The organism is Streptomyces sp. YIM S03343, assembly GCF_054729195.1.
In genome coordinates this window covers 1-115343 of sequence record NZ_JBPUKX010000001.1, presented here as the reverse complement: position 1 = coordinate 115343, position 115343 = coordinate 1, and the positions used below count along the sequence as shown (strand labels likewise).

Annotated in this window: 95 protein-coding genes, 1 tRNA gene and 19 pseudogenes (1 of these 115 running past the window's edge); 56 read left to right on the top strand and 59 right to left on the bottom strand. The window is 69.8% G+C overall.

Annotation, left to right across the window (positions count from 1 at the left end):
- Positions 1–520: the 5' portion of a TetR/AcrR family transcriptional regulator gene (locus ACSYGN_RS00575; RefSeq protein ID WP_460390697.1), read on the bottom strand. 110 nt of this gene lie to the left of the window's left edge; 520 of the gene's 630 nt are visible here — the first part of the coding sequence; it begins with the start codon at positions 518–520; its stop codon lies beyond the left edge, outside the window.
- A gap of 70 nt (positions 521–590) precedes the next feature.
- Between ACSYGN_RS00575 and ACSYGN_RS00570 the strand changes: the two genes are divergently transcribed.
- The gene (locus tag ACSYGN_RS00570) at positions 591–1460 is read left to right on the top strand and encodes a ketopantoate reductase family protein (protein WP_460390695.1); all 870 of its coding nucleotides are present in this window, start codon (positions 591–593) and stop codon (positions 1458–1460) included.
- A 184-nt stretch (positions 1461–1644) separates the two neighbouring features.
- Here the strand turns inward: ACSYGN_RS00570 and ACSYGN_RS00565 are convergent, their stop codons facing one another.
- The 5 genes from ACSYGN_RS00565 to ACSYGN_RS00545 all read right to left on the bottom strand — a co-directional run bounded on the left by ACSYGN_RS00565 (position 1645) and on the right by ACSYGN_RS00545 (position 7536).
- On the bottom strand, positions 1645–2556 hold the full coding sequence (locus ACSYGN_RS00565) for a GlxA family transcriptional regulator (RefSeq protein WP_460390693.1): 912 nt from the start codon (positions 2554–2556) through the stop codon (positions 1645–1647).
- 10 nt (positions 2557–2566) lie between these two features.
- Positions 2567–3166, bottom strand: coding sequence for an isochorismatase family protein (locus ACSYGN_RS00560; RefSeq protein WP_460390691.1), 600 nt, complete (start codon positions 3164–3166; stop codon positions 2567–2569).
- A 633-nt stretch (positions 3167–3799) separates the two neighbouring features.
- Positions 3800–4639, bottom strand: coding sequence for a trypsin-like serine peptidase (locus tag ACSYGN_RS00555; RefSeq protein WP_460390689.1), 840 nt, complete (start codon positions 4637–4639; stop codon positions 3800–3802).
- Positions 4640–4781: 142 nt separating this feature from the next.
- Positions 4782–5948 (bottom strand): glycosyltransferase family protein, encoded by a 1167-nt coding sequence (locus tag ACSYGN_RS00550; RefSeq protein ID WP_460390687.1) that lies wholly within the window; start codon positions 5946–5948, stop codon positions 4782–4784.
- Between the two features lies 1 nt (position 5949).
- A complete protein-coding gene (locus ACSYGN_RS00545; protein ID WP_460390685.1) occupies positions 5950–7536 on the bottom strand; it encodes an MAC/perforin domain-containing protein in 1587 nt (528 codons plus the stop codon).
- A gap of 595 nt (positions 7537–8131) precedes the next feature.
- Between ACSYGN_RS00545 and ACSYGN_RS00540 the strand changes: the two genes are divergently transcribed.
- Both ACSYGN_RS00540 and ACSYGN_RS00535 read left to right on the top strand, forming a co-directional pair.
- Entirely contained in the window at positions 8132–8371 is a 240-nt protein-coding gene (locus ACSYGN_RS00540) for a hypothetical protein (RefSeq protein WP_460390683.1), read from the top strand.
- 145 nt (positions 8372–8516) lie between these two features.
- Positions 8517–8595, top strand: a tRNA-Met gene (locus ACSYGN_RS00535).
- Positions 8596–9036: 441 nt separating this feature from the next.
- On the opposite strand, the gene ACSYGN_RS00530 is transcribed toward ACSYGN_RS00535, so the two are convergent.
- From ACSYGN_RS00530 to ACSYGN_RS00510, 5 genes and pseudogenes are all read right to left on the bottom strand, one after another.
- Complete coding sequence (locus ACSYGN_RS00530; protein ID WP_460390681.1) at positions 9037–9594, bottom strand: YceI family protein; 558 nt, start codon at positions 9592–9594, stop codon at positions 9037–9039.
- Between the two features lie 254 nt (positions 9595–9848).
- A pseudogene (locus ACSYGN_RS00525) lies at positions 9849–10028 on the bottom strand (VOC family protein); the annotation flags it as partial.
- 206 nt (positions 10029–10234) lie between these two features.
- On the bottom strand, positions 10235–10720 hold the full coding sequence (locus tag ACSYGN_RS00520; protein ID WP_460390679.1) for an SRPBCC family protein: 486 nt from the start codon (positions 10718–10720) through the stop codon (positions 10235–10237).
- Complete coding sequence (locus ACSYGN_RS00515; RefSeq protein ID WP_460390677.1) at positions 10717–11091, bottom strand: ArsR/SmtB family transcription factor; 375 nt, start codon at positions 11089–11091, stop codon at positions 10717–10719. The genes ACSYGN_RS00520 and ACSYGN_RS00515 overlap by 4 nt, the downstream gene beginning before the upstream one ends.
- Before the next feature lie 166 nt (positions 11092–11257).
- Entirely contained in the window at positions 11258–11476 is a 219-nt protein-coding gene (locus tag ACSYGN_RS00510; RefSeq protein ID WP_460390675.1) for a hypothetical protein, read from the bottom strand.
- Positions 11477–11979: 503 nt separating this feature from the next.
- Here ACSYGN_RS00510 and ACSYGN_RS00505 point away from each other — a divergent pair.
- The gene (locus tag ACSYGN_RS00505) at positions 11980–12123 is read left to right on the top strand and encodes a hypothetical protein (protein ID WP_460390673.1); all 144 of its coding nucleotides are present in this window, start codon (positions 11980–11982) and stop codon (positions 12121–12123) included.
- 11 nt (positions 12124–12134) lie between these two features.
- Here ACSYGN_RS00505 and ACSYGN_RS00500 read toward each other — a convergent pair whose 3' ends face one another.
- On the bottom strand, positions 12135–12338 hold the full coding sequence (locus ACSYGN_RS00500) for a hypothetical protein (protein WP_460390671.1): 204 nt from the start codon (positions 12336–12338) through the stop codon (positions 12135–12137).
- 209 nt (positions 12339–12547) lie between these two features.
- A complete protein-coding gene (locus ACSYGN_RS00495; protein ID WP_460390669.1) occupies positions 12548–13084 on the bottom strand; it encodes a TetR/AcrR family transcriptional regulator in 537 nt (178 codons plus the stop codon).
- A gap of 75 nt (positions 13085–13159) precedes the next feature.
- On the opposite strand from ACSYGN_RS00495, the gene ACSYGN_RS00490 reads away from it, so the two are divergent.
- The 6 genes from ACSYGN_RS00490 to ACSYGN_RS00465 all read left to right on the top strand — a co-directional run bounded on the left by ACSYGN_RS00490 (position 13160) and on the right by ACSYGN_RS00465 (position 16950).
- Positions 13160–14209, top strand: coding sequence for an aldo/keto reductase (locus tag ACSYGN_RS00490; RefSeq protein ID WP_460390667.1), 1050 nt, complete (start codon positions 13160–13162; stop codon positions 14207–14209).
- The gene (locus ACSYGN_RS00485) at positions 14206–14517 is read left to right on the top strand and encodes a hypothetical protein (protein ID WP_460390665.1); all 312 of its coding nucleotides are present in this window, start codon (positions 14206–14208) and stop codon (positions 14515–14517) included. Before ACSYGN_RS00490 ends, ACSYGN_RS00485 begins: the two co-directional genes overlap by 4 nt.
- On the top strand, positions 14475–14915 hold the full coding sequence (locus ACSYGN_RS00480) for a hypothetical protein (RefSeq protein ID WP_460390663.1): 441 nt from the start codon (positions 14475–14477) through the stop codon (positions 14913–14915). Before ACSYGN_RS00485 ends, ACSYGN_RS00480 begins: the two co-directional genes overlap by 43 nt.
- Before the next feature lie 11 nt (positions 14916–14926).
- Positions 14927–15961, top strand: coding sequence for an SDR family oxidoreductase (locus tag ACSYGN_RS00475; protein ID WP_460390661.1), 1035 nt, complete (start codon positions 14927–14929; stop codon positions 15959–15961).
- Positions 15962–16493: 532 nt separating this feature from the next.
- Positions 16494–16763 carry a DUF6233 domain-containing protein gene (locus tag ACSYGN_RS00470; protein WP_460390659.1) on the top strand — a complete coding sequence of 90 codons (270 nt, stop codon included), beginning with the start codon at positions 16494–16496 and terminating at the stop codon, positions 16761–16763.
- Positions 16729–16950, top strand: a complete 222-nt coding sequence (locus ACSYGN_RS00465) for a hypothetical protein (protein WP_460390657.1) — start codon at positions 16729–16731, stop codon at positions 16948–16950. Before ACSYGN_RS00470 ends, ACSYGN_RS00465 begins: the two co-directional genes overlap by 35 nt.
- Positions 16951–17141: 191 nt before the next feature.
- Here ACSYGN_RS00465 and ACSYGN_RS00460 read toward each other — a convergent pair.
- Positions 17142–18277, bottom strand: a pseudogene (locus ACSYGN_RS00460) (phosphoenolpyruvate carboxykinase (ATP)).
- An 80-nt stretch (positions 18278–18357) separates the two neighbouring features.
- Between ACSYGN_RS00460 and ACSYGN_RS00455 the strand changes: the two are divergent.
- The 4 genes from ACSYGN_RS00455 (at position 18358) to ACSYGN_RS00440 (ending at position 21054) form a co-directional block, all read left to right on the top strand.
- Positions 18358–19071, top strand: coding sequence for an ATP-binding cassette domain-containing protein (locus ACSYGN_RS00455; RefSeq protein ID WP_460403125.1), 714 nt, complete (start codon positions 18358–18360; stop codon positions 19069–19071).
- Complete coding sequence (locus tag ACSYGN_RS00450) at positions 19071–19859, top strand: ABC transporter permease (protein ID WP_460390655.1); 789 nt, start codon at positions 19071–19073, stop codon at positions 19857–19859. Before ACSYGN_RS00455 ends, ACSYGN_RS00450 begins: the two co-directional genes overlap by 1 nt.
- 727 nt (positions 19860–20586) lie before the next feature.
- Entirely contained in the window at positions 20587–20820 is a 234-nt protein-coding gene (locus tag ACSYGN_RS00445; protein WP_460390653.1) for a hypothetical protein, read from the top strand.
- Positions 20821–20919: 99 nt separating this feature from the next.
- A complete protein-coding gene (locus ACSYGN_RS00440) occupies positions 20920–21054 on the top strand; it encodes a DUF6300 family protein (protein WP_460390651.1) in 135 nt (44 codons plus the stop codon).
- A 112-nt stretch (positions 21055–21166) separates the two neighbouring features.
- Here ACSYGN_RS00440 and ACSYGN_RS00435 read toward each other — a convergent pair whose 3' ends face one another.
- Positions 21167–21661 carry a MarR family transcriptional regulator gene (locus tag ACSYGN_RS00435; RefSeq protein ID WP_460390649.1) on the bottom strand — a complete coding sequence of 165 codons (495 nt, stop codon included), beginning with the start codon at positions 21659–21661 and terminating at the stop codon, positions 21167–21169.
- 54 nt (positions 21662–21715) lie between these two features.
- Between ACSYGN_RS00435 and ACSYGN_RS00430 the strand changes: the two genes are divergently transcribed.
- Positions 21716–22321, top strand: a complete 606-nt coding sequence (locus tag ACSYGN_RS00430) for a non-oxidative hydroxyarylic acid decarboxylases subunit B (protein WP_460390647.1) — start codon at positions 21716–21718, stop codon at positions 22319–22321.
- A gap of 1 nt (position 22322) precedes the next feature.
- A complete protein-coding gene (locus ACSYGN_RS00425; RefSeq protein ID WP_460390645.1) occupies positions 22323–23792 on the top strand; it encodes a UbiD family decarboxylase in 1470 nt (489 codons plus the stop codon).
- A 457-nt stretch (positions 23793–24249) separates the two neighbouring features.
- On the opposite strand, the gene ACSYGN_RS00420 is transcribed toward ACSYGN_RS00425, so the two are convergent.
- Positions 24250–25221 carry an SDR family NAD(P)-dependent oxidoreductase gene (locus tag ACSYGN_RS00420; protein WP_460390643.1) on the bottom strand — a complete coding sequence of 324 codons (972 nt, stop codon included), beginning with the start codon at positions 25219–25221 and terminating at the stop codon, positions 24250–24252.
- A gap of 63 nt (positions 25222–25284) precedes the next feature.
- Between ACSYGN_RS00420 and ACSYGN_RS00415 the strand changes: the two genes are divergently transcribed.
- Complete coding sequence (locus tag ACSYGN_RS00415) at positions 25285–25857, top strand: TetR/AcrR family transcriptional regulator (RefSeq protein ID WP_460390641.1); 573 nt, start codon at positions 25285–25287, stop codon at positions 25855–25857.
- Positions 25858–26135: 278 nt separating this feature from the next.
- Here the strand turns inward: ACSYGN_RS00415 and ACSYGN_RS00410 are convergent, their stop codons facing one another.
- The 5 genes from ACSYGN_RS00410 to ACSYGN_RS00390 form a co-directional block, all read right to left on the bottom strand.
- Complete coding sequence (locus tag ACSYGN_RS00410) at positions 26136–26396, bottom strand: hypothetical protein (RefSeq protein ID WP_460390639.1); 261 nt, start codon at positions 26394–26396, stop codon at positions 26136–26138.
- Positions 26397–26426: 30 nt separating this feature from the next.
- Positions 26427–27353 (bottom strand): hypothetical protein, encoded by a 927-nt coding sequence (locus ACSYGN_RS00405; RefSeq protein WP_460390637.1) that lies wholly within the window; start codon positions 27351–27353, stop codon positions 26427–26429.
- 341 nt (positions 27354–27694) lie between these two features.
- Positions 27695–28246, bottom strand: coding sequence for a hypothetical protein (locus ACSYGN_RS00400; RefSeq protein WP_460390635.1), 552 nt, complete (start codon positions 28244–28246; stop codon positions 27695–27697).
- A gap of 102 nt (positions 28247–28348) precedes the next feature.
- A complete protein-coding gene (locus ACSYGN_RS00395; RefSeq protein ID WP_460390633.1) occupies positions 28349–28978 on the bottom strand; it encodes a TetR/AcrR family transcriptional regulator in 630 nt (209 codons plus the stop codon).
- Between the two features lie 186 nt (positions 28979–29164).
- Entirely contained in the window at positions 29165–29827 is a 663-nt protein-coding gene (locus ACSYGN_RS00390) for a TetR/AcrR family transcriptional regulator (protein ID WP_460390631.1), read from the bottom strand.
- Between the two features lie 126 nt (positions 29828–29953).
- On the opposite strand from ACSYGN_RS00390, the gene ACSYGN_RS00385 reads away from it, so the two are divergent.
- The 3 genes from ACSYGN_RS00385 to ACSYGN_RS00375 all read left to right on the top strand — a co-directional run bounded on the left by ACSYGN_RS00385 (position 29954) and on the right by ACSYGN_RS00375 (position 33076).
- Positions 29954–31069, top strand: coding sequence for an alpha/beta hydrolase family protein (locus ACSYGN_RS00385; protein WP_460390629.1), 1116 nt, complete (start codon positions 29954–29956; stop codon positions 31067–31069).
- A 180-nt stretch (positions 31070–31249) separates the two neighbouring features.
- The gene (locus tag ACSYGN_RS00380; protein WP_460403123.1) at positions 31250–32176 is read left to right on the top strand and encodes an IS5 family transposase; all 927 of its coding nucleotides are present in this window, start codon (positions 31250–31252) and stop codon (positions 32174–32176) included.
- Between the two features lie 603 nt (positions 32177–32779).
- Positions 32780–33076 (top strand): hypothetical protein, encoded by a 297-nt coding sequence (locus ACSYGN_RS00375; RefSeq protein ID WP_460390627.1) that lies wholly within the window; start codon positions 32780–32782, stop codon positions 33074–33076.
- Here ACSYGN_RS00375 and ACSYGN_RS00370 read toward each other — a convergent pair.
- Positions 33066–33392 (bottom strand): transposase, encoded by a 327-nt coding sequence (locus tag ACSYGN_RS00370; protein ID WP_460390625.1) that lies wholly within the window; start codon positions 33390–33392, stop codon positions 33066–33068. The two genes, ACSYGN_RS00375 and ACSYGN_RS00370, sit on opposite strands and share 11 nt — an antisense overlap.
- Between ACSYGN_RS00370 and ACSYGN_RS00365 the strand changes: the two are divergent.
- Positions 33385–34742 (top strand): annotated as a pseudogene (locus ACSYGN_RS00365) (cellulose binding domain-containing protein). The gene ACSYGN_RS00370 and the pseudogene ACSYGN_RS00365 overlap by 8 nt on opposite strands.
- Before the next feature lie 213 nt (positions 34743–34955).
- Here ACSYGN_RS00365 and ACSYGN_RS00360 read toward each other — a convergent pair.
- From ACSYGN_RS00360 to ACSYGN_RS00315, 10 genes and pseudogenes are all read right to left on the bottom strand, one after another.
- Positions 34956–37994 carry a condensation domain-containing protein gene (locus tag ACSYGN_RS00360; RefSeq protein WP_460390623.1) on the bottom strand — a complete coding sequence of 1013 codons (3039 nt, stop codon included), beginning with the start codon at positions 37992–37994 and terminating at the stop codon, positions 34956–34958.
- Entirely contained in the window at positions 37984–39816 is a 1833-nt protein-coding gene (locus ACSYGN_RS00355; RefSeq protein ID WP_460390621.1) for a non-ribosomal peptide synthetase, read from the bottom strand. Before ACSYGN_RS00355 ends, ACSYGN_RS00360 begins: the two co-directional genes overlap by 11 nt.
- A gap of 49 nt (positions 39817–39865) precedes the next feature.
- A complete protein-coding gene (locus tag ACSYGN_RS00350; protein ID WP_460390619.1) occupies positions 39866–41815 on the bottom strand; it encodes a non-ribosomal peptide synthetase in 1950 nt (649 codons plus the stop codon).
- Entirely contained in the window at positions 41815–45087 is a 3273-nt protein-coding gene (locus ACSYGN_RS00345) for a non-ribosomal peptide synthetase (protein WP_460390617.1), read from the bottom strand. Before ACSYGN_RS00345 ends, ACSYGN_RS00350 begins: the two co-directional genes overlap by 1 nt.
- 158 nt (positions 45088–45245) lie before the next feature.
- Positions 45246–46589 (bottom strand): non-ribosomal peptide synthetase, encoded by a 1344-nt coding sequence (locus ACSYGN_RS00340; RefSeq protein WP_460390615.1) that lies wholly within the window; start codon positions 46587–46589, stop codon positions 45246–45248.
- A 43-nt stretch (positions 46590–46632) separates the two neighbouring features.
- Positions 46633–47973 (bottom strand): MFS transporter, encoded by a 1341-nt coding sequence (locus ACSYGN_RS00335; RefSeq protein WP_460390613.1) that lies wholly within the window; start codon positions 47971–47973, stop codon positions 46633–46635.
- A 124-nt stretch (positions 47974–48097) separates the two neighbouring features.
- Positions 48098–48390 (bottom strand): annotated as a pseudogene (locus ACSYGN_RS00330) (IS5/IS1182 family transposase); the annotation flags it as partial.
- A 309-nt stretch (positions 48391–48699) separates the two neighbouring features.
- On the bottom strand, positions 48700–48984 hold the full coding sequence (locus tag ACSYGN_RS00325) for a terminase gpP N-terminus-related DNA-binding protein (protein WP_460390611.1): 285 nt from the start codon (positions 48982–48984) through the stop codon (positions 48700–48702).
- A 246-nt stretch (positions 48985–49230) separates the two neighbouring features.
- Positions 49231–49563 (bottom strand): annotated as a pseudogene (locus ACSYGN_RS00320) (transposase); the annotation flags it as partial.
- A gap of 515 nt (positions 49564–50078) precedes the next feature.
- Positions 50079–50330 carry a hypothetical protein gene (locus ACSYGN_RS00315; protein WP_460390609.1) on the bottom strand — a complete coding sequence of 84 codons (252 nt, stop codon included), beginning with the start codon at positions 50328–50330 and terminating at the stop codon, positions 50079–50081.
- A gap of 66 nt (positions 50331–50396) precedes the next feature.
- Here ACSYGN_RS00315 and ACSYGN_RS00310 point away from each other — a divergent pair, with 66 nt between their 5' ends.
- Positions 50397–50552 carry a hypothetical protein gene (locus ACSYGN_RS00310; RefSeq protein WP_460390607.1) on the top strand — a complete coding sequence of 52 codons (156 nt, stop codon included), beginning with the start codon at positions 50397–50399 and terminating at the stop codon, positions 50550–50552.
- A 119-nt stretch (positions 50553–50671) separates the two neighbouring features.
- On the opposite strand, the pseudogene ACSYGN_RS00305 reads toward ACSYGN_RS00310, so the two are convergent.
- Positions 50672–50890: pseudogene (locus ACSYGN_RS00305) on the bottom strand (SigE family RNA polymerase sigma factor); the annotation flags it as partial.
- 193 nt (positions 50891–51083) lie between these two features.
- Complete coding sequence (locus ACSYGN_RS00300; RefSeq protein ID WP_460390605.1) at positions 51084–51263, bottom strand: hypothetical protein; 180 nt, start codon at positions 51261–51263, stop codon at positions 51084–51086.
- 98 nt (positions 51264–51361) lie between these two features.
- On the opposite strand from ACSYGN_RS00300, the gene ACSYGN_RS00295 reads away from it, so the two are divergent.
- A complete protein-coding gene (locus ACSYGN_RS00295) occupies positions 51362–53539 on the top strand; it encodes a hypothetical protein (protein ID WP_460390603.1) in 2178 nt (725 codons plus the stop codon).
- Positions 53540–53701: 162 nt separating this feature from the next.
- Positions 53702–54106, top strand: coding sequence for a hypothetical protein (locus ACSYGN_RS00290; RefSeq protein ID WP_460390601.1), 405 nt, complete (start codon positions 53702–53704; stop codon positions 54104–54106).
- Here ACSYGN_RS00290 and ACSYGN_RS00285 read toward each other — a convergent pair.
- Positions 54076–54601 (bottom strand): annotated as a pseudogene (locus ACSYGN_RS00285) (transposase domain-containing protein); the annotation flags it as partial. The gene ACSYGN_RS00290 and the pseudogene ACSYGN_RS00285 overlap by 31 nt on opposite strands.
- Positions 54583–55476 (bottom strand): D-2-hydroxyacid dehydrogenase family protein, encoded by an 894-nt coding sequence (locus tag ACSYGN_RS00280; RefSeq protein WP_460390599.1) that lies wholly within the window; start codon positions 55474–55476, stop codon positions 54583–54585. The pseudogene ACSYGN_RS00285 and the gene ACSYGN_RS00280, both read right to left, overlap by 19 nt.
- A gap of 306 nt (positions 55477–55782) precedes the next feature.
- On the opposite strand from ACSYGN_RS00280, the pseudogene ACSYGN_RS00275 reads away from it, so the two are divergent.
- The 3 genes and pseudogenes from ACSYGN_RS00275 to ACSYGN_RS00265 form a co-directional block, all read left to right on the top strand.
- A pseudogene (locus tag ACSYGN_RS00275) lies at positions 55783–56043 on the top strand (aldehyde dehydrogenase family protein); the annotation flags it as partial.
- Positions 56044–56128: 85 nt separating this feature from the next.
- Positions 56129–56578 (top strand): annotated as a pseudogene (locus ACSYGN_RS00270) (aldehyde dehydrogenase family protein); the annotation flags it as partial.
- A gap of 4 nt (positions 56579–56582) precedes the next feature.
- Complete coding sequence (locus ACSYGN_RS00265; RefSeq protein ID WP_460390597.1) at positions 56583–57104, top strand: aldehyde dehydrogenase family protein; 522 nt, start codon at positions 56583–56585, stop codon at positions 57102–57104.
- Here ACSYGN_RS00265 and ACSYGN_RS00260 read toward each other — a convergent pair.
- Positions 57074–57436: a nuclear transport factor 2 family protein gene (locus tag ACSYGN_RS00260; RefSeq protein ID WP_460390595.1), complete on the bottom strand. Its 363-nt coding sequence runs from the start codon at positions 57434–57436 to the stop codon at positions 57074–57076. The genes ACSYGN_RS00265 and ACSYGN_RS00260 overlap by 31 nt on opposite strands.
- A 78-nt stretch (positions 57437–57514) precedes the next feature.
- On the opposite strand from ACSYGN_RS00260, the gene ACSYGN_RS00255 reads away from it, so the two are divergent.
- The 3 genes and pseudogenes from ACSYGN_RS00255 (at position 57515) to ACSYGN_RS00245 (ending at position 58927) form a co-directional block, all read left to right on the top strand.
- A complete protein-coding gene (locus ACSYGN_RS00255; RefSeq protein WP_460390593.1) occupies positions 57515–57904 on the top strand; it encodes a transposase in 390 nt (129 codons plus the stop codon).
- 293 nt (positions 57905–58197) lie between these two features.
- A pseudogene (locus tag ACSYGN_RS00250) lies at positions 58198–58467 on the top strand (DDE-type integrase/transposase/recombinase); the annotation flags it as partial.
- A gap of 112 nt (positions 58468–58579) precedes the next feature.
- The gene (locus ACSYGN_RS00245) at positions 58580–58927 is read left to right on the top strand and encodes an integrase core domain-containing protein (RefSeq protein ID WP_460390591.1); all 348 of its coding nucleotides are present in this window, start codon (positions 58580–58582) and stop codon (positions 58925–58927) included.
- A 90-nt stretch (positions 58928–59017) separates the two neighbouring features.
- Here the strand turns inward: ACSYGN_RS00245 and ACSYGN_RS00240 are convergent, their stop codons facing one another.
- Positions 59018–60286, bottom strand: coding sequence for an IS110 family RNA-guided transposase (locus ACSYGN_RS00240; RefSeq protein ID WP_460390588.1), 1269 nt, complete (start codon positions 60284–60286; stop codon positions 59018–59020).
- 697 nt (positions 60287–60983) lie between these two features.
- On the opposite strand from ACSYGN_RS00240, the gene ACSYGN_RS00235 reads away from it, so the two are divergent.
- The 4 genes and pseudogenes from ACSYGN_RS00235 to ACSYGN_RS00220 all read left to right on the top strand — a co-directional run bounded on the left by ACSYGN_RS00235 (position 60984) and on the right by ACSYGN_RS00220 (position 64112).
- Entirely contained in the window at positions 60984–62132 is a 1149-nt protein-coding gene (locus ACSYGN_RS00235) for an alginate lyase family protein (RefSeq protein ID WP_460390586.1), read from the top strand.
- A 380-nt stretch (positions 62133–62512) separates the two neighbouring features.
- Entirely contained in the window at positions 62513–63052 is a 540-nt protein-coding gene (locus ACSYGN_RS00230) for a GNAT family N-acetyltransferase (RefSeq protein WP_460390584.1), read from the top strand.
- Positions 63053–63228: 176 nt separating this feature from the next.
- Positions 63229–63492 (top strand): annotated as a pseudogene (locus ACSYGN_RS00225) (transposase family protein); the annotation flags it as partial.
- Positions 63493–63590: 98 nt separating this feature from the next.
- Positions 63591–64112, top strand: a complete 522-nt coding sequence (locus ACSYGN_RS00220; RefSeq protein WP_460403121.1) for a hypothetical protein — start codon at positions 63591–63593, stop codon at positions 64110–64112.
- On the opposite strand, the gene ACSYGN_RS00215 is transcribed toward ACSYGN_RS00220, so the two are convergent.
- Positions 64069–64860, bottom strand: a complete 792-nt coding sequence (locus ACSYGN_RS00215; RefSeq protein WP_460390582.1) for an IS5 family transposase — start codon at positions 64858–64860, stop codon at positions 64069–64071. The genes ACSYGN_RS00220 and ACSYGN_RS00215 overlap by 44 nt on opposite strands.
- Before the next feature lie 755 nt (positions 64861–65615).
- Between ACSYGN_RS00215 and ACSYGN_RS00210 the strand changes: the two genes are divergently transcribed.
- From ACSYGN_RS00210 to ACSYGN_RS00200, 3 genes are all read left to right on the top strand, one after another.
- Positions 65616–66020, top strand: a complete 405-nt coding sequence (locus tag ACSYGN_RS00210) for a CU044_2847 family protein (RefSeq protein ID WP_460390580.1) — start codon at positions 65616–65618, stop codon at positions 66018–66020.
- A complete protein-coding gene (locus ACSYGN_RS00205) occupies positions 66017–70393 on the top strand; it encodes an nSTAND1 domain-containing NTPase (RefSeq protein WP_460390578.1) in 4377 nt (1458 codons plus the stop codon). Before ACSYGN_RS00210 ends, ACSYGN_RS00205 begins: the two co-directional genes overlap by 4 nt.
- Before the next feature lie 226 nt (positions 70394–70619).
- The gene (locus ACSYGN_RS00200) at positions 70620–75014 is read left to right on the top strand and encodes an nSTAND1 domain-containing NTPase (RefSeq protein WP_460390576.1); all 4395 of its coding nucleotides are present in this window, start codon (positions 70620–70622) and stop codon (positions 75012–75014) included.
- Here the strand turns inward: ACSYGN_RS00200 and ACSYGN_RS00195 are convergent.
- The 8 genes and pseudogenes from ACSYGN_RS00195 to ACSYGN_RS00160 form a co-directional block, all read right to left on the bottom strand.
- On the bottom strand, positions 74944–75540 hold the full coding sequence (locus tag ACSYGN_RS00195) for a hypothetical protein (RefSeq protein WP_460390574.1): 597 nt from the start codon (positions 75538–75540) through the stop codon (positions 74944–74946). The genes ACSYGN_RS00200 and ACSYGN_RS00195 overlap by 71 nt on opposite strands.
- A gap of 1 nt (position 75541) precedes the next feature.
- Positions 75542–76069 (bottom strand): hypothetical protein, encoded by a 528-nt coding sequence (locus ACSYGN_RS00190; protein WP_460390572.1) that lies wholly within the window; start codon positions 76067–76069, stop codon positions 75542–75544.
- 139 nt (positions 76070–76208) lie between these two features.
- Positions 76209–76618, bottom strand: a pseudogene (locus tag ACSYGN_RS00185) (aldehyde dehydrogenase); the annotation flags it as partial.
- A gap of 175 nt (positions 76619–76793) precedes the next feature.
- Positions 76794–77270 carry an SRPBCC family protein gene (locus ACSYGN_RS00180; protein WP_460390570.1) on the bottom strand — a complete coding sequence of 159 codons (477 nt, stop codon included), beginning with the start codon at positions 77268–77270 and terminating at the stop codon, positions 76794–76796.
- Between the two features lie 316 nt (positions 77271–77586).
- A pseudogene (gvpJ, locus tag ACSYGN_RS00175) lies at positions 77587–77745 on the bottom strand (gas vesicle protein GvpJ); the annotation flags it as partial.
- A gap of 52 nt (positions 77746–77797) precedes the next feature.
- Positions 77798–78078: pseudogene (gene gvpO / locus ACSYGN_RS00170) on the bottom strand (gas vesicle protein GvpO).
- A 184-nt stretch (positions 78079–78262) separates the two neighbouring features.
- Positions 78263–78445 (bottom strand): annotated as a pseudogene (locus ACSYGN_RS00165) (DUF2267 domain-containing protein); the annotation flags it as partial.
- 106 nt (positions 78446–78551) lie between these two features.
- Positions 78552–78983 (bottom strand): Hsp20/alpha crystallin family protein, encoded by a 432-nt coding sequence (locus ACSYGN_RS00160; RefSeq protein ID WP_263213524.1) that lies wholly within the window; start codon positions 78981–78983, stop codon positions 78552–78554.
- 127 nt (positions 78984–79110) lie between these two features.
- Between ACSYGN_RS00160 and ACSYGN_RS00155 the strand changes: the two genes are divergently transcribed.
- A complete protein-coding gene (locus tag ACSYGN_RS00155; RefSeq protein ID WP_460390568.1) occupies positions 79111–79770 on the top strand; it encodes a type III effector protein in 660 nt (219 codons plus the stop codon).
- A gap of 93 nt (positions 79771–79863) precedes the next feature.
- On the opposite strand, the gene ACSYGN_RS00150 is transcribed toward ACSYGN_RS00155, so the two are convergent.
- Both ACSYGN_RS00150 and ACSYGN_RS00145 read right to left on the bottom strand, forming a co-directional pair.
- Positions 79864–80148: an ATP-binding protein gene (locus tag ACSYGN_RS00150; protein ID WP_460390566.1), complete on the bottom strand. Its 285-nt coding sequence runs from the start codon at positions 80146–80148 to the stop codon at positions 79864–79866.
- 108 nt (positions 80149–80256) lie between these two features.
- Positions 80257–80493: a hypothetical protein gene (locus ACSYGN_RS00145; protein ID WP_460390564.1), complete on the bottom strand. Its 237-nt coding sequence runs from the start codon at positions 80491–80493 to the stop codon at positions 80257–80259.
- A gap of 285 nt (positions 80494–80778) precedes the next feature.
- Here ACSYGN_RS00145 and ACSYGN_RS00140 point away from each other — a divergent pair, with 285 nt between their 5' ends.
- Positions 80779–81159 carry a Tn3 family transposase gene (locus ACSYGN_RS00140; protein WP_460390562.1) on the top strand — a complete coding sequence of 127 codons (381 nt, stop codon included), beginning with the start codon at positions 80779–80781 and terminating at the stop codon, positions 81157–81159.
- 100 nt (positions 81160–81259) lie between these two features.
- On the opposite strand, the gene ACSYGN_RS00135 is transcribed toward ACSYGN_RS00140, so the two are convergent.
- Positions 81260–81943, bottom strand: a complete 684-nt coding sequence (locus ACSYGN_RS00135; protein WP_460390560.1) for a GNAT family N-acetyltransferase — start codon at positions 81941–81943, stop codon at positions 81260–81262.
- A gap of 703 nt (positions 81944–82646) precedes the next feature.
- Between ACSYGN_RS00135 and ACSYGN_RS00130 the strand changes: the two genes are divergently transcribed.
- The 3 genes and pseudogenes from ACSYGN_RS00130 to ACSYGN_RS00120 all read left to right on the top strand — a co-directional run bounded on the left by ACSYGN_RS00130 (position 82647) and on the right by ACSYGN_RS00120 (position 87096).
- Positions 82647–84461, top strand: a complete 1815-nt coding sequence (locus ACSYGN_RS00130; RefSeq protein WP_460390558.1) for a hypothetical protein — start codon at positions 82647–82649, stop codon at positions 84459–84461.
- A 295-nt stretch (positions 84462–84756) separates the two neighbouring features.
- A pseudogene (locus tag ACSYGN_RS00125) lies at positions 84757–85742 on the top strand (IS5 family transposase).
- Between the two features lie 88 nt (positions 85743–85830).
- The gene (locus ACSYGN_RS00120; RefSeq protein WP_460390556.1) at positions 85831–87096 is read left to right on the top strand and encodes an IS701 family transposase; all 1266 of its coding nucleotides are present in this window, start codon (positions 85831–85833) and stop codon (positions 87094–87096) included.
- Positions 87097–87222: 126 nt separating this feature from the next.
- On the opposite strand, the gene ACSYGN_RS00115 is transcribed toward ACSYGN_RS00120, so the two are convergent.
- Together ACSYGN_RS00115 and ACSYGN_RS00110 are read right to left on the bottom strand one after the other, a co-directional pair.
- Entirely contained in the window at positions 87223–87750 is a 528-nt protein-coding gene (locus ACSYGN_RS00115; protein ID WP_460390554.1) for a transposase, read from the bottom strand.
- Complete coding sequence (locus tag ACSYGN_RS00110) at positions 87747–88349, bottom strand: helix-turn-helix domain-containing protein (protein ID WP_460390552.1); 603 nt, start codon at positions 88347–88349, stop codon at positions 87747–87749. Before ACSYGN_RS00110 ends, ACSYGN_RS00115 begins: the two co-directional genes overlap by 4 nt.
- Before the next feature lie 292 nt (positions 88350–88641).
- Between ACSYGN_RS00110 and ACSYGN_RS00105 the strand changes: the two genes are divergently transcribed.
- A complete protein-coding gene (locus tag ACSYGN_RS00105) occupies positions 88642–89184 on the top strand; it encodes a DUF1707 SHOCT-like domain-containing protein (protein ID WP_460390550.1) in 543 nt (180 codons plus the stop codon).
- A gap of 80 nt (positions 89185–89264) precedes the next feature.
- Here ACSYGN_RS00105 and ACSYGN_RS00100 read toward each other — a convergent pair.
- Positions 89265–89528 (bottom strand): annotated as a pseudogene (locus tag ACSYGN_RS00100) (IS630 family transposase); the annotation flags it as partial.
- A gap of 51 nt (positions 89529–89579) precedes the next feature.
- Between ACSYGN_RS00100 and ACSYGN_RS00095 the strand changes: the two are divergent.
- The 3 genes from ACSYGN_RS00095 to ACSYGN_RS00085 are packed head-to-tail and all read left to right on the top strand — an operon-like array spanning position 89580 to position 92048.
- Entirely contained in the window at positions 89580–90041 is a 462-nt protein-coding gene (locus tag ACSYGN_RS00095; RefSeq protein ID WP_460390548.1) for a hypothetical protein, read from the top strand.
- Between the two features lie 30 nt (positions 90042–90071).
- Positions 90072–91739: an ISL3 family transposase gene (locus ACSYGN_RS00090; protein WP_460390546.1), complete on the top strand. Its 1668-nt coding sequence runs from the start codon at positions 90072–90074 to the stop codon at positions 91737–91739.
- Positions 91740–91790: 51 nt separating this feature from the next.
- On the top strand, positions 91791–92048 hold the full coding sequence (locus tag ACSYGN_RS00085) for a DUF6221 family protein (RefSeq protein WP_460390544.1): 258 nt from the start codon (positions 91791–91793) through the stop codon (positions 92046–92048).
- A gap of 551 nt (positions 92049–92599) precedes the next feature.
- Here the strand turns inward: ACSYGN_RS00085 and ACSYGN_RS00080 are convergent.
- The gene (locus tag ACSYGN_RS00080) at positions 92600–94387 is read right to left on the bottom strand and encodes a hypothetical protein (RefSeq protein WP_460390542.1); all 1788 of its coding nucleotides are present in this window, start codon (positions 94385–94387) and stop codon (positions 92600–92602) included.
- Between the two features lie 494 nt (positions 94388–94881).
- On the opposite strand from ACSYGN_RS00080, the gene ACSYGN_RS00075 reads away from it, so the two are divergent.
- The 7 genes and pseudogenes from ACSYGN_RS00075 (at position 94882) to ACSYGN_RS00045 (ending at position 105528) form a co-directional block, all read left to right on the top strand.
- Positions 94882–95523 (top strand): MAC/perforin domain-containing protein, encoded by a 642-nt coding sequence (locus ACSYGN_RS00075; RefSeq protein ID WP_460390540.1) that lies wholly within the window; start codon positions 94882–94884, stop codon positions 95521–95523.
- Positions 95524–96505: 982 nt separating this feature from the next.
- Entirely contained in the window at positions 96506–97177 is a 672-nt protein-coding gene (locus ACSYGN_RS00070) for a hypothetical protein (RefSeq protein ID WP_460390538.1), read from the top strand.
- A gap of 150 nt (positions 97178–97327) precedes the next feature.
- A complete protein-coding gene (locus ACSYGN_RS00065; protein WP_460390536.1) occupies positions 97328–97912 on the top strand; it encodes a hypothetical protein in 585 nt (194 codons plus the stop codon).
- A 47-nt stretch (positions 97913–97959) separates the two neighbouring features.
- The gene (locus tag ACSYGN_RS00060) at positions 97960–99492 is read left to right on the top strand and encodes an ISKra4 family transposase (RefSeq protein ID WP_460390534.1); all 1533 of its coding nucleotides are present in this window, start codon (positions 97960–97962) and stop codon (positions 99490–99492) included.
- Between the two features lie 55 nt (positions 99493–99547).
- Positions 99548–103741 carry a CHAT domain-containing protein gene (locus ACSYGN_RS00055; protein ID WP_460390532.1) on the top strand — a complete coding sequence of 1398 codons (4194 nt, stop codon included), beginning with the start codon at positions 99548–99550 and terminating at the stop codon, positions 103739–103741.
- 146 nt (positions 103742–103887) lie between these two features.
- Positions 103888–104272: pseudogene (locus ACSYGN_RS00050) on the top strand (IS5 family transposase); the annotation flags it as partial.
- Positions 104273–104559: 287 nt separating this feature from the next.
- The gene (locus ACSYGN_RS00045; protein ID WP_460390531.1) at positions 104560–105528 is read left to right on the top strand and encodes an IS630 family transposase; all 969 of its coding nucleotides are present in this window, start codon (positions 104560–104562) and stop codon (positions 105526–105528) included.
- A gap of 89 nt (positions 105529–105617) precedes the next feature.
- Here the strand turns inward: ACSYGN_RS00045 and ACSYGN_RS00040 are convergent, their stop codons facing one another.
- Positions 105618–106355: an SDR family oxidoreductase gene (locus tag ACSYGN_RS00040; protein WP_460403119.1), complete on the bottom strand. Its 738-nt coding sequence runs from the start codon at positions 106353–106355 to the stop codon at positions 105618–105620.
- Positions 106356–106449: 94 nt separating this feature from the next.
- On the opposite strand from ACSYGN_RS00040, the gene ACSYGN_RS00035 reads away from it, so the two are divergent.
- Together ACSYGN_RS00035 and ACSYGN_RS00030 are read left to right on the top strand one after the other, a co-directional pair.
- Positions 106450–107289, top strand: a complete 840-nt coding sequence (locus ACSYGN_RS00035; RefSeq protein ID WP_356316604.1) for a LysR family transcriptional regulator — start codon at positions 106450–106452, stop codon at positions 107287–107289.
- Positions 107290–107463: 174 nt separating this feature from the next.
- Positions 107464–107775 (top strand): annotated as a pseudogene (locus ACSYGN_RS00030) (transposase family protein); the annotation flags it as partial.
- Here the strand turns inward: ACSYGN_RS00030 and ACSYGN_RS00025 are convergent.
- Together ACSYGN_RS00025 and ACSYGN_RS00020 are read right to left on the bottom strand one after the other, a co-directional pair.
- Positions 107698–108597, bottom strand: a complete 900-nt coding sequence (locus tag ACSYGN_RS00025) for an IS701 family transposase (RefSeq protein WP_460403117.1) — start codon at positions 108595–108597, stop codon at positions 107698–107700. The pseudogene ACSYGN_RS00030 and the gene ACSYGN_RS00025 sit on opposite strands and share 78 nt — an antisense overlap.
- 216 nt (positions 108598–108813) lie before the next feature.
- Complete coding sequence (locus ACSYGN_RS00020; RefSeq protein ID WP_460390530.1) at positions 108814–109965, bottom strand: Dyp-type peroxidase; 1152 nt, start codon at positions 109963–109965, stop codon at positions 108814–108816.
- 215 nt (positions 109966–110180) lie between these two features.
- Between ACSYGN_RS00020 and ACSYGN_RS00015 the strand changes: the two genes are divergently transcribed.
- Positions 110181–111392, top strand: coding sequence for a right-handed parallel beta-helix repeat-containing protein (locus ACSYGN_RS00015; RefSeq protein ID WP_460403115.1), 1212 nt, complete (start codon positions 110181–110183; stop codon positions 111390–111392).
- A gap of 16 nt (positions 111393–111408) precedes the next feature.
- On the opposite strand, the gene ACSYGN_RS00010 is transcribed toward ACSYGN_RS00015, so the two are convergent.
- Both ACSYGN_RS00010 and ACSYGN_RS00005 read right to left on the bottom strand, forming a co-directional pair.
- Positions 111409–112089 (bottom strand): hypothetical protein, encoded by a 681-nt coding sequence (locus ACSYGN_RS00010; protein WP_460403113.1) that lies wholly within the window; start codon positions 112087–112089, stop codon positions 111409–111411.
- A 302-nt stretch (positions 112090–112391) separates the two neighbouring features.
- Positions 112392–114818: an SdrD B-like domain-containing protein gene (locus ACSYGN_RS00005; RefSeq protein ID WP_460403111.1), complete on the bottom strand. Its 2427-nt coding sequence runs from the start codon at positions 114816–114818 to the stop codon at positions 112392–112394.
- Positions 114819–115343: the final 525 nt, after the last annotated feature.

The following is a 115343-nucleotide window of genomic DNA, read 5'->3' as shown; positions in this document are numbered from 1 at the left end:
GGACCTGGAGGCGGTCGACGGCCGTCACGGCAAAGATCCCCCGCATCCGGAACCACAGCTCCTCCGGGGAAAGGCCGGGCAGTACGCGCGCGAAGGCTGCGAAGTAGCGCTCACGGACCGAGTCCTCGGCCGTGCCGGTCCAGCTGCGTGCCTCCTCGGCCGGGTCGCTGAGGATCGTCACGATCAGTCGGGACGTCCGGGCGCCGCCCTCGTCGCCGGCCGGCATCTCGTCGAACAGCGGCCCCGCGAATGCCTCCACCAGTTCGCCGACCGGTGGGTCGGGGGTCCGGGCGAGCAATTTGTCGAGCCCGGCGCACTGGGCAGCGGTGATGGGCTCGACCACGCGGCGGGCGACTGCCGCCATCAGCTCCGCCTTCGAGCCGAAGTGGTAGCCGACGGCGGCCAGGTTCGCTCCGGCGAGTTTGGTGATCGCGCGGACCGAAGTGCCGCGGTATCCGTGCTCGGCGAAGAGGTGCTCGGCCGCGTCGAGGATCTGAGTGCGGGTGTCTGGGGTCGCCACACGAGGGACTCTACATATGTTTGAATGAAACGAACGTATGAATCAAACGAACGTATGAAAGAGGACTGTCATGAAGCTGCTCGTGTACGGCGCCGGGGTTTGCGGCAGTCTGTTCGCCGCCCGCATGCACGAGGCTGGCCACGACGTCTCGCTCCTCGCCCGGGGCGAACGCCTGACCGCCCTGCGCCGGCAGGGAGTGCAGCTGGCCGAGGAAGACGGCCCTGTCAGGCGGGTGCCGGTACCGGTGATAGAGCAGCCGGACGGCGGGTACGACCTGATCACCGTCTTCGTCCGCACCCACCAGGTGGATGCAGTGCTGGAATCACTCGCTGGTGTCCAAGGTGACGTGCTGTTCCTGCTCAACTGGGCAGCCAGCCCGGAGACGCTGGGTGCGGTGATCGGCCACGAGCGGGTGCTGCTCGGCTTCCCCGCGACTGGCGGCACGATGGACGGCGACGTGGTCCGCTACCGCAAGACCAATTTCATCACCCGCCGGGTCGCGATGCCGATCGGTGAGCCCGACGGCCGTACCACCCCGCGACTGGTACGGATCGTGGAGACGTTCCGTACTGCCGGGATCAACGCCAAGGCCGAGCCGCAGATGGATGCCTGGCTCAGGACGCACGCCGCGTTCGAGGTCCCGCTCGGTCAGGCAGTACACGCGGCGGGCGGCCCGGTAGCGCTGGCCGACGCCCCGGACGCGGTACGCGGCATGCTCCACCTCATGCGGCAGAACCTCGCCGCGATGGAGACGCCGCCGGTACCTCGCGCGTTCGCCGCGTTGCGGGCTCTGCCGCAAGGGCTCCTCGTGGCCGTGCTCCGGCGCTTCCTGAAGAGCCCGACGGCCGTGCACAGCGGACTCAGCGACCGCTCGCCTGCCACGGTGGCCGAACTCGAGCGGCTGGCCGAACAGCTCCGTGCCCCTGCAGGAGCCCGCTAAGCGACCCAGGACGGTGAAGACCTCACCACGCACACCACCGTCAGTCCCACAGTCCTCGGCCCCACCTCCGCTGGCTCCACGGACGGCAACCGCTGACCTCATGACCGTTTCGGTAGCAATGGAGCGTCCCTCATTGAAATAAGAGATCAAGGCGTCGACGGCACGACATCGACGCGGCTCGCGGTCAGATCTCGCGGGCTCGCAGGCGGCGCAGCATGCGGGGGTCCTCGAAGCCGACCGCGCGGGCGGCGGCATCGACCGTGGCGCCGTGGCTGATGAGGTGCTCGGCGCGTTCTCGGCGGAGGGTTTGCTGATAGCGCAGCGGGGTGAGGCCGCCGGTGGCACGGGTGAAGAGTCGGGTGAGGGTGCGTTCGCTCACGCCCACGGCCGCGGCCAGGGCTGGCAGGGGCAACGGCTGGTCGAAGCGCGCGTCGAGAAGGTCCTGGGCGCGGTGCACGGTGTCGTCGAGATGGGATCGGTGCCGGAGCATGGCGCTGGCCTGCGGTTCGTGACCGTTGCGCCGCGCGTAGACGACCATGTCCCGGGCCACCTGGGCGGCGACGGCAGGGCCGTGCCGGGTGGCGATCAGGTGAAGGGCCAGGTCGATGCCGCTGGCGATGCCGGCCGAGGTGACCACCCGGTCGTCGGCGGTGTACAGGACATCGCGGATGACCACCGCCCTGGGGTAGCGGCGTGCGAGCTCGTCCTGCAGATCGTGGTGGGTGGTGCAGCGGCGGCCGTCGAGCAGGCCGGCTCGGCCGAGCGCGTCGGCTCCGGCGCAGACGCTGGCAACGGTGCCGCCCCTGGCGTGGTGGTCCCGGAGGGACTGCAGGGAGGGGGTGCTGATGACAGGACTGTCGGCCAGGGCGAGCGCCCGCCAGCCGGGCACCAGGATCAGGTCTTCGGGGCCGAGTTCGGGCCAGTCGAGCCGGGCCACCAGGGGCAGGCCCTGAGACGTGGGAATCAGCGGCTGCTCGGCGATGTAGCTGAGTGTGTAGGGGTGCCCGAAGTCGGCGGCTGCGGAAAAGACCTGCGCGGGGCCTGCCAGGTCCAGCAGATGGAGTCCGGGCACCAGGAGGAAGGCGATGTGGCTCACGATCCGGTCATCATGCCCGAGGCCCGGCTGCAGCCTCCAGTTGCCCGACAGTGGCGATGGCGGCAAAGCGTCCGGCAAGGGCGTACTCGGTGCGTCTGATGATCTCCTCGGCGCTCAGGGTGCGGGGGTCCGACAGCAGTTCGGCGATGCTCTGGTCGGCGGCAGCGTCACGGTGCGGGATGGGGTTGGTCGCGGTGGCGTCGATGACGAAGGTGACCAGATAGCCGAAGTCGCTCGCGACGCGGGTGGTGGTCTCCACACACTGCTCGGTGCGGATGCCGCAGACAGTGAGCTCGTGGATACCACGCTCTGTGAGGAGTTGCTGCAGGTTGGTAGTGGTGAAAGCGTTGTGCGAGGTCTTGTGGATCAGGTGTTCCGTGTCCCGGCGCTCCAATTCCTCCATCAGCCGGACATGGCCGAGGGCGGGGTCGAAGACATCGCCGCTGCCGGGCTCGGAATGCAGCACCCACACCACCAGGTCCCCGGCCTGGCGGGCGAGCCGGACCAGTCGGTCCACCTGGTCGGCGATCTTCGGGTTGGAGATGGTCTCCCACAGTGGGCGGGCGCGGAAGGATTCCTGGACATCGATGACGATCAGTGCTCGGGTCATGCCCCCAAGCCTGACCGGCGCAGCCGGAGTGGCGACAGGCCTCATCAGGTCCTGGTACGGACCGATCCGGTCACAGCTGGAGCCGCAGCGACGCGGACAGAGTCAAGCTTGGAGGCTGTCGCGGATCTCCCTCTCGGTCTCCACCCGCACCATCCTCCGCCCTGCCGTCCTGCCCGCGATCCTGCGCGGCTCCCCGCACCGCGTTCCCGCTGTCCCCCCGTTCACCGCTGAAGAACTCGCGCACACCGGACCACTACGGCCAAGGCCCCGACCCGGGCTCGTGCCCGTAAAGGCGTCAAGGAGAACGAAGGGGTGATCCGCCACAGGTCGCCGGACTGATGCGTAGCCACACGGCTGGCGCACCAGTGTCTGCGTTCCCGCCGCTTCGGCGGCACAGATCGAGTGGCGGGGCGGCGGGCCGGATCTGTGGGAGCGCTGAGACCGACCGGTGAGCCGACCGCCGGTATTCGGTTCGCCGTTGTCATCGCGAGGAATGCCGGACGCGTCTTGCGGCAGAATCCGGCAGTCCTCCGGAATGATGCGAATTCCTGCCGCCTCACGATCTGGCGACGGCCCAGGTCCGGGCGGCAGGAGTGCGTCATCCGATGTCACCCACGATGCCTCCTGGACAACTCACTGTCGTCCTGGCTGAAACGCCTTGTTGTACAGCTTCAGCACATCAGCGTCGAAGTAGGGCGAGAAGTCCTCTCCCGGGAAGGTGTCAGAGCCGTAACTCTGCACCCCGTTGGCGTACGGGTGCCCGGGAATCAGCCAGGGTCCGCCGCTGGAGCCGGCCGTCAGATTCCCTTCCTTCCCGATGGTGTGGAAGCTGGGCTGGCGGGTGAAACCGCCCTGGCAACTCCACATCCGGTGCCCGTCGAACAGGTAGCCCGGTATGGCGACCGCCGGGTAGGCGAGGACGTCCCACTCACGGACCTCGGGCCGTTCGACGAGGAGACCGAAGTATCCCGTCACGTTGCCCAGCACCTTGTAGCCGTTGTCCCCGCCCAGGCCGACCTTGCAGAACCCGTAGTCCCAGGCACGGTTGACGTCTGCCTTCCACGCGTCCGGGACGACGGGCTGACCGAACAGGGGCCACCTGCCCAGCGGTTCCCGGAGGTCCTTGTAACCGGGCACGTAGGCGCCCTTGGTGATGTATTTCCGCACCGTGCTCCCGTACAGGCAGTGAGCGGCGGTGAGGATGCCGTTGTGGGTGATGGCCGATGCGCTGCCCTGGAGGTCCACTCCGTCGCGGACGTAGAACAGGACGCCGGCCCGCCGGTAGTAGGGGCTGTCGGCCGGGTTCTGCACCAGGGTCGTCTTGAAGGCACCGGGCAGTTCGGCCCGCGGCGCCGGGATCTCCGCGGCTTCGGCAAGGGCGTCTTCGGGCACGGCCGCAGCCATCCGCTCGGGCGTCCAGTACTCGTTGATCTCCAGCCAGCGCTCGTGGTGCGCGCGCTGTGTGTATGTCATGGACAAGGCACATCTTCCTTCCGACAGGTCTGGTGTCGTGAGCGTTCGTGGTGGTGCCTGTGAACACCGTGAGCACTGTGGGTCCTGGGCCTGCGGGCGGCTGGACCGGCAGGCGCAGGTGCCTGGCGTGATCACATCGGCTTCATCTCGATATGCCGGGCCGTGCCGTCGCTCCTTGGAGCAGCCGGTCCCAGGCTGCGGCGACGGCAGGCCAGGCCAGCGCGGGGTCGAGGGCCCGGGCTCGGGCCCTGCGGCCGTACTCGCGCAGTGTGTCCGGCTCTGTGGCTAGCCGGATCAGCGCCGCGGTGAGCGCGGCCGGCATGGTGTCCTCGCCGGTGGGCAGCAGAATTGCCGCCTCGCCCCAGATCGCCCGTTGCCCGTCGTGGCCGGACACGATCTGCGCGGCTCCCGTGCAGGCGTGTTCGAAGGCGACGAAGCCCCAGCTCTCACCGTCGGCGGTGTTGACCCCGACGTCGGCTGCGGCGTACAGCCGTCGAAGCGTGGCTTCGTCGGTGTCGGGGTGGCCGTCGCCAGCCGCGGTGCAGATGACCTGGTCGGCCACGCCGAGCCGCCGGGCGGTGGCGACCACGTCGATCCCGAAGTCCCGTCGGCCCATGTGCAGCACGAGCCGGGCATGTTCGTGGCCGGCGCGGACAAGCCCGGCGAACCCGGCGAGCGTACGGTCGATCCGTTTGCGCCCGGTGTTGCGGTTGGCGTTGAGCACGATGAAGGCCGAGGCGAGGTCGGGACGGCCGGGCCACAGCCGGGCCCTGGCCCGGGCCCGGATCTGCCTCGCGTCCGCGGCCCGGAAATCGGCCGCGGACAGGCCGTGCGGCACCACATGCACGGCCGGGGCGGGTCCGCGCGCCGCGGCGAGCGCGGCGCGAGCAGGCTCGTGGGGGACGACGACCAGGTCCAGGCCGTCCAGCCAGGGCGCGATCTCCGCCGCGTCCGCCGTCCGCTCGACCGGTATCGCCGCCGCGGCCGGCCGGTCGCCCCGACCGGCCAGCCACCCCGCGTGCAGGCCGGGCAGAACGGCGTCGTGCAGGAACAACAGCGCGTCCGGCGCCAGGCGGTCGGCCAGCCGCGGGAGCTGGGCCAGTCCGTAGCTGTCGCCGTCCACCTGGCTGCGATGCACCTGCCACGGTCGCGGGACGCGCTGCCCGGCGTCGCGGACCTCGAACTGGTGGATGTCCCACCGGTCGGCCAGGGCGCCCAGCAGGCCCGCGGCGTGCCGCGCGTATCCCGTGTGCCGCTGGGACTCCCCGACCACCAGCAGCCGTGGGCGTGGCCGACGCGACGCGGGCACCTCAGGCCTCGGCAGGCTCGCCAGGGGCCGGCTCGGTCTTGGACCCGTCACTGGCCGGTGTCCAGGTGGGCGACGTCTCGGTGGGCAGGGGCGCCGGTCCGAACGTGTACGGGGCGTCGTAGGCCAGCCGGTAGAAATAGGCGTCCAGGTCGAGCCGTGCCGAGCGGTCCCAGACGGAGGTGAACGCCTCCAGCCCGCTGTCGGCGCCGTCGTCGAACACGCCGATGAGCGCGTAGCCGGTGTTGTTGACGTTGCTGCTGCCCGGGTTGGCGTTCTGCACCCAGCGCTGCAGCATCTCGCCGCCGCCCGCCGAGCGCAGCAGGCCGTAGAAGTCGCTGTTCGGCGAGCAGTTGTACTTCAGGCCGAAGCCGCACGCCACGAGGATGTGGTTCTCGTCGGCGCACCCGGACTCGCGGATGTCGCGGGCCATGGTCTGGTAGACCTTCTGGAACGTGGTCACCCAGTCCTTGTCGAAGGTGTAGTAGCGGTCGAACACCACCTTCGAGGGCGTGCTCACGTCGCGCCGGTCCAGGATCGCGATCTGCCAGCCGGACAGCGTGTCCGGCGGTGTGGACGGCTTGATCTGGTAGCCGAGGGTGATCGTCGGGGCCTGGGTGGCCGGGCTGGTCGCCTCGATGGTGATCCGGGGGTGCATGGTCTTGCCGAACAGCACCCACGCCTGCTGCACCACCGGCTTCTTGGTGCCGCACACGTGCCAGATGCCGCTGAGCTTGTACTCGGACACCGCCGGGTTGTCGCTGATCGTCTCCAGCCAGCCGTTGAAGGCGTCCACCGTCTTGTCACTGGGGTTGCGGGCGTCGATGGACTGGAGGTGCGCGGCACCGATGGCGTCGCCGCCCGTGGTCGCGATCGACAGGGTCGAGTTCTCCGCGTAGGTCTTCCACTCCTGGCTGGCCAGGATGCCGGCCGAGATGCTGCCGCTGCTGAACAGGCCGGTGTAGTGCGCCTCCAGCATCGCGCTGATCTGGGTGACCGTGTCGGTGGTGACCTTGCTGACGCCGTTGTAGAACTCCAGTGAGGCGCCCAGCGACACCTGGCTGGTGTAGTACCCGCCGAACCGGGCGAAGAAGTCGGCGAAGACCGGCAGGTTCTGCGGCGTCACGGTGTCCGGCAGCTTGCCGACCGCCTCGCTGAAGTCCGCGGTCAGGAACGTGGTGTCCGGGTTGAGCTGCAGGTGGCCCAGCCGGGTGTAGAAGTTCTTGAACGTGTAGTAGTACTCGCTGCTGCGTGCGTAGTCGGTGGCGAACGCCGCCTTCAGCTCCCCGCTGAACTCGCCGTACTTGCCCTCGACCCCGGCGAACACGGCGACCTTGTTCTGGAAGCCCTCACGCGAGGTGAAGGTGCCGCTGTTGTACGTGGACGAGGTGTCCTGCACACCGCGGACGACGGACGGGATCTGGTAGTCCTTGCCCAGGAACGTGAAGACGGTGGTGGGAGTGTCGTCGAGGTCGAAGATCGGCCGCAGCAGGCTCTCGGCGCCGTAGACGCCGTAGACGTCGAACCCCTGCCCCAGGGCGTTCGCCTGGGACAGGAACGGCAGATCCTGGACGATCGGGTCAGTGGTCATGTGTTCCCCCGGTGACGAGACGCGCGGGCGGCACGGGATCTGCCCGCACCGGCCCTGGTCGCGCGGCGGCTTGCCTGCCGCCAAGGGGAAGGAGCAGCCCTCCGGGCCGCTGATACACCCGCCGCCGAAAGATTCCGCTGTCCGCCCAGCGCCCCGCAGGGAGGCACGGCAGGGCAGCAAGTAGGGCTCCCACCTCGGGAGATGCAGCGCACCGAGCGCGTTGCCGCCGACTGCCGACTACGGCAGACGACCCGCCGCGGACACCGACGGGCTACGCACCGACTACGTCCACGGTACCGGCTGCGCCAGGACCGAATAGGCCATACCCGCGCAGCCAGGGGGACGAGAACCTGTTCGGCGCAGAGGCCGGACCACATACGTGTCCGAACTCCACCGCGTCCCCGCGGGCGGCGGACGCACGCCGTCGACGCCATCGCCCGGCCCCCGCCGATGAGTGGCCGCCGCACCGGTCGCGGCGCCCACGCCGCCGGGTCCACTATCGTCTCGGTGGATCGATCCGCGTTCTCGGCTTCCTCTCACCCGGCGCCACCCACATCCTCGACGCCGCCGAGCATCCCCAGTCAGGAGGCACGTCATGACCGCCGACGACCACGAGAGCGCGCCCGTGTCTCTGCCGGACACGGACCTGCCGGCCGCGCACGCCTCGGTCACCCTGCTGGAACGCCTGGCCGACAAGCTCGGCGGCCGCGCCTCGGTGCGGGCTGTCTACTGCGTTTCCGCACCGCCGACCCCGACGCCATGCGCGGCCAGCTGCGCCACCTACCTCAACGACCAGACCCGCTCGCTGAAGATCAACCGCAACGACTACGGCTGACCGAGCCGGGACCACGGGGGCGTTCCCGACCTCGGGAGCGCCCCGGCCGTCCTGGGACCGCGAGTCCGTGCGGGCGGCGTCTGGCGCACGTCCTTGCCAGACCAGGAATCGCTGCCGCGGCCTACGCGTACGGTGGTCACACCAACGCGGGGTGGAGCAGCTCGGTAGCTCGCTGGGCTCATAACCCACAGGTCGCCGTCGTCCACATCCCGCCCCCGCTACCAACTCCGCCCCCTCGACGCGATGTCGAGGGGCCGGAAGCAGGAGGCTCGTCCTGCTCTTGGGGCTGGGCGGTGCTCTCCTGGCGAACTGGCGGTGGACCGGTTGGGCGGCCGACGGGGTCCTGGCGATCGTCCTCGTGAGGGCCGCACTCGTGGGCGGGTTCGTCCCCGTCGCGGCCGCACTGCGAAGAGCCGCTGAGTGCACGGCGGATGGCAGCCCGCCCTCGGTGTCGATGTCGTACGGCGCCTCGGTCCGCGGCCCAGGATGCGGCACCCCGCCTGCTGGATCCCGTACCCCGCTGCATCCCCAGTCACGGAGCAGCGAGGATACCGATATCCGGGCTCCGTACTGCAGGCTGGCAGTCGCGTCTTCTGCCTGGTGTCGTCCTCAGGGCGTGGATATCCGGGGTTGATGCGCGACGAGCAGCTGACCACGGGGGCTGCTCAGGCTGGTGCGGTCGTTACCTCGAATTCCACGCGGACTTCGTCGGCCAAGCGCAACGCGCCCAGGAACGCGGTGTAGGGCTTGATGCCCCAGGTGGACTGGGTGACGGTCGCCCAGCCGCGCAGCAACTCGTCGCCGTTGCCCTCCGCATGCACGTTCACGGGGTGGGTCCGACCCTTGATGGTGAGGTTTCCGGTGATCTCGAAGGACTGCGGTGTTCCGGTGATGCGGGTGGATCGGAACGTGATCCTGGGATGCTCCGCGGTGTGCAGCAGGGCCTTGTCGGCCAGCGTCCGTTTGATCTCAGCCCGGTCGGCGTCGGTGAGTGCCTTGATCCCGCCGGTTCCCTCCCTGACCTCCAGTGAACCGGTCTCGACCGTCACGCTGACCGATGACCTGTCCGCGTCCCCGACGGCCACCACGGCCTCCCCGAACCAGCGGGTGGCCTCGATGGTGAGGTCGTGTCCCGCCCTGCGGCCCAGCCCGGCGCGGCCGGTCCTGAGCAGGAGCCGGCCGGTCGGCGGCCCGAGCCGGTACGTTCCGTCTGTCAGCGTCACAGGGCCGAGGCTACGGGGCGGCTGCGGTCGGGGCGTCGAGGCCGCCCGCTCGGCGTGTCCCCTCCCCCGGCGCCGGGATGAGTCTGCAGAGGACGGTTCGCCGTCTGGCATGCTGCTCAGCGCCCTCCGAGTCGCGGAGCGCCCAGCCCCGGGCGGTTCGAGCGATATGTCTGGCCCTCCTCCGTCGGTGCTTGTGCACCTTGCGGAGGCTGACTGCCTGGTACGACAGTTCCTACGGCCCGGCCTGCCGGGGCTCAGCTCCGGGCCGGGGTGAATGCGGCGAAGTCCGCGTTCGACGGGTCGAGGCAGATGGCCAGCCTGCCGATGCCCTCCACGTCCTCCGGTCCCATCTGCACGCTGCCGCCGTTCTCGGTGACCTTGCCGACCGCGGTGTCGCAGTCCGTGACGTTGAAGACCGGGTGCCAGTACGGCCGTCGGGCCTTCCCAGGGGAAACCCCCGCCCCCGTCGCGTTGAATTCGTCCACCAGTACCCCAGCCGGCCCCGACGACGGAAGAGCTCCCCGGCCGGGGCGACGAACCACTGGCGCAACCGCTCGAAGCCGCGCCGCCGGGGTTGCCCGGCTCGTCGTTCGGCTCGCAATGACATCGACTTGCTGGTTGCCGCAGTCGCCCAGTCCGTTCAGTCGGTGAGGAGGTCGTCCATTTGGCCGACCGCCTGCTTGAGGCCTTCTTCCATGCCCATGGTCATCAGTTGTTCCATCTGTTCCCGAGTGTCGAAGGCGGACCGGATCTCCATCCGGGTGCCGTCTCCGTGCTGGGTCAGCTGTACGCGCACGGTGGTGGTCGGCATGGTGAGGCTCGGGCTTCCCTCCTGGTCGGCGAAGCCGTCGGTGAACTCCAGGGATGTAGGCGGGGTGACCGACGTGACGCGCCACCAGCCGCGGTGCTTGTCACCCTCGGGGCCGGTCATGAAGTAGGTGACGTCGCCGCCCGGGGTCAGGTCATGGTTCTCGACGGTGGCCGGGTAGGCCGGCGGTCCCCACCAGCGCTCCAGTTGACGGGGGTCTGCCCACAGCTGCCACACCCTTTCGACCGGCACTGCGAAGTCTGCGATCAGAGAGAGGGTGAGGCTGTCGAAATCCTTGTCCACACTGGTCACACTCATCTGTCCTGTCCTTCCTGCGGATTGTGCTCTGCCGCACGGGGGGCCTGCGCGAGCAGAGAGGACATCCGCTCCACCCGGCTGCGCCACACAGCTTCCAGTTCGTCGAGGGCCTGCTGTGCCCGGGCCACGGCCTCGGGCTCGGTGAGGACGAGCTGCTCCCGTCCGCGGCGCTGCTTGGTGACCAGTCCGGCTCGCTCCAGCACCGTCACGTGCTTCTGCACTGCGGCGAAGCTCATCGGATAGGCAGCGGCCAGGCGTGACACCGACAATTCGCCGTGGACACAGCGGCGGAGTATGTCCCGGCGCGTCGTGTCCGCCAGGGCGTGGAAGAGCCGGTCCAGGCTTCCGTCAGCAGCTTCATCTACAACCATTTGGTTGTATGTTAGTCCGCTGCCTGTCCCGTGTAAACCGCTGGCGAGATGACCGGACGCGGGTATCCGGAACATCGGCACGGCAAGGGAAACGTTCCGAACGTTGACTGGCTGCCCTGGTTGTCGCACAGGGCCACGTACCCCGTCCGCGCCTGCCGCGCCCGGCCTACATGCCGGCCGCACCCGGCTCCGGCTCACCGACGGTGATCCGGAAGACGGTGATCTGTGCCGCGATGCGTTCGAAGTCCTCCAGCGGGGCCTCCCGGCCTACCGGCAGGTGGGCCGGGCTCCCGGCGCGACGGCCAGGTAGCGTTGCAGGATCGGTGCGCGGGGCCGACTCGACCTCCTCGAGGCGCACTCTCTCGCGGCGGCCGTGCCGCAGCACCGCCCTTCCGTCTGCCGCGCAGACGTTGCGTACCCAGTTCGCCTCCGACCCAGCATCGCCACGAGAACAGGCGGTTCAGGCGGAGCGACAGGTAGCAGCCGCCGGCGCGGTCCCCGTCGGACGCCGCACACCGGTCCCTGGCACCCAACCGCCGCCCGCCACGCACCCCGGCGCACCTCTTGCCATCATCCGAAAGTGAGTAACGGACACCACCCCGGGCCGAAGCCTGCCAGACCACCACCACGCCGCAGCACCGGCACGGGCACCACCAGGGACAGTGCGGTGCACGGCTTCGACGGCTGGCACTTCGCCCTCGCCCCACGAGCCTGTTCGCCGTGAGGCTGGCGCCACGGACCCGAAGTGTGCGCCTTGGGGTGGCGCAGGGGCCCGCTATGGCTGTGGCGGCCGCGGTCGGGCGCCGTGAGACCAGCCGCCGGCAGCGGCTCTACCCGATCGGGCGTCAGGTCCGATCGCCGGAGCACCCAGCGGGCTGTCTAGGATCCGTGCCGTGCTGGCGTGAGGCTGCCGAGGCGGTGCAGGCGGCTGTCACCGCGCATGCCGCGGCCACCGGGGCCGGCCGGTTCGAGGTGGAGCAGGCCGTGAAGAAGGCCGTGCGGCACGCCGAAGAGGACCCGGCCGTCGAGTAGCCGGTGGCGGTCTACCGCTCCTGGGGCCAGCCGGCCGGCAGATCACCGGTCTCCTCGTCCGTGAGCGTGGTACGGGCGGCGGGCATGCTCCCGTAGGCGCCGACCCAGCGGCGGAACTTGTCCCGCGCCACATCCTCGCGGCCCCACCAGCCGTGCTGCACCGGCCGTCCACCCGATACGAGCAGCAGGTGGTAGCGGCCGCCGATGCCGGTCATGCGCAGCGGGCCTTGGCGGTGGCCGGGCCGATGGAACCGGGGCCGTACTTGTCACGGATCCGGTCATGACCTGTTCCGCAGCGAGGCGGGATTCGCGTGCCTGGTCGAGGCTGACACTCCCGGCGTCCGACAGGGCAAAGCAACGCAAGCTTGACAAATCTTCTTCCACAGAGTCGTTCGTCTGACGGGCCCTGTCGCGTGCGCGTCGTTCACCGGTGGGGGCGGAGTCCGTCGAGGATGAGCGCGAGCATGTGGGGTGCCCGGTCCTCGGGGCTGGATGCGGCGCGCCACAAGGCGCCGGTGAGCTGGAGGAAGTCTCCCGGGTCGGCGTCCGGGCGGATACTGCCGTCCCTCTTGCCTGCGTCGAGGAGCTGGGTGATGGCGGCGATGACCGGCCCGTAGCTCTGCTCGCTGATCGCCTGGTGTGCGCCCGGGCCCAGGGCCTCGCCGAGGCCGTGTTTTTTGCGCATGCCCTCGACGAGGTCGATCGTCCAGTTGCGGAGCGCCTCCAGCGGAGGCATCCGGGCCAGTAGATCGGGCACGGTGCCGACGATGCGTGTCACCTCGTCCTGGTAGACGGCCAGGACCAGTGATTCGCGGGTGGGGAAGTTGCGGTACAGGGTGCCCGCGCCGACTCCCGCGCGCTGGGAGATCTGGTTCATCGACGTGCCGCCGTCCGCCGCGAGTGCTTCGCGTGCGGCGGCGAGGATGCGCGCCCTGTTCTCACGGGCGTCTGAGCGGACCACAGGACCTCACCTTGCTAAGTGGAGAGCTCTCCACTACGTTATCTGGAGAGTTCTCCGCATACTCTAAGGAGCGTCATGTATTACATCAAGCTCGGCACGACCGGCCTCGACGTATCCCCGATCGCGATAGGCGCTATGACCTACGGCGAGTCCGACCGCGGGCACCCCGTCTGGTCCAAGGGCGAACAGGACGCACGCCCGCTCATCAAGCATGCGCTGGAAGCGGGGATCAACTTGTTCGACACCGCGAACATGTACTCCAACGGTTCCAGCGAGGAGATCCTCGGCCGCGCCCTGAAGGACTTCGCCGACCGCGACGAAGTGGTGATCGCGACCAAGCTGCGCCACCCGATGCGGCTGGGACCCAACGGACGCGGCCTGTCACGCAAGGCGATCATGACCGAGGTCGACCACTCGCTGCGCCGCCTGGGCACCGACTACATCGACCTCTACCAGATCCACCGCAACGACCACTCCACCCCCTGGGAGGAGACCCTCGAAGCCCTCAGCGACCTCGTCAAGGCCGGCAAGGTCCGCTACCTCGGCGCCTCGTCCATGCACGCATGGGAGTTCGCCAAGGCGCTGCGCCTGCAGAAGGAGAACAACTGGGCGCGGTTCGTGTCGATGCAGAACCACTACAACCTCCTCGCCCGTGAGGAGGAGCGCGAGATGATCCCGCTGTGCCTGGACGAGGGCGTCGGCACGATCATCTGGTCGCCGCTGGCCCGCGGCCGCCTCACCCGCGCCTGGGACGACGCCCGCTCGACAGTGCGCGCCGAGACGGACGGCGCCTACGCGGACACGCTCTACTCGCCGGCCGAGGAGGCATCCAACCACGCGATCATCGACGCGGTCGGGCAGGTCGCCGCCGCCCACGGCGTCAGCCGCGCACAGGTCGCCCTCGCCTGGCTGCGCCGCCAGCCGGTCGTCACCGCGCCGCTGGTCGGCGCCGGCTCGGTCCGGCAGATCGACGAGGCCGTGGCCTCCCTCGACATCGAGCTCACCGACGACGAGGTGCGCGCCCTGGAAGCCCCGTACACCCCCCGGTACGACTGGCAAGGCGTCTCGGACGAGGCCGAGATGGAGGCCATCCGCCAGCGCGTTCCCGGAATGGCTCTCTCATGAACCCCATCGTCCGCTCCGGCGCCGCTGCCCGCGCCGGAGCCCTCCTCATCCTTCTCGGGCCTCTCGTATCCTGGGTCGCCGAGTTCATCACCGCCGCCGCATGGCAGGACCCGCCGTACTCGCCCCTATACAACTGGGTCAGCCACCTCGGCCTCACCGGCCCGCTGCAGACCGCGTTCGGACAGGTCGCCAACTCCCCCCTCGGCGCCGTCATGGACACCGGCTGGGTCATCTACGGCACCCTCCTGATCATCAGCGTGTCCTCGTGTTCGACCCTCGCAAGGGCGCCCGCCCGATCATCATCGTGAGCCTCGCCGTCCTCGCCGGTGTCGGAGTCTCGCTCGTCGGCATCGTCCAGGGCTCCAACGCCAACGTCGACAACGGCCTGATCGCCTTCCACACCGTCGGCGCGCAGGGCGTCATGCTCACCGGCAACATCATGGCGATCGCCGTCGGAACCGGCGGAACCCGCATCGGTCTCACCAGGGGCCTGTCGATCGCGAGCACCGCGCTCGGCACCGCCGGACTGATCGCGTTCCCCCTCTTCATCACCGACGTATTCACCGGCTGGATGTGGAACATCGGCCTGTTCGAACGCGCTGTCATCTACCCGATCATGATCGGCCTCGGAAGCAGCGTGGCCGCCACCCAGCGCCACCGTGCGACGCACCCGCCGGCACCCCTTACCGCACGAGCCGAGAGCTGAAGGAGAGACAGATGACACGAGTACTGGTCACCGGAGGAACCGGATTCATCGGGAGCTGGTGCATCCAGGCCCTGCTCGACGCCGGGCACACCGTCCGCACCACAGTCCGCGACCTGCACCGCGAGCCGGCACTGCGCTCCTGGCTGCACGCGGCCACACCGTTCGACGACGACCGACTCACCGTCGTACGCGCCGACCTCGAACACCCCAAGGGCTGGGACGCTGCCGTCGCCGACTGCGACTTCGTCCTCCACGTCGCCTCGCCAACCCTGCGCCACACGCCGACCAACAACGACGACCTGGTGGTCCCCGCACGCGAGGGCGTCCTGCGGGTGCTGCGCGCAGCCCGCAACGCCGGTGTGCGCCGGGTCGTCCTGACCAGCGCCTTCGGCGCCATCGGGATCGGGCACCCCCCGCGCTCGACCCCGTTCACCGAGAAGGACTGGACAGACGTCGACAGCGACATCCCGCCCTACCAGCGGTCCAAAACACTCGCCGAACGCGCCGCCTGGCAGTTCATCCAGGACCAAGGCGGTGGCCTGGAACTGGCGGCGGTTCATCCCGTGGGGGTCCTTGGACCCCTGCTCGGCCTGGACGACCCGCCATCTCTGCGTCTGGTCCGCAGGATGCTCGAAGGACAGGTTCCCGCGTGCCCTCCCTTCGGGATGGGCTTCGTCGACGTGCGCGACGTCGCGGATCTGCACCTGCGCGCGATGACCGATCCGGCAGCCGCCGGCGAACGCTTCCTGGCCATCGCCGGGCACAGCCTGCGCGTCATCGACATCGCACGCATCCTGCACGACCGCCTCGGTGAAAGGGCCGCGAAGGCCCCGACCCGTGAACTGCCCGTGTGGGTCGCCCGCACACTGGGCATCGTGAACCCGGAACTGCGCCTGCTCAAGCACCAGCTCGGCCGGGATCTCGACGCCACAAGCACCAAGGCGGAGAAACTCCTCGGGTGGCGAGCGCGTCCCATCGACGACACCATCGCGGACACCGCCGAGAGCCTCCTCGCCCACGGCATCGGGACATCGACCGCCTCGTAGCCAACCGACGCGACAACCCTGCGCACCGAAAAGGCGTCGAACCAGTGACGCGGCGCGACAGGTATCGCTGGCCCCGGACCCGCGCCGACGTGCGGTCCGGGGCCGCCCGTTTGCCCGCTGGGTGGGCCGGGACGAGAAACTCCCGGCCGTCATGTCGACACGTTCCGGAGCCGCCCGTCCGTCGTCCAGGTGACGGCGTCAGCGTCACGGCCAGTTAGAGGTGGCCCTGCCCGTCGGCAGGGCCATGATGATCAGTCCCGTTCGTGCCTCGGGAAGCCTGCTGGCCGGCACCGCGGGAGCATGTGGCGCACCCCCGACCATCCCGTCGGCGCCACCCAGACAGGCCGGCTTCCGACCGTAGCGCAGCCCCGCACCGCATGCCGAGCTGCTTGACAGGCCCTGATTCCGCAGAATGCGGGTGTAGCACGCCCTGTGGCTGGCACGCATCGACCGCAGGATCGAACGGCTCCTGCAGCGGCAGGCCGAGCAGGAACACGGTCGGCGGACAAGGCCGCAGACGCCCGAGTGGATCGTGGAGCTCGGGATCGGTGTCGGCCGACCGCCCACGCAGGTCCACCGGGGCACCTGCCACCTGGCGGGCAAACGGCGCCGCCCCGTGGGACAAGAAGAGGCGCGCCGGCTCCTCGCCGACGGCACCGGCGCCTGCACACACTGCCGACCCGACACCGACCTCGGGATCACCGGCTTAGCCCCCGAAGCGGGACACGCCAGCCGTCCCTCCGGCCGCAGAGGACGTCGGCAAGCCGATGGGGGCCAGCCCTCCGCTCCGGGACTGGGCTGAGTCGCCGCCGCCGCTGATCCGGCGTGCTGCGGGCCTGGAAGCTCTGCGCCATGAGAACCCCGGCCTGTCCTGGCACACCCTGGGCAGCCACTTCCACGACTCCCGGCCCTTCTGGGCGGCTGCGGGCACCGGCGTGCCGGGCCGCTACCAGCAGCGCGACACATGCCCGCACGTGCCCGACGGGTGAGCCCGGCCCGGCTCGCCCGCCCGGGAGCGCTGAGGCCCTCACGCCTCCAGCGTCGGAGACTGCGGCTCCCGCCGCATCCGGGAAGGTGCTGCGGCGAGGCACTCCAGCCGTCAACGGCGCCCGGGCAGGTGTAAAGGAGCCCCGGCCGGCTGCGGGTGAGGTGCAGGCCGATCGGGGCTCGGGGTCGCAGGTCAGAGGCTGTCGGAGAGTTTGGTGAGGAAGTCGGCGTTGGCGCCCGCGTCGTGGCCGAGGACGACCTGGTGGTGCGGGAGTGCGGCGAGGCGGTCGGCGACGTCTGCGCGGGCCAGGTCGCTGCCGCCGCCGTCGATGCCCTGGGCGAGGCCGAAGTGGTCGGGGTAGCGGTCTTCGGTGGCACCGCTCATGAAGTCGCCCTCACGAAGGCTGCGTTCGCCCTCGGTCAGAGCCGGGGTGGCGGTGGGGTCGATGCGGGGGAACAGCAGCGCGGCGGCGCGGCCGCTGGTTGCCAGTTGAATGCCGAACCAGTCGGCGAACTGGTCGGGGAAGACCTGGACCTTGCGTTCCCGCTTGCCGCCGGGCTCCCACAGCGGTTCGCGGTTTCCAGCGAGGAGAGCGTCGGTGACGTCCTGGTGCTGGGTGGGGTGGAGGTGCTCCCCGGCCTGGAGCCGGTCGCGGACCGTGTCGTACAGGCCGAGGGCGTCCAGCAGTCCCAGCCCGATGGCCGCTGCGGAGGGCCAGGGCAGTACGCGCAGTTCGGTGTCGATGCGCTTGATGAACACCCGGTCGTTGGCGAGGAGCTGGGCGCCGCGCAGGGCCATCAGCAGAGCCGTGGTGGTCTTCCCGGCGCCCTTGTCGCCGAAGGCGGGCAGGGCCCGGCCGTCGCGGACAGCGGCGGAGGCGTGCAGGAGCGTCCAGCCGTCCCGCAGCAGGGTCGCGCGGATCATCTCGCGGGCGATGCGGGCAGCGGCCAGCGCCACGGGTTCGGGAGCGTGCCCGCAGACGGCGACGTGTCCGCCGAACTGCTCGGAGCGGTGGGCGAGCTGTTCGTCCGGGGAGACGGCGGTGATGGTGCCGGTGCTGTCGCGGGCCAGCAGCAGGCGGGGGCCTTGGCGTAGGTGGCCGCGTGGTGCGGCACGTACGCCAGCCGCGCGGCCAGGTCGGTGTACGCCTTGGTGTCGACGTCGGCGGTGACCAGGGGCCCGGCGCAGACGCTGCCGGCGGGGACCTCGAAGGCGTTCCACCACGGTCCGAAGTAGCGGCGGGACCAGTCTGTGACGAAGGCGGTGTTGCTCAGGACGGTCACGCTCGCGTCCGCGGCCTTCAGCCGGATGGCGGTAGGGGTATTCACGTCGTCTCCAGTGAGTCGGGTACGGGGTCGGACGGCCGCAACGCTTTCCTCACCGAACTGCTGGTCCGCCAGATCCGGCACTGCAGCATCGTGGACTTTCGCCCGCCACGTCGTCACCGGCACCGGCGGTCCGGCCGGCTACGGCTTCGAGGCGCGCGGCGGCACCGCCCTCCGCCGTCCTCGACCAACCCACCATCCGCGCCGTCCTCGGCCTGGATACCCCGGACGCTGGCCGCGCCCTGGTGGACGGCGTGACCTACCGCCAGGCCGAGCAGCCGCTGCGCCGCGTCGGCGCGCTCCTCGACGCCGGAGCCGTCCACCGGGGCCGTGCGGCGCGTGTGCATCTGGCCGCACTCGCGGCCACCAACCACATCCGGCGTAGCCGGGTCGAGGAGGTACTCGCGCTCACCGGCCTCGTCGATGTCGCCCACCGCAGGATCGGCACCTACTCGCTCGGCATGAAGCAGCGGCTGGGCATCGCTGCCGCACTGCTCGGAGACCCCCCGGTCCTCATCTTCGACGAACCCGCCAACGGCCTGGACCCGGAAGGCATCAGGTGGATCCGGACCCTGATGCGGTCGCTGGCCGCCGAAGGGCGCACCGTCTTGGTCTCCAGCCACCTCATGAGCGAGATGGCCCTCAGCGTCGAGCATCTTCTCGTCATCGGACGAGGACGTCTGCTCGCCGATGTCCCGATCACGGACTTCGTTCCGGTCGGCGCCTCACTGGAGGACGCCTACCTCAACCTCACCGAATCCGCCGTGGAATACCGGACCGAAGGAACGGGACACTGATGCCCACCGCACTGACAGGTGCCATGGCCGGCGAGGTCATCAAGCTGCGTTCCCTCCGCTCGACCTGGATCACCGCTCTCATAGCCGTGGCATTCGGCCTGGCGCTGAGCCTCATGGACGTCGCCCACACCGCGAGCGCCTGGCCGCACATGGCAAAGGCCGATCGGGCCCAGTTCGACCCGGTGGGCGACTCACTCTCCGGCTTCGCCTTTGCCGTCCTCGCCTTCGGCGTCCTCGGCGTGCTGGGCGTCAGCAGTGAGTACACCACCGGACTGATCCACTCGACGCTGACCGCGACACCCCGGCGGGCACTCGCCTACACCGCCAAGACCCTCGTCATCGGCGGATTCGCCTTGCTGCTCGGCGAGCTGACCGCGTTCACCAGCTTCTTCATCGGACAGGCCGTCCTGGCCAGGCAGCACCTAGACGTCGGCCTGGGCACGCCAGGCGTGCTGCGCGCCGTGTCCTGTGCCGGGTTGTACCTGTTCGTCGTCACCATCGTGGGCTACGGCCTCGGGACCGTCATTCGGCACACCGCCGGAGCCATCGCCGCGCTCTTCGCCCTGGTCTACCTCGGCTACGGCGCGGCAAAGGCGGTGGAAGGCTGGTCCCACCTGCCCAGCAAGCTCATGCTGAGCAACGCCGCTGACACCCTCGGCCAGCTCCACCCACACCCCCTCTACCCGGAACGCGCCCCCTCCCTCTCCTTCGCCCTCTTCGACCCTGCCCTCTACCTCGCACTCGCCCTCGCCTGCGGGGCCTGGCGCTTCACCCGTGACGCCTCATAGACACGCCGTCCGATCCGCAGCAGATATCTCCGCCCTCCATGCCAGGCCCATCACACGCGACATATGCCGCACCGGGCAGCAGGAACGGGCAGCAGAAATGGCGGTCGCGATCAGCTGCGACGTCTCCACGTTCGAAGAAAGCAGCTACACAGATCGAGACCGGGATCATCACCTCGACAAGTGAACAATCAGAGGGGAGTTGTCCTGTCGCAGTTCATCTGGCGGGTAGAGGGCTGCTGACCTGCTGGCGTGCCATGTCGTCTGAGAACGTTGCCTCGCGGCGTTCTCAGACGACATGGCTTTCGCGGACGACTGGACGGTAAGAATGTCAGCGCAGCCGTCCTGCTCGTCGGCCAGGGTGCCCGTGGTCGTCCGGAGACGGTGCTGTGGTTGGTGGTGGCGCTTCCTCGGGCAGCAGGCTCCAACCGAGGTGCGCCGTGAGGAACGTGGCGATCTCATCCGCTTCGGTGGACTCCGCCGGCAGGTCATACTACGGTCCTCAGCCGAGATCTTCTTGCCGACGGCGAGCCTACGCGCCGCTGTTCGCCACTATGCCGCGCGTCGGCAAGGTCAGCCTCGGCCAGGTCATCGGCGAGATCGGTCCGATCCTGGAACGCGCCCAGACCTGCGAGCAGCTCATCGCTGAAGGGGTGTCGTCCCGGTCACGCGCGCCTCGAGCAAGTCGCGCACAGTCGCCTTCCGCTTCGCGACGAACCGGAGAGCCCGCGTGGCGCTGACCACGTTCGCCGACAACAGCCGGCACGCCAGCGACTGGGCGGCCAAGATCTACAACGACGCCCGGGCCCGCAAGAAGCGCCACCCCCACGCCATCCGCATCCTGGCCCGTGCCTGGCTCCGCGTGATGTGGGCCTGCTGGCGCACCGGAACCTGCTACGACCCCGCCATCCACCAAGCCAACAACAAGATCAGCACGACCGCCGACACGCCTCTGGCGGCATAGAGGTTGACTCAGGAAACTCATGCGGTTCCTCCTCGACCGCGGCCGTCTCGACCTCGCCCCGCCACCACGAGGTCACAACAACACGCCGTTCAGCCGGACATGTGCCCGGCCTGCGACGCCGACCGCCCAGCCGCTGGCGCCTTCGTCCGCTGGTATCAGGACGCAGGCCGTGACCCGAAGCCCCTGGCCTGTTCGAGGACTGGGAGAAGGAGACCGTGGCCCGCACTCCCCTGACGCGGGGACGGATCGCGGCCGTTCCCGTCACACCTCACCCGAACGAGGGGGCGCCGTTCGGGCAGCGGTTCCTGGACACTTCGCCCCACACCTGAAACGGCACGTCCGGTGGTCAAGGGGTGGCGTTCGTGGAGCCGGGCAACGGGGTCTGTTCCAGAGTGTCGGCGAGGGCGCGCAGCAGTTCCACGAACTCCTCCAGACCGCGCTGGCCGAAGCGGTCGGTGAGCTGCTGGTACATGGTGGCGAGCTGGGTGTAGGTCTCCTCGAGGAGGCGCCGTCCGGCTGGGGTGAGGGTGATGACGCGGCGGCGGCGGTTGTCGGGGTCGGTGTTCTTGATCACCAGTCCGCGGGCGTGCATCCGGTCCAGCAGGGGAGTGAGGGTCGAGCGGTCGATCGCGGCGCGGGCGCCCAGCGCTGACTGGTCGAGGCTGCCGTCCTCGGAGAGTACGGCGAGTACGGCGAACTGAGGGTTGGTCAGGTCGGGGGCCAGTCGCTGCGAGAGCGCGGTCCAGGCCTGGGTCGCGCGTCGCAGCTGGTGGGGAAGTGAGTCCCGTAGACCGGGGCGGATCTGGGGTCCGGGGGGCGTGGTGATTGCGTGGTCCGTCATGGCCTGAGTATATTCAGTGGACGGACATTCCGTATACTGAATGTGGAGCTGAGCATGCGGTTGGTCGTTGGGATGACGGGTGCCACCGGCGCGGTGCTCGGTGTGCGCCTCCTCCAGGAACTGCGTGGGCACGACGATGTCGAGACCCACCTGGTGATGAGCTGCTGGGCCCGTGCCGCGGCGGAGTTGGAGACTGGGCTGAGCGCCCGGCAGGTCGTCGCGCTGGCGGACGTCCATCATGCCCCCGACAACCAGGGCGCGACGATCTCGTCCGGTTCGTACCGCACCGACGGCATGGTGATCATCCCGTGCAGTATGAAGACGCTGAGCGGGATCCGGGCCGGCTACGCGGACGGACTGGTGGCGCGGGCCGCAGACGTGACGCTCAAAGAGCGGCGGCGGCTCGTCCTGGTGCCCCGCGAGACACCGCTCGGCGAGATCCACTTGGAGAACATGCTCGCGCTGGCCCGGATGGGCGTCTCGATCGTGCCGCCTATGCCCGCCTTCTACAACCATCCGGCCTCGGTGGACGACATCGTCGACCACATCGTGGCCCGCGTACTGGACCAGTTCGGCATCGAGTCCGGCAAGGTCAGGCGCTGGCAAGGGATGGGCCGCCCCAGCCGACCCAGCGAGGAATCCGAACAGGAGACTGCCTGACATGGCTCATCTGACCGACCTGCGTGAACTCATCGCCGCCCTGGAATCCCTCGGCGACCTCAAGCGCATCGACCGCGAGGTGAGCGCGGACCTGGAAGCCGCTGCCATCACTCGCCTGTCTTACGAGCGACAGACCCCTGCGCCGCTCTTCGAGAACGTCGCCGGCGCCGAACCCGGCTTCCGGCTCTTCGGCGCACCCGCCGCCTTCAGTGCGGCGCCCGGCAAGCCGCTGGCCAGGATGGCGCTCTCGCTCGGCATGCCCGCCGAGGCCACCGCCGCCGAACTGGTGGACCGCCTGGCCCGCGTCCGGGACCTGCCCCCCGTACCGCCCAAGGAGATCGCCCGAGCGGACGCCGCCTGCAAGCAGCACGTGCTCACCGGCGACGCCGCCACCCTGGACCGCTTCCCAGTGCCGCGGGTGCACGAGCAGGATGGCGGGCGGTATGCCAACACCTGGGGCGTCATCATCGCCCAGACCCCGGACGGCGCCTGGACCAACTGGTCCATCGCCCGGATCATGATGATCGACGGCAAGCACATGACCGGCATGGTCTCCGTGCACCAGCACATCGGAAAGGTCTGGCAGCAGTGGGCCACCCTCGGCAAGCCCATGCCCTACGCCCTGGTGCAGGGCGGCGACCCGGCAGTCCCCGTCATCGGCGGCATGGCGATCCCGGCCGGGGCCGACGAGGCAGGCTTCATCGGCGCGCTGTACGGCGAGCCTATCGAGGTGGTCAAGGCCGAGTTGTCCGACCTGCTCGTCCCTGCGAGCGCGGAGATCGTCATCGAGGGCCACCTGTCAGTGGAACGAAGCGGCGTTGAAGGCCCGTTCGGCGAGTTCGCCGGATACGTGCCCGACGAGACCGGCATGGAGCCGGTCTACACCGTCGAGGCCATCACCCACCGCAGCGACCCGATCTGGCCGATCGTGCCCGAGGGCCGACCGGTCGACGAATTGCACACCGTCACCGGCACCGGCTACGCCGCCGAGATCCTCGCCGCGCTGCGTAGCGCCGCGCTGCCCGTGACAACCGTGTGGTGCCCGCCGCGGGCTGCCGCACACTGGACCGTGATCACGGTGCCCGCCGACTGGCGCGACGCCCTCCCGGGCTTGGACACCCAGGAGTTCACCCACCGCATCGGCAAGGTCCTCAGCCGCACCCGCTCCGGTCGGATGACCCCCACAATCTTCGTCCTGGACGACGACATCGAACCGGCCAACGACGACGACCTGTTGTGGGCAGTGGCCACCCGTATCCACGCGCCCCATCGGGCCGAACCCTGGTTCGGTCCGATCATGCCGCTGATGATGTCCTACACCTCTGTCGAACGGCACATCGGCCACGGCTCGGTCGTCGTCCACGATGGCCTGCAACCGGCCCCCGGCGCGGGCCGCATGCCGCACAGCTCCTTCGCCCAAGCATACCCGGCCGACATCCGCCAACGCGTTCTGGCCCACTGGGACGACTGAGCCAGCATGAATGATCATGTCCAGGTTGGTGCGTATACAAGCTGCTGGAGACCACCGACCTGTCCCTCGAGGCGATCTCCAGGCGCTGCGGGTTTCGATAATCGGCGACAGTCGATTACCGGTAGTTCGTCAAATCCGGTGGTGGCGTGGGTTGACGGCTGGTCGGGCTGGTCGTAGGCCGGTGGTAGGAGTCAACTGCCTTGCTGGGGCTGAAGATGACTGCTCGTCGTCCGTGTCCGCCTGCGCCGGGGTCCTTGACGGGCCACTCGTCGACGACGCGCGCTGTTGGCCTGCACCGTACGGAAGGTCGCCTGCTGGCGGCGAGCAATACTCAGGCGTGTCGAATACCTCCAAGGGTCGTCACGCTTTGTGACGGGTTGCTAGGTCTTCTCTGTCGGATCGCTCTCGCGGGCGTGCGATAGGTTGCCTCGGTGCAGCTTGCTGTGGTGTCGAGAGGTCAGACGTGGAGCAGGTCGGTCGAGATGCTCCAGAGGCGCTTGGCGGTGGCGGGGTCGAGCGCCCATTCCTTGACACCGTGCGGGTGCTGTGCGAGGTCGGCGTCGTTCGGCACGGTGTAGGCCTCTTGTGCATCATCGAGGTAGTGGCCGCCGGAATGGGCGAACTCGGGGGCGACGGCCGCGACGATGCTGGTTGCGGCCCCCTGCTCAACCGTTTTGTACATGAAGACTCCGGCGGCCTCGGCCGCGTCGAGCGACGCCTTCTGTTCCGGCGTGAAGTTCCGTTGCAGTCCCGTTGCGATACCGCCGGGATTCACCGCGTTGGCGACGATACCGTCGGACGCCCATAGGTGGGTCGCCTCGACGGCGAAGAGGGAATTCGCCGTTTTCGACTGGGCGTAGGCGATCTGCGGGTCGTAGCTGCGGCGCGCGAAGTGGAGGTCGTCGAAGTCGATGCCGGACCGCATGTGCGCCGTCGAACTGACGGAGACGATCCGTGCTCCGTCGCGGTCGGCCGCTCCCCGGGCCAGGGCGTGGTGAAGGCCGGTGGCCAGCGCGAAGTGGCCGAGATGGTTCGTCGCGAATTGCAGCTCCCAGCCCTCCTGCGTCCGTTCGAGGCCACCGGTGACCACGCCGGCGTTGTTGATCAGCAGGTGAAGCGGGCCGCCCCACGCCTCGACAAACCGTGTAATGGTGGCCCTGTCGGCGAGGTCGAGCCGGACGACGCGGGGCCGGATCCCTCCGGTCGACTTTCCGATCGTCTCGGCGACGGCGTCACCCGCAGTCGTGTTCCGGACGGCGAGCGTCACTTCCGCCCCGGCAGCGGTCAGCGCACGAGCTGTCTCGATCCCGAGTCCGGAGGAAGCTCCCGTCACGATCGCGCGGACGCCGGTGAGGTCGATGTCCCGCAGCACCTCGTCCGCGGTGTTGGAGGAGGTGAAGGGCGTGCAGATGAGTCTGCCAGTGTTCATGGCGGCAACTGTACGCACTAGACTTGATTTGTATAGTTCGTTTCTCGCTCGTATGCTCGTTCCATGAGCAGTCCCGACGCTGGCCACCCGCCGTCGACAGTCGCTGATACCGGCCGTCGAACCATGGTTCTGGAGTCCGCCATGGCCACGTTCGCGCGATTCGGTTACCGGAAGACCTCGATGCAGGAGGTGGCGCGGGCGGCGCACATCTCCCGGCCCGGGCTCTACTTCCTCTTTTCCTCGAAGGAGACTCTGTTCCGCGCCGCGGCCACCCAGGCCTTGGATCGCGACATCACCGCTGCCGAGCAGGTCTTGGCCGACAGCAGCCGCCCCCTTTCGGAGCGCCTCCTCGAAGCGTTCGACCAGTGGGCGGGCCGCTACATCGGCCCGCTGACGCGCGAGGTCGCGACAGTTATCGAGGACAATCCCGACCTCCTCGGAGAGATCGTCCAGACCACGCCGCGACGTTTCGAGGAACTGATCACAGACGCGATCGCCGTCGAGTCAGGACGAGAGGCGGCCCTCCCTGTCGCACAGACGATGATCAGCGCATCGATCGGCCTCAAGCACCAGGCCGCATCCCGGGAGTTCTACCTCGAACGGCTGGCGGTCGCTATCAGTCTCCTGGTGCGCTGAAAACGCTCCCGGCATCCATTAGAACCACCCCCGCGGTCTCGGACAGCGACGGGCCGGACGGCTCATCGAGACCGACTCGGCAAATCAAGGTTGGCCGTCAAGTGCGGCGGCGCGCGGGACGCCGGCGATGAGTTCGGCGTCCTCGGCAGGCACGAGCGGATCGATCAGTGCGTGAAGGACTTGATCGGCTTGGGGCACCGGAGCTCCATCGTGAGGCGCTGGGTCGTCACCGTCGTCGCCCGATCCGCGGGCGAGAGCAAGGATCCGGGCGGAGTCGCTTACAGCGCGGGCAGGGGGTCGGCGGGGTCGTCGACGCCCAGGAGGAGTACGTGGTGTCCGACGGTCTCGGTGCTGCCGGCGGTGACCTTCTCGACGTCGAGGCGCAGCCGGATGCGCCCGGCGCCCTCGCCGTTGGCCGCGAGGCCGTGTTCCAGTTCGTCGTCGAGGCGGTCCGCCGCGGCCTCGGCCGCGGCGTAGTCGGCCAGACCGCGGGCGAGGAGTCGGCGGGTGGCGGTGTCGCGGAGCTGATAGCTGGGCATGGCAGATCGTCCTCCGGCTGGTAGGAGCGTTCAGGTGGTGGGATCGGTGAGTCGGCGGGCCGCGGTCACCGCGCGCGACCAGACGTCGGGGCTGCCGCCGTGCTCGCGGGCGAGGGAGGCGGCAAGCCCCCGGACATCGCCCCGCTCGCGCAGGGCGGCCAGGGCGACGGTTGCCCGCCGGTCTGCTTCCGTGCGGGTCGGCGCGGCCGCGGGGCGGTGCTCGAGGGCGTTGCGCACGACCCACTCCCAGGACCTCTGCGGCCCCCCGTACTGCACGCTGAGCTCCGCGGCCAGCCCCGGACTGTAGCCGTCGCGATCGATCGCCTCGCCGGCGAACCGCTCGGCGAGCTGCGTGGCGGTGAGCGGCTCGCCGCCGGCATGGGCGCTCAGCTCGGCCGCGAGGACCTCCTCGAGGGCCGAAGGCCTGCCGACGGGCGCCTCGGGCTGCGGTCCCGGGCGGCGGCCGGCCTTGCCGAGCTTGTCCCCGGTGCGCCCCCGGTCGAAGTCCTGCAGGTCGCCGACGCGGAAGGCCTGGATCATGCGGCCGGTGGGACCCTCGACCTCGCCGACGGAGTCCGGGAAGTAGCCGGGGTTCGCCTGCTGGTACTTGCGGATCGTCGAGGCCCCGGCGAAGCCCAGCAGCTCGGCGGCCAGGTTGATGGAGACGACGGTCTCCGCGTCGAGCTCGTACAGCTCGGGGTCGGCCTTGAGGACCTTGCTCGCCTTCTGCTCCTGGAACCAGGTGTAGAAGTCGCGGAACTGCTGCTCGTCGTAGAAGTCCTTCCCGTCGACCCGCTCCTTCTCCGGGTGACGGTGCTCCTCGGGCTGCTCGTCGCGCACCTTGTACCAGCGGGCTGCGGTCCCGACGCTGGCGCCGGTGAGCTCGCGGATCCAGTCGCGGTTCACCACGGCGCGGCCACCGACGAGGCGACGCTGCGGGTTCAGGGCCTTAGTCATTGCACCACTCTCCGGTTTTGGCTGCGGCTCTATACTGATGGCCTGCTCCTCTTCCGGAAGGCGCCCGCCTGCACCCGCGTCTCTTGCGGTAGCGGGCCTTCAGCCGCTGGCGGCGCTGTTCGGGGAGGAGGTTGGCCAGCGCGGCCCGGCCGATATCCCCGATCAACGACGTCGTACTGCCCCGGGCTGGCCCCGGGACGACGATGATCTGGTCCGCCGCGGCCTGGAACAGAACGGTGAAGCTCATCAGCTGGACGGATAGTCCCGGCCTGGCCGTCGTGACATCGCCGGCCATGCGGATCAGCGCCTGGTAGACCGTCAGCAGTGCGGAAAACTCCCGCTCAAGACCGGGGACACTGCGTGAACGCAGAACTCGCCCGTCCAAGATCGTGGACTTCAGCGAGAAATAGCAGGTCTCCGCCTGCCAGCGCCGGTGGTAGAGCCGCAGCAAGTCTCGTTTGCCGGGTGGCTTCCAGAAGATTGGTGAGCAGCCGCCACAGCTCCGTGCGCTGTGTGCCGTCGGCGAGGACGACGGTGAGCCACGCCTCGACCACCCGCGCCTCCACCTGCTGCCCGCTCGCCCTGGCACGGTGGCGGCGCGGCAGGACTGCGGTGAGGTAGGAGCCGTCGGGCAGGGGGCGGCGCACAGTCGGGCGCCGCTTGCGGGTCGAGCGCAGCACGAAACGGGCCCCGGTGTCCTGCACGGCCTGAAGGAAGTCGAACGCGTCGTAGTAGGCGTCGGCCAGCAGGAGCATCGACGCGTCCAGATGTCCCAGCAGACGGCGCGCGTAGGCGAGTTCGCCGACGTCGTCGGGTCCGAAGACCGCAGATCGCTCGAAGAAGGCGAGGGCCAGCACGAAGTACACCACGACGCGCGCCAGGAGCAGCCGCACCCGCTGCGTGCGGACACCGCCGACGCCGTCGTAGCCGACCTCGTCGGTTTGGCGAGGGCCTTGCCTGATCGCTGGGATGGCCGCTCGGCGCGTGACCGGCCGTCACGGGCTGTCGTCGGCCGGGGCGACCGGTCTGCGCCGACCGGTCGGTCCCCGCATCGCCGCGCGCAGGCCGGGGGTAGCGAAGTGCACCAGTTCGTCCACCGGCATCGATGCGATGGGGTTGATGGCGAGCACGTAGCGGACCAGGATCAGCCCGGCCAGCTGGGCGCCGAACGCGGCGGCTCGGGCGGTGGCGTCGACGCCACCGATCCGGTCGGCGAGTTGGTGGACCATTTCCGTCTGCAGCACGTCACGCAGCAGGCGTGCCACGTCCGGTTCGTGCATGGCGGCGTTGACCATAAGACGCAGTTGCTCACCCTGCACAGGGTCGTCCCAGGCGGCGACCAGCGTGCGCAGCACCCGTTCCGGCAGGGTGGCAGGGTCGCCGGCGATCGCCGCCTGCAACGCATCCGGGGGACTGACCGAAAGTGACAGCGCCGCGCCGAACAGTCCTTTCTTCGAACCGAAGTAGTAGCTGACGAGGGCCACGTCCACCCCCGCCTCGGCCGCGACGGCCCGCATGCGAAGCCCGTGGTAGCCGTCGGTGAGCAGTTGCCGACGCGCTACGGCGAGGATCTCGGCCCTCGTGTCCGGGTTACCGGCCCGCCGACCGCGGCGGCCGTTTCTCATCAGACCAGCACCCCCGCGTGTGCTGCGAAGACCGTATCGGTGCCGACAGCCGACGTGGTTGTTTGCCTCGTGAGCGGGTGCCGACGCGTCACGGGGACCATCTTCAGCTCAAGCCACCCCCACCACACCAACTACAAGCCGCGAAATCACAGCGGAACACTACGGCGACCACTGACAACCACGCTGTCAACCGCGGTCAGCTCCTTCGCCCGGCAGCGGAACGGTCTCAGGGCCGTAGAGGGTGTCCAGGATCCGGTTGATGTGGCGTTCGGTGTGGTTGGTGCCGGGTTCGAGGGGCGAACCGAGCAGGCCGGTGGACAGGCCCGGCAGAGCGAACGGCATCGCCCCCGCGGTGAGCAGGAACATCAAGAACGCCCGCTGGTCGAACTGGCGCAGGAACCCGGCTTGCTGTGCCTGTTTGAACAGCGGCTCCATCAGCGCGGCGACAGGTGCGTAGCGCTGCAGCAGGTATTCCAGGCGGCAGCCGCCGCGAACACCTTCGTACAGGGTCAGCCGCAGCAGGTCCGGATGGAGCGCGTTCACCTGAAGAAAGCTGCGTACCGCGGCGCGGGAGGCTGCCCGCGTGCCGGGCGGATCGCCGGCGGCGGCCCGCTCGGCATGTGGCGCGAGAGCGTCGCGGTACCGGCCGACCGCTCGGTCGACCACCGCCTGCCACAGCCCCTCCTTGGACCGGAAGTGGTGGCGCACCATCCCGTGCGCTACACCGGCCCGTTCGGTGACGTCCCGGAGGCTGGCTGCGTCGAAGCCGCGGACGGCGAAGATGCCTTGCGCGGCGTCCAGCAGGTCGTCGCGGGCGGAGTCGGATGTGAGGCGCGCAGGGTTCTCCATGTGGAGAGCATAGTGCTACTCTCCACTTGGAGAGTAGGTGGTCCGGCAAACACCGGCCACACGCCATGGCGTGACGTCAACGCCGCACTCCCCAAGCACGGCCTCGACCCCACCAGGAGGTGCTCCATGTCAGGGCTGACCCTCAAAGAGAAGATCTTCTACCGTCTCGTCTGCAATGAGGCCCGCGTCTACCGGCACTGGTACACGCGGTTTCTGCTCTCCGGTGTCGACCTGGAACGAACCCGCCGTGTCGTCGGGCGCGTGCACCGCTGGCACGACTGGTGCCGGGAATGGTACGAGGAGGGCTCCCGGCTGGAACTCATGGCTGAAGACGCCCTCGCCCACGGGAACCGTGAATGCGCCCGCAGATGGATGCACGAGGCGATCGGCTGCTTCCATGTCGGCCAGCATTTCTTCTACCTCGACGACGACATCAAGCAAAGGTGCCTGGAGAAGATCTGGTCGGTCTACCCCAAGGCGCTCACCCTGCACAACGGGCAGGGCCGACCGCTGCGGGCCGACATCCCGTTCCGCGGCACGACCATCCCCGCCTATCTGCGCTTGCAGCCCACTCCCGGCCGACCGCTGGTGGTCCAAGTGAACGGGCTGGACAACCTGAAAGAGGTCGAACAGCATGCGGTAGGGCAGATGTTCTACGATGCCGGCCTGAACACGATCGCCTTCGACGGCCCCGGCCAGGGCGAGATGTGGGCGTCCATGAAGGCGATCCCCGATTACCACACGGCGGTGAGCGCGGTCATCGACTGGACGGACAAGCACCACGGCGACCACATCGACACCAGCCGGATCGGCGCCATCGGCTTCAGCATGGGCGGATACTTCGCCCCCAGCGCCGCCGCCCACGATCCCAGGATCACCTGCGTCGTCGGCAACTGCGGACCCGCCGACCTGCGCTTCTTGCTCCCCGTCAGAAGAGCCAATCCGATCCTCATCAAGGGATTCCCGCACGCGGCCGGAACCGACACCTTGCAGCAGGCCGTCGACAAGCTCGGCTACGACATCGCAGACTCGCCGCGCCTGGACCGCCCGCTGCTCGTGCTCCACGCCGGGCAGGACCAGGTCGTCACCGGCGGGCGGCAGCAGGCCGAGAAGTTCATGAACTGGGCATGCGGAGAGAAGGAACTGAAGTTCTACCCGGACGGGGAACACGTCTGCACCAACTACCTCGACGAAGTGCTGCCCTACATGGTCGACTGGACACAACGGCACCTCGAGAGGTGAGTTGCGCCCGGATTCGCCCAGCGGATGGATCCGCGGGCCTGGCCCGATGCGCGACCTGGGCACCGTGGAGGAGATGGGTGATCGCGGCAGGGGCGGCGCATGAAGGCAGGGCCTCTTGAGTAGTTCGGGGGTGCGATCCCGCCCGAGCAGTTCCAGGAGGCCCTGTTGCCGCAGTCTTTCGTGCTCGCGTCCCTGGAGTCCAACGCACTGTCTCCGGCGTGTGACTGTCTCGCGCACAGGTTCGGCAACGCGGCGGACGGGCCGGACCGTGTTCGGTGTTACGGCTCAGATCTGACGGATGCGGAGTGGCGGGTCATCCGGCCGCTGCTGCCGGTCCCCGCGTGGCTGCAGGGGCGGGGCGGGCGGCCGGAGGGTTATTGCCACCGCGTGATGCTTGACGCGGTCCGCTACGTCGTCGACAACGGCGTGAAGTGGGTCAACCCGCCTGGGGATTTCCCGCCCTACCGGCGGGTGCACGCGTTCGCCCGCCGCTGGCAGGTGACAGGTCTGCTTGCCGAGCTCCACGACCGGCTGCGTGACAAGGTGCGTCAGCAAGAAGGCCGCTCGCCGGACCCGACGGCCGCCATCGTGGACTCGCAGTCACTGCGGGCAGCGGCGAACATTCCGCGCTCGACGTCCGGGTGGGACGGCGGGAAGAAGGTGGGCGGACGCAAGCGGCACCTGGTGGTGGACTGCCTCGGCCTGGTCCTGGCTGTCGCCGTGACCGCGGCGAGCGTGCACGACCGTGACGCCGCAATGCCCTTGCTGGAGCGGCTGCGCACCATGTACTTCTCCATCCGTCTGGTCTGGGCGGACGGCGGCTATGCGGGCCGGCTCGTCGACTGGGCGGCCGAGACGTGCCGGGTCGCTCTTGAGATCGTCAAACGCACCGACGGCACCACGGGGTTCGTGGTGCTGCCGCGCAGGTGGGTCGTGGAACGCACCCTGAGCTGGCTGATGCGCTCGCGTCGCCTGGTGCGCGACTACGAGACCTTGCCCGCCATGCACGAGGCCATGGTGCTGTGGTCCATGACCATGCTCATGAGCAGCCGCCTGGCCGGACGCCGCTCTGGCGCCTTCAGCCGACCGGTGCCCCGAGCGCAGTGAACACCCCCGGCTGCGTCTGGAGCGCCCACCCCGCTCCACCAGACGTTTCGCTTTCGACCGCAGCCACTCGACCTTCGCCGGGACCGCCTGAAGGCCCAGGGCCACGGCCAGCTGCTGACACCGCATTCCCTCCCGGGCCGCATCCGACTTCAGCACGGACATGATCCGCTGGTAGTCGGCAGGCAGGACCGCCGCGGTCATCCTCTCGGTCCGTCTGGGCACCACCGCCCCCGCCACCGGCTCCACGACCGCACACGGCGGCTCGGCCAGCACCTCGGCCACCGTCACGCGGGCATCTGCAAGGCGCTGAAGTGCGCGTTCTGCCTCGCCGAGGGCGGCCTGCACCCGCTCTGCCTCCTCCCGCAAACGTGCCACCTCTTCCCGGACCTTCTTCTCCCGGGCCTCCAGCAGACCGAGCACCGACGGCACCAGCCACCTCCGCAAGCGAGACGAACGGACAAACCAAGCCCATCTCTGCCGCCGCCAGCCGGAGTTCATGCCCAACCAGCCCGAACCAAACGATCACGTTCGGAAAGCGGATGGCGTCTAACGAACTACCGGTAACTGGTCAGGTGGTCAGGTCATGTTCTCAAGAGGTGAATCGTGAACCTCCGCTTGTTCGCCGGCGTGTCCGTGCTTGTGGTGACCTGCGGGCTGAGCGCGTGCAGTAGCTCCTCCGGTGACTTTGACGACAGCTCGGACGGGAACACCACCACCGATGTCCGGCGGACGCGCCACAGCGTCTTGGCCGAGTTCCAGAAGGGATTTGTGAAGCGATTCGCGACCGCTCACCCGGACATCAAGGTCCAGGCGCGGATCCAGGAGTGGGGTGGGATCGGCAAGAAGGCGGGCGTCGAAGCAGCCGACTCTGCTGCGCAATTCCCGTTGGTTATGCGGTGAGGTGGTAGCTGAGGCGGGTGAGGCGGCTGGTCCGGGGGCTGCCGAGGGGGTGTTCGCGCCAGTGGGCGTCGAGGCGGATGACGTTGATCGCGGTCGCGGAGAAGGCGTGCTGGAGACGGACCTTGGGCGGGCTGCGGTAGCGGGCCCGGCGGATGCCGGTGACGTCGAGGGCCTGGTTGATCGTCCCCTCGATGCCCGAACGGAGGGCGTATTTGTCCTTCCAGGTCTGGGCCTTCTGCTCGATGCGGGCGGCTGGCTGAGCGTCGCAGTATCCGCCACCGTCGCGGTGGCCATGGGCGGGCGCCGCGGTGCTCACCGTACTCCCGGCCCCCGCCAGCGCGGCCGGTGACGGGCTGAGTGTCCAGTGCCGTACGAGCGCCACCGGAGCCAGCGCCGATCAGGTCGAACCCTGGTTCAAGGCGACGAACACCGGGACCTCAAGCGTGCAGTTGAGCGATGTCAAGGTCCGCTACTACTTCAACGCCGACTCGGCGAGCGCGACCTACCGCTTCGCCTGTTCCTGGGCCGCCAAGGGCTGCTCCAACGTCACGGGCACCTTCGGGACTCTCGCAAACCCGACTGCCACGGCCGATCGCTACCTCGAGATCGGCTTTGCCCCCGGCGCCGGCTCGCTCGCCCCGGGCGCCGACACCGGCGACCTGCAACTGCGCTTCAACCAGTCGACGTGGGCGTCGGTGAACCAGAGTGACGACTACTCCTTCGGCGCCTCCCAGACGTCGTACGGCGACTGGTCCAAGGTCACGGCACAGCTGGCCGGCACCATCGTGTGGGGACAGGACCCCGCGGGCAACGGACTGACGGACCGGCCCACCGACCTGCCCACCGCCCCGCTGGCCGACGGCGCCACGCTGTTCGACGACTTCAACTACAGCAGTCACAGCGACCCGAAGATCTCGGCCAACGGCTGGAGCGTGCGCTCCAACTCCGGCGGCCCGGCGTGTCCGGCGTCGCCTGGGCGCCCGAGAACGTCACCTTCTCCACCACCAGCGGCAATTCGGTCATGAACCTGGAGACCTCGAGCGCCGGCACCGGGGCGAGCACCAAGCAGGCCGAGATCCTCACCAAGGCGACGAAGTTCAAGAACGGTACCTACGCGGCCCGGATCAAGTTCGCGAACGCGCCCAAGTACGGACCGGACGGCGACCACCTGGTGCAGGCGTTCTTCACCATCAACGACCTCAAGGCACCGATGGCCGACGACTACTCGGAGTACGACTTCGAGTACTTGCCCAACGGCGGCTGGGGCGAGTCCGGCAACATCCTCTACACGACGTCGTGGGAGACGTACAACCCCGATCCCTGGCAGGTCGTCAACCAGCACACCGAAGCTCGGCAGAGCTACGCCGGCTGGCACGACGTCGTCGTCACCATCGACAACAGCAACATCAAGTACTACATCGACGGGCAGCTCTTCGGCACCCACGATGCCAAGTACCTGCCCGAGCGCCCGATGTCGATCGACTTCAACCAGTGGCTGATCGACCTCGACGGTCAGACCTCGACCACACCGCGCGCCTACGACCAGCAGGTCGACTACGTCCTGCACGTCAAGGACAAGGTCCTCACGCCGACGCAGGTCGCCGCCAGGGTGACGGCGTATCGCAACGCGGGCACCACGTTCGAGGACACCGTTCCCAACAGCTGATTCCGTGGCCCGATGACGGGTCGGGAGATGACCGTGCACCCGGCGCACACGCGCCGGGTGCACGGTCATCCCGGGGCGCGGTGCCCGGTGCGCGCGGCGAGTGGGACTCCTCCCGCGCCCTCGAAGGGGCGGAAGAGCGTGCCGGGCGCCGCGACGGGGCGGACGCCGCACGGCCCGGGCGCCCGGTGGGGCGCGCGGACCGCACGCGTGATGTCAGGCGCCGGATGTGTCTGCCATCTCCGCCAGTACGGTGTGCCAGTCCTCGCCGGGCCGCCCCCGCAGGAACGGAGCCAGCCGGTCGGCCCGGTAACGCCAGTGGTGGTCGAGGTCCGGATGCACGTCGTCCGTCTCACGGACCGATCGGACGGCACCGTCCCCGGCTCCGGAACCGTCCGGGTGCAGCAGCCCGGCCAGCCGTGCCGTGAGGTCACGCCAGGACACGTGGCCGCTGACGGCGTTCGCCATCCCGCCCACGGGCGTGCCGAGGCACGAGGTCACGGCCCGTGCCAGGGCCGCCGCGTGTACCCAGGACGCGCCGTACCAGGCATGGCCGTGGGTCCCCGGCCTCGGCAGACCGACCGGCCGCCCCTCCCTCATGGCCTGGTAGAGCACACCGGTGGCACCCCAGCGCAGCTGGTCGCGCAGTCGCTCGTGCGGACCCCACACCAGGGGGGAACGCACGGCGCTCGCGCCGCCCCGGTCCCCGGTGCCGGCCGCGTCCAGCAGTATCCGCTCGCAGTCCAGCTTGGCCCGGCCGTACGGGCTGAGCGGCTGCCGTGACGGGGACTCCTCCGTCACCAGGTCCTCGGCGGGATGCCCGTAGGCGTCGACGCTGCTGACGAAGACGAACGGGCCACGCCGCCAGGCTTCAGCCATCGCCCTCATGGCCGCCACGTCCACCTCGGGCCGGGTGAAGGTGCACGCCGCGTGGATCACCGCGTCGGCGCTCGAGACCGCCGCGCGCAGACCGTCCAGGTCGGCGAGGTCGCCCTCGACGACGTACACCCCCTGCCCGGCCACCAGATGTGCGGATTCGGGGCGGGCCAGGGCGAGCACGGGACGTCCCTGCGCGGCCAGTTCCCGCAGGACGAAGGCCCCGACGCCACCGGTCGCGCCGGTGACCAGGACTGTCCCCGCGCGCGAGCTGCGGGAACCCGCCGGGCGGGTGGGCGTGGCCGCGGCCTGCTCCGAGGCCCGTTTCTCCAGCAGGCTGGTCAGCGCCCGAGGCGTACGGGCCTGGTGGATGTCCAGGCCCGTCAGCGGGAGCTTCAGCGTGCTCCGCAGCTGCTCGGCCAGCCGGACCGCGACCAGCGAGTGGCCGCCGAGGGCGAAGAAGTCGTCGTCGGGCTCCGGTGCCGGGCAGTCCAGCAACGCCCCGAACGCCTCCGTCACGGCCTGTGCGAGCGGCCCCGCCAGGTCAGGGGCGGACGGCACCCCCGGCAGCCGCGACGTGTCGACCTCGCCGTCGGCCGTCCACGGCATGGCGTCCAGCAACGTCACGGTCACGGGCACCGACTCCGGGGCGAGCGCCGCCCGTAGGGCCGAGCGCAGGTCCGCACGTGAGGGGCCCGAGACACCGCGGAGCACGGCGTACGCCAGCAGCGGCCCGCCGTCGCACTCGACCACGACGGCCTCCGCCACCTGAGGATGCGCGAGCAGCAGCGCCTCGGCCGGATGCCCGTTCCTGACGGACACGTGGCCGGTCGCGGCCGGCCGGCCGGGGCGGCGCGCCGGGGCAGGGGCCGGGGAGCGAGGGGCCGGGGACCGGGAGTGGGGCTGTACGGGGAGCTGGGACAGCCGCAGCCCGGGGTCGGAGGCGACCGCGGTGAGCAGCGCGGCGAAGCCGTCGGCCAGCGACGCTGCCGCCGCCTCGTCCAGCGCCGCACGGTCGTACTGGACGAGGGCGGCGGGGCTGTCCGTGTCGAGCAGAGCGAACGACAGGTCGAACTTGGCCCCGCCGACGCCGACGTCCACGTACTCGCCCTCCGTGCCGGGCAGCCGCAGCACCGTGGGCTCCGCCACGACGTCGGCCGTCACCCGGACCAACGCCGTCCCGTCGGCAGCACGGGCGGCGACGCCGAGGCGCTCCACGATGAGGTCGAACGGCACGTCGCGGTGGCGCTGGGCATCCAGCAGCGCCTCCCGCGCCCGCTCCACCAGGACCGTGAAGGCCGGATCGCCGGACGTGTCGAGGCGCACCGGAAGGGTGTTGACGCACAGGCCGACCAGAGTGCGCATGTCCGCCCCCTTGCGGTTCGTGCTCGCGACGCCGATGAGCAGGTCGTTCTCAGCGGTGAAACGGTGCAGGGCGGCGAAGGCCGCGGCGAGGGCCGCGGTGAACAGGGTGGCCCGATGCGCCGCGCCGAGTGCCCGCAGGTCCTTCAGCACCCGGGGCCCGAGTGGCACGGCACGTACCCCGGCGGGCCGGGTGCCGATGTCGGCGGGCGGGCGTACGGGGCGGGGCAGTGGGGGTGGCGCGGCTCCGTCGAGGCGACCGGTCCAGTGGGACAGCCCTTCCTCGAACCGGTCGGCCGCCGCGCGTTCACGACGAGCGAAGTCCACGTACCGGAGCGGCTGCCCGACCGGCCGCGGACGCGGAGCGTCGGAGGCTCCCTCGGCACGGCCGGTGGCGGCGGTGTAGAGCTCGGTCACTTCCCGGGCGATGATTTCCAGCGAGGCGCCGTCGACCGTGATGTGGTGGAACGTCAGCAGGACCGTGTGGTCCTCCGTGCCGTGCCGCAGTACCAGGACCCGCGGCAGGGGCGCCGCAGACAGGTCGAACGGCCGGCGCGCCTCCTCGGCCAGCAGACCGGGAACGCGCTCCGGGGTCGCCTCCACGACACGCATGTCGACCGCCCGCGGCACTGCGAGAACCTCCTGGAAAGGTTCGCCGCCCTGGTGCCCGTACCGGGTGCGCAGGATCTCGTGGCGGTGTACGAGAACGGTCAGCGCGGTGCGCAGCGCGTCAAGGTCCAGCGGACCGCGCAACCGGGTGGCGAAGGGCACGCTGTAGGAGGCTCCGCTGCGGCCGAGCCGGTCCATGAGCCACATACGGTGCTGGGCGCGGGACAGCGGCGCAGGGCCCCGGTGACCGTCCCCGGCGGCACCGGCGGTGACGGGGCCCCCGGTGGCACCGGTCGCGCCGGTGGTCCCGCCGTCCCCGCGGGCACGGCTCGCGGCACGTTCGCGGGCCCGGCGCAGCAGTTCCTCCTGGAAGGCCGGGGTCGTGGCCCTCGGGCTCTCAGTGGCCATCGCGGTGCTCCTCGGCGCCGGGGCGCGGATCATCGTGGGCGGCGAGCAGGGCCTGCTCGACCAGGGCGGCCTGGGCGGCCACCGTGGGGGCGGCGAAGAAGTCGGCGAGCGCCATGTCGACACCGAGTTCCTCACGCAGATCGTCGGTGACGGCCAGAGCGAGCAGCGAGTGCCCGCCCTGTTCGAGGAAGTCGGTGTCCGGCCGGGTGACCTCGCAGCCCAGGGCGCGGCTCCATATCCCGGCGACCGCCTGCTCCAGCGGCGTCAGCGGCGCGGCCGGGACGGCCGCCTCCGGTCCCGTATCGCATTCCGCGAGGGCATGGCGGTCGACCTTTCCGGACGGCGTCAGCGGAAGAGCGCCGACGATCGTCACCTCGTCGGGCACGAGGTGGGCGGGCAGGACCGCGGCGAGGCGCTCGCGCAGTGCGCCGGGCCGGGGCACGGGGCCCGGCGCCGCCACTACGAACGCGACGAGGCGGGCGTCGTCCGGACCGGGCCGACGCACGGTGACGGCCGCGTCGTCCACGTCGGGCTGCAGGCGCAGGATGTGCTCGACCTCGCCCGGTTCGATGCGGAAGCCGCGTACCTTCACCTGGTCGTCGGTCCGCCCGTGGAAGTCCAGGACACCGTCCGGGCGGGCGGAGACGAGGTCCCCGGTGCGGTACAGACGCCCCAGCTCCGCGTGGTCGACGAAGCGTTCGGCGGTCAGGTCGGGACGCCCGGCGTAACCGTGCGCGAGTCGGCTGCCGCCGACCCACAGCTCACCTCGTGCGCCGTCCGTGACGGGCCTGCCTGTGCCGTCCAGGACGTGCACGGTCGCGCCCGCGACGGGCCGGCCGATCGGCACCGGCCCGTCGCAGTCCGCGGCGGTGACCCGGTGCGCGGTGGCGAACGTGGTGGTCTCCGTGGGCCCGTACGCGTTGACCAGTTCCAGCCACGGAAACGCCCCCAGCACCTGCCCGGCGTGCCGCGCGGACAGCGCCTCCCCGCCCACCACGACCGTGCGGAGCACCGAGAACACCCGGGACCGCCGGGTGACGAGCTGGTGGAAGAGTGCCGTCGTGAAGAACGCGACGGTGACGCCGTGCTGCTCCACGTGCCGGGCCAGGTCTTCCAGCGAGGGCCGGTCGACGGTGCACACCACCACGGCGGCGCCGTTGGCGAGAGCGCCCCACACCTCGAACGTCGACGCGTCGAAGATCGTGGGGGAGTGGAAGAGCACCCGGTCACGGGGGGTGAGGGTGACGTAGGCGGGTTCGGTCACCAGCTCGGCCACGGCACGGTGCGGTACCGAGACGCCCTTGGGACGTCCGGTCGATCCGGAGGTGAACATGATGAACGCGGTGGCATCGGCACCGAGTTCGGGCAAGGGCGCGAAGGAGTCGGACAGCGGCGCCTCTTCCGGCAGCGGGAGGACCCGGCCGGTGGGGGCCGCCGCTTCGAGGAGTTTGCCGTCGCCGACGGTCGTCGTGACCCCCGCATCGGCGGCCATCCCCTCCGAGCGGGGACGCGGATGCGCCGGGTCGAGCGGTACACAGGCGGCACCGGCCCACCACAGGGCGAGCTGCGCGACGACGGTGCGCGCCGAGCGCGGCATCAGCAGTGCCACGGGGTCGCCCGGCCGGACACCGTGCGCGTGCAGGTGGGCGGCGAGGGCCCGGGCCGAGGAGACGAGCCGGGCGTAGGTGAGGGTGGTGTCGCCGTCGACCACGGCGAGGGCGTCCGGTGTTCTCCCGGCGTGCAGTGCCACGAGGGCGGGCAGCCCGGAGGCGGGCGCGGGCCGGGAGCCGCCGGAGGCGGCCGGCGTGTGTCGGATGGGCATGGGTCCTTCCCCGAAGGCGGTGTCGGTACGGTCGGTGCGGGCGGCCATCTCAGGCCCCCGGCTCGCGAGCGGCCTCGCGGCGGCGATCGACGAGTGCGGCCACGGCGTGCAGGTCCGGCTGGCGCAGGAATTCCGGCGCACGCAGGCGGACGCCGCTCTGCCGCTCGATGGCGGTCAGCAGCCGGGCGGCGACGATCGAAGTGCCGCCGATCAGCGTGAAGTTGTCGGTCAGTGCCGTCGCGGGCCTGGCGAGGAGATCGCGTACGGCGCCGAGGACGATCCGCTCGCCCGGTGTGCCGCCGTCCGCCGCATCGGCGCGGCAGGTGTCTGGCGTGACCGACTCGTGCGTCAGCGCTGCCCGGTCGACCTTGCCGTTGGCGTCCAGCGGGAAGGCGTCGACGATCCGGACGGCCGAGGGCACGGCCTGCTCGGGAAGCCATGCCCGTACCGCCGTCAGCATTGCCTGTCCGGAGGCGGGGGCACCGGGCGTGGGACGGACGTGGGCCACCAGGCGGGTGGATCCGTCGGGGCCGCGGGAGGCGGTGACCACGGCGCCGAGCACGGCCGGGTCCTTCTCCAGCGCGGCCTCGACCTCGGCGGGCTCGATCCGCACACCGCTGATCTTCACCTGATTGTCGAGCCGGCCCAGGAACTCCAGCACCCCGTCCTGCCGCATCCGCACCCGGTCGCCGGTGCTGTAGAACCGGTCCACTCCCTCGAGCCCCACGTCGGGCGCGGGGGCGGTGAAGCGGCGCGCGCTGAGCTCGGGGTCCACGTATCCGAGGGCCAGGCCTCTGCCGCCGATGCGGAGTTCGCCCTCCTGACCCCGAGCCACGGGGCGGCCGTCGGAGTCGGTGACGACGACCGTCACGCCCGGCACAGGAGTGCCGATCGGCGGCGCCCCCGGACCCTCCGCCTCGGCGTCCGCGGCGCGCATGGCGTAGGTGGTGGTGACAATGGTGGCTTCCGCGGGACCGTAGGCGTTGTGGACGGTGGCGGTCACGTCGGCGCCCGGGCGGCGGCGCATCCGGTCGCCGCCGACGACCAGATGACGCAGTACGAGGCCGTGCGGCCAGGGCTGCTCCAGCAGCGGCTCGGCCATGGGAGTGGCGGCCACCGCCACGGACACGGCGGCCTCGCGCCACCATGAGACGAGCGCCCCGGTGTCCCAGCGGACATCGTCGGGTGCGGGCACGAGCGCGGCGCCCGACGTCAGTCCTGCCCACAGCTCCAGCAGGTGCGGGTCGAACGCCACACCGATTAGCAGGGACTGCCGGTCGCCGGGCGCGAGACCGGTCTCCGCGCGGTACCAGTCGAGCAGCGTGCCGAGGGCTGGCTCGGCGACGACGACGGCCTTGGGGCGGCCGGTTGAGCCGGACGTCAGCACCGCGTAGAACGCCTCGCGAGGCGCGCGGAGCGCACCGGGGCGGGGCGGGGCGAACGCCGCCACCACCGCGCCGGTCGCGTTCGCACCGTCGCCCGGCAGGGCCAGAGCGATGTGCTCGGCCGTCCGGTGCCGGCCGGGGAGCACGGTGAGGTCACCGATCAGGCAGGTGACGTCCAGGTCGTCGGTGACGGCGTTGACGCGCCGCTCGCCGGGGCGCGGCCCCAGCGGCAGGTACACCGCGCCGAGCCTGGCGATCGCCACGGCCGTCACGACCAGTGCCGCGGAGCGGTCCAGGCAGACACCGACGAGGTCACCCGCCCCGACCCGGTCGCGCAGCACGGCCACGGCCTCGTCGGCGGCGTCGCCGATCTGCCGGTACGTCCAGGTGCGGCCGCCGTCGATCACGGCGGGGGTGTCGGGGGTGCGGCGTGCCCAGTCCTCGAACCGGGCGAGCACCCCGGCCGTGGCGCCCGCGCGGGGCGCGGCGCCGTGCGCGACGCTGAGCGTGCCGCCGCCCGCACCGCTCGGGGTGGACGCGCCGACGGACGCCTGCGGGGGGACCGTCGCCGGGGCGGTCGGCCGGGGGCGGGGAGAAGCTGTCGGGTGGGTCATCACGACTCCGTCGAGGTGGCGGTGACAGCGGGGAGGGCGGCGGCGAGCGCACCGGCCTGGTCGGCGAGCACCGGATGGCGGAAGAACAGCCGCATCGGCGGACGGTGTCCGAGCCGGGGCTCCAGCCAGGCCGCCAGTTGCGCGGCGCGCAGTGAGTGGCCGCCGGCCAGGAAGAAGTCGGTGCACCCGTCGAAGTCGTCGTGCCCCAGGACTGCGCGCCAGCCTTCGGTGAGCAGCGCGGTCACCGGGTCGGCCGGCACCGTCCCGGTATGGTCCCCGCCGCCCCGCACGGCCGTGCCCGAGGAACCCGCGGCACCGCCCGGACCGGGCTCGCCCGCCGTCCGTGCCGCACCCCCCGAACCCGCGCCGTCGGCCGTGCCGAGCTCCGCGGCCCTCCGGGCGAGCAGCGTACGGTCCGGCTTGCCGCCGGCCAGCGTGGGCATCGTGCCGAGACGCACCCACCGTCCTGGTATCAGGGCGGACGGCAGCCGCAGCCCGAGCTGCGCGTGCAGTGCCCGCTCGTCCCATGCGCCCCTCGCGTCGGGGCACTCCGCGAAGCCGACCAGCCGGGGTCCGCCGACGGTCTCGCGGTCCAGTACGACGGCACAGGACCGGCCGCCCAGCGCGGCCGATGCGGCCGCCTCGATCTCCTCCAGTTCGATCCGGTATCCGCGCAGCTTGATCTGGTTGTCCCGGCGGCCGAGGAAGCGGAGCAGCCTGTCCAGGCCCCGGTAGCCGAGGTCACCGGTCAGGTAGACCCGTTCGCCGCCGAGCGCGTCGAGACGCACGAACCGGGCGGCCGTGGCCTCAGGGTCGTCCACGTACCCCTCGGCGAGTCCGGCGCCGGCGATCGCCAGCTCGCCCACCGCGCCGTCCGGCAGGGGACGGTGGTGCTCGTCCAGGACGTGGACGCGTTCGCCGGGCAGCTCGGTCCCGAGCGGGACCTCCGCCCCGTCGGCCAGAGCTTCCGGTGCGATGCGGTGGACGGTGGTGGTGATGGCTGCCTCGGTGACGCCGTAGGCGTTGAGCACCGTCGCGTCGGTGTCCGCCAGGAAGGTGCGCAGCGCGTCGGCCGGAAGGCGTTCGCCGCCGAGCACGAGCAGGCGCGGCGTCCAGCGGCGGTCGCGCAGGGCGGGCCGCAGTTCCTCCCGCACGGCGAGGAAGTAACTGGTGGGCAGGTTGGCTACGGTGATGCGCGCGTCGGACAGCAGCTCGGCCAGCTCGGAGCCGGTGGGCACCTCATGTTCGGGGACGACGAGGCACGCCCCCGCGTACAGGGAAGGCAGCACTTCCTCCAGGGCCACGTCGAACGCCGGCTGGGCGAACAGCAGGACCCGGTCGCCGTGCCGCAGCCCGAACCGCTCGGCCGCCCCCGTCAGATGGTTCTCGAGCGCCGCGCGCCCGACTGCGACGGCCTTGGGGACGCCGGTCGATCCGGAGGTGTGGATGATGTATGCGGCGCCCGGGACCACGGGCGCCGCGTTCGCCTTCGGCATCTGTGGCGCGTCCACCGTGGCGGTCGGCAGGCCGCCGGGCAGCGTGACGGGGCGGTCGGCCGAGGTGAGGACGAGAGCGGGAGCCAGACGGTTCAGCAGCAGCTCCAGACGGGCGGGCGGATCCGACGGGGACAGCGGGCAGTGGACCGCCCCGGTGCGCAGGCAGGCGAGCAGCGCCACGACCGCCTCGGCGCCGCACGGCAGTACGGAGGCCACCGGCTGACCGGCTCTCACCCCGGAGGCCAGCAGACGTTCCGCGAGGGCGGTGACCAGGGCGTCGAGGTCGCCGTAGGTCAGATGGCGGGCGCCGTCGAGCAGCGCGGGCAGGGGCGCGTCGTGGGCGGTGCAGGGATCGAGCGGGTCCACACGGGGGGCCGGGGCGGGGGTGCCCGGGGGCGTCGCCCTCCGGGCGGCGGCCGCGGCGGGGGTGCCGGCGGATCCGGACGGGGCCAGGTCCGCCAGGGCGGTGCCCGGGGCGTCGAGGTAGGCCCGCAGCAGGTCCAGGAACCGGCCGGCGAGTAGTTCGACCACGTCCTCGCCGAACAGGTCGGCGTCGTAGTCCCAGACCAGGGTCATTCCGGCGCCGCCGTGCCGGGGACCGACCTCGCGCCGGTCGTCCGGCAGCAGCACCACGTCCAGGTCGAACCTGGTGGTGCCCGTGTTGAATCCCTCGAACAGCGTGATGTCCAGACCGGGGACGTCGATCTCGGGCAGCGGGGCGTCATGGGCGCTGAACATCACGTCGAACAGCGGATTGTCCGCGCCCGAGGTGCGCAGGCCGAGCGCACGGGTCAGCTCCTGGACCGGCACGTCCTGGTACGGCAGCGCGCGTATGAGGACGTCGGTCACCTCGTCCATCGTCTCCTCGGCCGGAGCGGCCGGGTCCGGCCGCAACGGCAGGGGGATGGTGTTGACGAACATGCCGACGGTCTTCTCGTGTCCGCGGGGACGGTTGCCCACCGCGGTGCCGACGACCAGCTCCGAGCGGCCGCTGTGGCGCCGCAGCAGTTCGGCGAAGAGACCGAGCAGGGTGGAGAACGGGGTCAGGCCGCGCAGCCGTGTGTGGTCACGCAGGCGTTCCGCCAGGTCCGCGCCGATCGGCTGCCGCAGCTGACCACCGTGGTGGCGGCGCCGGGCACCGGGACGGGTGAGGCCTGGCAGCGGCATGTCGTAGGAGAGACCGCGCAGTTCGGAGGTCCAGAAGTCCAGTCCGGCGCGGTGCGTCCCGGCCTCCCTGCCGCGGACCTGTGCCTCGACGTGGTCGGCGTACGAGGGCGCGGGCGGCAGTACGGCCTGCTCGCCCAGGACATGGGCCCGGTAGACGGTGAACACGTCATCGAGCAGGATCGCGAACGAGTGGCCGTCGTGGATCAGGTGGTGCTCGACGTGGATGAGCCGGTGGTGCTCGTCCCCGAGCCGTACGAGTGTCCAGCGCAGCAGAGGCGCCTCGTAGGTGTCGAGCGGGGTTTCCGCCTCGGCGCGCAGGAGCTCCCGGAACGCGGCTTCCGGGTCGGCGTCCGTGCCCAGGTCGACTGTCCGCAGCCGGGGCGTGCACGTCTCGGCGAGCCGCTGGCCGGGTACCGCGCCGGTGACGGCGACCAGTTCCAGGCGGAGGCCCGCGTGCCGGTCGAGTGCGGCGGCGAGGCCGCGGCGGAGGGCGTCGGTGCGGAGCGGTCCCCACAGGTCGAGTGCCGCGGTGAAGTTGTAGGCACGGCTGCCCGGTTGCACCTGTTCGTGGAGCCAGACGATCTCCTGCGAGGAGGAGAGCGGAAGCATGGGCGATCCCTGGGGTTGTCGGGTCGGATGAGGGCCGGCTGGGCGCGGTGGCGCCCGGGCGTGGTGCGGGAACCGGCCGCGGATCGCGCGGACGGGTCCCTTCGCGGGTGGTACGGAAGCGGTGCGGAAGACGGCAAAGGGCGCCGTGCGGGTGCCGGTCAGCCGACGGCCGGTGCCGCCGGGACCCCTTTACGGAGTGCTCCGGTGAGCGCCTCGAAGGCGCCGAGGGCGGTGCGGTCGGCCGTCACGGCGCGGTCCCACACCATGCGCAGGTGGAGTTCGCGCCCGTGGGTCACGGAGACGGCGAACGGTCCGCGGACCGGTCTGCCGTCGATGTGGATCTCCCGGCCCTCGACGCCCGCCAGACGGAGTGAGGGCCGCTGTGCGGTGTCGTCGACGGTCAGCAGCCCGCCGAGGCGGCCGGACCAGCCGGACCCGGCCCTCCGGGCGGCCTGCACGACCGCGTCGAAGGGCACATCGGCCCGATCCAGGTCCTCCCACCAGGCATCGGCCGTGGCCCCGGCGTCGGCCCGGTCCGCCCCCGTCCCGGCCGGGAAGACCACCGTGTTGAGGAAGCAGCCGAGCACCCCCTCCGCGCCGGGCGGACGGCCGCCCCACGGATAGCCGAGCGGCACCGTGCGGCCGGGACCGTACAGGGCGCGTACGGCGGACTGGCAGGCGTCCAGCAGTTCGGGGAACGGCACACCCGCGGCGCACCCGGGCAGCCGCACCGAAGCCGAACCGCTGGGTAGTTCTCCGGCCGCCGGGCCGCCGGGCTGCGGCTGGGGGGCCCGGTCGTGGACGGCCCGCAGCCGTTCACGCCAGTACGCCAGCGCCTCGGGTGACTCCGCACGCGCCTCGGCACCGAGCTGGAGCAGTACGGCCTCGCGGTAGGCGGCCAGTTCGGTCATGACCTGCCCGGGTGCCGGCAGCCCGGCCTGCTGCCCCTCGGCGTAGGCGGCGCCGAGTTCCCCGACGATCCGGGCCAGGGTCCGGCCGTCGCACGCGGCGTGGTCGAGGACCACCGCGAGCACCTCCGACGGTCCGCCGCCGTGCGGAAAGGAGGCGTGGTCCCGGTCACCGTCCGTCGCGTCGTCGGTGAGGAACAGCCGCATGGGCGGGCCGTCGGGCACCCACGCGCCCAGTGCCCGACGCAGAGCCGTGACGGTGTCCTCGCCGGACGCCCGGGGCACGCGTACGAGCGGAACCTCCGACTCCGCCATGCGCAGCACGGGAGTGCCGCGCACCACGGCGGGGCGGCCACGGAGCACGGGGTGCAGTGAGGCGAGACGCTTCGCCGCGACGGCGAGGCGTACCGGGTCCACCGTGCCGCGCGGGAAGGCGAAGCACATCGGAACGAGGTCCGGTCGCCCGGCGGGATCCAGCGCGCGCACCAGTGCGAAGCGCCGCTGGGCTCCGGTGACGGGCAACAGGACAGGGTCCCCGGTACCCGTGGGGAGTCCCCGGTAGCGGGTCAGGTACTGGCCCGTGATGTTGAGCACGTGATCCTCCCTGTCGTCGTCCACGGCGTCCCGGCAGGCCGGGTCAGTCGAGCGGCGCCGTCCTGTCAGGTTTGTCGTTCCCGGTGCCGGTGGAGTCGGCCGTGCCGGTGTCCGGGGCGGCGGGGCGTTCCGCCTCGGGCCCGGCGGGCAGGTCCCGTATCCGGCGCAGCGGAGAGAGCAGCAGTGGCAGCGGAACGGTGAGAAAACCGGCCGCGCAGCACAGCAGCGCGGCACGGGCACCGAAGCCGTCGGCGAGCGCCCCGCCGGTCAGCGCCCCGAGCGGCAGTGTGCCCCACATCAGGAAGCGCAGGGTGGCGTTCATCCGGCCCAGCAGGTGCGGCGGGCACAGCGCCTGCCGGAAGCTCACCTGGGCGACGTTGTAGACCACGGCGCCGAAGAAGACGACGCCCGAACCGAGCGCGAACAGCGCGGCACCCCCCGCCCGTTCCGACATCGGCCACAGCAGTGCGAACGGCCCGGTGACCAGTGTGGAGAGCCAGATGACGCGGGCTTGTCCCAGCCCGGCGGCCAGCGCGCCCGCGGTCAGCGCGCCCACCAGCCCGCCGACGGCCGCGGCGGACAGCACGAGACCGACAGCTCCGGGCTCGAGACCCAGGACGCGGACCAGGAACACCGTCTGAGTGGCCGTCAACAGGGCGGCGAAGAAGTTGCCGAGCCCGGTGGCGGCGGCGATCACCCGCAGCAGTGGCTGGCCCAGTACGAAGCGCAGTCCTTCACCGATGTCCGCGCGCAGTGACGCGCCGGGGACGGCTTCGGGACGGGGCTCCTGCCGTTTGATCCGCCACAGGCAGAGTGCGGAGAGGGAGTAGCCGACGGCGTCGGCGACGACGGCCAGGTGGGCGCCGAGGAGCTGGACCAGGCCGCCGCCGAGCCCCGGGCCCGTCACCTGCGCGGACGACCGTACGGTCTCCAGGGCCCCGTTGCCCTTGACCAGTTGGTCCCGTGGCAGCAGATGGGGGAGGAAACTCTGGTGGGCGACGTCGAAGAAGACGGTGGCGGCGCCGGTGACGAGCGCGACCGCATACAACTGGGTCATCGTCAGGAAACCGGCCGCGCCCGCCACCGGGACACTCGCCATGGCCATGGCCCGTACGGCGTCCGCCCGGATCATCAGCGGCAGCTTGCGCATGCGGTCGACCCAGGCCCCGGCGGGCAGCCCGATCACCAGGAACGCGGCGGTTTCGGCGGCCGTGAGGAAACCGACCTGGAGGGCGGACGCGTCGAGTTCCAGCACGGCAACGAGCGGCAGGGCCACCAAGGTGACGTGGGCACCGAACTGGGCGGCCGCGGCTCCGGCGAGTAACAACCTGAAGTCGGGCATGCGCAACGGGCTGCCGGCCACGGCACGGAATATGACGGGCATGTGAACGACCTTCGCCGAACGGTCGATCAGGAGTCAAAAGGAGATCGGCTTTTTTGGCCGTCTTTTCTTCGGCGTTCCGGCGTTGCGGCAGCAGAATTTTCGGCAGATTGAGCGATGCGGTCGACGGCAGGAGCGTGCCGTCCAGGACCGGATACGCCTCTGCCGAAGCGGTCCGCACCGCGTCGGGCCAGGGGAGGAGCGAGAGCGGCAAGGAGTTGGACAGGATCGGTGACGTAACGGTAGGCCGTCGTGGTGCGTACGCCGGACCTGGCTGCGGGCTGGGCGCAAGTGTGCCCCACTCGGAGGCGGGCGAGTGAGCGGAGCCTGGCGGCCGGCGCTCGGACGCCACCGACGGGAGCCGATCGAACGGCGGTGCCGACGCAACCTCTGCGAGATAAAGCGGAGGGCAGGACACATCGACGCCCGACGGGCGGACAGGCACACGAAGCCTCTGGTGGAGACGGTTCTCTTGGTCGAAAACCCGTCTGCCAGGCACTTCGCCACGTCTTCAGTCCAGCCGCCGGACCGGTGGGTCAGGTTGGAACGGGCTTGTCGTGGTGGCCGCCGGATGAACCGCTGATGGTGCACCGGGGCCGCAGCGGCGGTTCGGCACCGCCCCGGCGGGCGTCCCCGCGGATCGGTGCGCACCCGGTGGACTCGGGCACCCGTCATGTCCGAAAAGGTGAACGCCTCGAGTCCGGCGATCGGAGTCGATCACTCCGCATGCTATGGCGGCAGCGTTTCAAGCCCGGCGCTGCCTCTGTGGCTGCGTCCGCTGGAGCGGAGAACGACCGGACACAGGTGCGGGTCGTCCGCCAGCCGTTGGCGGCAGTAGTCCAGCAACGGCACGAACGCGTCCGGGGGTTGACGCCGATACCCAGCGACCCGCTCACCATTCAGATAGGCACGGATCGTCTTGCGGTCCCGGCCCAAGTGCCGAGCGATGGCCGAGATCGTCCAGCCCTGCCGACGCAGCGCATGAGCATCCACGTCTTCCTCCCTGCTGAGCATCCAGGCCCCCGAACAGGCCGAACTCGTAGCTCACGCAGGCTTTCCGGACGCACCGTCCCCACCCCGACACGCCGGCCAAGATTACACAAAGCGCCCAACGGGATCACACGAAAGGTGGGTAAATCGACAGAGCAGGTTTGCCCCATCCCTGAGCACTGGGTGGGGAAATCCAAATATCGCCATCAGAGTACGTCATGACGCGGAGTCTGCCACCGGGAGAGGGCTGCATCACGGCCTTCGCCCAGGTCATGCGGCATGCTCCTGCCGCTCGATCAGGACACTGTTCTCGAACTTGGCGCCCGCGCGGACCAGGGCGACGAGGTGGGCGCCGGTGACCGCGCGCCAGCGGGACTGGGCGGATTCGACGAGCTTGAACACCATCGCAAGGGCCGCGGCTGGGCTGCCGGCGCCGCGGGTGACCTTGGTGCGGAGCTTGACGGTGGAGAAAAGTCGACTCGATGGGGTTCGTGGTCCGCAGGTGGATCCAGTGCTCGGCCGGAAGTCGTAGAACGCCAGGAGCCCCTCCTGGTGGTCGGCGATCTTCGCGACGGCCTTGGGGAACTTGGCGCCGTAGGTCTTCGCGTTGGTAGTCGCCGGAACGGCGGGTCTACAGCGGCTGGCGGTGGCGGGCGGGGCCTCCACAGGCGGGTGAGCGAAGGGGGATTCCCCCGTCCCGGCCGCGCGTACGCCGACTGGTCGGGGGCCCGCCGGACGGACCGCTTGGACATCACCGGCTGGACGCAGGACGAGATCGACACCGGCGTTTCCTTCCAGACCGAACTCGGGCTTCGGGCCCGGCGGGTGGCGCTGTACGGCCCACGCCCGGGCGAACCCGCCCACTTGAGCCGCACCCATGGCGGGGGCGGCGAGTTCTTCCAGGCCCGCCTCGATCCACATCCACCTAGCCCGCGACCCGGCTACGCCATGGCGACGGCCACGGTCTCGAGGAAGGTGTGCTGCTGCGGGTCGATGGGCACGTCGGCCTGGCGCAGAGTGTGGTGGCTTCGGCGTACTGCGTGAATGATCTTGATTGGGTGGGCAGTGCTCAGTTCTCCTGCACTCGCCGGCAAGCGGTTGTAGGAGGCGGGAACAGTTCAACAGCCGGTGACCGGGTGGGTGGCTGGGGGAGTGGTGGCCTGGAGGTCCCAGTCGGAGGGGTTGAAGGCCGAACCGCCCAGCAGTTGCACGGTGCCCTGGACGTTCCTGGCCACGGTCTTGTGCCAGTACCAAGGCCCGGTAGGGGCGGAGTTCGCGGTATCGAAGGTCCAGCCCAACTTTCGCAGGGCTGACTTCAGATGCGCGATGACCTGCGCGTCCGTGCCCCCGCCGGTGAACTCCAGGTTCACCGTCGGCTCGTCCCAGCCGTAAGTGGACTCAATCCCATCACAGGAGTCCCACATCGGCTTGGCCGCGTGCCTCGAAGAGATATGCGCCCCCGCCGGAGCGACGGCAAGCACCGGCTTGATCGCCGCAAGCAACCGTCCGCCCGGATCAGGATCCCCGACCGGCTGCGGCGTGCTGCTCCCGCATCCAGCCAGAACCACGACTGCCGCAACCACGACTACTGAAGCCGCCACCCCGCGTCTCCACCCGTGCGCCGCCATCCTCGCACCGTTGATCATGGCCTTCAGGACGCCCACCCACCCTATTCGGTTCCCTGCAGGCCACCCCCGCACAAGGGATGGCGGGACAGGTAGGTCCGTACGAGGACGGTGTGGGTGTAGGCCGCTGGGTCGTCTATCTGCGCGATCTTGCGCCAGTTGGCGTACATCCGGCCCAGCCTGTCCTGCACCAGGTCCTCTGCGAGGTGCACATCACCGCTGGTGAGCAGACACGCAGAGCCGAACAGAGGTGCGGATCGCGCAGCGGCGAACGCCATGAATTCCTCTTCGTACCGGCGCTTCATCCGAGATCCTGTTCGTCGTCCACACTCTGAAGACGCTGTGGCCGCAGGTTTACGTCCCACCCGGAGAAGCAGAAATTCGGTCACCTCAGGCGAACCGATCCGGTCACTGACTCGACCTGCGCCTTCGGTCCGGACGCTGCCGTCCGGCACCCGCCGCCCGCCGCCCGCCGCCCGCGCCGGTGACTGCCATCGATCAGGTCGCGACCTTGGCGACGTTCGGCTCGGTGTGGGCCGTGCTGTCCGCCGGGCACAACCTCGCGGACCACAGAACGGCCAGACCGACCACCAGGCTGCGGGCAAGGCGGCGCTGTCGGCGGCCGAGGTCGCCGACGGCTTCAGCCCGCTGCGGGGCTGGGGCGCGTGCCTGGGACACGTAGCCCAGTACCACCTGGCAGTACCTCGAACTCGTCGACCACTGGCGCCGCTTCCTCGAACGGCCCGAGGCCTACCTGCGGGACCTGGTCTGAGCGGATGTCGGAGGTCCCTGCGAAGATCACGGCCATGGAGCTCCTCACCGCCCTCGCCGGGCTCGACGCCCACCCCTGGTCCACCGTCAACCACGCCTACGGCCCCGCCGAGGACCTGCCCGGGTTGTTGCGCGCCTTCGCCGAGGGCGGTGAGGACGCCGAGGAGGCACTGGACGAGCTGTATGGCTCGATCGTGCACCAGGGCACCGTGTACGCGGCCAGCGTCGACGCCGCCCCGTACCTTGCCCGAATCGCCGCCTCCGGCCGGCAGACCGTCGACGCGCTCCGGCTGCTCGGCTGCCTCGCCGAGAGCGAGGACGAGTACGACGTCGAGCCGGGCGCCGTCCGGGCCGCCGTAACCGCCCAACTGCCGCTGCTCATAACGCTGCTGGGCGATGAGGACCCTGCCGTCCGGCAGGCGGCCGGCTGGACGGTCGGTCACACCCGGGACACCTGCACCGCCCTGCCCGCCGTCCGGGCCCGCCCGGCCGCCGAGATCGAGCCCACCGTCCGGGCCGAACTCCTCACCGCGTACGGACGGTTGGACCGCGCGGGCGCCGTCGCCGAGGCCCGCGCCCTGCTCGGCCCGGACACGCCCGCGCCGCTGCGCCTGGCCGCCGTGTTCGCCGCGTTGGACGCCGAGGAGCCGTGGCTCGCCGCGCACCGCGACGCCGTCCTCGGCCTATTGCCCGCGCGCGAGACGGCCAGGTCCGGCTACGCGGATGAGCACCGGGAGCCGCTGGGCACTATCGTCGGGATCCTGCTGGGGCGGGACACCGACGCCGACCGCGAGAGTGCCCTCGCGCTGCTCGATGCCGCGCTGCGTGACGAGCGCCCCGAGGTGCGGGCCGAGGCTTTGTGGGCGGCCGACCGCGCCTGCACCCTGTCCCGCAGCGCCCCGCAGCGGCTGATCCCCGCGATCGCCCCGCTCGCCGCCGAATGGGCGGCCGCCCAGCTGCTGGGCAAGATCGGCCCGGCCGCCGCCGAGGCCGCTCCCGTCCTCGCCGAACTCGCCGCGCAGCCGGATGACGAGGCGGCCGACCAGGCCCTTGCCGCGCTCGTCCTGGTGGCGCCGCAGGCCGCCGCCCCGCTGCTGGCCCGGGCCCTCGGCCGGCGCCCGCGCGCCATGCAGCGCGCCGCCGGGTCCCACGCCCCGGCCGATGCGCCCTTCCCGTTCGACCCGGAACTGTTCGCCGCGGTCCGCGCTCGCCTGGCCGCCAAGGCGCTGGAGCGTCCCGAGGGGTGCAAGGAGTGCGGTTGCTCGACGACCGAGGACCACAACGACACCGCCGGGCTGGTCCACCTGCTGCGGCAATGGGGCCCACTGGCCGTCGAGGCGCTGCCCGAACTGTGCGCCGTCCTGCCCCGGTTCCAGTACGCCGCCACCGCAATCACCGCCGTCGCCGCCGGCATCGGGCCGGAGCAGCGTGAGCAGGCCGCCACCGCCCTGCGGGCCGGCGCCCGGAAGCTGTTCGTGGCGCAGGCACTGCACGAGCTGACCGGCGAGACCGGGCCGCTGTTCGCCGCCGCCGAGGCGGCGCTCGCCACCGGTGTGCGCGGCGGCGTCGAGGGCGCCCGCGCCTTGGCCGACCTCGGCCCGGCGGCCGCCCGCCTCACCCCGGCCCTGCGGACGGTGCTCGGCCGCACCATCGACCGCGACACCACGCCGGAGGTGGACACCGACCTCGCCCTGGCGCTTGCCCTGTGGCGGATCGCCGGTGAGGCGGCCGAAGTCGTTCCGGTGCTGGCCTCGGTGTTCGACAGAAGCGAGGGCCGGCAGTGGTTCCACTGGACGGCCGCCCGCGCCGCCCGCGAGATTGCCGTGCTCGGCCCGGCCGGGCGCCCGCTGACCGCCCGGCTCCAAGCTCTCCTCGACGACCCGGCCCAAGCACCCTCGGCCGTCCTCGGGCTGCTCGCCGTCGCCGATCCGGCTGACCTCGACCGCGCCCGGCTCGCCGAGGCGGCGCTGCACTCGGCCGAGACCCACGCTGACCTCAAGGGCGCCTGCGACGCCCTGCGGGCGCTCGGCTCCGCCGCCCTGACGCCGGAGCAGCACGACCGGCTGGCCGCGCTCGCCACCGGGGACCGCCGCCTGGTCGTCTCCGGGTCCGACCACGCGATGATCCACGAGGACGAACAGCTGCGCGCCGCACTGGCGTCTGTCCTCGACCGGGTCGGCTGAGGCCCAGATCCTCTCTTTCGGATCTTGCCGGGCGCCCAACGTCGTGCGCCCAGGAAGATCCGAAAGAGAGGACCTGGCAGCGGGGCCCGTGTCGGCGGTGACGCACTCGTTCTTCGATCGCCGGTGCCCTGTGCGTTGGCTCTTGGAGTACATCGGGTCGAAGTGCTTCGCGGAGCTGAAGGCGGCGGGGACCCCGGCACCGAGGCCGCCGCCGATGAACAGCACCCCGACCTTGCCGACGTCGACGGCCAGGCGGTGAACGACCTTCCCGACGACCCCCGGCAGGCCCCGGCCGCAGACGGGATCGAGGAACTCCTGGACTGGGCGGAGCAGTGCGACGACCGCAGCCAGCACCTGGCCGCTCAGGCCCGCGCCGCTCTGGCCGGCCTCGCCGAGCTCCGCGGCAACGCCACCGCCATCGAACACGCCAAAGCCAAGGTCGCCGCCCTGGAGACCGAACTCGCCCGCGCCCGCGTGGAACTCCGCGCCGCCATGAACAACGAGGGCAGCGACGCCCCGGCCGTACCCGCCCGCGGGTCGAGTCGGTCCACCAGGCGCGCGGCATAGGTGATCTCTCCGGTGCTGCGCGGCCCGAACACAGCGCCGAGCAGAGCGCGGGTGCCGGTCTCCGCCAGGGTCATCAACTGCAGGTGCGGGTAGCCGTGGAACCCCCCGCGGCCGGTTGCCGCGCGGCCGAGCCAGGCGCGGTTGCGCTCGGAGTCCGGGCAGTTCAGGGATGCGCATCCGTCGAAGGCGACCGTGCGCCAGCACCGGTAGCGCACCCCGGGTGTGACCGGCTGCGCCACGGGGCCGGCCAGCGTCTCGAAGAGCAATCGCAGCGGCGCGACACCCAGCCGCCGGCGCACCTCTCGCAGCGCCTTCTCCGACGGATGCTGTGGAAGGAGTCCGTGCAGCCCGGTGGCCAGTTTGTCCCACACACGCCATGTACCCCAGTTGCGGAAAGAGAGCCAGCGCCAGGATGAAGTACACACCCACCCTCGACGGCAGCAGCCGCAGTCTCAGCTGAGTGCCGCCGGTGCGTTTCAGCACGTCATCGACCAGCTCAAAGCGAGGAACGCCTGGATGTCCTCGACGGCGTGGCTGTAGTACGTCGCGTAGTTGGCCTGCGAGACGTAACCGAGGTGCGGGGTGGCGAGCAGCCGGGATGCGGTGCGCACCGGGTGACCGGCGGGCAGCGGCTCCATGTCGAAGACGTCGACGCCGGCGCCGGCGATCCGGCCCTCGTGCAGTGCGGCCAGCAGCGCGTCCTGGTCGACGATGGCAGCGCGGGAGGTGTTGACGAGGTAAGCGGTGGGCTTCAGGAGGGCGAGTTCGGCGGGGCCGAGCAGGCCGCGGGTGCGATCCAGTTCGACGCCGATTTCGTCGGTGCGCTCCTTGGTGAGGTTCTGGCTCCAGGCGCTCACCCGCATTCCGAAAGCCAGGCCCACCTGCGCCACCCGGCTGCCGATCTTGCCCAGACCCAGCAGACCGAGCCGGCGGCCGTGCATGTCGGTGCCGACGGTGGACTGCCAGGGTCCGCCCTGGCGCAGCGCGTTGTTCTCGGTGACGAGGTTGCGGGCCAGCCCGAGCAGCAGGGCCCAGGTCAGCTCGACCGGCGGGGTGGAGGAGCTGGCGGTGCCGCATACCGTGACCCCGTTGCGTTCGGCGGCCGCGTAGTCGATGACCGAGTTGCGCATGCCTGAGGCGATGACCAGCTTGAGCCGGGGCAGGCGGTCCAGCAGCCTGTCGGGGAACGGCACCCGCTCGCGCAGGGTTACGACGATGTCGAAGTCGGCAAGTCGGGCGGTGAGGTCGTCCTCGTCGGCGATGTGCTCGCTGAAGGTGACGACTTCGACGCGGTCCTCGACCGGGCTCCAGTCGGCCGAGTGCAGGGCGGCGTTCTGGAAGTCGTCGAGAACGGCACAGCGGATTCGCATGTCAGTTGTCTCCGTAGCCGGGGTTGGGCCGTGATGGCGCCGAGGCCGGGAGCCGTCGGCAAGCCGATCACACCACGCTCGACGGCCGTGCGCCGGTGAACGGGGTGCCCACCAGCCCGGGATGGCCGTCCAAGTCCAGTTCTTCGGCGAGCGGCGCCAGTTGGGTCATGGCCGCACCCGGATCAGCCGCGGATCGAAACGGGCCACCACCAGCGGCCTGGGGTTGTGGATCCTGCTCTGAGCGCCATCGCAAGGTGATGACGGGCGCCGTTGGCGAAGCTCCCGGTGGCGACGGCATTGCCAGCCATGATCCGCCTTGGCATGCCTCGTAGACAAGCGAGCGCCAGGCCGGCGGAGGTGCCCCCAACGCCGAGGACCGCCGTGTTCGGGGGACTGGCCTCGATGCTCTACCCGGTCTTCCGGTCCTTCGCGGACATGGCGGAGACCTTTCCCTTCGTCGAGCATCACGTCCCGGGCCCGACGGGCGGCGGCGGTGCCGGACTGCTCGTCCAAGAGCCGGTCGGCGTGGTCGCCGCGATCGTTCCGTGGAACGGCCCCTCGCTCATCGGCGCCTACAAGACGGGCCCGGGGCTGCTGGCCGGATGCACCGTCGTCCTGAAGATGCCCCCTGATCGCGGAGGTCGCCGAGGAGGTGGGCCTGCCGGCCGGCGTGCTCAACGTCGTGAGCGCGGACCGCGACACGTCCGCCGTCCTCGTCCGGGACCCGCGCGTCGACAAGGTGAGCTTCACCGGTTCGAACGCCACCGGCCTCGGCATCGCCGCCGCCTGCGCCTCCCTTCTGGCCCGCGTGACCCTCGAACTCGGCGGGAAGTCGGCCGGGCTGATCCTCGACGACTACGATCTGGAAAAGGCAGCCCACACCCTCGCCGTCGCAACCCGCCACCTGAGCGGCCAGGTCTGCTACGCCACCGCCCGGCTGATCGTGGACCGCCGCCGACACGACGCTTTCGTCGAGGCGCTCGCCGACGCCTTCGGCTCGACCAGGGTCGGCGACCCGCTCGACCCCGCCACCGAAATGGGTCCCGTCATCTCCGCACGTCAGCGCGACCGGATCGAAGGCTACCTGGCCAAGGGCCGGGCGGACGGTGCCCGACTGGCCACCGGAGGCGGCCGCCCGGCCCACCTCGACCGAGGCTTCCTTCATCGAGCCGACCGTATTCGCCGACGTCGACAACCGGTCGGTGATCGCGCAGGAGGAGATCTTCGGGCCGGTGCTCATCGTCATCGCCGAAGACGGCGAGGACGACGCCATCGCCGAGGCGAACGACACCGTCTACGGCCTCAACGCCTCGGTGCACACCAACGACGTGGAACGCGCCTACTCCGTCGCCCGCGGGCTGCACTCGGGAACGGTGGGTCACAACGGCCCCCGCACCGACGGGACGATCACCTTCGGCGGCTTCAAGCAGTCAGGCATCGGACGCGAAGGCGGAGCCGAGGGACTGCGGGCCTTCCTGGAACCGAAGACGGTACTTCTGGACGCCACTCACCAGCAGCTCGGGTCCAGCGCCCGCCCGCCGGGTGACGAACCGGTGACGCTCGCTGGCGTCGGACCCGAACCGGCGCCCGTCCGGGGTCAGGTACGCCATTCACCCGTCCACTCATAGAGGGGTGCGGTGGTCGCGTATTCACGCAGGCGGGCGATCCGTTCTCCCCGAAGCCTGGCGATGGTCGCGCGCTCGAAGGTGTGAGCCTCGCTCTGCCAGATGCAGGAGAAGACCCACTCCATCACGAGAACATCGCCGGTCACCGTCTCGGAGACGATGTTCCAGTCGGTTACGGAACCACCCTCCGCAAACCACCTGCGCATCCATTGCTCAACGCGATCGTGGCCCCGGTACACCGGACCGTAGGACTCCACCACCACGCAGTCATCCGTCAGTGTGGCCAGCACCCCGGCCACATCATGCCGCCGCCATGCCTGGATGTATGCCCACAACCCCTCTCTGACAGCCTTGGCTGAGACGCCCGCTTTGCCGGGTTAGGCTGGAAGGGCGAGACAGGAGTACACCCCGGCATGGCCAGCACCACCCCCCGTAGCTCCGGATCGGATCCGGCGCCCCGTCCGAAGCGGCGGACGTTCTCCGCGGAGTACAAGCTGCGGATCGTTGCCGAGTACGACGCCGCCCCGACCGGGGAGAAGGGGGCGATCCTGCGGCGTGAGCGGCTCTACCACTCGCACGTGATCGAGTGGCGCCAGGCCCGCGACGCCGGCGCCCTGGATGCCCTGACCGACCAGCGGACCTCTGCGGTCCGGCCGAAGATTGCGGCCGAGCAGGCCGAGCTGGAACGGCTGCGCAAGAAGGTCGCCCGGCTGGAGAAGGACCTGGCCCGCCGGGACGCGGCCCTCGAAGTCATGGGAAAAGCCAACGCGCTCTTGGAACTGCTCTCCGAGAGCGCGGACTGAAGCACGCCGCCGCACCGGTGATCGACGAAGCTTTTGCCGGTGTCCAGGGGCAGTTGGGGACCACGGCGGCCTGCCGGCTGACCGGACGCTCACGCGCTACCCACTACCGTCACATCAGCCCGAAGCCGAAGCCCGCGCCGTCCCCAAGACCCACGCCCGCCTCGGCCCTCTCACCGGCCGAGCGGGGCCAGGTCCTGGCACTGCTGAACCGGCCGGAGTACGCCGACCTGCCACCCGCCCAGGTCTGGGCACGTGAGCTGGACGCGGGGAACTACTGGTGTTCGCAGCGGACGATGTACCGGATCCTGTCCGCCGCCGGACAGAACGGCGAACGCCGCCGCCAGGCCACCCACCCGCCCAGGACGATCCCCGAACTCGTCGCGACCGGACCCTCGCAGGTTTTCACCTGGGACATCACCCGACTGCCCGGCCCGGCCAAGGGCATCTGGTTCCACGCCTACGTGATCATCGACATCTTCAGCCGCTACATCGTCGGGCACACCGTCGAACTCGCCGAAACGGCCGAGCGTGCGGAGGAGTTGATCCGCGAGGCCATCGAACGCAACGGCATCGTGCCCCACACCGTCCACGCGGACCGCGGCACCTCCATGACCAGCAAGAAGGTCCCAACTGCTGATCGACCTCGGCGTCACCGGGAGCCATTCCCGCCCCAGGGTGAGCAACGACAACCCCTTCAGCGAAAGCCAGTTCCGCACCACCAAGTACGCACCCGACTATCCCGAACGCTTCGACTCCCTGGCGCACGCCAGGGAATGGACGGACGCGTTCATCAGCTATTACAACCACGAGCACCGCCACTCCGGGATCGGCCTACATACCCCCGCATCCGTCCACTTCGGCACCGCCCACGAGGTGAGGGATCAGCGGTCCGTCGCCCTCGCCGAGGCCTACGAACGCCATCCCGAACGCTTCGCCCGACGGCCGAAACCACCCGAGATACCCGGCCAGGTCCGGATAAACGACCCCGCCAAACGAACGCAACCCGAACCACAAAGCTCATAGCGACGTAAACGTCTCATCCGAAAATTGATCGTGCGGAAGGCGTCCGCCATCGGCCCGCGGGCGGGTGCCGGCGGGCGGGGCATGTCCTGGCTATGCGGCGGGTTCGAGGGTGACCTTGAAGCCCAGGGCCTCGAGCTGGCGGAGGTGATTGCGTTTCCTGCGTTCGGGGTCGATGCGGGTGTCGTAGAAGTCGGCGCCGAGATCGCGGAATTCGGTGTCCGGGTCGGACAGCAGGTGCCAGATCACCACCAGCAGCGAGCGGCCGACTGCGACCAGCGCTTTCTTCTTGCCGCGGCGGCGGGCGATGCGCCGGTAGCGTTCGCCCAGGAAGGTGTCGGTCTTGCCGGTCGCGGTGGCGCAGTTGCCCAGGACCCGGGCCAGGTAGGCGTTTCCGTGTCCGGTGGTGCCCCGGCCCTTCTTCTTCCCGGCGGACTCCTTGACGCCGGGGGCGAACTTCGCCCAGGAGGCGAGATGGGCGGCGGTGGGGAAGCGGGACATGTCGAGCCCGATCTCCGCGATGATCACACGGGCGGAGACGGGGTTGACGCCGGGGATCTCACTCAGCCGCGCGATCGCCTCGGCATATGGGGCGACGTCGGCGCCGATCCTGGCGTCCAGCGCGGCGATGTCGGCGTCGATGGCATCGATGCGGCCGAGCATCTTCGAGAGTAGGAAGGCGTGATGGTCGGTGAAGTGGCCGGTGAACGCCTCCTCCAGCTGAGCGAGTTTGGCACGCAGCCGACGGCGGGCGTACTGGGCCAGCGCCTTGGGGTCACGCTCACCGGCGATGAGCGCGGCCAGCATGTCGCGGCCAGAAGGGCCGAAGATGTCGGTTGCCACCGCGCTGACCTTGATCTGGGCATCCTCCAGCAGCTTCTCCACGCGCTGCTTCTCGCTGGTGCGTGCGTTCACCAGGTCGGTGCGGTAGCGGGTCAGGTCCCGCAGCGCGCGGATCTCACGGGGCGGTACGAAGCTCGGGCGGATCATCTGCCGCTCGGCCACTTTGGCGAGCCAGACCGCATCCAGCCGGTCGGTCTTGGGCCGGCCCGGCAGGTGCTTGACGTCGCGCGCGTTGACCAGCCACACCTCGAACCCCGCGGCCTCCAGGACGTAGAAGGCGGGCCGCCAGTAGTCGGAGGTGGCCTCCATGACCACCCGGGTCACCTCCAGGCACCGCAGGTGGTCCGACAGCTCCAGCAGCGACCGGGTCACGGTCGGCCAGGAGCCGACCTCCTGCATGCGCCGCCCCGGCGATCCCTCCCGCGGCACGCGGGTGCAGCACACCACCTCGGCCTTGCCGATGTCCAGTGCCGCCACCCGTTCGATGATTTCCTCGGTGTCCTGCGTCTCTGTGAGCATCCGCGCCTCCCCTTGCTCCCGGGCGGCTGCTGCCTGTTGGGAGCCAAAGGGCTGCTGGAGGAATCTCATCCGCGTGCTCGAGGCCACACTGAAGGCGCCCATTGGCTGGCTCCCCGTGCCCGGCTCATTTACGACCTCGCAGATCACAGACGTAACGGCCTCAACAGGCAGCAACCGTCCCCATTTTCACCTCGGAGAGGGCGTCACCGCAGGTGATCCGATGGGCTCATTTGACTTGACAACTACCGCAACTGGTTCGTCTGGTTCACCACGCCTGATTCAACCACCGCGGCCTGGACTTCCATGATGCCCGGCACGGCTCATGGTGGCTTCCTTTTCCCTCCCTTAAGCGAGGCATAAGGCCAGCCCATCGACTTGACGCCGGATATTGGTCAGGTCAGGGTGCGTTACGTGTCCATGGCGGAACCTCGGTGATGAGGGAGCCCGCAGGCACCGCTCCGAGGCGTGCGCCGCCTCGAAGACTGGTCCGCCGCAGCTTGCCTGTCCCATGTGCCGTCAGGTACCCGTATCAGAATTGACCGCTTCACGGAGGCGCTTGATGATTCGCGCTCGGCATGGAACTGACGGTACCGCGGGAGGGACTCACGGCAGACACATCAAGCGCCGCGGGCTTGCAGCAACCATCCTGTCGGTCTTCCTGGCCTTTGCGCTCGGCGCCCTGACGCTTCCTTCCCTGGTGTCGGGCGACGCCGAAGCGGCCGGTTCCCAGGCCTCCCCGTCGGCGGCGGCGACCCGTGTCTTCAAGCACCCCGGCGTACTCGTCAGCAAGCCGCAGCTTGCCTTTGTGAAGGCGAAGGTGAAGGCCGGGGCGGAGCCGTGGAAGTCCGCCTACAACGCCATGCTCAAGAGCAGGTACGCCTCACTGTCCTGGACCCCGAAGCCGCGGGCGACGGTGGAGTGTGGTTCCCAGTCCAACCCCAATCACGGGTGCACCGATGAGCGCGAGGACGCGCTTGCGGCGTACACCCATGCCCTGCTGTGGAACCTCACCGGGGATGAGCGTTACGCCACCGAATCCATCAAGATCATGGATGCCTGGTCCGCTGAGATCAAGGAGCACACCAACCACAACGCACCCCTCCAGACCGGCTGGTCCGGCGCCTCCTTCGCCCGCGCCGGCGAGCTGATGAAGCACACCTACACCGACTGGTCGAGTGCCGGGCAGACCCGCTTCGCCACCATGCTGCGTACCGTGTACCTACCGGTGGTGATCAAAGGACGGCCGGACTCCAACGGCAACTGGGAACTGATCATGATGGATGCCGCCACCGGGATCTCGGTCTTCCTCGATGACGAGACGTCCTTCAACAAGGCCGTCGCCATCTGGCGCAAGCGGGTGCCCGCATATATCTACCTCACGAGCGACGGGGCGCTGCCGAAGACCGCAGCGGGCAGCAGCAAGGACACCAAGGCGGAACTGATCGACTACTGGCAGGGCCAGTCCACGTTCGTCGACGGCCTGGCACAGGAGACCTGCCGCGACTTCGGGCACACCGGCTGGGGCTTCGACGCCGCCGCTCACGTCGCCGAGACCGCCCGTATCCAGGGTCTGGATCTCTACTCCGAGATCGAGAGCCGAATGACCAAGGCACTGGAGTTCCACGCCAACTATGAGCTGGGCGCGACGGTGCCGTCCTGGCTCTGCGGAGGCTCGGTCAACCGCGGCATCGGCTCGGTACTGGAGGTCGCCTACAACCACTATGCCAACCGGGAGGGGATCAGCCTTCCCAAGACCAAGAAGCTCATCGAGACCAAGCAGCGCCCGAGTGGTGCGAACTACTTCCTCGCCTGGGAGACGCTGACCCACGCCAGCAGTCCCAACTGATCGACCTATATGGGAAGGGCGCCGCCCACGGCTCAGGAAGGCAGTGAGCGGCGCTCATCGGGTCTCCGTGAGTTGTTTCCGGTAGGTGGCCCGGGAGGGCCGGATGTGGCTTATCGGGCCTTGTCTTCAGCGGCTTCCGAGGAGTGGCCGTCCGGCTCTCCGGGGCGCTCAGGCTACTGATTGAGATGTGCGCGCTGTGTGCGGTCGCTGTTTTACGGAGATGACGGCGGGTTTTCCTCGGGCCGACGGCACGCTGTGCGGAACGAGGAGGTGCGAGTGAGTAACGAGTAGCCGCGCGGTAATGACGCGATCTTGATCGTGTAGGAGCCCCGCGACTTGAGTGTTGGTATTTGGCGATGCTGGCCTGACAGGATCGGCTCGTGATCAAAACCTCGGTGACTATGCGCGAGCTCGTTGTCGGTGACTGCCACGCTGTACATGCCTTCGCCAGCCTGCCGGAGGCTTGCCGCTACCAGGCGTGGGGGCCGAACACCGAGGAACAGACGCGGGACTTCGTCCAAGGCGCGGTGGATGCCCGGTTGCAGTCCCTGCAGACGAGATTCGTGTATGCGGCCTGCCTCGACAGTGAACTCGTCGGTATCGGCGAGCTGAAGGTCCGTACCCTGGCCCACCGCCAGGGCGAGATCTCCTATCTCGTCCATCCTCGGGTGTGGGGTCGAGGCGTGGGTACAGCCATCGGCGGCGAACTTCTCGGCAGAGGGTTTGGGCTGATAGGACTGCACCGGATCTATGCGACCTGCGATCCTCGCAACGTCGCATCGGCCCGGGTGCTGGGCAAGCTCGGCATGACGCACGAGGGCCGACACCGGCACACCGCGCGGATCCGGGACGGCTGGCGTGACTCCGAAGTCTTCAGCATCCTCGACCAGGAATGGGCGCACCGGCCCGGGCCCGAGTGATCGGGGTATCGGCGGTCAGGCTCCCGCAGCCGCCCTGGTGCCGGAAGGCGAAGCGCCGCGCGGGATCATCTGGAGTGTGAAGTCAAGTTGGGCCCGCGCGGCCTGCTCTGATTCTGCCCTGTGCGGGATCTCGAAGGAACACCTGGGTGCACTGATCACCGAGTTGGCCGGTGGTGTTGCGCTGGGTGCTGTCACACAGGGCGCTCGCGGCGCTGTTCGGAGTTTCGCCCTCCACGATCGACCGGGCGGTCGGCGAGGTGCGCCCGCTGCTGGCCGCTCGCGGCTTCGCGGTGCCGGATCGGTCCGGGATCAGGCTCAGGACCCTCGCGGACGTGTTCGCCTATGCCCAGGCCGAGGGGATCACGCTGCGGATCGACGGTACCGAGGTGCAGGTACGCCGCCCGAAGGCGGGGCGGCCGGGCCGTAGGAAGCTGTTGTCTTTCCGGGGTTGAGGATGGCGTTTTCGCTGGTCGGGCGTGGGGCCGGTGATCCTTGGGAGTGGTGGTGTGTCGTGTCGACGCTGCTGTGGAGGTCATGGATGCCGTCGGTCGTGGGGCTGCTGGAACAGCGTGAGCTTGTCGCTCGTCGTCGAGTGGAGGAGCTGCGGGAGGAGGCTGACCGCGTCCAGGCCGAGTTGGCCGCGGCCGAGCGGGACTGGAAGGAATGGGCCATCGCTCGTTCGCGGGTGGGCGAGGTGCTGGCCCCGGCGGACGGGACAGCACCGACGGCCGACGGGCAGGCCGGGAAGGCACCGGCGACGCCGGATGCGGTGAAGGCGAAGTGGCAGGTGCCGGTGTGGTGTGAAGGGCTTGCGTGGTCGGTGTTGCCGGTGGACTACCAGCGCATCCTCACCGTGCTCGCGAACCGGGTCCAGCTCGGGCAGGGGCCGATGACCTGTCAGGAGATGGCTGCTGTGTTCGGTATGGACGTGGTTCCGGCGCGGGTGGAGGCGCTGAGGTCGAAGGCGAAACGTCTGGTCGCGCGCGGGTGGCTGGCCGAGCCGGCGCCGGGCCGGTTCACGCCCGCCCGCGGGGTGAGCGGGCCAGGCGGCGGGTCATGAGCAGGGTCATCGACCAGTAGATCATCGCCTCGGCGCTGGTGGTGCGGCGTTCGTAGTCGCGTGCGAGGCGGCGGGTGCGCATGAGGTGGGCGAAGAAGCGCTCGACGATCCACCGTTTGGGCAGCACCACGAACCCCTTCTGGTCGTCGCTGCGTCTGACGATCGTCAGGACCAGGGCGAACCTGGCCAGGCAGTACTCGACGATACTGCCGGTGTAGCCTCCGTCGGCCCAGACCAGGGCCAGCAGGTGGTGGGCGTCGGCAACCTGGTGCAGCAGGACCCGGGCGACGGCGCGGTCGCCGACGTCCGCGCTCGTGACCATGACGCCCAGCAGCAGGCCGAGGGTGTCGACCACGACGTGCCGCTTGCGCCCGTTGATCAGTTTGCCGCCGTCGAAGCCGCGGCTGTCGGCGCCGACCACGGCGTCGGCCTTGACGGACTGCGAGTCGATCACGCTGGCCGTCGACTCCGTGTCCCGGCCCAGCCGGATGCGGACGTGGCCGCGCAGCCGGTCGTGGAACTCGTCGACCAGGGCGTGGTTGCGCCAGCGGCGGAAGAAGGCATACACCCGGTCCCAGGGCGGGAAGTCGGCGGGCATCGCCCGCCACTTGATCCCGTTGTCCACGAGATACCGGACCGCGTCCAGCAGCGCGCGGTGGCAGTACCCTTCCGGTCGGCCTCCCCGCCCGCGCATCCAGCCCGGGACCGGCAGCAACGGCCGGACCTCGGCCCACTCCGTGTCCGTCATGTCCGACGGGTAGCGGCGCTGCCGCTCAGGCCGGTCAGCCGCGTTGCCGTACACGTGCACGAGACAATCACACGTTGGAGCGGCCGGGTTGGACTGCCCGACCATCGACACGGAAGACTGCGGCACCGGGGCCTCCTGTTGCTCTCTGGATTCGACGCCCACGAGCTGTTCAGGAGGCCCCTTCCTCATGCCCCTGCCACGGAAGGATCACGCCGGATGCGGGAACCTCGCTCCGTCCTACACCGGGCATCTCTCCGACACCCGACTACGCGGCCCGGCACATACCCATGATCAGCGAAAGTGATCAGCGCTCAGAAGAAGATGGCTACAACTGATCACCGAGTTTGATAGTTGACAAACCCACAGCTCACACCGCGGACCGCAACCAACAACCCAGCCACCAGCGATCGCCTCCCACCCAACACTCCACAAACACAGCCGCACGCCCGAACTGATCAGCCCAGCTCAGACGCCTGTGAACTGATCACAAAAACCGATCCTGGACAGGCCCGCACTACGGAAACTGGGCATCGAATGGGCATGAGCACGCCTGCTGGATGTTGGAGCGCGGGGCTGGTCTCTGGTCCTGCGGGGTGAGGTTCTGCGCTCGTCCGAATTGACGGGGCGAGATTTCAGTTCCCACTGACCCGTCAAATACGTAGCGCGTGTGGAGAGTTCGAGACGGTCCGGTCCCGACAGGCCGTCGAATCGGTAGGGTACGAACCCGGCGTGGCAGGTGTCGCGAAGGGGGAAGCATGGCGTACCTGGTCGAGTTGCCCGTTTCCGGGGCGGGCGGCGCGGGAGCGGGTGGCGAGGGGGCGGGATCCGCTCCGTCGGATGCGACCGGCATCATCAAGGTCCAGATCGACGAAGTCGCGGAGGGGCTGGTGCAGGTCGCCCGTCCCGGGCAGGTCGTGGCGCGGGCGACCCGGTCGCTGAACGACATGCTCGCCGGGATCCGGCCGGTCGCGGAGAACTTCGTCGACGGATTCCGCGACATGGAACGGCAACCCGACGAGATCGGCGTCGAGTTCGGCCTGTCCCTGTCGGCCGAGGCGGACGTGGTGATCTCCCGGACGACCGGACAGGCTAACTTCAAGGTCACCCTGACCTGGCGCAATGAGTCGTCCAGCGAACCGGCAGCGGACGCCGCGGGATGACGGTGCCCGCGTTACCGCCCGAGCGTACGGTGGGTACGGGCCCGCAGTCCCTGGACGCGGCCGTACTGCGTGTCCTCGACGGCCGTGGGCAGCCCGTCGGCGTCGCCTTCCTGGTCTCCGACACGCTCGCCCTGACCTGCGCGCACGTGGTTCATGCGGCCCTGGGCACGACGGGGGACGCGGCGCCTCCCGCTTCCGCCCGGGTCCAGGTCGACCTTCCCCTCGTGCCCGCCCCGCAGCCCGACGGCGGCACGCCTGCGACGACGGCCGGTGTCGAGCACTGGGTGCCGCCGCGGACACCCGACGGGGGGTCCGCGGCGGCACCCGCGCGCGCCGAGTCCTCCATGCCCACCACGCGCGACGATGTCGTCGAGCCCGCCGACGTGGCCGTGCTTCGGCTGCAGACGCCGCTTCCGGGAGCGGCACCGGTGCGTTTGGTGCACGCGGACGAGTTGTGGGGCCACCCGATGCGGGCATTCGGGCTGCCCGTCGGCCGTCCCGGCGGGGTCTGGCACGCGGGGGTGTTGCGGGGTCGGCAGGCCGACGGCTGGGTGCAGGCCGATCTCGCCGGCAACGGGTATCCGGTGTCCCGGGGCTTCAGCGGCGGCCCCGTGTGGGACGACCGGCTGTCAGGTGTCGTCGGCATGGTCACGGTGGCCGAGTCCGGACAACCGCCCGTCAGTTACTTGATACCCACCGGCGGACTGTTGGCCGCCCGGCCCGAGCTGCGCGCGGTCACGCTGCCGCCGTCGCCGTTCCGGGCTCTCTCGGCATTCCAGGAAACGGACGCGGCGATCTTCCACGGCAGGCGGGCCGAAAGCGACGACGTGGCGCGGGCACTGGCCGCCGAGCGCCTGGTCACCGTCGTGGGGCCGTCGGGATCCGGTAAATCGTCGCTGGCCCTGGCCGGCGTGGCGCCCCGGCTGCGCGCGGAAGGCGCCCAGGTGGCGGTAGTGAGGCCGACTCCCGGCAGCAGCCCGCTCACCGCCTTCGCGGCGGCGGTGCTGCCGCTGCTGGAGCCCGGCTTGCCCGAGGCCGAGCGCCCCCAGCGGATCACGGAACTCGTCGAAGTGCTGCGCCGCCACGGCCCGGCGGACCTCGTGGCCCGGCTGCTCCAGCTGAGGCGCGGCAGCCGACTGCTCCTCGTGGTCGACCAGTTCGAGGATGTCCTCGGCCTGGAACCGGACGCTGTCGACGAGCTGGCCGACCTGCTCACGGGCGACACGCTGCCCGGCACCGTCCGCGTACTGATCACCTTGCGCGCCGACTTCCTGGAGCCGGTGCTGGCCCATCCGCGGTTCGGCCCGGAGATCGGCGGACACCTGCACGCGCTCGCCCCGCCGACCCCGGAATGCCTGCGCGAGATCGTGACCGTGCCCGTGGAGGCCTTCCCCGGAGTGTCCTACGAACCCCATCTCTCCGAGCGCATCCTCGCCGACACCGACCCGGGGCCGGGTCGGCTGCCGCTCCTCGGCCTCACCCTCGACCTGCTGTGGCAGCGGCAGCAGAGCGGCCTGCTGACACACCGGGCGTACGAGGAGCTCGGCGGTGTGACCGGCGCGTTGGGCGAACACGCCGACCGGGTCTGGGAAGCGTGCGTGCCGCCCGGGGACGAAGAGGCGGCCAGGCGGCTGTTCACCCGGCTCGTCCGGGTCCCGGTCGGCACGCCCGCGCCCATCCGGCGGATGGCGTTGCGCACCGAACTGCGCGCCGAGGAGTGGATGGTCGCGCAACGGCTCGCGGGGACGAGGCTGTTGGTGACCGGCCGCGACGTCGAGGGCACCGAGACCGTGGAACTCGCGCACGAGACGCTGATCAGCGACTGGGGCAAACTGGCCGACTGGACCACCGGGGACCGTGCCTTCCTGGAGTGGCGGGCCGCTCTGCAGCAGGACATGGACCGCTGGGAGCACGCCGAGCGTCCCTCGCAGTTGCTTCCGACGCCCCTGCAGCTCGCCCGGTCCGAACAGTGGCTGAGCGAGCGCGGCGAAGAACTGACGGATACCGAACGGCGCTACCTGGACGCCGGCCGTGCCCACCGCCGCGCGAGGGTCCGTCGGCGGCGGACGGTGCTCTCGGCCGTCGGTCTCGTCGTGGCACTGGTCCTGGTGGCACTGTCGTCGCTCTACGCCACGCGGGAGGAGAGCCGGGGACGCGCGGCGGAAGCCGCCTCCCGCGCTCTCGCGGTGGCTGCGGAGGACGACGTACGCACGGAACCCGCCCTGAGCGTGCTGAAGGCACTTGCCGCCTACCGCACGGCGCCGACGCCGGAGGCCCGCAACGCGCTCCTGCGGCAGTACCTGCGCTTCAAGGACTACGACCGGGTGCTGTCCGGTGTGCTGGGCACGGTCTGGGAGGTCACCACCAGTGCGACCGGCGACGTCGTGCTGGCCACCTCGAAACTGGGCCGGGCCGTCCTGTACGTCGGCGCCACCTCCGGTCCGGTGCGCAGCGCCCAGGTGCCCTCGACCGGGCAGGTCCAGGGAGTCGCGGTGTCCGCGGACGGCAGGCGCGGCGCCTACGTCCAGGCGGACGGCAGGGCCGTGTGGTTCGAGGTGGACACCGGCGCCGCAGGCCTGCTCGGCCCGATGCACCGGCTGCCCGACGCGCCGGGCGGCACCGACGTCAGCTGGGAATCCTCGGTGCGCCCCGCGATGTCGGCGGACGGCCGTGTCCTCGCTGCGCGCGTCCGGGGCCGCCTGGTGTGGTGGAACCTGGACCGTGGCACCCTCGCCGGTGAGGTGCCCGCACCCCACGACATGAACACCGCCCTGTGGCTCGGCCCGGACGGGCGGACGCTGCTGACGAAGGTCTACACGGCGTCGGGCGCGCAGGCACTGAAGTCCGTGGACATGGGCACCGGCCGCGTCACGCAACTCCTCTCCGAGGCCAAGGAGATCCTCGTGTCCGGTGACCGCCGCACCGCGGTCGTGTGCCGAGCGGAGGGCAAGCACACCGTCGTCAGCCGTCACCGGACCTCCGACGGCGCCGGGATCGGCCGCCCCTACCGCGAGCGGGACAAGGCGTATGTCACTGACATATGTACGGTGGACGCCGTCGACGCGACCGGGCGGCGCGTCTCGCTCCCCTGGGGTGAAGGACTGCGCGTCGTGGACCTGAACAGGAGCGAGACGATCTCCTGGTTGCCGCTGCCGCGATCCGGCGCACAGCCCATACCCGCGAACCTCCTTGCGGAGTCGCACGGCAGGCTCTACTACGTGAGCCAACAGGAGTCGATGATCACCTTCCTGGGACTGACACCGGGCAGACGACTGCCCGAGGTCGCTCAGCAGCGTCTCACCGCCGACGGGAAGCGGACGATCACCGTCCTGGAGGACGGATCCCGCATGGAACTGCGCCCGGCCGACCCGAGGCGGAGAGGACAGGTCCTCGCGGAGGCGTCCCGGGCGAAGCCGTACTGGGTGCCCGACCAGCCCGACCTGCCCGTCTTCGACGGCACCGGCAGGCTCGTCGCCGACCGCGAGTCCGCCGACACGGTGGTCGTCCGGGACGCGTCGACGCTGCGGAATGTGGCCACCGTGACCGCCGTCCGGCCGCCGAAGACCCGGCCCGGCACCCATTGGGTCCGGGACCTGGACGTCAGTGGGGCGCTCAGCTGGCACTTCCAGCAGTACGAGTTCCGCTACTTCTTCGACCACACCGGCCGCCTGCTGACGGTCTCCGGCACCGTCGTCCAGCAGTGGGATCCGCGAACGGGTCGGCAGACCGCCCGCTTCGACGCCGGCGCGCTGCGCCCCGGCGATGACCCGGACGCGCTCGTGACGATCGCCCCGTATCCGGACCGCAACCAGGTCTCCGTGATCGTGCGGGGGCAGCGCGGCATCCGCGTCGTCGACATCACGGACGGACGCGTCACAGCCCGCGTGCCCACCGAGGGGGATGTCCTCTCCGCCGAATTCAGCTCCGACGGACGGTACTTCGCAGTCATGCGCCGTGAGACGGGACTCGAGGTGTGGCAGCGCGGTGACCCCGGACGCAAGGTGATCGGCCCGCTGAGCACCGTCGGCGAGAGCAGCACCGACGCGTACCGCGCCGTCTTCCTCGACGACGGCCGCTTCCTGATCGCCGCGGACAACGCCGTACGCACCTACCGGATCGGCGAGCGGAGCTACGGCGACACGTACCTGTTCGCCGATTCGACCCTCAGGACGGGGGACTACTCGTTCCCGGATGTGTCCGAGGACGGCAGGACCGTGCTCCACGCCGCCTCTGACAAGACCGCCAGCGCCCTCGTCCTCGACCCGGAGCTGTGGAAGCGGGAGTTGTGCCGCATCGTCGGAGACCGCGCGTTCACGGCGGACGAACGCGACGGCCTCCCGGCGGAGGCGAAGACATGGCAACTGTGCCCGTAGCGCCGGTTGTTGTCCGGCGAGCATGGACGACGAGGTCCGAGCGAGGGGGACGCATGGCGTATCCGGTCGAACCACCCGTGTCCGCGCCCGGTGGCGCCGGGGGTGCCGCTCCGCGCGACCTGACCCTCGCCGCTGGCGCAGACTTGGGGATCTCCCGGACCACCGCGCAGCCCGGCTTCACGGTGCCCCAGACCTGGCGTCGTCCGTCGGACCGGGCGGCGCGATGATGTCGGCGCGGGGACCGGAACGCCAGTCGGCGGCAATCGGCCCGAAAGTCCTGGACAGAGCGCTGCTACGCATCCTGGACGCACGCCGGCAACCCGTCGGCGTGGGCTTCCTGGTGTCCGACACGGTCGCCCTGACCTGCGCGCACGTGGTCTCCGCCGCCCTCGGCACGTCGGCCGACGCACCACCGGAACCCGGCGCGCGCCTATCGGTCGACCTGCCTCTCGTGCCCACCGTGTCGCATGCGGACGCGACCGTCGAACTGTGGGTGCCGCCGCGGGGGCCGGGCGGTGCGGCATCCGGTCCCGCCGATGTCGCCGTGTTGCGGTTCGCGGCTCCGCTGCCCGGTGCGGGACCCGTGCGGTTGGTCGACGCGGACGAGCCGGCCGACGCAACCGTCGACGATGCCGCGGACGAGCTCTGGGGGCATCGGGTGCGGGCCTTCGGACTGCCGGCCGGGCGCCCCGGCGGGGTATGGCACGCGGGGGTGCTGCGGGGGCGGCAGGCCGACGGCTGGATGCAGGCCGATCTCGCCGGTGACGGTTACCCGGTGTCGCGGGGCTTCAGCGGTGGGCCGGTGTGGGACGACGGTCTGTCGGGCGTGGTCGGCATGGTCACGGTGGCGGAGTCCGGTCAGCCGCCCGTCAGCTATCTGATTCCCACCAGCGGTCTGGTGGCCGCCTGGCCCGGACTGGGCCCACTCGTGCGGCCTCCCGCGCCGTTCCGCGGGCTCGCCGCCTTCGAGGAGGCCGACGCGGCGGTCTTCCACGGCAGGCGGAACGAGAGCGACGCGATCGCCCGGGCACTCGACGACCGGCAATGGGTCACCGTCGTGGGCCCATCGGGTTCCGGCAAGTCGTCGCTGGCGCTCGCCGGTGTGGCGCCACGGCTGCGAGCGCGTGACGCCTGCGTCGTCGTCCTGCGGCCCGCGTCCGGGAGCAGCCCCCTCGCGGCCCTCGCCTCCGCACTGCTGCCGCTGCTGGAACCCGACCTGCCCGAGACCCGACGACTGGCACGCCTGCCCGGACTGTCCGACCAACTGCGCCACCACGGCCTCGCGGACACGACCGAACGCCTGCTCGAGGTCCAGGGTGGCAGTCGACTACTCGTGATCGTCGACCAGTTGGAGGAGCTGCTGTCGCAGCCCCCGGACGCGGTGCGCGAACTGGCCGACGTGTTGTTCGCCGCCGACGCCCTGCCGCCCGCCGCCCGCGTACTCGCCACCCTGCGCGCCGACTTCCTCGAACCCGTCCTCGGTCACACACACCTCGGACCCGTCACCGGTCGGCACCTGCACGCCCTCGGGCCGCTCGGCGAGGACGGCCTGCGCGACATTGTCACCACCCCCGTCGAACGCCTCCCCGGCGTCTCCTACGAGCCCCACCTCGCCGAACGCATCCTCGCCGACACCGGCACCGAACCAGGCGCGCTGCCGCTCCTCGCCCTCACCCTCGACCTGCTGTGGCAGGGGCAGGAGGACGGCGTGCTCACCCACCGCGCGTACGACGAACTCGGCGGTGTCACCGGCGCGCTCGGCAACCACGCCGACCGGGTCTGGGCCGAACATGTGCCGCCGGACGACGAGGCAACCGCCCGTCGGCTGTTCACCCAGCTCGTCCGGTTGCCGCTCGGTGCCGCTGCGGCCACCCGGCGCCTCGCTCGGCGCGGCGACCTCGGCGAGGACCAGTGGCGCATCGCCCAGCGCCTCGCCGCGCACACCCGGCTGCTCGTCACCGACCGCAGCGCCGAAGGCACCGAGACCGTGGAGCTCACGCACGAGGCGCTGATCGGTGAGTGGGACAAGCTCGCCGCGTGGGTGGCCGAGGACAGGTCCTTCCTCGGCTGGCGGGAGGCCGTGCAGCACGAAATGGAGCGCTGGCAGGAGGCGGACCGTTCCCCCGACCACCTGCCGACCTCCGCGGCGGTGGCCGGCGCCGAACAGTGGCTCCCGGAGCGTGCCGCGGTCCTGAGCGAGGCTGAGCGGGACTACCTGAGGGCCGGCCGGACCCACCGCCGTGCCCGCGCCCGTCGGCGGCGGGCCCTGTTCTCCGGTCTGGCCGCAGCCCTGGCGTTCGCTCTGGTGCTCGGCATGCTCTATGTCGTCGAACGCCGCAGCAGCCAGGAACGCGCCGCCCTCGGTGCCTCCCGTGCCCTCGCCCAGGCCGCGCCGGAGTCGACGGTCACCGACCCGGCCCGCGCCGCGTTGCTCTCCCTCGCCGCCTACGACACGTCCCCCACACAGGAGGCCAAGAACGAACTGCTGCGCCAGTACCTTCAGTACAAGGACTACGACCGGGTGCTCTCCGGCGAGCTCGGCGACACCGTCTTCGACAAGAGCCGTGACGGCGACGTGGTCCTCGGGGCGGCCAAGCGCTCCGGCGCCACCCTGTTCGTACACTCCCTGACCGGACCGCTGCGCACCGTGCGGGTGCCATCCACCGATAAGGTCCAGTACGTCATGGTGTCCGCCGACGGGAGACGCGCCGCCTACGTCCAGTACGACGGCAAGGCCGTGTGGTTCGAGGTGCGCCCCGACGCGAAGCAGCCCGTCGGGCCGCTGCACCGGCTCCCCGACGCCCCCGGCATCGGTACGAATTGGAGCGACACCGTAACCCCCGCGATGTCCCTCGACGGCACGATCATGGTCGCCCACGTGCGCAAACGCATTATCTGGTGGAACCTGGACAGCGGCCCGCACGGCATCCTCGCCGGGAACCTTCCGGCGCCCAAGGGCCTCGAGTTCAAGATGTGGCCAGCCCCCGACGACCGGACGTTGCTGGTCCCCGTCTACAAGCGGTTCCGCGACTTCGGGCAGGGCGAGAAGGGCAGCCTGCTCGCCCTCGACCTCAAGACCGGCAGGAGCCGGCTCGTGGTACGCGCCGACGCCGACCAGATCCGCATCTCCGGCGACCGGACCCGAGCCGTCCTTTGCCACGTGCGGGGCGAGACCACCGAGGTCACCGTCCACCGGGTCCGCGACGGCTCGCGAGAGGGCTACGCCTACAGGGAGAAGAACAAGGACTTCGCATCCACCATCTGCTCCGTGCAGTCCCTCGACAGCTCCGGCCTCCGTGTCGCTCTCAGCTCCCTCAAGGGCCTCACCGTCGTCGACATGCGCGACGGCAAGGTCCTCTCCCGCAACGGCCTGCCCCACTCGACCTCCTTGCTCGCCAAGAGCAGCCCATGGCTCGCGGAGTCCGGCGGCAGGCTCTACTACGTCCGCCACAACGAGTCGATGATCGGTTTCGTCCAACTGCGCCCCGGAAACTGGTTCGTCGAGGTCGCCCAGGAACTCCTCACGCACGACGGCAAGTACACGATCACCGTCCTTGCGGACGGCTCGCGCATGCAACGGCACCACGCGCGCGAGGACAGCGCCCGCGTGCTCGCCGACGTACCGCGCCGCAAGCCCTACTGGGTACCCGAAGCCTCCGAACCCCTCGCCCTCGACCGCACCGGACGGCTCGTCGCCGACCGCGAGGGCGCGAACATCGTCACCGTTCGCGACGCCACCACGCTGCGCCGCACCACCACCGTCACCACCGCCGAACCTCCCCGACTCGACGACTCCACCCCGTCGATCGGGGACATCGAGATCGACGACGACAAGGGCAGCAGCAAGCACCCGAACTACGATTTCGGCTACTTCTTCGACCGCGGCGGGAAACTGATCACGGCTTCGGGAAACATCGTCGAGCAATGGGATCCGCGCACCGGCCGGCGACTCGCGCGCTTCGACGCCGCGACGGTCCGCTCCCGAGCCGGAGGGGCCAAGGACGCGGAGGTGATGATCGGCCCCTACCCAGTGGCGAACCGGGTCGCCGTCATCGTCCTGGACCGGCCCGGCATCCATGTCGTCGACATCACCACCGGGCGCATCACCGAGACGGTGAAGACCGGCGACGACATCCTCGCCACCCAGTTCGACGCCAAGGGCGAGTACTTCGCGATCCTGCGCAGGGGCTCGGTGTTGGAACTGTGGCGGCGTGGCGACCCGCCGCACAAGGAGATCGGCCCCCTGCGCAGCCTCGCCGAGTCGGCGGGCACGCCGTTCGCCGTCGAATTCCTGGAGGGCGAGGGCCGCTACCTCGTCGCCGCGAACAACACCGTACGCGTCTACCAGATCGGCGAGCCCGGTTACGAGTCGTTCTACTCGTTCACCGGCCCGCGCGACAGCGCACTCGACGGGCAGCACTCGTTCCTGGCCGCCTCGGCGGACGGCAGCACCGTGCTCCACGTCGGCCCCGACGGCACCGGCGGACCTCTCCAACTGGCGCCAGGTCGGTGGTACCGCGAGCTGTGCAACATCATCGGCGACCGGGAACTCACCCGCGGCGAGGTGGATCTGCTCCCTGCCGATCCGAAGTCCCGGAAACCCTGTACCCGGGATGACTGAGCGACGTCAGACTCACTCTGACCTCTGCCTCGATCAGTTTTTGGACCTGGAATCCGCGCTGATCTGGGTCCTTGCGGTCGATCTCCACCTCGCGGCTGAGGGTCTGCGCGGCCCAGTCGACCAGGCAGCCGGCGAAGCCCTGGTCTGCCCAGATCTTCCGGACTTTCGGGTGGTCGAGGCGGGTCCACAGCAGCGGACTCGTTCGAAGCCACTCGCCGTCGCCGCCGACGAACCAGGCGGCCGGATCCCCGACATCGCACCCGGCGTCCTCATGGACGGCGATGATCTGGGCAAGTGGCTTCAGAGGCAAGGCGAGCTTGCCGCGGCCGAATCCCACAAAGAGCCAGAAGATTCCCAGCGAGGCGGTGTTCTGGAGCATGGAGCGGACCTCTGCCTTGTCCCAGGGCTCATCACCGACCTGGGTCACGATGAAGGAGGGGTCTGCAGCTCCGGATTCCTGATAGTGATTGACGGCGCGGCGCATCGCGTCGGCGACGTTGCCCGAGCCCCACTCGACCTGCTCCACGTCAGCCAGTGAGCAACACGTCCCGCACGGCTCTGACGCGCAGTTCCTCCAGCGTGTTCATCTGCCGTTCGGCCCGTGTGATCAGTCCGTCGAGCTCCTGCTCGTCGAGGCGATCGTCCTCCTCGGCCAGGGCGCGCAGCGTGCGCCAGCCGAGTTCCTTGCCCTTCACCCCCAACCGGAGGAACTCAAGTTCGATCACCAGCGTCAGAGGTGAACGCCTGTAGAGGCGCCCGTTGCTCTTGAGACGCCCCAGTCGCTCCACCGCGCCGGATGCTGCGACCTTGTAGCGGCGCCTCGGGACGTCCAGGCTCCGCATGATACGTAGCAGGGTCCTACGGTCCTCGGAGATCTCGCCCGCGAGGTGCCGCAGCGGTTCCGCGAAGGGCGGGTCACGATGCGATCGGGCCATGAACTCGGAACGTCCGGCTCCGACAGTGGAACCTGCCAGATGGTCGTTGAGGTAGATCCCGAGGAGGTCCGTGCGGATCCTGCGGATCTGCGGGCGGCTGCCCGCCATCGGTGTCGTCATTGTGTGTCCTCGCTTCTCTCCGCCCGCGTGGGCGGCTTCGCACGAGTAGGGGGCGGCGACCGGCCCCTGCCACGGTGGACATCCCGGCCGAGCGTCCGACCGGCCAGGCCCCCGAAAGGAGCCGTCCGACCCGTCTGTCTCAGCTGTGGCCGTCGGGGTGCAGGACCACCTTGGGCCAGCCCTCGTCGCGGTTGTCGAAGTGTTCGTAGGCCGACGGAGCCTCGGCCAGGCTCAGTTCGTGCGAGACGACGAAGCTCGGCTCCGCCCTGCCACCGGCGATCAGATCGCGCAGGGCGCGGTTGTACCGCTTCACCGGGGCTTGGCCGGTGCCCATGCGCTGGCCCTTGAACCACATCAGACCGTAGTCGAACGGATCTTGCCCTGGGCCTCGACACCGCCCGGGTCCTCGGGCACGAACACTCCGACCACGCTGAGGGAGCCGGTGAAGCGGACGCTGTCGATCAGCCCGTTGAGGGTGCGGGCGGCGTCCTCCTGGCCGCTCGGGTCGTGGGCCTGGTAGCCGACGCACTCGCAGTCGTTCCCTTGTCCCTGCCATGGGCATGTGCACCCTTGGTCTGGATCTGCCGTGCCTTGCGTCTTGTGGCGCCGCTGCTCGGGCTACTGGGGGGTTGGACATCGGATGCCTCACTTGCTGTTCAGGAGGCCGACTGCTCCGAGGCGGCCGATCGACCTGCCCGTGTCAGAGACGTCCATGGACATGTGCTCAGCCGTGTGAGCCAGGGTCCACAGGCCGGATGCGGCCGCGCCAGCCGCCTTCCTCGCCGCCGGTGCCTTCGACGTAGTCCTTGAAGCGGCGCAGGTCGCCCTTCACCCGGCGGTCGATCATGCCGAGGGCGTCCGCGCCCTTCTCCACCATGCCGGTGGGTTCGAGGTCCATCGTCAGTTCCACGCGCGTATGGGTGTCGTCGATCGGCTCGAAGCGGACCGATCCGCGTTGTTGGGTGTCCCCGGCTGTCGACCGCCAGGTGATGCGGGTGTCCGGCATCTGGTCGACGATCTCCGTGTCGAACTCGCGCCGTACCCCGCCGATGCTGGTGGTCCAGTGGTTGTGCCGGTCGTCGAGCTGCGTGACTTCCTCGACGCCTTCCATGAAGTGGGGGAACTCCTCGAACTGCGTCCACTGCCCATACGCGACCCGGAGCGGAACCTCGACCTCGACGGCTTCCGTGACTGTACTCATGAGTGCCTCCTCATTCGGCTGCTTCCGGCAACCGGGTACCCCACAGAGAGCGGCGAAGCCCCCGCCCCCTCGGAATCCCGGACCGGGCGCACGCGACCCGGCTGCGATGCGCGTGTCAGGCTGCGAAAGCGGGGAACCCGGCTGCCGTGCACGCTTGGTGCAACACCCTGCTGAACGGCGGACCGTGCGCGTCCGCCACGGTGACCTAACGTCCACCGTGCCCGGCCGTCGTTACGACCTGGTGGTCACCAATCCGCCGTACGTGCCCGCCCCCGGCGAGACTCCGCCCCAGGGCCGGGACAGGGCCTGGGACGCCCACGACGACCCGCACGTCGATCTTGAGGATTTCGATGCCGACCGGGGAGACCTGATGAACGCGTCGATCACGAGTCCTCGGTCGAGGACGAGTTTCGAGCACGTCGTAGAGGCTGCCGCTGCTGGCTCCGCCGGGCTGCTGTGCTGGAACAACGGTCATGACGACGGGACCTCCTTGCCTGTTTGCGTCGGCAGACTGCCCGGACAGCGATCTATCGACCGGACCGGTCGCTGTCGGCCCGCCCGCGTTCGTAACTGCGGGCGGGGCGGTAGCCGGTGAGACGGCCCTCGGGATCGACGTCGATGCGATAGCTCGCCATCAGGCTCATCGTGTCGGGAACTGGGCGAGTTCGAGGACCTCGAGCTCCAGGGACCAGCCGTCCTCCGCTTCGAAGGATGAGACGGCCTCGGCCGCCAGGCCGGTGAGCTCGGCGAACTGGTCGCGCGCCCGACGCAGCACCTGCGCCGGGTCCGGCTGCCCGTGACCGGTCATGACGCTCTCCTTACCCGCCCGGGGTCCCTGGCGGCACAAGCCCCGCAGGCCTCGATCACTCCGACGACGATCACCTGATCCGATTTGCCAGAAATGTTCCGTGTAAACCGTTACCGGGCGGACAATGATGTTCTGCCGCCATCGGGCACGCGGATCGCCGGGTCCCGCACCGCTGCGGCGTGGCGTTGAGGAGGATCAGGGCGAAGTCTTCCGGCAGGCGCGCCGCCAGCTCGGCGCGTACCTCGCCGGCCAGGTGTGCGCCGAGCAGGGCGAGCACCACGCGGGCCGCGCGTTCTGCTTCTGGCAGGCTGTCGTACTCGCCGCGTTCCCTCACATGTTCCAGGAACGCTTCCCGTCGCAGGGTCACGTCCATCGCCGCCCTTCTTCGAGTCCGTCCCGTCGGGTGCGGAGGACGGGGTGAGGGGGAGATCAGGTTCCCGTCCTCCGCCGCCGTTCGGCCCGCATCGTCCGGCTCAGCCGGAGATCTCCTTGCGGTCAGATCCCGAGCCGATGGAGATCTTGCGGGGCTTGGCGCGCTCGGCGATCGGGATGCGCAGGGTGAGCACCCCGGCGTCGTAGTCGGCCTTGATCTGCTCGGTGTCCAGCGTGTCCGCGAGCACGATCTGGCGGGAGAAGACGCCCAGCGGCCGCTCGGAGAGTTCCATCTGCACGTCGTCGCCCTTGGCCACGGGCCGGCGTTCAGCCTTGACGGTCAGCATGTTGCGTTCGACGTCGATGTCGATCGCGTCCGCGCTGACACCGGGGAGGTCGAAGGCCACCACGTACTCGTGACCCTCGCGGTAGGCGTCCATCGCCATCGCGGACGGCCGCGACCAGGTGCCCGGGCCCATCAGCTGCTGGGCCAGCCGGTCGAGCTCACGGAAGGGGTCGGTGCGCATCAACATCGAAAACACCTCCAGAAGATTCGGGCAGTTGCTGCCAATGCGCCTCACTGAAACCGTTGTAACATGTCATCCAATGGATGACAAACAAGAGCGTCGTCGGAAAGATGACAGCCCGAGGGAGGTGCCCGTGACAGCACCCGACCAGCCGACCCCTTCCAGCGCCGGCGCTCAGAGCCCGGCATCCTTTCTCGCCGCCGCGGCGGCCCTGCACGCCATAGACGACGCCCTGCGCGCCGCCCGGCACGAAGCCCCCGGCTCCCCCGATGTCCCCGACGCCGGCCCTGAGCAGGCCCTGGCCTCCCTGCTGCTGCTGCGACAGGTGCGCGAGCAGCTCGCCGGATGGGAGACCGGCCTGATCGAAACCGCCCGCCACGCAGGCGCCAGCTGGGCCGACCTCGCCCACCCCCTCGGCGTCGCCAGCCGCCAGGCCGCCGAACGCCGCTACCTGCGGGGTCGGCCCGGACCCGTCGGCACCACCGGCGAACAACGCGTCCAGGCCACCCGCGAACACCGCGCCGCCGAACGCAGTGCCGCCACATGGGCCCGCCGCAACGCAGCCGACCTGCGCCGCATCGCCGGCCAGATCACCGCCCTCACCGACCTTCCGGCCGCCGCGCGTTCCCCGCTCAGGCAACTCCACGCGGCCCTCGCCGACGACGACCCCGCCGCCCTCATCCGCCCCCTGGGTGCCACCCGCCCCCACCTGACCACCACCCACCCCGGCCTCGCCGCCCGACTCGACGCCCTTGCGGACTCCGCCAGAGCCACAGATGCCGCCCCCGACTGACCGATGTAGAGCTCCGTGTGCGACGTCGGAACTCACGCGGCAGGCTCCGGCCGACCGGCCGGAGCCTGCCGCTCTTCATGAGATCAACTTCAGTCAGCCAGGGTTGCCCCTTGGCGGCGCTGTCAGCGTGGCAGGCGGGCATGGATGGTCTTGCCCCGCCCGGGACCGGGAGTGAATGGTCGCCTCGCTGGTGAGGTGGCGGACCATGGGCCATCCGAACCCGCCGCGGCCACCGTTGAGGTCGGAGGCGCGTTCCCGCGGGGGTGACGGGTTGAGTTCGGTGACGGCGACGTGCACCGCGTCGGCGGTGGCGCCCAGTTGGAGGGTGTAGCGGCCGCCGCCGTGGCGCAGGGCGTTGGTGGCGAGTTCGGAAACCACGAGAGCGAGGGTTTCCGCCGTCTCGGAGGCCGGAGGCGGGATCCGCGCCTTCGACGAAGGCGCGGGCGACGTCACGGAGCGCGAGCGACACCGGCGGGGCTGTCGCCCTCAACCACGGCAGGGGCTCTGGGGGCGTGCGTACGTCTCGCCTCCATGTCGGTCATGCGCTGTCACCCCACCCTGGATCGGTTGTGCCTCCAGGCTCAGCAGGTGGCCGTCGAGCGGGCGCATCCGGGAATCGTCGGCGTCCGTCCACTCCATTTGCTTGAGCAGTTCCTCGACGCGGGTGTGGTCCGCGATCTCCGTGTCGGCGAGCCGGTCGCCGCCCTCGACGTGCTCGCGCACCGCCGGGGAGAGGGCGGCAGCAGGCGATGGCGTCGCCGAGCGGGGTCGGTTCGATGGGCCATGGCGCGACAGCATGCGGATCAAGTGGGTGCGGACACGCCGGGGTAGATGGGGCCAGTGATCCGCCGGGCGTCGTCCTGGTGGTGTCCGATGCGGTCCGGGTAGATCCGCCGGTGGCGCTGGTGAGGGCGCGTGTGGTCGGCGGTGTGGGTTGATGCGCCAACGTCTTGCGGCGGGGGCGCACTTGGTCCTTCAGGGCGTTGTGCGGGGGCAGATGGTGAACAGGTGGCGGGTGGCGGTGCGGTCGAGCACGCGCAGTACACGAAATGGCTGCACTTCGGCGGGGACGGCTACCTGCGCTCCCGCGATTCCGAACTCCAGGAGAAGGCCGTCAAGTTCCTCGACCTGATGGCCAACAGCATCATCTTCTCCACCACCGTCGACATGACCGACACACTGTGCCAGATGGCCGCCCAAGGCCGGGGAGGTGAACCCCGACGACATCGCCGCGCTCAGCCCGCACCGCAGGGACAACGTGCTGCGCTTCGGCGACTACGACACCGCCACCTCCACATCCCGCCCGGCCCGTATGACAGCGCGCGCTTCGCCTTCCTGTGGGTGGTCTCTGACAGGGGGGCGGCCGAGATTGGCGGCCAACCGAAATAAGGCCAGAACGAGCAATTACAGCAAATCCGGGTATCTTCGCTCGGCGGGATCCACAGGAGTACGCCGTGCGTAATGGTGGATCGGTCGGCGTGAGCCAGTCCTAACTGTTGGAGGGAACCACCGGCCCCCGGGCGATCAGGACGTCGGCTTCGTGGTGCCAGCCGAGGGAGGAGTAGAGGCGCTGGCCTTCCGCACTGGCGATGAGAAGACCGGTACGGGCGCCCTGGGCCACGGCGGCTTCCGCCAGAGCGCTCATCATGGCGCGGCCCAGGCCGCGTCGGCGGTGCGCCGGGTCCGTCTCGATGCGATCGGCGATCGCGTCGGCGCCGACCACGGCGATGGCGCCGCGCGCCGCCACCTCTCCGGAGGGGTCATGGAGGGAGACGACCGTGACTGGTCCCTCTGCGCGGACCTCGCGCTCGTACGGCGCGGTGGGCGCGTGCTGCGGGTGCTCGGTCAGATCGGTCGTCATGAACCACTCGGACCGGTGGAGCAACTCCAGTCCGGCGGCGCTGACGACGGCTTCGACGGTGCCCGGGCGCAGCGTAGGTACCGTGAGCCAGGTGGTCTGACTCGCGCCGGCGACGGCTGCCGCCAGCCTTGCCAAGGACTCGGGCTTCTCATCCGCACGCAGCGCGAACACCTCGACCTCACGGCCGGGTTGGTCGCACGTGGACCGCAGGCCGTCCCCAGCGGACTCGACCGGCTCGGCCTCGGGCAGGGAGCGAGCCACGGTCCAGCCGTTCAGCCAACGTCGTATCAGCCCTGATTCGATCTTCGTCATCCGGCGATTAGAACATGACCGCAACCGGTGGACGGGGGCGAACAGCCATCCCTCGTCATCCGCCGCCGCCCTCCATGTGCCGGTCAGTCCGAAACCGGCATAGATGGCAGCGGGTAAGAGAAGCGTCCCCCTTCTCGGTCATCACTCTGCGTATTCACTAGCCGAGGGGTGTGCCCCAACAACAGGTCCTTGGTCTTTGGAGGAGATACGCCCGAAGGGCGTATCTCCTCCAAAGACCGTCTTGCCGGCAGCCTTCCAGGGGCTGGCACAGGTGACCCGGTCGGCGGTCAGCTGCTGTCGCTTGCGAGAGCATCGGCGAGTTGGTCGTGGCTCATGCTGGAGCGGCCGCGGATGCCGGCCTTGTTCGCCTTCTCGTACGGTTCTGCCTTGGTCAGCGACCGAAGCGACCGGGAACGTGGGGTTCCGGATGAGCTGGTGGCGCGCTTCTACGCGGCAGGCTTCTTCCCGGTCGTCTTCTTACTGGTCTTGGAGGAGCTGGCCTTGTCTTTGGTGTCTTTCGGTCACCCCGCGTCGACGATCGGCTCGGGTGCCGTTGACCGCCGGGAGAAACGGCGGCGCTGTCAGCCGCCCCAGCGTCTCCTCCAGTGGCCGCGCGGTGTGCGGCCACCACGGCTCGGCCGGCCGGCCGGGAAGCGGGTCCGCGACCATGATCGGGCTGCCGCCCCGGACGATAATGCGGCCTGTGATCAACACTTCCCGCCGTACCCTGCTCGCCGCCTTCACGGCCTCGGCCGCCGCCCCGCTCGCGGGCTTAACCGCCTCTCCGGCCGCCGCGGCGCCCGCGGCCCCGGCCGCCCCCATGACCACCGCCCTGGCGTCCTCCGCCATGACCGGCCCCCGCTCCTCGGTCGCTCTCACCGGCCCCCCGCACGACATAGCCGCCCTCACCCGGGCCTCCGTAGGCGCCCTGACCGCGACCGTTCTGCCCGGGACCCCCGCGCGGACCGAGATCCGCAGCGGCGGCCAGACGCTGGCCGTGCTGACCACGGGCTCTCGGACGGTGCTGATGACCGGACCCGAGCGGACGTTCACGGAGAACAAGCGGCCGTTCGAGGATCTCTTCGACCGCACCCTGGCCGGCGAGGGCAGCTGGGGGAACTCCCCGGCCGGCGGGCGCTGGTCGGTGTTCGGCGGAACAGAAGTACCGGGCCCCGGCGAGGATCCCGTGTACGTGCAGTTCAACCTCCAGCAGCGCGGCGCCGCCCGTGCGGAAATCAGCGACACGACCACCGGCCGGTACGCGCTCCTGCGCGATGAGGAGATCACCGACGTCGACGTCCGGTGCACCGCCCGGTTCGACAAGGTCCCCGCGGGCAACGCCTGCTCCTTCGCGTTGGTCTTCGCCTACCGCAGCAACGGAGCGGAGAGCAGCACCCATTACCGGGCGCGCCTGTCCTTCACCACCCAGGGCGAGGTCCAGCTCCGCGCCGAGAAGCTCATCGGCGCGAACGCCAGCACCCCCGCGGGGGTTACCCCTATCTCGCTCGCCACCGGCGTACCCGCCAACACCGACTGGACGATCCGAGTCCGCCGCGAAGGCGCCCACGTCCAGATCAAGGCCTGGCGCACGGCGGCCGCCGAGCCGTCCGGGTGGACGATGGAGTTCACGGACAGCGATTCCCGTTACGCCAAGGGCGCGGTCGGCGTGCGCGGCATGGCCTCGGACGGCTGCACGAGCACGGTCACGCTGAGCGTGAGCCGCGTCGAGGTCACGGAGGCCGCCTGGGAGAAGCCCCCGACCGTCACCCACTCCCGTTGGGTCCGCCTCCTCGACGCACCCTACGACGGCACCTGGACCCCCGCAGTGGAGGACGTCGTACGCGGCTGGTCCGGCTCGCTCGCCCCGGACGTCCTCGCGTACGCGGCCATGTTCCTGCCGGGAGCGCCGCAGGTGGCGAGCGGCCGGCAGGAACCGGTCGGCGCGCGGGTGCTCGGCGAGGCCGGATACGGCAAAACCGACGCGCAGGGCCTGCGCCCGGTTGGCGCGGACTTCCACGACTACATGGATCGGCCCTGGCCCTTCCCCGACCTGACGCAGCCGAGGCCGCCGGAGTCGGGGCAGGCCGGGAACCTCGACTGCTCCGGCTACGTGCGGATGGTCTACGGCTACCACATGGGCCTTCCGCTGTACTACGGCGTGGACCCGGATAGGCAGGCGCTGCCCCGCACATCGGGTGCCATGGTCGACCACGCCCCCGGAGTGCAGGTCGCGACCAAGCCGGACGACAACAGGGCCCTTCCAGCGGAGACCGCGCTCCAGCCGGGGGACCTGCTCCTCTTCGACGCGAACGAGCCGAGCGGCCCGGACGAGCCGGTCGAGAAGTACGCCGTGGACCACGTCGGCATCTACCTCGGCCTTGACGCCGAGGGCCGGCGCCGGTTCGTCTCCAGCCGCAAGAGCTGCAACGGCCCCACGATGGGCGACCTTTCGGGTGCCTCGTTGCTCGACGGCGACGGGACGTACGCCCTCAGCGTGCGCACCGTGCGCCGTCTCTGACCCGGGCGGGCATTACGCGGCTTTGGCCGCCGTGCAGGAGAGCACCGGCCCGGCGGCCGGTCCGGCAGCGGTGGCGGGCGCAACTCCGCGAGCCGTGGGCCAGGAAGCCCGCCGACTCGCGGATCGGCTCCAACGGGAGCCCGCCCGCCAGGGTTCCGCTCACGGTGGCCGGGCTCGGCCCCGCAACCCCTGACCGCACAGCTTGAAATGAACTCCTAGGTCCTGTCTGGAGTCCGGATCACGAGTTCGGTAGATCGCCTGCGTCATGGGGTCCCTCCTTGATAGGCCATCGGCCATGGCGCGAGGCGATCTCACCGACGAGCAGTGGGCCCTGATCGAGCCCCACCTTCCGATCGCCGCAGTCGGGCCCATCCCCGACCTGCGGAAACACTTCAACGCGGTGATGTGGCGGTTCCGCACGGGCAGTCCCTGGCGCGACCTGCCCAGCGAGTTCGGGCCCTGGCAGAGCGCGTACGACCGCTTCCGGATCTGGGCGACGCAGGGCGTCTTCCAGCACCTGATGGAGGCGGTGATCGCCGAGGCCGCTGACCGGGGCCAGGCGGACCTGGGCCTGGTCAGCGTGGACTCGGCGACAGCACGGGCGCACCACCACGCCGCCGGGATGGCACTGGAACCCGAGCAGTTGGCGGCCCTGGAAGCGGCCGCCGAGTCCGAAAAGGGGGCGCCGTGGAGGGACAACAGCCGCAGGACGGACAGTGCGAGGACGACGCGGGCGCTGAGCGGCGACGGGCCCGCCGACGGCACCGGGCCCGTCTGAAGGCCGCACAACTGGGGCGTTCCCGGGGAGGGCTGACCAGCAAGATTCACCTGGCGGCCGACCGGCGCTGCCGTCCGCTGGCGTTTGTGCTCACCCCCGGACAGGCCGGCGACAGCCCGCAGTTCGTCCCGGTCCTGGAGCGGGTGAAGGTGCGCGGGCCGGTCGGGCGTCCCCGGACCCGACCGGACGCAGTGGCCGCGGACAAGGCTTACTCCAGCCGCCGTAACCGCCGCTACCTGCGGCGTCGTGGAATCCGGGCGGTGATCCCGGAGAAGGTGGACCAGGCCGCCAACCGGAAGAAGCGCGGTTCGAAGGGCGGTCGCCCGGTCAGCCACGACGCGGCCTTGTACATCGAGCGCAACACCGTGGAGCGGTGCATCAACCGGCTGCGGAACTGGCGAGGCATCGCGTTCCGCTTCGACAAGACCCCGGAGAGCTACGAGGCCGGACTGCATCTGTGCGGTGCGATGCTCTGGCTCCGCAGCATCGCACCGCAGTCGTGATCCGAACTCCAGACAGGACCTAGTAGTGCTTGGTCAGGTTGATGGGGCTGGTGCGTGTCCTTCGGGTCCGGTGTGGTGTTGAGGGGGTGTGACTCCGGACGAGATTGCTGTGGTGCGTGGTGAGCTGGAGGCGTTCGCGGAGGAGGTGTTCGAGCCGTTCGCGCGCAAGGACCAGCGCCGGTGGGGGCAGGTCTACCTTCGGGGACTGCTGACCGACGGCAAACGCAAGTCCATCGAGCCGATGGCCGCCCGGCTCGGGGCTGACGGCAACCGTCAGGCTCTCGCCAACTTCATCACCACCAGCCCCTGGAACCCGGCTCACGTCCGGGCCCGGCTCGCCTGGCGGATGGAGGCGGCGATCAAGCCCAGGGCCCTGGTCTTCGACGACACCGGGTTCCTGAAGGACGGGAGTGCCTCGGCGTGTGTGTCGCGGCAGTACACCGGCACTGCGGGCAAGGTCACCAACTGCCAGGTGGGCGTCTCGCTCCACCTCGCCTCCGACCATGCCTCGGCTGCGGTCGACTGGCGGCTGTTCCTGCCCGAGACCTGGGACCCGGCCTCACCGAAGGCCGACCCGTGCAAGATCGCCCGCCGCACCGCCTGCGGCATCCCGCCGGACGTCGGGCACGTGGAGAAGTGGCAGCTGGCCCTGGACATGCTCGACGAGGTCCGCTCCTGGGGGATCGAGGTGCCGCTGGCCGTCGCGGACGCTGGATACGGCGACGCCGCGGCCTTCCGGCTCGGCCTGCAGGCCCGGGGTCTTCGCTACGTGGTGGGGATCTCCACCACCATGTCGGCGCAACCCGACGACGCGGTCCCGGTGTGCGAGCCGTACTCGGGGCACGGACGCCCGCCGGTTGCGAAGTACCCCGACCCGGCCCGGTCGGTGAAAGAGCTGGTCCTCGCCGCGGGCCGGAAGGCCGCACGGCCGGTGCAGTGGCGGGAGGGATCCCGTCCCGGCACCGGCCGCTCCGGCCGCAGGCGCATGTACTCCCGTTTCGTGGCCCTGCGGATCCGGCCTGCCGGGCGCGAGATCCGGCAGGCCACCGACGGCCCGGAACTGCCCGAGTCCTGGCTGCTGGCCGAATGGCCCGCCACCGAACCGGAGCCGGTGCAGTTCTGGCTGTCCGACCTGCCCGCCGACACCCCGCTCACCACGCTGGTCCGGCTCGCCAAACTGCGCTGGCGCATCGAGCACGACTACCGCGAGATGAAGCAGGCCCTGGGCCTGGCCCACTTCGAGGGCCGGACCTGGAACGGCTGGCACCACCACGTCACCCTCGTCTCCGTCGCGCACGCCTTCTGCACCCTGCAGCGGCTGAACCGATCCCCAAAAGACACGGCGCCGGCCTGAGCCTCTACCAAGTCGTCCGCGAGCTGCAGACACTCCTCGCCCTCTGGACCGGCGCCTGCCCCACCTGCCACCGCGACATACCCACGGCGATACCAACCTGACCAAGCACTACTAGTGCTGCGTTCCTCAAAGGAAGTACACATAGCGGCGGCGTAAACGCCGGGTGGGCGGTGCGGGTCTGCCCCAGATCCAGGGTCGGGCGCGGGCGTTGAGCTGGGTTGTGGCCACTTCGGTGGCATGGGTGATGTGGTTGCGGTCGCCGAAGGAGCGTCCGGCCAGGGCGGTCTTGCGGAAGATGCGCCACCAGCCCTCTTGGAGGTTGAGCCAGCAGGCGCCGACCGGGATGAACACGTGCCTGATGCGGGGATGGTCCTCGAGCCAGGTCCGGGTGGGCACGCTGTTGTGCGAGGACAGATTGTCGGTGATCACATAGATGTCCCCGACGGGGTTGGCGTCCTCGACCAGCTGAAGGAACTGCTGGTAGAAGGCGCTGTTGCGGGAGGTGGCGGTCATCGTGAGCTCCTGGCCGTCGCGGACCCGTAAGCCGCCGTAGACCCAGGTCTTCTCCGGTCCGCGGGAGTAGTCGATCTCGTTCTTGATGCGATGCCCGTCCGGTGACCAGCCCGGTGCCGGCGGGAAGGTGCGGGGGATCACCGGGCCGAGCTCGTCGGCACAGACGACCGTCGCGCCGGCGGGCGGGCTGGTGTAGAGCTCGACGATCCGCGTCCTTTTCCCTCGAAGTCCGCATCTCTCGAGCGTGTCCACGAGCGCGTGCGCCGCCAGCGCACGCCCTCGGCCAGCAGGATCCGGCGCACCTGGGAGCGGCTGACCTCGATGCCCAGGTCCCGGGTCGCGGCAGCCAGTGTGTCCAAGGTCCACGCCGAGGGCCCCGACTCGTCCGCGGCCCACATCTCGTTCGAGGGCTGCACCTCCAGCCGACCGGGCGGGGTCTGCTTGACCATCGCGATGATCCGGGAGCGTTCGGCCTCGGTGATCCTTCGCTTGCGGCCCTGCCCGCCCAGATCCTCCAGGCCCTCAAGCCCCGAGCGGTTGAAGCGGTGCAGCCAGCGGCGCACCGTCTTCTGACTGCACCTCACCTCGTCAGCTATCTGCGGGACCAGCCAGCCGTCCCAGCTCAGCTCGACCATCCGGCACCGCTCCACCAGAACCGTCGGCGCCTTCCTGGCAGCCGCCAGGCGGTGGACCACCGCTTGCTCGCCCTCGTCACGGCCCGGCCGTGCCCTCAGCACCATGACCCAGCACCCGCCCCCGAGCACCCGAAACCACCCCGCTACCAGCAGCTATACCCACCGAAAGCGGAATCGAGCACTAGCACTTCGAGCCGGCCGTGGATCACCCACGCGATCGTCTGAGAAATCCTCCGCCTCGCCTGAGTGTCTCAGTTGGCTAGTGCTGTGACCGCATAGGTCCGCCGGGTTGGGCGCCGCAGGCCATGATGACGAGCGGTTGGTCTTCCCATCAATTGCCTTGCCCGATACGGACCTTGGCGTGTTCGCATCGTCGGCATGGCATTAGAGTGAGACGGTGACGTCTCTGCCGGAAGACCCGCCGTCGCTGATCAGCGAAGACGCTCGCGACGGGGCCGTGCAGCGCCTACAGGAGGCGTACGCCGAAGGCCACATCTCCCACGAGGAGTTGGACGAACTCCTCCACCAGGTACTCACCGCCAAGACACGCAGGGAGCTCGTGTCGGTCCTGGCCTCGCTCCCGGAGGAGCATGCGGGCACCACGTCCACGATCGCCGCCGCCGGCGGACGGATCCGGCGGCGCGGCGCATGGCGGGTACCGCGGATACTCAAGGTCGAGTCCGCGTTTGGAAGGGTGCACCTGGACCTGTCCCGGGCGGTCATCGAGCATCCGGTAGTCGACATCGAGTTGCAACTCGGCACCGGCAGGGCAAAGATCACGGTGCCTCGCGACGCGATCGTCGACGTCGAGGATCTGCACACCGGGTGGAAAGACACGCTCTACAAGACCCAGCAGCGCTCCCGCCCCGGCGGGCCGAGGATCCGGATCTCCGGGACCATGGGGTTCGGGCGGTTGAAGATCCGCCACACGCGGCGTTGAGGCACCAGGACCACCTGTCCGTCCCTTCCTCGTCCCCGCTCGACTGCTGATGCTGTGACCTCATTGGGTCGTCAGTTGGCTCATGCTGCGGTCTTGAGAGGACGTCCGCCCCATCGGATGCGTTTCTCACTGCGGATGCGGGCGCGTTCTCGACGTTCGGCGGCCAGGACGTCGCGGTGGCGGGCGTTGGCGTTGCGCCAGCGCAGGTAGGCGTGCAGGGCCCGGGTCTGCACGGTGTGGTTGGGATAGTTCGAGTTGGCGATGGTGAACTGCCGCAGCGGTCCGAAGTGCGCCTCGATCGGGTTGGCCCAGGAGGCGTAGGTCGGGGTGAAACACAGCTCGATGGGGTGAACTCGGAGCTGGTGCAGGACGGTACCGGCACGGGTTCGTACCACGTGCAGGACGATCCGGGCTGGGGGGTGCAGCATCTGACCGGCGGGCACGGCGCGGACGACGAGTACTGGGTGATCTCCGCCCAGGACGGCACCCGGTACTACTTCGGCTGGGGCCGCTCCGAGCGCACGGACCTGGACGCGAACTGGGACAAGTACACGCACTCGGTGCTGACGGTGCCGGTGGTGGGCAACAACTCCGGCGAGCCGTGCTTCTCGCAGTACCCGGAGCCGTGCACCCAGGCCTACCGGTGGAACCTCGACCGGGTCGTGGACGCCAACGAGGTGGAGACCTCGTACTTCTACGAGAAGCAGCAGAACCACTACCGCTCGGTGATCTCCACGGACCAGGCCCGCGCCTATGACGCGGCCTCGTACCTGACGCGGGTCGAGTACGGGTGGGCGTCGCAGATCCCGGGGGCCTGTGGACGTTCGCGTTATTCGACTCTGGCGGGGATCTTGTGACGTCACCGGTCCGACCTGGGTATCTAACAGGTGTGCGTTTCAGGGGCTTTGGGACGGTTGCTGCCGCATTTAGCTGGTGTGGTAGTCGAGTCGATCGAGCGTGCGGCCGGAACGGTCACGTTCTGCGCTCACTCCGCGATACCGACAGCGAGGTGCCCAGGATGCGGGGTGGTGTCGTGGCGTGTGCACGGCCGGTACGCGCGCCGACTCGCTGACGCCCCCGTCGGCGGAGCGGCTGCAGTGATCGAACTCGTGGTGCGCCGGTTCAAATGCCTCAATCCGCAATGTCCGGCGGTGACATTCGCCGAGCAGATCGACGGGCTGACCAGCCCGTACGCCCGGTACACGCCGCTGCTGCGCACACTGCTCACCTCGATCGCCGCGTGTCTGGCGGGTCGGCCGGGTGCGCGGCTCGCGGCCGTGCTGAGCATCCGCGTCGCCAAGGACAAGCTCCCCGAACTCCTCCGCGGATTACCGGAGGCACCACAGGCCAGGGTGCGTGTCCTGGGAGTCGACGACTTCGCACTGCGCAAGGGCGACTCGTACACCACCATCCTGGTGGACCTGGAAGGACGGCGCCCGCTCGATGTGCTGCCGGGCCGGGACGCCGAGCCGCTGGCCGACTGGCTGCGCGCCCATCCCGAGATCGAGGTGATCTGCCGTGACCGGGCCGGCGCCTATGCCGAAGGTGCCCGCAGCGGGGCTCCGCAGGCCCGGCAGGTGGCGGACGCCTGGCACCTGCTGCGCAACCTCGCCGAAGCGGTGGAGAAGACGGTCGGTGCCCATCACCAGTGCATCCGCAGGGCGTTCACGACGTCCCCGGCCGTCACGGAGCCCGCCACGGTCCCCGGCGGGACGGCCAAGCCGCCCGTGGAGGGGGAGCCGTTCGTTCCGCCGGACGGCACCCTGGACGTCCTCGGACGCCCGAGGCGGCTGGTGGCACGCACCACCGAGCGGTACACGGCGGTGCAGCAGCTGCTGTCCGAGGGCAGGTCCCTGGCCGCGATCGGCCGCCAGTTGCGGCTGGACCACTCGACCGTACGGCGCTTCGCCCGCGCCCAGAGCCTCGACGAACTGCTGGTCAAAGCCACCAACCGGGCATCCATCCTGGACGAACACAAGCCCTACCTGCACAGGCGCTGGCGCGAGGGCTGCCACGACATCCCGCAGCTGCACCGCGAACTGCGCGCACGCGGCTTCACCGGAGACATGCAGTGCGTCCGCCGCTACTTCCGCCCCTTCAAGAAGCCGCACAGCCCCAAGCCGAAGAACCCGCCTGCACCCGCTCCCGAGCTGCGGCCCGCCCCGAAACCCCGGCGCGTCGTCCGCTGGATCATGACCGACCCCGGACACCTCGACGCCACCGACGCGGCCGAGCTCAAAGAGATCCTTGCCGCCTGCCCCCACCTCGACGCCACCGCACGCCACGTCCGCGAATTCGCCGACATGATGCGCAATCTGCGAGGAGAGGATCTGCCCTCATGGATGGACCGCGTCCTCGCCGACGACCTGCCCGCCCTGCACTCCCTGGTCAACGGCATGAAACGGGACCTGGACGCGGTCACCTCCGGCCTGTCCACGCCATGGAGCTCCGGCCAGGTCGAGGGGCAGGTGACCAGAGCCAAGCTCCTCAAGCGCATGGGCTACGGACGGGACAACCTCGATCTGCTCCGCAAACGCATCCTCCTCCGGACTTGAGGCGAGCTGGAACCTCCGCCAACGCCGCTGGAGATCGCCGAGAATCGTCTCGTGGACGAGCTCCTGAGGTTTCTTCACGTCCGCTACGAGGCGGACAACCATGCCTATGCCGAGGTGGCCTACCGCTACGGGGGTGACGCACTCCTCGACAGCCACCTGCCGATGCTCGACCTGGTCGACATGCTGGCTCGGGAGTACGAGGCGATGGATCCCTCCGACACCCGCCTGGCCGGCCTTCGCTATGCCCTCCGCGTGCTCGCGCAGTCGTACGCCGAGCACCCCGACTACCGGGCAGAGTGGCGACCCTAGAACCTGATCCAAGAGGAAGCCACGGAGCATCACAAGATCGCCGACAGAGCCGAATTGCCTGATCGTCGACACCATACGGTTTCCACGTCCATTCCCAGGGTGACAGGCGATATGACAGAGATTTCGGTACGCCGTGACAAGGCGGACAGCTACGCGCAACTGCGCCGCTACAAGGTGTACGTGGATGGCGAACGTGTGGGAGACCTACAGCCTGGCGAAACCTGTCAGAGGGCGGTCTCCCCGGGCGTGCACACCGTTCAGGTCAAGATCTCATGGTGCTCGAGCCCGCCTCTTTCGGTAGAAATATCCGAGGGGGAGCGACAAGAACTTGTGTGTAGCGCGGTCCCAGGAGCGGAATCAGATCCCATGGCGGTGTTGATCCGTCGGCGGGACCTCCTCACGCTGCGGAGGGCGTGAGCGGTGCACGAACAAGCTCAAGCAGTGGCGCGGCCTTGCCATTCGCTATGACAAGACCGCCACCAGCTACAGAGCAGCTCTCCTCGTCGCAGGCACTCCGGATCGTCGCGCAGGCTGCTGAAGGTGGAAGGTGTCTACTTGTCCGACTTCGGCGGCCAGTCGTACGGGTCCAGCCTTCGGTGCAGGGCGCGTCCGGTCCCGCCCTTCTTCTCCTCGTACACGGCGGCTCGGATCGTGCCGAAGGAGACCTTGCTGTCCCGCATCACGTCCACCCCCTCCACCCGGAAGGCGATCCATCCCGCGCCGGGCATAGGCCCTGATACCCAGGGGGTGACGACGCTGCGAACGTTGGTCTCGCCCGCCACGATGGTGCCCCTGTGGCCGTCGGCGTCGGTGATCTTCACCCCCGTGTCGGTGAAGGCAAGGCGGCTCTTCATACTGTTGGGTCCCTCGACCCACTGTGCGGTCACGCTGTTCAGGTCCGCCGTGTCGGCCGAGACGGTGCCCCACGCCTGGCCTCCGTCCTTGCGGACGTCGATACCCAACTGAGGGAACCCGATCCAGCCCTTGTCGTGGGCGCGGTCTCCGACCCATGGGGTGTTGACGCCGTTGGTGATGGCGGCCGAGTCGGCGCGCAGGGTCCCCTGGTCGGAAGAGCCGTCCTGGTGGACCTCGATGCCGTACTGCGGGAAGTCGATCCAGCCGTTGCCGCCGTCCTGGTCGCCGACCCATTTCGTGTTGAGGCCGTTGACGTCGATCTTTTCGGCGCTGAGGGTGCCCCGGTCCTGGCCGCCGTCCTTGTGGACGGTGGCCCCAGGCTGGGAGAACTCGATCCAGCCCTGACCGGCGTCGCGGCTGCCCACCCAGGTGGTGTTGACGCCGTCCACGTCGGCCCGCGCGGCCGTGATGACGCCTGGCGTGGGGTTATGGCCGTGGTACACGTTGACGCCGCGCTCCGGGAAGGTGATCCAGCCGTCCGCGTCGCTGCGCCCCTGAACCAGCCTCGTGACCACCGAGTCCACGTCGGCGACTTTGGCGCGCACCCTGCCCAGGTTATTGGGGTCGTGCCTGTGGTCCAGGACGTCCACGCCGTCCGCAGTGAAGAAGGCGCGGCCCTTGTTCTTCGTCCCCTCGATCCACTGTGTGCGTGTCCCGCTTTCGAACTCGGGGATGACCGCGTGGACCGTGGTGGTGAGAAAGTACCCCTGGTGACCAGCGACACCATGAGGTGTGGCCACCAGGGTGTAGGTGGTGCCGCGCTGGGGAGCGAACGGGAACTGATGGCGGAACGGCTTGTAAGCAGCCGGTCCCGACGTCGCCGACTCCTTGTGGACCGGGTTGCCCTTCTGGTCACGGATCTCGTAGTTGAGATTGGTGGGTCCGTCCCACAGCAGCGTGAGCTGTTCGCCCGCGTCCCTGTCCAGCAAGGGCTTCTCCGCCCGGAAGCTGCGCGGCACCTTCGGCGCCTGCTTCAACAGGCTCAGCGTCACGGGATAGGTGCCGGTCAGCGAGTCCTCCCTGACGACCAGCCGGACCAGCCCCGTCTTGCTGGAGACAGGAAAGCCGTCCAGTCGCAGGACCATGGTGTCGTCCTCGGGAAACACGCCGTTCGAGAGCACGGGTGAGGGTGCGGTCACCTCCAGCACACCGCTTCCGGGGTCCCACGTGGATACCGGGGTCCCCCCGAACCTCACCGTATAGGGCTTCTCGATCTGGGCTGTGATCTTGTGCCCGTCGGCCGTCAGATCACCGTCCGCAGGCCCGCAAGGCACCTCCACCTGGATGGAATACCACTCCACTTTCTTCGGGAGTGCGTTGGAGATGACGATGTACACCGCGCCCGTGGACTCCTCACCCGATCCCGTCCCGGATATCTGGAGCGGAGCCGGGTCGGTGAGGATCTCGTAGTTCAGGTCAGCCACCGCTTGAACCCCCTGTTGGCTACGCGGGCGCTCACCCCCCACAGGTACAGTCCCCGCTGCCCCAGCCCTATCCCGCCACCCAAGCCGACAACCCCGACATGCCAAGACCGACGCAAACCACCTCCGTACCCGACCGAAACCGCGACGTTGACGAAGACAGCGCACGATCGACCTCTCGGGCTGCCGCACCGTTTGCAGGCGGCTTCGCCGGCCACATCGTGGCAGCCGATCCCGGCAGGCGGCCACCGAGATCCGCAAGGCTGCCGCACCCTGGCGCTCGTTGAACCATGCATCTCCCGAGGTGGGAGCCCTACTTGCTGCCCTGCCGTGCCTCCCTGCGGGGCGCTGGGCGGACAGCGGAATCTTTCGGCGGCGGGTGTATCAGCGGCCCGGAGGGCTGCTCCTTCCCCTTGGCGGCAGGCAAGCCGCCGCGCGACCAGGGCCGGTGCGGGCAGATCCCGTGCCGCCCGCGCGTCTCGTCACCGGGGGAACACATGACCACTGACCCGATCGTCCAGGATCTGCCGTTCCTGTCCCAGGCGAACGCCCTGGGGCAGGGGTTCGACGTCTACGGCGTCTACGGCGCCGAGAGCCTGCTGCGGCCGATCTTCGACCTCGACGACACTCCCACCACCGTCTTCACGTTCCTGGGCAAGGACTACCAGATCCCGTCCGTCGTCCGCGGTGTGCAGGACACCTCGTCCACGTACAACAGCGGCACCTTCACCTCGCGTGAGGGCTTCCAGAACAAGGTCGCCGTGTTCGCCGGGGTCGAGGGCAAGTACGGCGAGTTCAGCGGGGAGCTGAAGGCGGCGTTCGCCACCGACTACGCACGCAGCAGCGAGTACTACTACACGTTCAAGAACTTCTACACCCGGCTGGGCCACCTGCAGCTCAACCCGGACACCACGTTCCTGACCGCGGACTTCAGCGAGGCGGTCGGCAAGCTGCCGGACACCGTGACGCCGCAGAACCTGCCGGTCTTCGCCGACTTCTTCGCCCGGTTCGGCGGGTACTACACCAGCCAGGTGTCGCTGGGCGCCTCACTGGAGTTCTACAACGGCGTCAGCGCAGTGCTCGACGCGCTCGACGCCGATCCCGAGCCGGTCGCCCACAGCTCCTCGGGCCACCGTTGACAAGGAGTTAGGTTCGCCAGGTCGGTGGTCGTGTCGGTTGGAGGTGCGGTGACGTCCGATCCGACCGCTGGAGGCACGGTGGCCGAGCCTGTCCTTGTGCGCAGACTGACCGACCAGGAGGAGCAGAAGCTGCACCAGATCGTGCGCCGGGGCAGCACGAACTCGGTGTGATACCGGCCCGCGATGATGCTGCTGGCCTCGGCCGGTGGTGTGTGCAGCCTTCCCGGCGCTGCGCCTCGTGGCGCAGGGATCTGTCGCCGATGGCGTCGGCCCACGTTGCGTGCCTTGCGTTCGTGGAGTTCGGCGAGGAGGGCGAGGTCAGGTTCGGTGCGCTGCTGACAGGAGCGGAAGGCGTCGCCCAGTTCGATGAGCTCCACCCGGAGGGTGTCGGGTTTGAGGTCGTGCGGCACGATCCGCTGCGCGATCTTCCTCCGCCGCTTCGCCCGCTGGATGCTGCGACTGGCGCCGCGGTGCTGGCACGGGGAACAGGCGCCGCAGGCGCCGCATCGAGGGCGGGGGAAGACACGGCATCGACAGTGGGGGAGCGGGGGCATGGTCGGAGAACACCGCCGCCGCACAAGCCCCGCACGATCTCTTGCGATCTTTCGTCCTCGTGATCGGTATGGAGATCAGGTGAGTTCGGGTATAGCCGGCGGCTGGGTCATGTCTTGCCGTGATGGCGCAGCACCTCGGTTGTGTCGTCCCACTCGGTCGGAAGGGAGGGCTTGAGGAACTGAGAGGGATCGTGAACCTTTTCAGGTATATCGACGCTATCCTCCGATACGCGTGATTCCGAGGGAGGGTGCAGTCTTATGGAGGGCGAAGAGGGGCCGGAGGTCGGTGCTGTGCGAGTCCGGGCCGATCTGCAGGTGGAGTACTACGACGGCTCGGCGTGGCGGCCCTACGGGGAAGAGCCCGACTCCGGCGAGGGATCAGGGACTGTGTTTCGGTTGGACAACGGGCAGGATGGTATTGAGGGGGCATGACTCTCCCCACGCCTGCGGAACCACAAGTCCGGGAGTCGGCGGGGCAGCTGGCTGGCGCCGATGTCGGCACGGCTGTTGCTGACATGCGCGCCGTGGCCCGCTGGACGCTCATGGCGGTTGCCGCTGTCGGTGGGCTGCTGCTCGCCGGATTTCCCCTGGCCGCTGTCGGCAAGATTCGCGGCAGGGGTGACCTGCTGCTTGCCATGGGCGGGCTGGGACTGGGGATTGCCGGGGTGTTCTGGGCGATCTGGTGGACCAGCGAGGTACTCACCCCCCGCTTCACCAGCCTCCGCTTGCTCGACAGCCGGGCCTTGGCCGACCTGCGTGCGGAGATCGCCGCAGCCCCCGAGGCGTTCTTCGGACCGTTCGGGAAGACGGCCGTCGAACTCGAGGCATCCTGCCGGACGCATGCGACTGTGGCCGTGAGGTTGACCGAACTGCTCGGCCGCACCAGCGATGAAGGGCAGCGAGAGGCCCTCACCTGCGCCCTTGCCGCAGCTCAGGCCAATGTCAGACGGTCCACCGCACGTCGTCGGCACCTTGTCGAACTGGTTCACGCATGGCAGGTGCGCACCGCCTTGCGGCGCGCACGGGTGCAGACGCTTCTGGGGTCGCTGGTCGTCGTCGTGGGAGCAGTACTGTTCCTGCTCGCAACCGGCAGAAGCTGAGCACCTCAGGACGTGTTCCGTCAATTGGCCTCATAGCATGTCCCACTTGGGTGCGGCTCTTCCTCAGTGAGCTGGTGATGCCGTGCGCCGTTGCCGTGCGTGCGCGGACGGCGGATCGTCGTGTCCTGAGACGTGGTCTTGGAGGCGGCGATGGTGTCGTGGCTAGAGGAGATCGAGCGGCGGGAGGCGGCTGCCCGGGCCGAGATCAGTGAACTTCGCTCGCAGATGGAGGAGTTGGCTGGTCGTCTTGCCGAGCGGGAGGCTGTGCTGTCCCGGCTGGAGATCACACGGGAGACGATGACCGAGATCCTGTCCGGCGAGGGGGCGGTGACGGTGTCCGTGGACGTGGCCGCGGAGGAAGTCCCGCTGCCTGTGGACCGGAGCCAGGCGGGATCTCCGGTCGGGGTGCGGCTGGTGCCGCAGTGGGAGCCGGGGATTGAGGCGGATGTGCTGCCGCGCTCGTACCGGGACGTCGTCGAGGTGTTGCAGGACGCGGTGCATCCGATGCGGGCGCATCATCTGTGCGCCGCGCTGGGGTTGTCGACGGACAAGAACAAGGTGGAGGGGTTCCGTTCGAAGCTGAAACGGCTGGTGGAACGGGGCTGGCTGGCCGAGGACGAGCCGGGCCTGTTCGCGTGGGGCGGTGCGCGGCGGGCGGACGCGGGTGCGCCGGAGCGGGAAGCCGCGGCCGGCGGGCGGCGTCGCGCCGGTGTGGGGCCGGGCTCTCGTCCCTAGCGTCGATGGTGCCAACCAGATCGCCACTGTCCGAAGACGAGAGCCCGATGAACGCAGCGTATGAAACGGCCGCGGCGGCTGACCCCTTTGCCCGCGTGTTTTCTTCCCTCACTTCCCTGGCCACCCGCCTCTCCAGCCCCGAAGCACTCACCGCGACGCATGAACAGGCTGAGGCCGATGTCGAAGCGGGCTCCCGGGAGCTGGGACGACTGTTCCTGCAGGCCCATCTCGAGTGGCGGGCCCGCCATGAGGAGGACCACCTGTCCGCCCTCGGTCCGCAGGAGCGGGCTGCGCTCGCCGGCGGCCGGAGGCGGCTGGAGAAGGGGCATCATCGGCAACTAGCCACCGTGCTGGGGCCGGTGACCGTGACCCGATGCGCTCTGCGCGGCGAGGGCATGACCAACCTCTACCCCGCCGACGCCATGCTGGGCCTGCCCCACGGGCGGCACAGTCTGGGACTACGCCGGCTCGCGGTCCTCGAAGCGGCCCGCGGTTCCTACGACACCGCGCTGGAAGCGATCGACCGCGGCTGCGGGGGCCGGGTGGTGGGCAAACGCCAGGTGGAGGATCTGGTGCGGGCCGCGGCCGTGGACGTGGCCGCGTTCTATACGGCCCGCACTCCCCACCCGGCCCCGGCCGGGACGCTGCTGGTGATCAGTGTCGACCAGAAGGGAATCGTGATGCGCCCGGGCCACCTGCGCGAGGCCACCGCGAAAGCCGCCGCCAAGGCCCGGCACACCTTCCGCACCCGGCTGTCGACCGGGGAGAAGTCCTGCCGCAAAAGGATGGCCACCCTCGCCGTCGTCCACGACGCCGAGCCCGCGATCCGCCGCCCGCACGACATCATCGCCCCGCCCGGCGGCCGCACCGGACACCGCACCGTCCGCAAAGGACCCATCGCGCGGGCGAAATGGCTCACCGCCTCCGTCCGCGAGGACGCCGAAACGGTCATCGCCGCCGCGTTCGACCAGGCCGAGGCCCGCGACCCCGAACACCACCGGACCTGGGTGGTGCTGGTCGACGGCGCCGCCCACCAGCTGGAGTTGATCCAGGCCGAGGCCGCCCGGCGCGGCGTCACGATCCACATCGTCCTCGACATCGTCCACGTGATCGAGAAGCTGTGGGCGGCCTCGCGGTGTTTCCACACCGCCACCGATCCCGCGGCCGAGGACTGGGTCGGCATCAAGGCCGCTCGGATCCTGGCCGGCGACGCCCCCGGCGCCGCCCGTGACATCCGCACCGAAGCCGACCGCCACCTCAGCGACGACCAGCGCGCCGCCGCTGACAAAGCGTGCCGATACCTCGAGAACAACGCCGACTTCGTCCACTACGACCAGGCCCTGGCAGCGGGCTGGCCGATCGCCAGCGGCGCCGTCGAAGGAGCAGCCCGCCATCTGGTCGCCGACAGACTCGACATCACCGGCAGCAGGTGGACCGTCCCCGGCGCCGAAGCCGTCCTCACCCTCCGCACCATCATCAGCAACGGCGACTTCCCCGACTACTGGATCTTCCACGCGCGGAAAGAGCACGAACGGCTCCATCCCTTACCCGACCAGCACATATACGCACTTCAAGCCTGACGCGGGAACTCACTCAGACAGAGCCGCACCCGTCCCACTTCTCGATTATTGTCCCATGGCCCAACCCGCCGTGCCTGACTGGCATCCCATCCACCACCTAGCCGTCGACCTCGCCAGCCGCATGGTCACCTTCCTGAACGGCGACTTCTCGGGCGTCATGGCCCCCGATGCCTTGCCGAAAGCGGAGAAACTGCGATCCTGCGCCATGTACAGCCAGGGCCGACGGTGCGTCATCGACGGTCCTTTCCTGCTGATCGTCGCGTCCCTGCACCACGCGCGCAGCATCGTCCTCGGCGAGCACGATCCCGACGGAGAGGACGAACTCGCCTTGGCCGTAGACCTGTTCGCACTGTTGGGAAAGGCCGACCCGGCCGTAGTGCCCGCACGGCTGCGCGAGCGGGTCGACGCCGTGCATGCGCTCGAAGTCGTGGAGCTCACCATGCTGGGCGACCGGGCGCTGGCGTTGTACGGACGGTGGAGCACCACGTTGGACTCCGAACAACTGGATGCGGCGGTCAGCGTCCTGCGGGATTACCGAGCCGTCGTACCGGAAGGACATCCCACCGTAGTGATGGCGCTGTCGAACCTGTGCGGTGCGCTACGGGACCGGTACGTACTGCGCGGGGCCGCCGAGGACTTGGAGGAGGCGATCGAGGCCGGCCGTACCGCCGTCGCCGAGGCGCAGGCTGAGGATCCGAACCGCTGGATGTATCACGCAAGCCTCAGCGGGGCGCTGATTGCCCTGCCCGACCGGTCACGCGCGGTCCTGGACGAGGCCGTCTGCTGTGGCAGGGAAGCGACTGCTCCCCTGCCGTGCCCTGCGGTGTTCCACTTCCACCTGGGCCAGGCCCTCCTCGCGCGAGCCACACTGGACCCCGAAAACCCGCAGGACTTGGCCACAGATCTGAATGACGCCGTCGATGCCTTCGGCCAGGCAGTCCGTAAAGAGCCGCGGGCGCCGATGCACCAAGCTCATCTTGGTCTCGCCCTGCTCGCACGATTCTCTCACCAGGACGATCCTGCCGACCTCGAAGCCGCACTGGATCACACCAGGCAAGCTGTGCTGCTCGGGCCCCAGTCCGACCAAGCATTCTTCTATTACTTGACCATTCACGCTCAGGTCCAAGCGACCCAGGCGCAACGCTCAGACGAGATTGCTGACCTGGAGGATCTGATCGGCACCCTTCGCCAGGCGCTGAACGTTGCCCCAGATCCCTTTCGGGCCGAACGGATTCAGGCCCTGGCGGTCGCACTCTACACACGCTTCGGCCTGACACACGTCCCGGGGGACATCGACGAAGCCATCCGGCTCTGCCACCAGGCCATCGGGCTGTGTGGGCCAGGCGAGGACGAGCAGATCCAGGAGATCCTCTGCTCCCTCCTGCGATCCCGCCTCGCGGACGAGGGTCCGGACGAGAGAGTCGCCGTTCTGGAGACGAATCTCTCCCAGATGCCCCATCACAGCCCGCGCCACGCCAAGTACGCGACTGAGCTGGGGTCACTTCTGCTGAAGCAGGCCATGCGGGCACCACACGCCGGGGACGGCCACAGCAACGCTTCGTACCTGGAACGCGCCATCACCGTCTTACGCCAGGGAAGAGGCTTGACTGCCCTCTTCAACCTCGGCAGCGCCCTTGCCCTGTCGTACGAACGGAGTGGCGACCCCACCCTTCTCGACGAGTCACTTCGTTCCTTCGAGGCGGCCCTTGAGATGACCGGGGCGGGGCACACCGAGTACGCCAGGACGCTCTCCTCGCTCGCGTTGGTGCTGCTCAAGCGGGCCGACCGCCACGGCGACCTGGCGGATCTGCACCGCGCGGTAGAGCTCAGCAGGCAGGCGGCGGTCGCAGCGCCGGAGGGGCATACGGACCGGGCGGGGGTGTTGACAAATCTGGCAAAAGCGCTGGCTGTCCGGTACGACCGGCTGATGACGCAGGAGGACCTTTCGGAGGCTGTCCAAAGAGGCCGGGAAGCCGTCGCGGCCGAGACGCCGAAGTGGTCCTCGCACGAACGCTCTGTGGCGTGGAACAACCTGGGCATGTATCTACGCCGCACGTACGAGCGCTCCCATGCGCTCGCCGACCTCATCGAGGCGATCGACGCCCTGCGCCGGGCCGTCGACGCGGCGGACGGTGGCGCAGACGTCGGGGATGCGGCGGCCAATCTGTGTCTCGCACTCTCCGACCTGTGCGGCCGAACAGGCGTCCCCGCCGACCTGGACGAGGCGGTCGACGCAGGCCGGCTCGCCACGCAGGTATATCCGGCCAGGCACGTGAAGCGGGCCGCGGCACTGACGAACCTGGCGTCAGCGCTGATGCTCCGTGGCCGCTTGCTGGGGCGGCGGGGCGACGCGGACGAGGCGGTCCGATACGGTCGCGAGGCCGTCAGCGCCGTTGCGTACGGCCATCCGGACCGGTGCCGGCACCTGGCCAGCCTCGCCAGAGCGTTCCTGTCCAGGTGCGAGGTGACGGGCAACACCACCGATCTGCTGGAGGCGGCCGATGCGGTGCGGCGGGCGCTGGAACTGCTGCCGGACGGTGATTGGCGCCAGGTGGGCTCACTGGGCCTCCTGGGTGAGGTGCACATCTCCGAGGCCCTGCACGCGCTCGGGCACGAGCCCGCCTCAGGACGGCCCCTCCTGACCGAGTCTGTGAAAGCCTCCGTCATGGCGCGGCTCGGCGCCGGTTCGGACGAGCCCGGCCGACCGGCGCTCCGCGCGGCGGTTGCCGCCTACCGGGAGGCCGCGGCCGTGCCCGGTGTCCCGGTGAACGTCCGCTTCTCCGCCGCCGCCAACTGGGCGATGTGCGCCACGATGCTCGCGGACTGGCCGGAGGCGCTGACCGCCTACCGGGCGGCCTTCACTCATCTCCCCGCGTTGGCCTGGCACGGCCTGGAGCTGGAGGATCGCATCAGCGCTCTGTCCATCTGGGACAGCATTGCGTCTGATGCCGCGGCAGCGGCCCTACAACTCGGCCGCCCCGACACCGCGCTGCAAATGCTGGAGCAGGGCCGGGGCGTGCTGCTGGCACAGGCGATCGACTCACGCTTCGACCTGACGGCGCTGGCGGAGCACGACGCCGGACTCGTCGGCCGGATCGAGGAGATCCGCGCTGCCCTGCACGCCCCGGACTCCCCACTTATCAATGCCGACGCCCGGCGTCGCCGGGAACTCACTGCCGAGCTGGACACGCTGACGGAACAGGCTTACAGGCTCCTCGGCCTGGAAAGCCTACTCAAGCTCCCATCCCCCGAGGAGCTCAAGCAGGCTGCTGCCGACGGCGCCGTGATCGTCGTCAATACGAGTTTCCTGCGCAGCGACGCCCTGATCGTCACCCGGGATGCCATTCGCACCATCCCGCTGCCCGACCTGGAACTGGCATGGGTCAAGGAACAGGCGGAATGCCTGCTCGCCGCCCTCGCCTCCCCCGACACGGCGCGCCAGGCCCTCGAAGAAACCCTGAGCCGACTCGAACACACTGTAGTGGGGCCGGTACTCAAGAACGTCCCGCCCCTTGTCTCCCGCCTGTGGTGGTGCCCCACCGGCCCTCTGACTCTCCTCCCGCTACACGCCGCAGATCCCCTCCCCGACCGCTACGTCTGCTCGTACACCACCACGCTCCGCTCCCTCGCTCAGGCACGCACGCAGCAGTCGTACGACGGCCCCGGCGCCGTCCTCATCGTCGAACAAGCCGAAGTCCCAGCTCTGCCCCGGCTGCCTGCCGCCCGCAAGGAGGCCCTGGAACTGGTCACCCGCCTCACAGACCGGACCCTGCTCACCGGCTCGATGGTCACCCCACCGGCTCTGAGGAAAGCGCTGCCCCGCCATGCCTGTCTGCACTTCGCAGGCCACGCCCGCCACGACCCGGCCCACCCTGCCCACGGCGGACTGCACTGCCACGGCGGACTGCTGACCGTGGAAGACATCAGCCGCCTCCGCCTGGACCACGCCGCCCTAGCTTTTCTCTCCGCCTGCGAAACGGCACGCGGCACGGAACGCCTCCCGGACGAGCCGGTCCACCTGGCCGGGGCGCTCCAACTAGCCGGATTCACAAACGTCGTTGCGACCCAGTGGATTGCTCACGACGACACCGCCCGGAAACTCGCCCAGCGCTTCTACACAGAACTGTGCCGCGATGGCCGCCCCGAGCCCGCCCGTACCGCATTCGCTCTCCACACGGCCGTGCGCGAGATCAAGCAACAGGACGACGACCCCCTGCTTTGGGCGGCCTACGTGCACACCGGACCGTGAGCCTTCTTCACCCTTTTCCCTGGCAACGGCTCGGTTGCGGGTGCCGGGAGCGGACGGAGTCGCAAGAACCTTCGAACCGGAGTGGTCACGATGGCTGCCGCCTAGGGCGTGTCTTCAAATGATCTTTGGTGGTGGATCATGGTCTGGTGATACGCCGTCATGAACTGTCCGATGCGGAGTGGGAGTTCGTCCGGCCGCTGCTGCCCGTTTCGCTGCGGGGACGCAAGCGGCTGGACGACCGGCAGGTCCTCAACGGGATCGTGTGGAAGTTCCGCACCGGAACGGCCTGGCGGGACGTGCCCGAGCGGTACGGTCCGTGGGCCACGTTCCCACCCGGTTCCGCCGGTGGGCCCTGGACGGCACCTTCGAACGGATGCTCCGGGCCGCCCAGGCGCGGGCCGACGCCGCCGGGGACATCGACTGGACGGTGTCGGTCGACTCGGCCGTCGTCCGGGCCCACCAGCATGCGGCCGGAGCCCGAAAAGGGGGCTCCGGAGCCCGGGCCTCGGACGGTCCCGGGGCGGCCTGACCAAAGTGGCCGAGGAAGGCATCCCACTCCTCCGCGGCGGGGGTGCGGTATTCCTCACTGGGGCGCAGGGAGCGGCGGCGGGCGATGAACGCGCGGTGGGCCTCGATGGCCTCGGCCGGGTAGATCGCTAATGGTGGAGTCGGGTATTTGGAACTCCCGGAATACCTCCCGAATGCGGGGGTGCTTGAGGCAGCTCTGGCCCCTCCGGCGCACGAGCTGTGGTAGGCAGGCTGATGATCAGCCGACTCCCTCTCGATCAGCAACTCGAGTCCCGGTTGGATCTCCCCGGGTGGGCCAGACGGTCAAGGACATCACTTCGCTGATGCAGGTCGGCGAGGACTACGTCCGCGACGTGATCCACGCCTTTAACGAGCGCGGGTTCGATGCTCTGGACCCAAAATGGAGCGGGGGACGCCGACCGGCGATCAGTGAGCGGGTGCGTGAGCACATCCGCCTGATCGCCCGGACGTCCCCCGCCGACTGGGGCATCACCGGCTTCGCCACCTGGAGCCTGACCAAGCTCGCCGACCACCTCGTCGGCCGGCACATCGTGCCGCGGATCAGCCGGGAGACCCTGCGGCGCATCCTGCGCGAGGGCAAGGTCTCCTGGCAGACCACGACCACCTGGAAGGCCTCCACCGACCCGGACTTCATCACCAAGATGCACCGGATCCTGGCGTTATACGACACCCCGCCGGCCGACGGGCAGGTGATCTGCGTCGACGAGTTCGGCCCACTCAACCTGATGCCACGCAAGGGCAAGGCCTGGCGTCCGGCCGGCAGACCCCGTCGGCTGCGGGCCACCTACAACCGCTACGGCGGCGTGATGCACATGCCGACCGCCCTCGACCTGGCCACCGGCAAGATCTCCTACAGGATCCGCACACGCAAACGGTGGCGCGAGTTTCTCGGCCTACTCACGACCCTGCGGCAACGCTGGCCCGGGGAGAAGCTGTACGTCGTGCTGGACAACTTCTCCCCGCACAGGCACGCCGAAGTCCGCACCTGGGCCGCCGACCACGACGTCGAACTGGTCTTCCTGCCGACCTACGGCTCCTGGCTGAACTGGATCGAGTCCGAGTTCGCCGCCCTGCGCTACTTCGCCCTCAACGGCACCGACCACCGCACCCACGCCGAACGGAACGCCGCCATCGCCGCCTACATCCGCTGTCGCAACGCCCACGCCGAACCAAAGACTCGCTTCGCGCCCGAGTCACCGATCCGCCAGTGGACCGATTACCCGGCCAAGGCTGCGTGACAATGCCCAGCGACAGCGATCTTTGCCTGATGCACGTGGGCGGACGGGCGGCCACGGCCTGACCGACGAGGAACGCATCCAAGGTCAGGTCACCAGGGTACGACGCCGCTGTCGTCGAGCAGCTGGCCGGTCGGGCCGTCGTCCGGCAAGGTCGCCAGCCGGATGGCGATCGCCGCGCCCTGCTCGGGGGTCTGTGTGCCGCTGAATCCGTTGAGGTCGGTGGCCACGTAACCGGGGCAGGCGTTGTTGATCAGGACGTTGGTGCCGCTCAGCTCCTTGGCGTACTGGATGGTGACGGCGTTGAGGTAGGTCTTCGTCGGCGTGTACGCCCCGCTGATCCCCCCGAGGTCCACGCCGGGCGTGGTCTGCAGTGTCAGGGAGCCGACGTGGCTGGACTGGTTGACGATCCGCGGGTGCGCCGAACGGAGCAGCAGGGGCAGCATCGCGTTGGTGACCCTGATGACGCCGAGGACGTTGGTCTCCAGCAGTCGCCGCACGGTCTCCAGGTCGATGGTCGTCGGTTCCTCCGGCCAGCCGCCGGCAACGCCGGCGTTGTTGACCAGTACGTCCAGCCGTCCTGCCCGCTCCTCGATCAGTTGGACTGCGGCGGCCACGCTCCCGGCGTCCGTCACGTCCAAGGGCACGCCGAACGCGTCAGCACCGGCCGCACGCAACGTCGCCACAGCGTCCTTCCGGCGCTGCTCGTCCCGGGCGCCGACACCGACACTCCAGCCCCGCGCACCCAGCCCGGCCGCGATCTCATACCCGATTCCCTTGTTCGCGCCAGTGACCAGCGCGATCGTCTTCTCGCTCATGAAAACGAGCATGCCTGCGCTGCAGCCGGGCACCAACACCACCTCGGTAGTGCAGCGATACCCGAGCGGTATCGATCTCAGCCGTCTGCCGTCTTAGCCTGGGCTCATGGAAATACGCGAGCTGCGGTACTTCGTCGCCGTCGCCGAGGAGTTGCACTTCGGCAAGGCTGCCCAGCGCCTTGGGATAGCCCAGCCGCCACTGTCCCGCGCGATCACCCAGCTCGAGCGGCGGCTCGGAACCGCACTGCTGGAACGCAATAGCCGCAAGGTCACGCTCACCGAGGCCGGAACCGTGCTGCTGGCCGAAGGACGCGAGATCCTCAGCGCAGTGACCGCGGCTGAGCGGCGTACCCAACGGGCCGCCACGGCACACCCCAGCCTCGTCCTCGCCGTCAAATCCGGCACCGGTGGCGAGCTGCTGACGAAACTGCTCGACGCCTACGCCACGGAACCCGGCGCAGCCACCGTCGATCTGCTGCTCTGCGAGGCACACCAGCACCGGCAGCTGCTGCAGGAGGGGCAAGCCGACGTGGCTCTGCTGCACCTGCCCTTCGACTCAGCAGCCGGGCTCGACACCGAAACCCTGTACACCGAAGGACAGGTCGCGATCCTGCCGACCTCACACCCGCTCGCCATCCGCTCCCAGATCCGGATGGCCGACATCACCACACTGCCGGAGCTCCCGATGGCCCGCTGGCCCGGTCCCGGCGGCAGCTACCCGGAAGGACCGGGCGCGGAGATACGGAACCTGACACAGCTCTTCCAGCTGATCGCGCTCGGCCGTACCACCGTGGTCATTCCCGAGTCAGCCAGCACCGACCTGCGCCGGGACCTCGCCGCGGTGCCGGTCCTGGACGCTCCGCCTGTGACAACGGTGATCGCCTGGCCGCCGCACAGCCGCCTTCGTGCAGTTGCTGACCTGGTCCGCGTTGCAACACACCTTTGAACTCGGATGAGCAGGGCGGCCACCCAGGGCGGCGTCGTTCAGCGGATCTGTCCGACTTGATGCTGGTTCAGGTGACGGACACGGCTGCGGAGTTCGCGGGGGCCGGAGGCGAGGCAGGCACGGCCTCGGGGTGATCATGAGGTGTCGAGTCCCTGATCACCACAACGGAAGACCGTGCCTGCCCGCTCATCATCGCCCATCCCCGCCGGCCTGAGCCAACTCGCCGTTGTCCGGCCCGCCGAGCCCGAGGACCACCCGGGTCTGCTGGTCTGCCTCGCAGCGGTGCCGGATCCCCGACGGGCGGAGGGGCGGCGCCATCCCCTCGCCTTCATCCTCGCGCTCGCCGCATGCGCGGTTCTGGCCGGTGCGAAATCCCTCGCCGCGATCACGGAGTGGGCCGCCGACGCATCACCCGCCGTACTCACCGCTCTCGGCGGCCCGGATCGCGAACCGTCCGGTCCCACCCCTCCGGCCGAGGCCACCGTGCGCCGGGTCCTGCAGCGCGTGGACGGCGACGCCCTCGACACGGCAATCGGCACCTGGCTCGCTGCGCGCGACCCCGGCCGCCCGCGACCCGGTCAGGACCGAGCCCGGCAACCACGCCACTCGCTGGCCGTGGACGGCAAGACCGTGCGCGGCGCCCGCCGCACCGACGGCACCCAGGTCCACCTGCTCGCCGCGATGACCGGCACCGGACTTGGGGCGTGGGGAGTGCGGTGATCCGCAGGACGGCCAGGAGTTCGCGGCCGCTGGCCGGGGCGAGTTGAAGGCCGTGTTCGGTTCCGTCGACGGTGCGGGTGGCAGCGTGGGTGACGGCGAGGACGGCGGCGGCGAACAGGCGCGGTGCAGCATGGCGGCGGCCAGCTGAGGCTTGGTGGCGAAGGTGACCTCGTCGGGCACGTGCCGCAGCAGCCTGCGCTCCTCGTCTTCGGCCCAGGCAGCGGGCAGATAGAGCTCGCGGTCGATCAGGGCGTGACCGCGCGGCGAGGCATAGGCGAGATGGACGGCGACCTGGCACAGACCCACCCCGCCAAGAGCGCCGGAGTACTGGTGGGAGGCCCCCACGCAGTCGGTGGAGGACTTCTCGTCACCCGTCTCGTCGACGATCAACACGGCTTCGTTGTCGGCGAGTTCGGCCGCGACCCAGGCGGCGAGACGGTCGCGGGCCAGGTCATGGTTCCAGGCGCCGCGGGAGAGGAAGTGCTGGAGGCGGTGCGGCCCGTCGTGCCCGAGCGCCTCGGCGAGGGTCCAGCAGTTGCGCCGCTCCAGCTCCATCAGCATGCCCTGCGTCATCGCCCGGCCCAGCATCCGCGAGTCCCCGCGCGGGAAGCAGACGGCCACCGCCGCCATCAGCGACCCGAACGCCGCCGTCCAGACCCGCTCGGCTATCGTGGCCTCCACGGCCACCTGGTTCTTGATCGTCTTCACACACGTCAATGATCACGGTGGCCGTTCCCGTGTCCGCGGCCGCCCCCACCCTGACCTGCACGGACGCCTCAACGATCAAGACTTACAGCTGCCGTGTCAGTGGAACATCCGGGCGCCGAGTGGGTGTTGTTGGTCGAAGCCGGGAAGGATCAGGAAGGCCGCACTGGCGGTGGTGGTGGTGAATCGCAGCAGCGCGTCGGAGTCATCCATATGGGTGAGGGTGTTGTTGAAGGTGCGTATGTCGTTCTGGAAGCTGATGAAGAGCAGGCCGGGGGCGGGTTCGTCGGTGTTGTAGGAGCGGCGGAGCATGAGGCCGACGCCGACCACGTTGGGGTTGGCCCGGCGGATGTGGGCGTTTGCCGGGATGAGGTAGCGTCCGTCCGGTGTCTTGGCGCCGAGGTTCGGGTCTGAGGCTATGGTGCCGCCCGAGAGGGGCACGCCGGTGGCTCTGCGTCGGCCGAAGACCGCTTCCTGGTGGGCGACGGAGAGCGCGGCGAATCGCGGCAGGTCGAGCTCCATGCGCCGTAGTACGGCAAGGGTGCCGCCGGCGACGGGAGCAGAACCGGTCAGCCACAGGTGGCGTTGCTGTTCGGCCGTCGTGTGCGGGCCCACGATGCCGTCGATGAAACCGAGCGGGTTGCGTGGCGCCGAAAGGCCCTGACTGACGGGGGTGTTCGGACCGCGGCGCCCGGACTGTCGCCAGCGTACGTGTATCCGGTCACCGGCCTGCGCCAGAAGCGCGGCAGCGACAACCGGTAACAGCAGGGGGTCGCTGGCGCAGATCTGTATCAACAGGTCGCCGCCGCGCGCCTTCGGGGCGATCTGCTCGCGGGAGAAGCGGGGAAGGTCCGTCGCGCCGGGCAGGGAGGGATCGGCCATGCGCACCAGGCGGGGGCCCACCCCGATCGTCACGGTGAGATCGCCTGGGGGCAGCCCCAGCAGCCGGGGATCGGTTCCCGCGGTGAGCGTGCGGATGGCGTTGCCGAGGTCGGCCAGCAGCGGGCCGGCAGCCACGGCGTCGGCGAGGTCGGCCACCACCGCCAGCAGGTTCGGCTGGGCCGGATGCGGGAGTGTGATGCCTGCCTGATGTCGGCCGGTTGGCGCCACCGGGTGCGTCGGCGTGGGGGAAGGAGGCTGGTTTGGCTGAGCTGCATGCGATTCGCACCCGGCGGTGAGCCCGGTGGCCGCCACGGCTCCGGTGGCACCGATGAACGCGCGGCGTGACGGACGGGAATCGGTTCGGCTCACGGCCTGAAGAATGCCATATCCGTTTCGTCGGCGACGAGTAGACCGGACTCCGTGTCAGGGGGACTTCATGCCAGGATGAGGCCATGCTCCGTCCCCATCTTCGCGTGATGCTCGCGTTATTGATCACACTGACATGTGTACTGGCGGGCTGCGGGTTCGGCGATGGCGGATCGAGCCACGGCCGGCGACCGTCCGGTCAGCATGTGACGATCAAAGTGCCAGCTGACGCCCCGACGATCTCGGATGCGGTGTCTCTCGCTCGTTCCGGTGATCTGGTGTTGGTTTCGCCGGGCGTGTACCACGAGTCGGTGAAGATCTCCACGCCTCGCGTCACTCTTCGTGGTGAGACCCGTGACAAGGTCGTCATCGATGGGCGGTTACAGCAGCCGAACGGCATCGTTGTTACCGCGCCCGGGGTGGCCGTGGAGAACCTGACCGTGGAGAACAACACGCAGAACGGGGTTTTGGTCACCGGTTCGGCGAAGGCGGCCGCCGGGCTGTCGGGGCAAAGCGGCGGCTACGACACCGGCGATGAGCCGGTGACCTTCCTGAAGTCGTTCCTGGTCTCGTACGTGACCGCGACCCGCAACGGTCTGTACGGCATCTACGCGTTCTCTGCGCAGAACGGTGTCATCGAGCACTCGTACGCCTCGGGCGGGGCGGACTCGGGGATCTATGTGGGACAGTGCAAGCCCTGTCACGTCGTGGTGCGGGACAACGTCGCCGAACTCAACGCGGTCGGTTACGAAGGCACCAACGCCAGTGGGGACATGTACGTGGTCGGCAACCGCCTGGTCGGCAACCGGGTCGGCCTCACCACCGACTCCGACCACCAGGAGAAGCTGCTTCCGCAGCAGGGTGCCGTCGTAGCGGGCAACCTGATCGCTGCCAACCAGCAGAAGCCGACCCCCGAACAGGCCGACGGTGGGTGGGGCATCGGCATGGGCATTGACGGTGGCAGCAACAACCAATTCATCCGCAACCGAATCGCCGGCAACAGCAACGCCGGGCTGGTGATCACCGCGACGGCCGACATCCCGACGAACGGCAACCGCATCCTGGACAACACCTTCGCCGCCAATGGAGTTGACGTCGGCTGGACGTTTCCCACAGCCACGCGGGGGCGGGGCAACTGCCTGCGCGGCAATGACCTTCGAACGACCGTGCCCGCCCGGCTCGCGACGACCGCGTCCTGCTCGCTTCCGGCCCGGTCGCCCTCGCCGAACGGCAAGTGGGCGGCACCGACGGCACCCGGCGGCATCCCGTTCACCGAGGTGGCGAGGCCCGGCCCGCAGCCGCAGTTCCCGGATGCCACCACCACGGGCGCGACCGCTGTCCCTGCCGTCCCGGCCATGCCAGACGCGGCGAGGATCCCATTGCCGTCGGCGTCCCTGCTCGCCGCGGGCGCGCGGGTGCAGACGTCGTGAGCGTCCTGAGCGGCTGCTACCGGGTGGGGGTGACTCCGGGGGGCGGCTCGACCGGAACGTACTTCTGGGTGTCGAAATCGATGACCACCGGCTGCGGCTCGGATGCCACCTTGACGCGGACCCTGTACATGGTGCCGTCCGGGCTGATCCAGTAGCGCACGTTGCCCGCCGTGCCAGAGCGGTCACGGGAGGACGGCCCGGTCATGACGTCCGCCCGATGCCCGTCCACCTCGTCTCGTCCCCACCAAGCGGCGCCGTTCTGCGGCAGCAGTTCGGCGTTGTCCGGCCGATCGCTGCCGAGACTGAGCGCGATGGCCAGCGAACTGTCCAGGGAACTGCCGGACCGCTGCAGCGGACGGCTGTACCAGCCCGAGCGGGGCGGCGATGCGGGTGCGTACGCCGGGGCGTTCGCCATCGGGTGGACGAACAACGAGGCGGCCGTCCACTTGATCAGCCCGTCGCTGGCTGTGTCGCGCCGGGTGCCGTGCACCACGCCGTAACCGAGCTTGCCTCGGTAGTCGACGGACCCGGTGACGGTCAGCGCACCGGCGGTGCCCGGCACAGTGATCGTCACCGCGCGGCCCTTCGCCTCGTAGTTACGGAACCGCGTGATGGCCAGCCGGTTCGCCTCATCCGAAGTCAGTGCACGCGGACCGCTCGGGCCAGAGCCGCCGCCGACGACCAGGCACGCGGCCACCGCAACAGCCGCTGCGCCGATGACGGCTGCCGCCCAGCGGGGCCGCAGCCATCGGCGCCGACCGGCCGCACGGCCTGGCAGAGCTTGCTGGATTCCCACGCTCCGCACGCGGCTCGACGCTGACACTCTTCTGATTCACCCTCTCGAACACCACACTGCTCGGCTGCCGTGCGGACGCGGCGGCACTCGGCAGTCCGGTGACAGACGACGCGAAGGCCGGCCCTCATGGACCGGCCGAGACGTGATCTGCCTGACCGCGCCATCCGGATCGCGAGCAGGCAGATCACTGTTGTTCGGTTCGTTCAGTGTTTCTGGGCGCGACGCTTCCGGCTCACGAACGCGATGGCCAGGCCCGCACCGACCAGCAGACCGACGAGGGCGATCACCCCTGGCAGCCCGGACATACCGGTGTGCGCCAACGAACCTGAGTCTCCACCGGCCGGGGCCGGGTTGTTGGCAGGCGGCGCGGGCGACGGCGGCACGGACGACGTCCGCGGCGAGGTCGGCGTCGCGGTTGAGGTCGGCGTCGGCGTCGGGGTTGCCTTCGGGATGTACACCCCGGCGTCGATCGTGTGATCGACCCCTCCCGGCTTGTCCGGCGCCGTGACCGGCGCGTAGCCGTTGCACAACTGCCCGGTGGTCGGCGGCGTCACATTCGAGTCATGCGTCCGGTTGCTACCGGCCCGCGGACGCGTGAACCGCAGCTCGCTCGCCGGAGGCTGGCTGGGCACCTTACTCGTGTCCGCGGTGCACACGTCGAACTGCACCGTGTATTTCGCACCCGGCGTGAGCCGGTCAGCGGCGCCAACACCACCGAAGTAGTACTCACCGGCAGCATCGGTCTTGGTCGTGGCGACCTGCTTACCGCCCGAATCCAGCAGGTTGATCGTCGCACCCGGCAGTAGCACTTCCGCCGGGTCCTGGATCCCGTTGTGGTCGCCGTCGAACCACACCAGGTTACCGATCTGAATCGGCGCGTTCGCCGCCGCGTACGCGACGTCGCCGAGCCCGCCGGCCTTGCCGAACCCGTTCTGTTCCTGGCCGACGAACTGGTACGCGTTGGCGTTCGGAGCGTTGCCCGGGCCCTGACCGGTCGTGATGTCGTAGTAACCGGTCCCGCTGGTCTCGATGTTGACGGTCGGGTCGAACTCCGTGCTGACGACCCACTGCTGCTGCGGGATATAGGCCACCGACCCCAGCGCGGTCTCCTGGTGCCCGCCGCCGAAGAAATCGCCGGGGAAGTACTCGACGACACCGTTGTCCTCGCCGTGGTCGTTGGCGGGGGTGGCGTGGTTGGGGCAGTTTCCGGTGCCTTCCCACGCGTAACCACCGGCTGGGTCGGCGCAGGCCATGTTGATGTCACCACCGGACATGCCGAGTTCCGGCGTGTTGTTCCCCGGGCGAGGGTCCAGCCCCTTCGCACTGAGAACGTCCATGAACCGGTCGCGGAAACCCAGGATCATCGAACCGTCACGGGCGAAGGCCATGGAGGCGAGCTCCGGCTGCGGATCGATGAAAGCACCGCCCGCCTTCCGCTGGTCCCACGTGGCCAGGGAGGTGTTCCACGGGTTCCAATGGGTGGCCTGGGCGATGTCGCCGGCGCCGGTGAAGACGGTGCCGCGCTTGTCGGTGAGGGCGTGGGTCAGCACCGTGGTGAACCGCTTGCCGTCGTAGGCGTAGACGACGGCTTCCAAGTCCGCGCGCTGCTGCGTGCTCTCTGCGTTGCACATGCCGCCGACGTAGAGCTTGTTGTCGTGCGTGGCCAGCCCGAACGGACGCCAGTCGGTCGGCGCCGCGCAGCCCGGGTCCGGGATCGGCACCGTTGCCTCGGGCACCGACGCGGTGGCTCCTGTCGCATCAAAGCTCACCAGGCTGCGGGTCAGCAGGTTCACCGCGTACAGCGTGGAGCCGTCCTCCGACAGGGTCAGGCCACCGATGCTTTCCTTGCCCGGCGCGTTGGTGAACCCGGGGTCCTTGTTCATCTGCGCCGCGTCGTGCGGCGTCACCGCGGCGCCCGGCACCTTCGCGAACAGTTTCGCCGCACCCCCGCCGCTGACTGGCACGGTGTAGATCGCATCGGCGCCCTCCGGCCCGTACGGGGCGTACCGCCGGGCGAACGCGCTCTGGAACAACCGGCTCCGGTACTTGTCGTACGCCAACCCGAACGTCGTGCCCACCTGGTCCTGAGTGTCCAGCGTGGCCGGGCACGACACACCTGTAGGACACGTGCCCCGGGTTTTCGTCCCGAACGCCACCAACGCCCGAGTGTCGGTTCCGGTGGCGCCATTCTGGACGGGCACGAAATAGCGCGAGTCCGGCAGCGTGTAGTCGGCCGGATCCCACACTCCCGTCACCACCGAGGCGTCCTTGCCGCCCGACACGTCCACGAACGTGGTGAAGCTGTCGAAGTGGTTCGCCACGGTCGAAGCCGGCGCCGCTTGCAGGTAATCGCTGTACGGCGCCGGGATGCTGACGTCGACCCGGTACCGGCCGCCGCTCAGCACGCTCGACCGCGACACCACGATCTTTCCCGTGGCATCCGTGACGCCGGTGACATGGCTCCCCGCCGGGTCGGAGATCTCCACCTTCATGCCGCGCTGCGGCACATCCATGGTCGCGTTGATCACGCCGGTGCCGAGGAAGTCGCGCAGCACCTCAACCGTCAGCGTGCCGTCGTCGATCGAAGCGGCAGCCGGTCCAGCCGTCGCTCCCGTGGCGCCGCCTGCCATTAGAAGAACAGACAACCCGATGCGCGCCAGCGGCCCCCCGGCCGTCCGGCGCGAGTCTCTGCCGACTCGGTTCACGGCATCACACCCCACACTTCTCTTGTCCTGGAAATAGCGCCCGCTTTTCGCTGCACGTCCACTTCGGGGGTCCTGGGCGAGGACGCCAGCCCCAAACACCACGGAAAAAAACGAAAAGGGCCCGCCGCTGGTTGCGGGCCACTCAGCGATGATCGCATGAAGATATTGTGGTCGATTTGTAAACGTCGTAGGTCAGGAAAAACAAACGTGCGTTCACGGGAGGACGACCCTGGGCTGCGTGTTTCTGCAGCTCAACCACGATGCGTCCCCCACCGCCGACCGTACCGACCGCCATCGCGAGCAGCGCGCGCCGTACTCTATCGGCTGGAGTCTCGCCTTCAGCAGTCGAACCCCCGGCATCCATTCACGGCAGTTCCCGAGCGTCCAGAGAATGATGACCGGAAAAGGCACGGGAGCGACGTAATGGCCGAAACCCTTGACCTCTCAGCC

Bases quoted from the DNA above. Each gene is read 5' to 3' on its own strand.
- ACSYGN_RS00570 (WP_460390695.1), top strand. From the start codon at position 591: ATGAAGCTGCTCGTGTACGGCGCCGGGGTTTGCGGCAGTCTGTTCGCC.
- ACSYGN_RS00560 (WP_460390691.1), bottom strand. From the start codon at position 3,166: ATGACCCGAGCACTGATCGTCATCGATGTCCAGGAATCCTTCCGCGCC.
- ACSYGN_RS00555 (WP_460390689.1), bottom strand. From the start codon at position 4,639: ATGACATACACACAGCGCGCGCACCACGAGCGCTGGCTGGAGATCAAC.
- ACSYGN_RS00545 (WP_460390685.1), bottom strand. From the start codon at position 7,536: ATGACCACTGACCCGATCGTCCAGGATCTGCCGTTCCTGTCCCAGGCG.
- ACSYGN_RS00540 (WP_460390683.1), top strand. From the start codon at position 8,132: ATGACCGCCGACGACCACGAGAGCGCGCCCGTGTCTCTGCCGGACACG.
- ACSYGN_RS00520 (WP_460390679.1), bottom strand. From the start codon at position 10,720: ATGAGTGTGACCAGTGTGGACAAGGATTTCGACAGCCTCACCCTCTCT.
- ACSYGN_RS00515 (WP_460390677.1), bottom strand. From the start codon at position 11,091: ATGGTTGTAGATGAAGCTGCTGACGGAAGCCTGGACCGGCTCTTCCAC.
- ACSYGN_RS00500 (WP_460390671.1), bottom strand. From the start codon at position 12,338: ATGACCGGCATCGGCGGCCGCTACCACCTGCTGCTCGTATCGGGTGGA.
- ACSYGN_RS00490 (WP_460390667.1), top strand. From the start codon at position 13,160: ATGTATTACATCAAGCTCGGCACGACCGGCCTCGACGTATCCCCGATC.
- ACSYGN_RS00485 (WP_460390665.1), top strand. From the start codon at position 14,206: ATGAACCCCATCGTCCGCTCCGGCGCCGCTGCCCGCGCCGGAGCCCTC.
- ACSYGN_RS00475 (WP_460390661.1), top strand. From the start codon at position 14,927: ATGACACGAGTACTGGTCACCGGAGGAACCGGATTCATCGGGAGCTGG.
- ACSYGN_RS00465 (WP_460390657.1), top strand. From the start codon at position 16,729: ATGGGGGCCAGCCCTCCGCTCCGGGACTGGGCTGAGTCGCCGCCGCCG.
- ACSYGN_RS00450 (WP_460390655.1), top strand. From the start codon at position 19,071: ATGCCCACCGCACTGACAGGTGCCATGGCCGGCGAGGTCATCAAGCTG.
- ACSYGN_RS00440 (WP_460390651.1), top strand. From the start codon at position 20,920: ATGTGCCCGGCCTGCGACGCCGACCGCCCAGCCGCTGGCGCCTTCGTC.
- ACSYGN_RS00435 (WP_460390649.1), bottom strand. From the start codon at position 21,661: ATGACGGACCACGCAATCACCACGCCCCCCGGACCCCAGATCCGCCCC.
- ACSYGN_RS00430 (WP_460390647.1), top strand. From the start codon at position 21,716: ATGCGGTTGGTCGTTGGGATGACGGGTGCCACCGGCGCGGTGCTCGGT.
- ACSYGN_RS00425 (WP_460390645.1), top strand. From the start codon at position 22,323: ATGGCTCATCTGACCGACCTGCGTGAACTCATCGCCGCCCTGGAATCC.
- ACSYGN_RS00420 (WP_460390643.1), bottom strand. From the start codon at position 25,221: ATGAACACTGGCAGACTCATCTGCACGCCCTTCACCTCCTCCAACACC.
- ACSYGN_RS00415 (WP_460390641.1), top strand. From the start codon at position 25,285: ATGAGCAGTCCCGACGCTGGCCACCCGCCGTCGACAGTCGCTGATACC.
- ACSYGN_RS00410 (WP_460390639.1), bottom strand. From the start codon at position 26,396: ATGCCCAGCTATCAGCTCCGCGACACCGCCACCCGCCGACTCCTCGCC.
- ACSYGN_RS00405 (WP_460390637.1), bottom strand. From the start codon at position 27,353: ATGACTAAGGCCCTGAACCCGCAGCGTCGCCTCGTCGGTGGCCGCGCC.
- ACSYGN_RS00395 (WP_460390633.1), bottom strand. From the start codon at position 28,978: ATGAGAAACGGCCGCCGCGGTCGGCGGGCCGGTAACCCGGACACGAGG.
- ACSYGN_RS00390 (WP_460390631.1), bottom strand. From the start codon at position 29,827: ATGGAGAACCCTGCGCGCCTCACATCCGACTCCGCCCGCGACGACCTG.
- ACSYGN_RS00385 (WP_460390629.1), top strand. From the start codon at position 29,954: ATGTCAGGGCTGACCCTCAAAGAGAAGATCTTCTACCGTCTCGTCTGC.
- ACSYGN_RS00360 (WP_460390623.1), bottom strand. From the start codon at position 37,994: ATGGCCACTGAGAGCCCGAGGGCCACGACCCCGGCCTTCCAGGAGGAA.
- ACSYGN_RS00355 (WP_460390621.1), bottom strand. From the start codon at position 39,816: ATGCCCATCCGACACACGCCGGCCGCCTCCGGCGGCTCCCGGCCCGCG.
- ACSYGN_RS00350 (WP_460390619.1), bottom strand. From the start codon at position 41,815: ATGACCCACCCGACAGCTTCTCCCCGCCCCCGGCCGACCGCCCCGGCG.
- ACSYGN_RS00345 (WP_460390617.1), bottom strand. From the start codon at position 45,087: ATGCTTCCGCTCTCCTCCTCGCAGGAGATCGTCTGGCTCCACGAACAG.
- ACSYGN_RS00335 (WP_460390613.1), bottom strand. From the start codon at position 47,973: ATGCCCGTCATATTCCGTGCCGTGGCCGGCAGCCCGTTGCGCATGCCC.
- ACSYGN_RS00325 (WP_460390611.1), bottom strand. From the start codon at position 48,984: ATGCTCAGCAGGGAGGAAGACGTGGATGCTCATGCGCTGCGTCGGCAG.
- ACSYGN_RS00295 (WP_460390603.1), top strand. From the start codon at position 51,362: ATGTCGGAGGTCCCTGCGAAGATCACGGCCATGGAGCTCCTCACCGCC.
- ACSYGN_RS00280 (WP_460390599.1), bottom strand. From the start codon at position 55,476: ATGCGAATCCGCTGTGCCGTTCTCGACGACTTCCAGAACGCCGCCCTG.
- ACSYGN_RS00255 (WP_460390593.1), top strand. From the start codon at position 57,515: ATGGCCAGCACCACCCCCCGTAGCTCCGGATCGGATCCGGCGCCCCGT.
- ACSYGN_RS00240 (WP_460390588.1), bottom strand. From the start codon at position 60,286: ATGCTCACAGAGACGCAGGACACCGAGGAAATCATCGAACGGGTGGCG.
- ACSYGN_RS00220 (WP_460403121.1), top strand. From the start codon at position 63,591: ATGCCGTCGGTCGTGGGGCTGCTGGAACAGCGTGAGCTTGTCGCTCGT.
- ACSYGN_RS00215 (WP_460390582.1), bottom strand. From the start codon at position 64,860: ATGACGGACACGGAGTGGGCCGAGGTCCGGCCGTTGCTGCCGGTCCCG.
- ACSYGN_RS00210 (WP_460390580.1), top strand. From the start codon at position 65,616: ATGGCGTACCTGGTCGAGTTGCCCGTTTCCGGGGCGGGCGGCGCGGGA.
- ACSYGN_RS00205 (WP_460390578.1), top strand. From the start codon at position 66,017: ATGACGGTGCCCGCGTTACCGCCCGAGCGTACGGTGGGTACGGGCCCG.
- ACSYGN_RS00200 (WP_460390576.1), top strand. From the start codon at position 70,620: ATGTCGGCGCGGGGACCGGAACGCCAGTCGGCGGCAATCGGCCCGAAA.
- ACSYGN_RS00190 (WP_460390572.1), bottom strand. From the start codon at position 76,069: ATGACGACACCGATGGCGGGCAGCCGCCCGCAGATCCGCAGGATCCGC.
- ACSYGN_RS00180 (WP_460390570.1), bottom strand. From the start codon at position 77,270: ATGAGTACAGTCACGGAAGCCGTCGAGGTCGAGGTTCCGCTCCGGGTC.
- ACSYGN_RS00160 (WP_263213524.1), bottom strand. From the start codon at position 78,983: ATGTTGATGCGCACCGACCCCTTCCGTGAGCTCGACCGGCTGGCCCAG.
- ACSYGN_RS00135 (WP_460390560.1), bottom strand. From the start codon at position 81,943: ATGACGAAGATCGAATCAGGGCTGATACGACGTTGGCTGAACGGCTGG.
- ACSYGN_RS00110 (WP_460390552.1), bottom strand. From the start codon at position 88,349: ATGGTGCTGAGGGCACGGCCGGGCCGTGACGAGGGCGAGCAAGCGGTG.
- ACSYGN_RS00075 (WP_460390540.1), top strand. From the start codon at position 94,882: ATGACCACTGACCCGATCGTCCAGGATCTGCCGTTCCTGTCCCAGGCG.
- ACSYGN_RS00070 (WP_460390538.1), top strand. From the start codon at position 96,506: ATGACTCTCCCCACGCCTGCGGAACCACAAGTCCGGGAGTCGGCGGGG.
- ACSYGN_RS00065 (WP_460390536.1), top strand. From the start codon at position 97,328: ATGGTGTCGTGGCTAGAGGAGATCGAGCGGCGGGAGGCGGCTGCCCGG.
- ACSYGN_RS00060 (WP_460390534.1), top strand. From the start codon at position 97,960: ATGAACGCAGCGTATGAAACGGCCGCGGCGGCTGACCCCTTTGCCCGC.
- ACSYGN_RS00055 (WP_460390532.1), top strand. From the start codon at position 99,548: ATGGCCCAACCCGCCGTGCCTGACTGGCATCCCATCCACCACCTAGCC.
- ACSYGN_RS00040 (WP_460403119.1), bottom strand. From the start codon at position 106,355: ATGCTCGTTTTCATGAGCGAGAAGACGATCGCGCTGGTCACTGGCGCG.
- ACSYGN_RS00035 (WP_356316604.1), top strand. From the start codon at position 106,450: ATGGAAATACGCGAGCTGCGGTACTTCGTCGCCGTCGCCGAGGAGTTG.
- ACSYGN_RS00025 (WP_460403117.1), bottom strand. From the start codon at position 108,597: ATGCTGGGCCGGGCGATGACGCAGGGCATGCTGATGGAGCTGGAGCGG.
- ACSYGN_RS00005 (WP_460403111.1), bottom strand. From the start codon at position 114,818: ATGGCAGGCGGCGCCACGGGAGCGACGGCTGGACCGGCTGCCGCTTCG.